103 protein-coding genes, 1 other RNA gene, 3 pseudogenes and 2 riboswitches (1 of these 109 running past the window's edge) are annotated in these 115,343 nt (G+C 44.5%); of the genes and pseudogenes, 61 read left to right on the top strand and 46 right to left on the bottom strand.

The annotated features are described in order from the left end of the window. The 5 genes and pseudogenes from bamB to HW45_RS15430 all read left to right on the top strand — a co-directional run. On the top strand, window positions 1–80 hold the final stretch of the coding sequence (gene bamB, locus HW45_RS15450) for an outer membrane protein assembly factor BamB (RefSeq protein WP_006072561.1). 1,078 nt of this gene lie to the left of the window's left edge; only the last 80 of its 1,158 coding nucleotides appear in the window; its start codon lies beyond the left edge, outside the window; the stop codon is at window positions 78–80. 173 nt (window positions 81–253) lie between these two features. Next, window positions 254–1,738: a ribosome biogenesis GTPase Der gene (der, locus tag HW45_RS15445; protein ID WP_006072560.1), complete on the top strand. Its 1,485-nt coding sequence runs from the start codon at window positions 254–256 to the stop codon at window positions 1,736–1,738. A gap of 64 nt (window positions 1,739–1,802) precedes the next feature. Further along, on the top strand, window positions 1,803–2,666 hold the full coding sequence (locus tag HW45_RS15440; RefSeq protein WP_038227955.1) for a metal-dependent hydrolase: 864 nt from the start codon (window positions 1,803–1,805) through the stop codon (window positions 2,664–2,666). 325 nt (window positions 2,667–2,991) lie between these two features. Beyond that, window positions 2,992–4,011 (top strand): annotated as a pseudogene (locus HW45_RS15435) (sensor domain-containing diguanylate cyclase). A 99-nt stretch (window positions 4,012–4,110) separates the two neighbouring features. Beyond that, a complete protein-coding gene (locus HW45_RS15430) occupies window positions 4,111–4,344 on the top strand; it encodes a zinc ribbon domain-containing protein (RefSeq protein WP_038227953.1) in 234 nt (77 codons plus the stop codon). 9 nt (window positions 4,345–4,353) lie between these two features. On the opposite strand, the gene xseA is transcribed toward HW45_RS15430, so the two are convergent. Further along, window positions 4,354–5,727, bottom strand: a complete 1,374-nt coding sequence (gene xseA / locus HW45_RS15425) for an exodeoxyribonuclease VII large subunit (protein ID WP_038227952.1) — start codon at window positions 5,725–5,727, stop codon at window positions 4,354–4,356. Window positions 5,728–5,934: 207 nt separating this feature from the next. Here xseA and guaB point away from each other — a divergent pair, with 207 nt between their 5' ends. The 3 genes from guaB (at window position 5,935) to HW45_RS15410 (ending at window position 9,879) form a co-directional block, all read left to right on the top strand. After that, on the top strand, window positions 5,935–7,398 hold the full coding sequence (gene guaB, locus HW45_RS15420; RefSeq protein WP_006072553.1) for an IMP dehydrogenase: 1,464 nt from the start codon (window positions 5,935–5,937) through the stop codon (window positions 7,396–7,398). 153 nt (window positions 7,399–7,551) lie between these two features. Then, window positions 7,552–9,105, top strand: a complete 1,554-nt coding sequence (guaA, locus tag HW45_RS15415) for a glutamine-hydrolyzing GMP synthase (RefSeq protein WP_038227950.1) — start codon at window positions 7,552–7,554, stop codon at window positions 9,103–9,105. Between the two features lie 180 nt (window positions 9,106–9,285). After that, complete coding sequence (locus HW45_RS15410; protein WP_006072549.1) at window positions 9,286–9,879, top strand: acetate uptake transporter; 594 nt, start codon at window positions 9,286–9,288, stop codon at window positions 9,877–9,879. A 134-nt stretch (window positions 9,880–10,013) separates the two neighbouring features. On the opposite strand, the gene HW45_RS15405 is transcribed toward HW45_RS15410, so the two are convergent. The 6 genes from HW45_RS15405 to thiD all read right to left on the bottom strand — a co-directional run bounded on the left by HW45_RS15405 (window position 10,014) and on the right by thiD (window position 15,888). Then, complete coding sequence (locus tag HW45_RS15405; protein WP_038227948.1) at window positions 10,014–11,561, bottom strand: alanine/glycine:cation symporter family protein; 1,548 nt, start codon at window positions 11,559–11,561, stop codon at window positions 10,014–10,016. A gap of 328 nt (window positions 11,562–11,889) precedes the next feature. Further along, window positions 11,890–12,552 (bottom strand): thiaminase II, encoded by a 663-nt coding sequence (gene tenA, locus HW45_RS15400; protein ID WP_038227946.1) that lies wholly within the window; start codon window positions 12,550–12,552, stop codon window positions 11,890–11,892. Window positions 12,553–12,560: 8 nt separating this feature from the next. Then, window positions 12,561–13,508, bottom strand: a complete 948-nt coding sequence (locus tag HW45_RS15395) for an ABC transporter substrate-binding protein (RefSeq protein WP_038227944.1) — start codon at window positions 13,506–13,508, stop codon at window positions 12,561–12,563. Window positions 13,509–13,526: 18 nt separating this feature from the next. Further along, window positions 13,527–14,267, bottom strand: coding sequence for an ABC transporter permease (locus tag HW45_RS15390; protein WP_373455219.1), 741 nt, complete (start codon window positions 14,265–14,267; stop codon window positions 13,527–13,529). 62 nt (window positions 14,268–14,329) lie between these two features. Beyond that, a complete protein-coding gene (locus HW45_RS15385) occupies window positions 14,330–15,070 on the bottom strand; it encodes an ABC transporter ATP-binding protein (RefSeq protein ID WP_038227943.1) in 741 nt (246 codons plus the stop codon). Next, entirely contained in the window at window positions 15,067–15,888 is an 822-nt protein-coding gene (gene thiD, locus HW45_RS15380) for a bifunctional hydroxymethylpyrimidine kinase/phosphomethylpyrimidine kinase (RefSeq protein ID WP_006072541.1), read from the bottom strand. Before thiD ends, HW45_RS15385 begins: the two co-directional genes overlap by 4 nt. 70 nt (window positions 15,889–15,958) lie before the next feature. Further along, window positions 15,959–16,060, bottom strand: a riboswitch (TPP riboswitch). A gap of 340 nt (window positions 16,061–16,400) precedes the next feature. Between thiD and HW45_RS15375 the strand changes: the two genes are divergently transcribed. Then, the gene (locus tag HW45_RS15375) at window positions 16,401–18,926 is read left to right on the top strand and encodes a glycosyl hydrolase family 18 protein (protein WP_038227941.1); all 2,526 of its coding nucleotides are present in this window, start codon (window positions 16,401–16,403) and stop codon (window positions 18,924–18,926) included. Window positions 18,927–19,008: 82 nt separating this feature from the next. Here HW45_RS15375 and ribB read toward each other — a convergent pair whose 3' ends face one another. Beyond that, the gene (gene ribB, locus HW45_RS15370) at window positions 19,009–19,671 is read right to left on the bottom strand and encodes a 3,4-dihydroxy-2-butanone-4-phosphate synthase (protein ID WP_031495066.1); all 663 of its coding nucleotides are present in this window, start codon (window positions 19,669–19,671) and stop codon (window positions 19,009–19,011) included. A gap of 196 nt (window positions 19,672–19,867) precedes the next feature. Beyond that, window positions 19,868–20,015, bottom strand: a riboswitch (FMN riboswitch). A 233-nt stretch (window positions 20,016–20,248) separates the two neighbouring features. On the opposite strand from ribB, the gene HW45_RS15365 reads away from it, so the two are divergent. After that, window positions 20,249–20,767, top strand: coding sequence for a GNAT family N-acetyltransferase (locus HW45_RS15365; protein ID WP_051868158.1), 519 nt, complete (start codon window positions 20,249–20,251; stop codon window positions 20,765–20,767). Here the strand turns inward: HW45_RS15365 and HW45_RS15360 are convergent. Continuing rightward, window positions 20,764–21,339 (bottom strand): DedA family protein, encoded by a 576-nt coding sequence (locus HW45_RS15360; RefSeq protein ID WP_038228010.1) that lies wholly within the window; start codon window positions 21,337–21,339, stop codon window positions 20,764–20,766. The two genes, HW45_RS15365 and HW45_RS15360, sit on opposite strands and share 4 nt — an antisense overlap. A 21-nt stretch (window positions 21,340–21,360) precedes the next feature. Between HW45_RS15360 and HW45_RS29610 the strand changes: the two genes are divergently transcribed. Then, complete coding sequence (locus HW45_RS29610) at window positions 21,361–21,534, top strand: hypothetical protein (protein WP_156020474.1); 174 nt, start codon at window positions 21,361–21,363, stop codon at window positions 21,532–21,534. Window positions 21,535–21,548: 14 nt separating this feature from the next. Further along, complete coding sequence (locus tag HW45_RS15355; protein WP_038227938.1) at window positions 21,549–22,613, top strand: threonine aldolase family protein; 1,065 nt, start codon at window positions 21,549–21,551, stop codon at window positions 22,611–22,613. A gap of 156 nt (window positions 22,614–22,769) precedes the next feature. Here the strand turns inward: HW45_RS15355 and HW45_RS15350 are convergent, their stop codons facing one another. The 3 genes from HW45_RS15350 to smpB form a co-directional block, all read right to left on the bottom strand. Next, a complete protein-coding gene (locus tag HW45_RS15350) occupies window positions 22,770–24,812 on the bottom strand; it encodes an FUSC family protein (RefSeq protein ID WP_038227936.1) in 2,043 nt (680 codons plus the stop codon). Window positions 24,813–25,006: 194 nt separating this feature from the next. After that, window positions 25,007–25,373, bottom strand: a transfer-messenger RNA (tmRNA) gene (ssrA, locus tag HW45_RS28860). 67 nt (window positions 25,374–25,440) lie between these two features. Next, complete coding sequence (smpB, locus tag HW45_RS15345; protein ID WP_006072527.1) at window positions 25,441–25,926, bottom strand: SsrA-binding protein SmpB; 486 nt, start codon at window positions 25,924–25,926, stop codon at window positions 25,441–25,443. 175 nt (window positions 25,927–26,101) lie between these two features. Here smpB and HW45_RS15340 point away from each other — a divergent pair, with 175 nt between their 5' ends. Continuing rightward, a complete protein-coding gene (locus tag HW45_RS15340; protein WP_006072526.1) occupies window positions 26,102–26,542 on the top strand; it encodes an SRPBCC family protein in 441 nt (146 codons plus the stop codon). Further along, window positions 26,532–26,897, top strand: a complete 366-nt coding sequence (locus HW45_RS15335) for an RnfH family protein (RefSeq protein ID WP_038227934.1) — start codon at window positions 26,532–26,534, stop codon at window positions 26,895–26,897. Before HW45_RS15340 ends, HW45_RS15335 begins: the two co-directional genes overlap by 11 nt. A gap of 58 nt (window positions 26,898–26,955) precedes the next feature. Here the strand turns inward: HW45_RS15335 and bamE are convergent, their stop codons facing one another. The 3 genes from bamE to nadK all read right to left on the bottom strand — a co-directional run bounded on the left by bamE (window position 26,956) and on the right by nadK (window position 30,218). Continuing rightward, on the bottom strand, window positions 26,956–27,315 hold the full coding sequence (bamE, locus tag HW45_RS15330) for an outer membrane protein assembly factor BamE (protein WP_006072521.1): 360 nt from the start codon (window positions 27,313–27,315) through the stop codon (window positions 26,956–26,958). A gap of 170 nt (window positions 27,316–27,485) precedes the next feature. After that, on the bottom strand, window positions 27,486–29,150 hold the full coding sequence (recN, locus tag HW45_RS15325; protein ID WP_006072519.1) for a DNA repair protein RecN: 1,665 nt from the start codon (window positions 29,148–29,150) through the stop codon (window positions 27,486–27,488). Between the two features lie 183 nt (window positions 29,151–29,333). Next, window positions 29,334–30,218, bottom strand: coding sequence for an NAD(+) kinase (gene nadK / locus HW45_RS15320; RefSeq protein ID WP_006072517.1), 885 nt, complete (start codon window positions 30,216–30,218; stop codon window positions 29,334–29,336). Between the two features lie 154 nt (window positions 30,219–30,372). Between nadK and grpE the strand changes: the two genes are divergently transcribed. The 4 genes from grpE (at window position 30,373) to dnaJ (ending at window position 36,169) form a co-directional block, all read left to right on the top strand. Beyond that, window positions 30,373–30,981, top strand: a complete 609-nt coding sequence (gene grpE, locus HW45_RS15315; RefSeq protein WP_006072516.1) for a nucleotide exchange factor GrpE — start codon at window positions 30,373–30,375, stop codon at window positions 30,979–30,981. A 274-nt stretch (window positions 30,982–31,255) separates the two neighbouring features. Continuing rightward, the gene (locus tag HW45_RS15310; protein WP_038227932.1) at window positions 31,256–32,530 is read left to right on the top strand and encodes a dicarboxylate/amino acid:cation symporter; all 1,275 of its coding nucleotides are present in this window, start codon (window positions 31,256–31,258) and stop codon (window positions 32,528–32,530) included. A gap of 280 nt (window positions 32,531–32,810) precedes the next feature. Continuing rightward, the gene (gene dnaK, locus HW45_RS15305) at window positions 32,811–34,724 is read left to right on the top strand and encodes a molecular chaperone DnaK (protein ID WP_006072514.1); all 1,914 of its coding nucleotides are present in this window, start codon (window positions 32,811–32,813) and stop codon (window positions 34,722–34,724) included. Between the two features lie 305 nt (window positions 34,725–35,029). Next, window positions 35,030–36,169, top strand: a complete 1,140-nt coding sequence (gene dnaJ / locus HW45_RS15300) for a molecular chaperone DnaJ (RefSeq protein ID WP_038227929.1) — start codon at window positions 35,030–35,032, stop codon at window positions 36,167–36,169. Between the two features lie 46 nt (window positions 36,170–36,215). Here the strand turns inward: dnaJ and HW45_RS15295 are convergent, their stop codons facing one another. Continuing rightward, entirely contained in the window at window positions 36,216–36,638 is a 423-nt protein-coding gene (locus tag HW45_RS15295) for a type IV pilin protein (RefSeq protein WP_051868155.1), read from the bottom strand. A 99-nt stretch (window positions 36,639–36,737) separates the two neighbouring features. Between HW45_RS15295 and HW45_RS15290 the strand changes: the two genes are divergently transcribed. The 5 genes from HW45_RS15290 (at window position 36,738) to HW45_RS15270 (ending at window position 41,468) form a co-directional block, all read left to right on the top strand. Then, window positions 36,738–37,274 (top strand): GspH/FimT family pseudopilin, encoded by a 537-nt coding sequence (locus HW45_RS15290; protein WP_443083041.1) that lies wholly within the window; start codon window positions 36,738–36,740, stop codon window positions 37,272–37,274. Next, entirely contained in the window at window positions 37,271–37,900 is a 630-nt protein-coding gene (locus tag HW45_RS15285) for a PilW family protein (protein ID WP_038227924.1), read from the top strand. The genes HW45_RS15290 and HW45_RS15285 overlap by 4 nt, the downstream gene beginning before the upstream one ends. Continuing rightward, window positions 37,897–39,150, top strand: coding sequence for a hypothetical protein (locus tag HW45_RS15280; RefSeq protein WP_038227921.1), 1,254 nt, complete (start codon window positions 37,897–37,899; stop codon window positions 39,148–39,150). The genes HW45_RS15285 and HW45_RS15280 overlap by 4 nt, the downstream gene beginning before the upstream one ends. Beyond that, on the top strand, window positions 39,140–39,553 hold the full coding sequence (locus tag HW45_RS15275) for a type IV pilus modification PilV family protein (protein ID WP_006072506.1): 414 nt from the start codon (window positions 39,140–39,142) through the stop codon (window positions 39,551–39,553). The genes HW45_RS15280 and HW45_RS15275 overlap by 11 nt, the downstream gene beginning before the upstream one ends. 355 nt (window positions 39,554–39,908) lie before the next feature. Further along, window positions 39,909–41,468 carry an AbgT family transporter gene (locus HW45_RS15270; protein WP_006072502.1) on the top strand — a complete coding sequence of 520 codons (1,560 nt, stop codon included), beginning with the start codon at window positions 39,909–39,911 and terminating at the stop codon, window positions 41,466–41,468. 74 nt (window positions 41,469–41,542) lie between these two features. Here HW45_RS15270 and fghA read toward each other — a convergent pair whose 3' ends face one another. Both fghA and HW45_RS15260 read right to left on the bottom strand, forming a co-directional pair. Next, window positions 41,543–42,388, bottom strand: a complete 846-nt coding sequence (gene fghA / locus HW45_RS15265) for an S-formylglutathione hydrolase (protein ID WP_038228008.1) — start codon at window positions 42,386–42,388, stop codon at window positions 41,543–41,545. Between the two features lie 53 nt (window positions 42,389–42,441). After that, window positions 42,442–43,566 carry an S-(hydroxymethyl)glutathione dehydrogenase/class III alcohol dehydrogenase gene (locus tag HW45_RS15260; RefSeq protein WP_006072498.1) on the bottom strand — a complete coding sequence of 375 codons (1,125 nt, stop codon included), beginning with the start codon at window positions 43,564–43,566 and terminating at the stop codon, window positions 42,442–42,444. A 172-nt stretch (window positions 43,567–43,738) separates the two neighbouring features. Between HW45_RS15260 and HW45_RS15255 the strand changes: the two genes are divergently transcribed. Together HW45_RS15255 and tadA are read left to right on the top strand one after the other, a co-directional pair. Continuing rightward, window positions 43,739–44,623 (top strand): LysR family transcriptional regulator, encoded by an 885-nt coding sequence (locus tag HW45_RS15255; protein ID WP_006072497.1) that lies wholly within the window; start codon window positions 43,739–43,741, stop codon window positions 44,621–44,623. Beyond that, entirely contained in the window at window positions 44,616–45,152 is a 537-nt protein-coding gene (tadA, locus tag HW45_RS15250) for a tRNA adenosine(34) deaminase TadA (protein WP_038227919.1), read from the top strand. The genes HW45_RS15255 and tadA overlap by 8 nt, the downstream gene beginning before the upstream one ends. Before the next feature lie 495 nt (window positions 45,153–45,647). Here the strand turns inward: tadA and mltF are convergent, their stop codons facing one another. Next, window positions 45,648–47,222, bottom strand: a complete 1,575-nt coding sequence (gene mltF / locus HW45_RS15245; protein ID WP_081875837.1) for a membrane-bound lytic murein transglycosylase MltF — start codon at window positions 47,220–47,222, stop codon at window positions 45,648–45,650. 296 nt (window positions 47,223–47,518) lie between these two features. Between mltF and purL the strand changes: the two genes are divergently transcribed. Both purL and HW45_RS15235 read left to right on the top strand, forming a co-directional pair. Continuing rightward, entirely contained in the window at window positions 47,519–51,418 is a 3,900-nt protein-coding gene (gene purL / locus HW45_RS15240; RefSeq protein ID WP_038227918.1) for a phosphoribosylformylglycinamidine synthase, read from the top strand. 194 nt (window positions 51,419–51,612) lie between these two features. Continuing rightward, complete coding sequence (locus HW45_RS15235) at window positions 51,613–51,867, top strand: DUF3622 domain-containing protein (RefSeq protein ID WP_038227917.1); 255 nt, start codon at window positions 51,613–51,615, stop codon at window positions 51,865–51,867. A gap of 48 nt (window positions 51,868–51,915) precedes the next feature. Here the strand turns inward: HW45_RS15235 and HW45_RS15230 are convergent, their stop codons facing one another. From HW45_RS15230 to tsaA, 3 genes are all read right to left on the bottom strand, one after another. After that, window positions 51,916–52,602 carry a tellurite resistance TerB family protein gene (locus HW45_RS15230; protein ID WP_038227915.1) on the bottom strand — a complete coding sequence of 229 codons (687 nt, stop codon included), beginning with the start codon at window positions 52,600–52,602 and terminating at the stop codon, window positions 51,916–51,918. Between the two features lie 147 nt (window positions 52,603–52,749). Then, complete coding sequence (locus HW45_RS15225; RefSeq protein WP_006072485.1) at window positions 52,750–54,465, bottom strand: proline--tRNA ligase; 1,716 nt, start codon at window positions 54,463–54,465, stop codon at window positions 52,750–52,752. A 90-nt stretch (window positions 54,466–54,555) separates the two neighbouring features. Beyond that, entirely contained in the window at window positions 54,556–55,254 is a 699-nt protein-coding gene (gene tsaA / locus HW45_RS15220; protein WP_038227913.1) for a tRNA (N6-threonylcarbamoyladenosine(37)-N6)-methyltransferase TrmO, read from the bottom strand. A 348-nt stretch (window positions 55,255–55,602) separates the two neighbouring features. On the opposite strand from tsaA, the gene HW45_RS15215 reads away from it, so the two are divergent. Then, window positions 55,603–57,189, top strand: coding sequence for an AbgT family transporter (locus HW45_RS15215; RefSeq protein WP_006072482.1), 1,587 nt, complete (start codon window positions 55,603–55,605; stop codon window positions 57,187–57,189). Window positions 57,190–57,236: 47 nt separating this feature from the next. Here HW45_RS15215 and HW45_RS15210 read toward each other — a convergent pair whose 3' ends face one another. From HW45_RS15210 to map, 3 genes are all read right to left on the bottom strand, one after another. After that, a complete protein-coding gene (locus HW45_RS15210; RefSeq protein ID WP_006072480.1) occupies window positions 57,237–57,620 on the bottom strand; it encodes a DUF3461 family protein in 384 nt (127 codons plus the stop codon). Between the two features lie 181 nt (window positions 57,621–57,801). Further along, the gene (gene glnD / locus HW45_RS15205) at window positions 57,802–60,426 is read right to left on the bottom strand and encodes a bifunctional uridylyltransferase/uridylyl-removing protein GlnD (protein ID WP_038227912.1); all 2,625 of its coding nucleotides are present in this window, start codon (window positions 60,424–60,426) and stop codon (window positions 57,802–57,804) included. A gap of 110 nt (window positions 60,427–60,536) precedes the next feature. Next, on the bottom strand, window positions 60,537–61,415 hold the full coding sequence (gene map / locus HW45_RS15200; protein ID WP_038227910.1) for a type I methionyl aminopeptidase: 879 nt from the start codon (window positions 61,413–61,415) through the stop codon (window positions 60,537–60,539). A 370-nt stretch (window positions 61,416–61,785) separates the two neighbouring features. Here map and rpsB point away from each other — a divergent pair, with 370 nt between their 5' ends. The 21 genes from rpsB to HW45_RS15095 all read left to right on the top strand — a co-directional run bounded on the left by rpsB (window position 61,786) and on the right by HW45_RS15095 (window position 84,470). Next, on the top strand, window positions 61,786–62,517 hold the full coding sequence (gene rpsB, locus HW45_RS15195) for a 30S ribosomal protein S2 (protein ID WP_006072474.1): 732 nt from the start codon (window positions 61,786–61,788) through the stop codon (window positions 62,515–62,517). 129 nt (window positions 62,518–62,646) lie between these two features. Further along, the gene (gene tsf / locus HW45_RS15190) at window positions 62,647–63,489 is read left to right on the top strand and encodes a translation elongation factor Ts (protein ID WP_038227908.1); all 843 of its coding nucleotides are present in this window, start codon (window positions 62,647–62,649) and stop codon (window positions 63,487–63,489) included. Between the two features lie 150 nt (window positions 63,490–63,639). Next, the gene (pyrH, locus tag HW45_RS15185; protein ID WP_038227906.1) at window positions 63,640–64,371 is read left to right on the top strand and encodes a UMP kinase; all 732 of its coding nucleotides are present in this window, start codon (window positions 63,640–63,642) and stop codon (window positions 64,369–64,371) included. 83 nt (window positions 64,372–64,454) lie between these two features. Then, entirely contained in the window at window positions 64,455–65,012 is a 558-nt protein-coding gene (gene frr / locus HW45_RS15180) for a ribosome recycling factor (RefSeq protein ID WP_031494736.1), read from the top strand. Between the two features lie 95 nt (window positions 65,013–65,107). Next, the gene (locus HW45_RS15175; protein WP_038227905.1) at window positions 65,108–65,863 is read left to right on the top strand and encodes an isoprenyl transferase; all 756 of its coding nucleotides are present in this window, start codon (window positions 65,108–65,110) and stop codon (window positions 65,861–65,863) included. A 12-nt stretch (window positions 65,864–65,875) separates the two neighbouring features. Then, complete coding sequence (locus HW45_RS15170) at window positions 65,876–66,718, top strand: phosphatidate cytidylyltransferase (protein WP_038227903.1); 843 nt, start codon at window positions 65,876–65,878, stop codon at window positions 66,716–66,718. A gap of 59 nt (window positions 66,719–66,777) precedes the next feature. Next, window positions 66,778–67,977 (top strand): 1-deoxy-D-xylulose-5-phosphate reductoisomerase, encoded by a 1,200-nt coding sequence (gene ispC / locus HW45_RS15165; RefSeq protein WP_038227901.1) that lies wholly within the window; start codon window positions 66,778–66,780, stop codon window positions 67,975–67,977. 16 nt (window positions 67,978–67,993) lie between these two features. After that, window positions 67,994–69,352 (top strand): sigma E protease regulator RseP, encoded by a 1,359-nt coding sequence (gene rseP / locus HW45_RS15160; protein ID WP_038227900.1) that lies wholly within the window; start codon window positions 67,994–67,996, stop codon window positions 69,350–69,352. 47 nt (window positions 69,353–69,399) lie between these two features. Then, window positions 69,400–71,838 (top strand): outer membrane protein assembly factor BamA, encoded by a 2,439-nt coding sequence (gene bamA / locus HW45_RS15155; RefSeq protein WP_038227898.1) that lies wholly within the window; start codon window positions 69,400–69,402, stop codon window positions 71,836–71,838. A 50-nt stretch (window positions 71,839–71,888) separates the two neighbouring features. Then, window positions 71,889–72,398, top strand: a complete 510-nt coding sequence (locus HW45_RS15150; RefSeq protein ID WP_038223300.1) for an OmpH family outer membrane protein — start codon at window positions 71,889–71,891, stop codon at window positions 72,396–72,398. Between the two features lie 21 nt (window positions 72,399–72,419). Beyond that, a complete protein-coding gene (lpxD, locus tag HW45_RS15145) occupies window positions 72,420–73,451 on the top strand; it encodes a UDP-3-O-(3-hydroxymyristoyl)glucosamine N-acyltransferase (RefSeq protein WP_038227896.1) in 1,032 nt (343 codons plus the stop codon). A 114-nt stretch (window positions 73,452–73,565) separates the two neighbouring features. Then, window positions 73,566–74,060 carry a 3-hydroxyacyl-ACP dehydratase FabZ gene (gene fabZ, locus HW45_RS15140; RefSeq protein ID WP_443083040.1) on the top strand — a complete coding sequence of 165 codons (495 nt, stop codon included), beginning with the start codon at window positions 73,566–73,568 and terminating at the stop codon, window positions 74,058–74,060. Between the two features lies 1 nt (window position 74,061). Continuing rightward, window positions 74,062–74,850 carry an acyl-ACP--UDP-N-acetylglucosamine O-acyltransferase gene (gene lpxA / locus HW45_RS15135; protein ID WP_038227893.1) on the top strand — a complete coding sequence of 263 codons (789 nt, stop codon included), beginning with the start codon at window positions 74,062–74,064 and terminating at the stop codon, window positions 74,848–74,850. Between the two features lie 95 nt (window positions 74,851–74,945). Next, on the top strand, window positions 74,946–76,088 hold the full coding sequence (gene lpxB / locus HW45_RS15130; RefSeq protein ID WP_038227890.1) for a lipid-A-disaccharide synthase: 1,143 nt from the start codon (window positions 74,946–74,948) through the stop codon (window positions 76,086–76,088). After that, on the top strand, window positions 76,085–76,711 hold the full coding sequence (gene rnhB / locus HW45_RS15125) for a ribonuclease HII (RefSeq protein ID WP_038227888.1): 627 nt from the start codon (window positions 76,085–76,087) through the stop codon (window positions 76,709–76,711). The genes lpxB and rnhB overlap by 4 nt, the downstream gene beginning before the upstream one ends. A gap of 88 nt (window positions 76,712–76,799) precedes the next feature. Then, entirely contained in the window at window positions 76,800–80,279 is a 3,480-nt protein-coding gene (gene dnaE, locus HW45_RS15120; RefSeq protein ID WP_038227886.1) for a DNA polymerase III subunit alpha, read from the top strand. 50 nt (window positions 80,280–80,329) lie between these two features. After that, window positions 80,330–81,289 (top strand): acetyl-CoA carboxylase carboxyl transferase subunit alpha, encoded by a 960-nt coding sequence (accA, locus tag HW45_RS15115; RefSeq protein ID WP_006075352.1) that lies wholly within the window; start codon window positions 80,330–80,332, stop codon window positions 81,287–81,289. Between the two features lie 67 nt (window positions 81,290–81,356). Then, window positions 81,357–82,670, top strand: coding sequence for a tRNA lysidine(34) synthetase TilS (tilS, locus tag HW45_RS15110; RefSeq protein WP_038227884.1), 1,314 nt, complete (start codon window positions 81,357–81,359; stop codon window positions 82,668–82,670). A gap of 112 nt (window positions 82,671–82,782) precedes the next feature. Then, entirely contained in the window at window positions 82,783–83,094 is a 312-nt protein-coding gene (locus HW45_RS15105) for a c-type cytochrome (RefSeq protein WP_038227883.1), read from the top strand. Window positions 83,095–83,213: 119 nt separating this feature from the next. Then, on the top strand, window positions 83,214–83,552 hold the full coding sequence (gene glnB / locus HW45_RS15100) for a nitrogen regulatory protein P-II (RefSeq protein ID WP_031495634.1): 339 nt from the start codon (window positions 83,214–83,216) through the stop codon (window positions 83,550–83,552). Window positions 83,553–83,618: 66 nt separating this feature from the next. Further along, window positions 83,619–84,470 (top strand): endonuclease/exonuclease/phosphatase family protein, encoded by an 852-nt coding sequence (locus HW45_RS15095; RefSeq protein WP_038227881.1) that lies wholly within the window; start codon window positions 83,619–83,621, stop codon window positions 84,468–84,470. 62 nt (window positions 84,471–84,532) lie between these two features. On the opposite strand, the gene HW45_RS15090 is transcribed toward HW45_RS15095, so the two are convergent. Both HW45_RS15090 and gloB read right to left on the bottom strand, forming a co-directional pair. Further along, window positions 84,533–86,095, bottom strand: coding sequence for a LysM peptidoglycan-binding domain-containing protein (locus HW45_RS15090; protein WP_038227879.1), 1,563 nt, complete (start codon window positions 86,093–86,095; stop codon window positions 84,533–84,535). 76 nt (window positions 86,096–86,171) lie between these two features. Next, on the bottom strand, window positions 86,172–86,930 hold the full coding sequence (gloB, locus tag HW45_RS15085) for a hydroxyacylglutathione hydrolase (RefSeq protein ID WP_038227876.1): 759 nt from the start codon (window positions 86,928–86,930) through the stop codon (window positions 86,172–86,174). Between the two features lie 38 nt (window positions 86,931–86,968). On the opposite strand from gloB, the gene HW45_RS15080 reads away from it, so the two are divergent. After that, entirely contained in the window at window positions 86,969–87,709 is a 741-nt protein-coding gene (locus HW45_RS15080; RefSeq protein WP_038227875.1) for a class I SAM-dependent methyltransferase, read from the top strand. Between the two features lie 29 nt (window positions 87,710–87,738). On the opposite strand, the gene rnhA is transcribed toward HW45_RS15080, so the two are convergent. Continuing rightward, window positions 87,739–88,203: a ribonuclease HI gene (gene rnhA / locus HW45_RS15075; RefSeq protein WP_038227874.1), complete on the bottom strand. Its 465-nt coding sequence runs from the start codon at window positions 88,201–88,203 to the stop codon at window positions 87,739–87,741. A gap of 57 nt (window positions 88,204–88,260) precedes the next feature. Here rnhA and dnaQ point away from each other — a divergent pair, with 57 nt between their 5' ends. Together dnaQ and HW45_RS15065 are read left to right on the top strand one after the other, a co-directional pair. Next, on the top strand, window positions 88,261–89,007 hold the full coding sequence (gene dnaQ, locus HW45_RS15070) for a DNA polymerase III subunit epsilon (protein WP_038227872.1): 747 nt from the start codon (window positions 88,261–88,263) through the stop codon (window positions 89,005–89,007). 9 nt (window positions 89,008–89,016) lie between these two features. Further along, window positions 89,017–90,261, top strand: a complete 1,245-nt coding sequence (locus tag HW45_RS15065) for a TIGR03503 family protein (RefSeq protein ID WP_038227870.1) — start codon at window positions 89,017–89,019, stop codon at window positions 90,259–90,261. 86 nt (window positions 90,262–90,347) lie between these two features. Here HW45_RS15065 and fadE read toward each other — a convergent pair whose 3' ends face one another. Next, a complete protein-coding gene (fadE, locus tag HW45_RS15060) occupies window positions 90,348–92,792 on the bottom strand; it encodes an acyl-CoA dehydrogenase FadE (protein WP_038227868.1) in 2,445 nt (814 codons plus the stop codon). A gap of 316 nt (window positions 92,793–93,108) precedes the next feature. On the opposite strand from fadE, the gene lpcA reads away from it, so the two are divergent. Beyond that, the gene (gene lpcA, locus HW45_RS15055) at window positions 93,109–93,684 is read left to right on the top strand and encodes a D-sedoheptulose 7-phosphate isomerase (RefSeq protein WP_006072836.1); all 576 of its coding nucleotides are present in this window, start codon (window positions 93,109–93,111) and stop codon (window positions 93,682–93,684) included. A 50-nt stretch (window positions 93,685–93,734) separates the two neighbouring features. Continuing rightward, window positions 93,735–94,577 carry a class II glutamine amidotransferase gene (locus HW45_RS15050; RefSeq protein WP_006072837.1) on the top strand — a complete coding sequence of 281 codons (843 nt, stop codon included), beginning with the start codon at window positions 93,735–93,737 and terminating at the stop codon, window positions 94,575–94,577. A gap of 84 nt (window positions 94,578–94,661) precedes the next feature. Here the strand turns inward: HW45_RS15050 and purN are convergent, their stop codons facing one another. Together purN and purM are read right to left on the bottom strand one after the other, a co-directional pair. Continuing rightward, window positions 94,662–95,300 (bottom strand): phosphoribosylglycinamide formyltransferase, encoded by a 639-nt coding sequence (purN, locus tag HW45_RS15045; RefSeq protein ID WP_006072838.1) that lies wholly within the window; start codon window positions 95,298–95,300, stop codon window positions 94,662–94,664. Window positions 95,301–95,304: 4 nt separating this feature from the next. Beyond that, window positions 95,305–96,345: a phosphoribosylformylglycinamidine cyclo-ligase gene (purM, locus tag HW45_RS15040; protein WP_038227867.1), complete on the bottom strand. Its 1,041-nt coding sequence runs from the start codon at window positions 96,343–96,345 to the stop codon at window positions 95,305–95,307. Window positions 96,346–96,590: 245 nt separating this feature from the next. Between purM and upp the strand changes: the two genes are divergently transcribed. After that, entirely contained in the window at window positions 96,591–97,217 is a 627-nt protein-coding gene (upp, locus tag HW45_RS15035; RefSeq protein WP_006072840.1) for a uracil phosphoribosyltransferase, read from the top strand. Window positions 97,218–97,283: 66 nt separating this feature from the next. On the opposite strand, the gene HW45_RS15030 is transcribed toward upp, so the two are convergent. Then, window positions 97,284–98,525 (bottom strand): uracil-xanthine permease family protein, encoded by a 1,242-nt coding sequence (locus tag HW45_RS15030; protein ID WP_038227866.1) that lies wholly within the window; start codon window positions 98,523–98,525, stop codon window positions 97,284–97,286. Between the two features lie 274 nt (window positions 98,526–98,799). Here HW45_RS15030 and HW45_RS15025 point away from each other — a divergent pair, with 274 nt between their 5' ends. Continuing rightward, window positions 98,800–100,023, top strand: a complete 1,224-nt coding sequence (locus HW45_RS15025) for a DUF2066 domain-containing protein (protein WP_051868153.1) — start codon at window positions 98,800–98,802, stop codon at window positions 100,021–100,023. A gap of 81 nt (window positions 100,024–100,104) precedes the next feature. On the opposite strand, the gene HW45_RS15020 is transcribed toward HW45_RS15025, so the two are convergent. The 4 genes from HW45_RS15020 to HW45_RS15005 are packed head-to-tail and all read right to left on the bottom strand — an operon-like array spanning window position 100,105 to window position 102,928. Further along, a complete protein-coding gene (locus HW45_RS15020; RefSeq protein WP_038227865.1) occupies window positions 100,105–100,527 on the bottom strand; it encodes a DUF2069 domain-containing protein in 423 nt (140 codons plus the stop codon). A 7-nt stretch (window positions 100,528–100,534) separates the two neighbouring features. After that, window positions 100,535–101,104: an NAD(P)H:quinone oxidoreductase gene (gene wrbA, locus HW45_RS15015; protein ID WP_038227864.1), complete on the bottom strand. Its 570-nt coding sequence runs from the start codon at window positions 101,102–101,104 to the stop codon at window positions 100,535–100,537. Then, window positions 101,104–101,454: an arsenate reductase (glutaredoxin) gene (gene arsC, locus HW45_RS15010; protein WP_038227863.1), complete on the bottom strand. Its 351-nt coding sequence runs from the start codon at window positions 101,452–101,454 to the stop codon at window positions 101,104–101,106. The genes wrbA and arsC overlap by 1 nt, the downstream gene beginning before the upstream one ends. Before the next feature lie 22 nt (window positions 101,455–101,476). Beyond that, a complete protein-coding gene (locus HW45_RS15005; protein WP_038227862.1) occupies window positions 101,477–102,928 on the bottom strand; it encodes a beta-barrel assembly-enhancing protease in 1,452 nt (483 codons plus the stop codon). A gap of 291 nt (window positions 102,929–103,219) precedes the next feature. Here HW45_RS15005 and HW45_RS15000 point away from each other — a divergent pair, with 291 nt between their 5' ends. Both HW45_RS15000 and HW45_RS14995 read left to right on the top strand, forming a co-directional pair. Beyond that, the gene (locus tag HW45_RS15000) at window positions 103,220–103,447 is read left to right on the top strand and encodes a sulfurtransferase TusA family protein (RefSeq protein ID WP_038227861.1); all 228 of its coding nucleotides are present in this window, start codon (window positions 103,220–103,222) and stop codon (window positions 103,445–103,447) included. 3 nt (window positions 103,448–103,450) lie between these two features. Further along, window positions 103,451–104,521, top strand: coding sequence for an AI-2E family transporter (locus HW45_RS14995; RefSeq protein ID WP_038227860.1), 1,071 nt, complete (start codon window positions 103,451–103,453; stop codon window positions 104,519–104,521). 77 nt (window positions 104,522–104,598) lie between these two features. Here HW45_RS14995 and HW45_RS28855 read toward each other — a convergent pair. The 6 genes and pseudogenes from HW45_RS28855 to HW45_RS14970 form a co-directional block, all read right to left on the bottom strand. Continuing rightward, window positions 104,599–104,745 (bottom strand): annotated as a pseudogene (locus tag HW45_RS28855) (thioredoxin-dependent thiol peroxidase); the annotation flags it as partial. A 465-nt stretch (window positions 104,746–105,210) separates the two neighbouring features. Next, on the bottom strand, window positions 105,211–106,758 hold the full coding sequence (locus HW45_RS14990; protein ID WP_038227859.1) for a hypothetical protein: 1,548 nt from the start codon (window positions 106,756–106,758) through the stop codon (window positions 105,211–105,213). Between the two features lies 1 nt (window position 106,759). Then, window positions 106,760–107,797, bottom strand: coding sequence for a nucleoid-associated protein (locus tag HW45_RS14985; RefSeq protein ID WP_038227858.1), 1,038 nt, complete (start codon window positions 107,795–107,797; stop codon window positions 106,760–106,762). Window positions 107,798–108,115: 318 nt separating this feature from the next. Beyond that, a complete protein-coding gene (locus tag HW45_RS14980) occupies window positions 108,116–108,601 on the bottom strand; it encodes a hypothetical protein (RefSeq protein WP_038227857.1) in 486 nt (161 codons plus the stop codon). Window positions 108,602–109,068: 467 nt separating this feature from the next. Beyond that, complete coding sequence (locus HW45_RS14975; RefSeq protein ID WP_038227856.1) at window positions 109,069–109,455, bottom strand: hypothetical protein; 387 nt, start codon at window positions 109,453–109,455, stop codon at window positions 109,069–109,071. 139 nt (window positions 109,456–109,594) lie between these two features. After that, entirely contained in the window at window positions 109,595–109,894 is a 300-nt protein-coding gene (locus tag HW45_RS14970) for a hypothetical protein (RefSeq protein WP_235225497.1), read from the bottom strand. A 1,081-nt stretch (window positions 109,895–110,975) separates the two neighbouring features. Here HW45_RS14970 and HW45_RS14955 point away from each other — a divergent pair. After that, a complete protein-coding gene (locus tag HW45_RS14955; protein ID WP_038227852.1) occupies window positions 110,976–111,188 on the top strand; it encodes a hypothetical protein in 213 nt (70 codons plus the stop codon). A gap of 349 nt (window positions 111,189–111,537) precedes the next feature. Here the strand turns inward: HW45_RS14955 and HW45_RS14950 are convergent, their stop codons facing one another. Both HW45_RS14950 and HW45_RS14945 read right to left on the bottom strand, forming a co-directional pair. Further along, complete coding sequence (locus tag HW45_RS14950; protein ID WP_038228001.1) at window positions 111,538–112,011, bottom strand: hypothetical protein; 474 nt, start codon at window positions 112,009–112,011, stop codon at window positions 111,538–111,540. 167 nt (window positions 112,012–112,178) lie between these two features. After that, window positions 112,179–112,559, bottom strand: coding sequence for a hypothetical protein (locus HW45_RS14945; RefSeq protein ID WP_038227851.1), 381 nt, complete (start codon window positions 112,557–112,559; stop codon window positions 112,179–112,181). Window positions 112,560–112,714: 155 nt separating this feature from the next. Here HW45_RS14945 and HW45_RS14940 point away from each other — a divergent pair, with 155 nt between their 5' ends. Further along, window positions 112,715–112,999 (top strand): hypothetical protein, encoded by a 285-nt coding sequence (locus HW45_RS14940; protein WP_051868147.1) that lies wholly within the window; start codon window positions 112,715–112,717, stop codon window positions 112,997–112,999. A 200-nt stretch (window positions 113,000–113,199) separates the two neighbouring features. Here HW45_RS14940 and HW45_RS14935 read toward each other — a convergent pair whose 3' ends face one another. Both HW45_RS14935 and HW45_RS14930 read right to left on the bottom strand, forming a co-directional pair. Then, window positions 113,200–114,579 (bottom strand): DEAD/DEAH box helicase, encoded by a 1,380-nt coding sequence (locus HW45_RS14935; protein WP_038227850.1) that lies wholly within the window; start codon window positions 114,577–114,579, stop codon window positions 113,200–113,202. Beyond that, the gene (locus HW45_RS14930) at window positions 114,573–115,103 is read right to left on the bottom strand and encodes a hypothetical protein (RefSeq protein WP_038227849.1); all 531 of its coding nucleotides are present in this window, start codon (window positions 115,101–115,103) and stop codon (window positions 114,573–114,575) included. Before HW45_RS14930 ends, HW45_RS14935 begins: the two co-directional genes overlap by 7 nt. A 103-nt stretch (window positions 115,104–115,206) precedes the next feature. Here HW45_RS14930 and HW45_RS30015 point away from each other — a divergent pair. After that, window positions 115,207–115,343, top strand: a pseudogene (locus HW45_RS30015) (helix-turn-helix transcriptional regulator); the annotation flags it as partial.

Below are 115,343 nucleotides of genomic sequence, written 5' to 3'. Positions count from 1 at the left end.
CTGTTGGACCAACTAAGGTACCTGAAGGTTATGTTTTAGTGACTCGTGATGGTGAAATAAAGAAACTCACTATCAACTAGAAAGCGTGATATAATTCACAAACGGCTCCTGGCTGATCTCAGTTAGGAGCCGTTTTATTGCTGCGAAGCAAAAGGATCTTTTCGAGCTCGGATAGATGGATTAATTTGTGGTTATAGGAAAACGTGAGAATTTTACCTATAACTACAATTAGAAGATAAGTGTAGAGGTTTATATGGTACCTGTTGTTGCCCTAGTTGGACGCCCGAATGTGGGTAAGTCGACCCTGTTCAATCGATTGACGCGTACGCGTGATGCTCTTGTTGCGGATTTTCCGGGGCTAACACGTGACCGTAAATACGGTCAGGCGAAACTGGGTGAGCATGAATTCATTGTTATTGATACCGGTGGTATTGATGGTACTGAAGAAGGTGTTGAAACAAAAATGGCGGAACAATCGCTAGCTGCGATTGATGAAGCGGATGTCGTGCTTTTCCTAGTGGATGGCCGTGCAGGTTTAACGTCGGCTGATGAAGCGATTGCTCAACACCTGCGTAAAATTGAGAAGCCGTCATTCCTAGTGATCAACAAAGTTGATGGTATTGATGCTGATGCTGCCAGTGCTGAGTTTTGGCAACTTGGTGTAGAAGACATGTACCACATCGCAGCGGCACACGGTCGTGGCGTTACTGCACTTATCGAACGCGCACTTAACCCATTTGCAGAAAGCTTTGTTGAACAAGGTGAAATTGAAGATCTGACTGAGTTTGAAGACGAAGAAGAAGAGAAACTCGATTATACCGAAGAAGAAGCGGAAGAAGAGTTTAAGCGTCTTCAAGATCAACCAATTAAGTTGGCTATCATTGGTCGACCTAATGTGGGTAAATCAACGCTGACCAACCGTATTCTTGGTGAAGAGCGTGTAGTAGTTTATGACATGCCGGGTACCACTCGCGATTCTATTTATATTCCTATGCAGCGTGATGATCGTGAGTATGTACTAATTGATACTGCTGGTGTACGTCGTCGTCGTCGCATCAACGAAACGGTTGAGAAGTTCTCAGTGGTAAAAACACTGAAAGCAGTAGAAGATGCAAACGTTGTATTACTCGTTATCGATGCTCGTGAAAACATCTCAGATCAAGACTTAAGCCTCCTTGGTTTTGCGTTAAACTCTGGTCGCTCTATTGTGATCGCTGTGAACAAATGGGATGGTTTAGATACTGACGTGAAAGAGCACGTTAAGAAAGAGCTTGATCGTCGTCTTGGTTTCGTTGACTTTGCTCGTATCCACTTTATTTCAGCGCTTCATGGTACTGGTGTTGGCCACTTGTTTGAATCTGTTCAAGAAGCTTACAAGTCTGCGACTACCCGTGTGGGTACTTCGGTACTGACCCGTATCATGAAAATGGCGACGGAAGATCACCAGCCACCTATGGTTCGTGGACGTCGTGTTAAGTTGAAATATGCGCACGCTGGTGGCTACAACCCACCAATCGTTGTGGTTCATGGTAACCTAGTCAATGAACTACCAGATTCGTATAAGCGTTATTTAATGAACTATTATCGTCGTTCTTTGGAAATTATGGGTACGCCAATTCGTATTAACTTCCAAAGCAGCGATAACCCATTTGAAGGTAAGTCTAACAAGATGACCCTTTCACAAGAGCGTAAACGTAAACGCTTAATGACGATGATGAAAGGTCGTCCTAAAAAATAAGTCGAAATTAAACAACGCCCTCTGAATACAGCGGGCGTTTTTTGTTGCAAGGAATAATCATACCGTGTTTACCGCTAGTAAAATTCACTTTTGTCATCAAACTTGGCAGCTAGACAGCGCAATTCAATTGATCGATGAGCATTCTAATTACACCGATATTGTTGTAGACAGTACGCCATTTCACCCAGTAAGTCATATATGGCCAGATCATCCCGCAGACAAAGGTTATCTGTTAGCGAAAGGTCAACAACTTGAAGTCATAGATTGTCTTGTTGGTGCTATCGAACTGGATACCAAAACACTGTATGTCGGCAGCGCGATTCCCGTAAAACGAGACTGTGATGGATGGGTATTTGTTGTTGTGCATCGAATCGCGAAAGGAACAGAACTTTGTGTTGGTCAGGTCATTACATTGGAAGTAGACAAAGCCTATCAACAAAGTTTGAGCAGAGGACATAGTGCCGGACATATCGCCTCTCTTGCACTTAACAAAGTGCTAGCTGCGTCATACTGGAGAAAAGAAGCAGACCGAAAAGATGGTTTGGCCCACTATGATTTTAATAGTTATGCTCAGGAACAGAGTGTGGTATCGCCAAACCGATGTTTTGACCGATATCGCCTTGGGAAAACGTTAAAGAAACGTGGACTAAATACCGTAGAGGTGGTGACAGACTTACAGAGAATTGAAGATATGACTAATCAACAGTTAGCTGAGTGGTCACAAGAACCCTCTGAAGTTTCAATGCAACTTGAAGGTCCATTTTTGACCAGTTCAAGATATTGGCACTGCACTCTTGATGGCGTCGACGTCGTGATGCCTTGCGGTGGAACGCATATCAATCATATGGATGAACTGATTAACCTTAGAGTCGAGCTAAAAGCCGTAGATTCGTCTTATATCGAAATGCATACCCATGTAAGTGACTAATTTGAGAAATGATCGTTTTATTAAATTCTGTATAGTGTCATTTGATAAGCCTTGCGTGGAATAATAATCTAACTTAAATCCAAATGCAGAATATGTAACTTATGCTTTCGGTATGTGGTTATATAAATGTTCTTTTAAGAGCAGATCGCTGATCAGATTAGATTAAGGGGAAGATCTAGGGAAGATCTAGAACAGCATCGTATTGTTGTTCGTCCCTTTGACCATACGACTAAATATTAAACTGGTCAATAGATCATCTATCCGTACGTTGTGTTATTATGTGTCGGTTACGCATACTCAATAAGAACGACAATTCTGCGGATTTATGACGAAAGATTTGCTGATAGATGCCCATAAGGGCATGAACTTACTCTTGAAAGAACTTGCTCTGGGGTTGCCAAAACCCCAATTGGAGGAGCGAATCATTAAGTTAACAGAGCGCCTGTTTAAGGATAAACGCGCGTCAATATTAACGTTAGATCAAGAGACACATCGACTTTACAGCACTTCAGCACCTAACTTGCCTGACTTTTACAACGATGCTATTGATGGGATCGAAATAGGAGAAGGAGTAGGTTCCTGCGGTGCGGCTGCCTATTTAAAACGTTCTGTAATCATCTCTGATGTCAAAAGCCATAGTAATTGGCAGCCTTTTGTTGAACTTGCGACACAAGCAAATATTAGAGCATGCTGGTCTGTGCCAGTGATCTCGACACAAGAGCACGTATTGGGTACGTTTGCACTCTATAGCTCATTGCCCTCTGATCCCCATGCTATTGAACTGGAGATACTCGAGTCTATTGCCGCAGTTTATTCTGTGGCGCTAGAGAAATATGCTTTAGAAGATAAACTCAACTACCAAGCTAAGTTTGATTCTCTGACTCAATGCCTGAATCGTCGAGCTCTATTGGAACGTGTCGAACAAAGTCATTGCTTTCAAGGTAATTTTCTTGGCTGCTTCTTTATTGATATCGATAAGTTCAAACAAGTAAATGATGTGTATGGGCATCAATTCGGCGATAAGGTGTTGGTTGCTGTCGCGCAAAAATTACGTTTACTATTACCTGACCAAGCTGTGTTAGGTCGATATGGTGGCGATTAGTTTCTTGCGTTTAGTTGCTTTCCTAGTCAGGAAGATTCCAGAACTTTTTACGAGACATTGCAGTCAGAATTGAATCGGCCTGTCACTTTAGAAGAGACTAACATCGGGGTTAGCGTTGGGTTTGCAACCAAAGAGTGTTGTTCAGACATGACGATTGACCAATTGATCCGTTTAGCGGATACCGAGATGTATAAAGTCAAACGTAAAGCTAAGTTGGAGAGTTTATTCCTATCTCGTGGCTAATTGCTTTCCTAGCAGTACGTCTTATGGCAGTTGCCTAGTATCCTCGTGGTGTTCGAGATAGAATATCAATATTAACATCTACTAATATTTAGGTGAGATATGAACTTCGCAGACAACGAGTGCCCAGATTGCAAGATCGCTTTAGATTGGGACGGGCAGTATTTCTGTAAACAATGCACTAAACATTTTGTCAAAATTGGTTATTGCCCAGATTGCCAAGCTGAAATGGAAAAGCTTCAGGCGTGTGGTGCAGCTAACTATTTTTGTAACTCATGTAATGAACTGAAGTCTAAATCTCGAGCAAGGTTTGAATTCCAACCAATAGAAGCTTAGTGAGCTTGGCTAGCTAGGTTTGATATCGGTAACGGTCGAGACAAGAGTGCCATGCTCTAACTGAGTCGTCATTGTCGAGCCTATTTCTACCGAATCTGCATGAGAAATGACTTTCCCATCCTCGTCTTGAGTAATAGAGTAACCACGCTTCAATGTGGCAAGTGGACTCACCGTGTCAAGCTTACCAACTGTTAATGCAAATTTATGCTTAGTTGAAGAGAGTTGACGTTGCATCGCTTGTTCTAGTCGACTTTCTAATTGACTTAATCGGTGCGATTGTTGCGCCAGACGAGTAACAGGTGACTGTAACTTCAGTCGATGCAGCTTGTTGGTTAACCTGAGAGTCTCTTGAGATAACCTTTGCTTCATTGCGGCATTAAGGCGGTACTCAAATTCATCCAAGCGTTGACTTTGGCGCTGCAAATGATGTTTAGGGTGTTGATTGCTTAGGTCTTGCATCAACGAGGACAAGCGCTGCTTTTGCTCTGACAGATAAAGTCGAATGACGTTTCTCAGGCGCTGCTCTCTAGTGATCAGTGACTCATGTTTATGAGAGGTATCATTGCTGACTAGTTCTGCGGCTGCACTTGGTGTCGGGGCGCGCACATCAGCGACGTAATCAGCGATAGTGACGTCAATTTCATGTCCGACTGCACTGATAATTGGTATTTGGCTGGCGGCAATGGTTCTGGCGACGATTTCGTGGTTGAAGCACCATAAATCTTCAAGGGAGCCTCCGCCTCGTCCGACGATTAACACATCACACTCGTTTCGGCTGTTTGCTCTGCCAATCGCTTGAGCAATCTCAATCGCAGCGTTATCTCCTTGAACCGTCGTCGGATAAATAACCACAGGTAAGGAAGGATCACGCCTTTTCAAAACATCTAAAATATCAAATAAAGCAGCGCCCGTTTTGGAGGTAATGATACCTACACGTTTTGGGTGGCTGGGCAATGGTTGTTTTAGTGTTTGAGCAAACAAACCTTCTGCAGCAAGTGACATTTTCAGCTTCTCAAACTCTTGCTGAAGTCGACCATCCCCCTCGGGTTGCATTGACTCAATGATGAGCTGATAGTCACCTCGCGGCTCATAGAGTGAGAGTCTTGCTTTAACTAGTACTTGATTTCCATTAGCAGGTTTGAACGTTACACGGCGATTATTACCACGAAACATCGCGCATTTCACTTGAGCGCGAGAGTCCTTAAGAGTGAGGTACCAGTGACCAGAGACAGGTGCAGAAAAGTTAGAAATTTCGCCGACTAACCACACTATCCCCATTTCATTTTCTAGCAACAAACGAACTTCAGAGTTCAGGCGTGACACCGTGTAAATGTTTTGATTACTAGACGTAGAATTAGAGCTTGATCGCGAGGATAGGGGCACAGCTAATCTCAAAGACGTGGGTATGGAAATTAGCGGCAATATAATACATATCAAGGGGGTAAATGCAAATAAAAAATATAAAAATGTGTAGCCAAGCGATTTCGTCGGGCGTATAATCCCACCGCAATATCTAATCCAAATGACCTTATTATGCGAAACGATAAGGGCGGATTATTCCTTCAACTCCTCTATTGTGAGATATTGCAAATGCTAAGAATTGCCAAAGAAGCGCTGACGTTCGATGATGTACTACTCGTTCCAGCTCACTCCACCGTTCTCCCAAACACAGCCGATCTTCGCACTCGGTTGACGAAGAATATCAGTCTGAATATTCCAATGATCTCTGCGTCTATGGACACAGTGACGGAAGCGCGTCTAGCGATCGCGCTTGCCCAAGAAGGTGGCATTGGCTTTATCCACAAAAACATGTCTATTGAGCAACAAGCTGAGCAAGTACGTCTTGTTAAGATCTTTGAAGCTGGTGTAGTAACAAACCCTGTTACTGTTCGTCCAGAAGCAACGATTGCTGATGTAATGGCGCTAACTGAAAAGCATGGCTTTGCAGGTTTCCCTGTTGTTACAGAAACGAATGAGCTTGTAGGCATCATCACTGGCCGTGATGTTCGCTTTGTTACTGATTTAAGTAAGAAAGTAGAAGTAGTAATGACGCCAAAAGCGCGTCTAGCATCAGTAAAAGAAGGCGCTTCTCGTGAAGAAGTGCAAGAAGAGATGCACCGTGCTCGTGTTGAAAAAGTGTTGGTCGTAAACGATGAGTTCCAACTTACCGGTATGATCACTGCAAAAGACTTCCACAAAGCAGAACGTAAACCAAACGCATGTAAAGATGCGCAAGGTCGTCTGCGCGTAGGTGCTGCTGTCGGTGCGGGCGCGGGTAACGAAGAGCGCGTAAAAGCTCTAGTTGAAGCTGGTGTTGATGTGCTTTTGATTGACTCTTCACACGGTCATTCAGAAGGCGTTTTAACTCGCATTCGCGAAACACGTGAAGCGTACCCAGATCTCGATATCATTGGTGGCAACGTAGCTACGGCTGCTGGCGCGAAAGCATTGATTGAAGCGGGTGTTAGTGCCGTTAAAGTTGGTATTGGCCCTGGTTCTATTTGTACAACTCGTATCGTTACAGGTGTTGGTGTTCCTCAAGTTACAGCGATTGCTGATGCTGCTGGTGTTGCCAACGAATACGGTATTCCAGTCATCGCAGACGGTGGTATCCGCTTCTCTGGTGATATCTGTAAAGCAATCGTTGCTGGTGCATCATGCGTGATGGTTGGCTCTATGTTTGCTGGTACTGAAGAAGCACCTGGTGAAGTTATTCTTTATCAAGGCCGTTCTTATAAGGCTTACCGTGGAATGGGTTCTCTTGGCGCGATGTCTCAAGGTTCATCGGACCGTTATTTCCAATCAGATAATGCTGCGGACAAGCTTGTTCCAGAAGGTATCGAAGGTCGCATCGCCTACAAAGGTCGCCTAAAAGAAATCGTTCACCAACAAATGGGTGGTCTTCGTTCAAGCATGGGTCTAACAGGCTCTGCGACTATCGAAGATATGCGCACTAAAGCAGAGTTCGTACGTATCTCTGGTGCTGGCTTAAACGAGTCACACGTACACGACGTTCAAATCACTAAGGAAGCACCAAACTACCGTCTAGGTTAATTACCCATAGACTGTAGTGATAACGTTGAGGGTCACAATTGACCCTGGTAAGTCTAAATCTTACGTAAACGTTTGCTTTTTTCCTTGATGCATAGATGTGAGGCGGGTAAACTCGCCTCCGTTCTCAATACTTAGCTTATAAGATTGCCCAAAATGACGAAAAATATTCATGACCAACGAATTCTGATTTTAGACTTCGGCTCGCAGTACACACAATTAGTAGCACGTCGTGTACGTGAAATCGGCGTTTACTGTGAACTATGGAGCTGGGATGTAGAAGAAGCGGATATTCGTGAATTCAACCCAGACGGTATTATTCTATCTGGCGGCCCTGAGAGTGTAACAGAGGAAAATTCTCCTCGTGCTCCTCAATACGTATTTGATTCAGGCGTTCCTGTTCTTGGCGTTTGTTACGGCATGCAGACAATGGCTGAGCAGCTTGGTGGCCGAGTAGCTGGTTCAAACGAACGTGAATTTGGCTACGCACAAGTTAAAGTATCTGGTGACTCAGCGATTTTCAAAGATCTTGAAGCGACTCAAGACGTCTGGATGAGCCACGGCGATAAAGTTGTAGAAATTCCAGCAGACTTCGTAAAAGTTGGTGAAACGGACACTTGCCCGTACGCTGCTATGGCGAATGAAGAGAAGAAATACTATGGCGTTCAGTTCCACCCAGAAGTAACGCACACTAAACAAGGCCTGCAAATGCTAGAGAACTTTGTTCTTGGTGCATGTGGCTGTGAGCGTTTATGGACATCAGAATCCATCATCGAAGATGCTGTTGCTCGTATTAAAGAGCAAGTAGGCGATGATGAGGTTATTCTAGGTCTATCTGGTGGTGTTGATTCATCGGTAGTTGCAATGCTTGTTCACCGCGCCATTGGCGACAAGCTGACCTGTGTGTTCGTTGACAACGGCCTACTTCGTCTTAACGAAGGCCAGCAAGTGATGGAAATGTTTGGCGATAAGTTCGGCCTAAACATCATCAAAGTTGACGCAGAAGAGCGCTTCTTGATTGCACTTGAAGGCAAATCTGACCCAGAAGAGAAACGTAAAACAATCGGTCACGTGTTTGTTGACGTATTCGATGAAGAGTCTAAGAAGCTTAAAAATGCGAAATGGCTAGCACAGGGTACAATCTACCCAGATGTCATTGAGTCAGCTGCTTCTAAAACAGGTAAAGCTCACGTTATTAAATCACACCACAATGTGGGTGGTCTTCCTGATGATATGGAAATGGGGCTTGTTGAGCCACTACGTGAATTGTTTAAAGATGAAGTGCGTAAGATCGGTCTAGAACTAGGTCTACCATATAACATGCTTTATCGTCACCCATTCCCAGGACCAGGCCTCGGTGTTCGTGTTCTTGGTGAAATCAAAAAAGAGTACTGTGACTTGCTGCGCCGTGCTGATGCTATCTTTATTGAAGAACTGCACGCTGCAGATCTGTATAACAAAGTTTCTCAAGCATTTACCGTGTTCCTACCAGTTCGTTCGGTAGGTGTTATGGGTGATGGCCGTAAGTATGACTGGGTAGTATCACTGCGTGCTGTTGAAACCATCGACTTTATGACGGCTCATTGGGCACATTTACCATATGACTTCCTAGGTAAGGTCTCGAACCGCATTATCAACGAAGTTGAAGGCATTTCACGTGTGGTTTACGACATTTCTGGTAAGCCACCAGCGACCATCGAGTGGGAATAATCTCCGATTGTTGTTATTAAATTATGAAACCGGCGCAAGCCGGTTTTTTTATGCATGCTAATTAATATCTGCAAATTATCAATCTTAGATTGCAAATAACGGATCTGCTCAATGTCACAAATATCGATTAAAATTTTTCTATAACTTTTACCACTAATTTTTAATCGAAGGCTCTTTTACATGTCGAACAAACTCGCAAACCCTGCGCCACTTGGCCTAATGGGTTTTGGTATGACTACCATTCTGCTTAACATCCACAATGCAGGTTTCTTTCCGATTGATTCAATGATTCTTGCTATGGGTATTTTTTATGGCGGTCTTAGCCAAGTGTTTGTTGGCATGATGTGCTTTAAGCGTGGTGACACTTTTGGCACTACGGCATTCACGTCGTACGGCTTATTCTGGTTAACGCTAGTGGGTATTATCGTAATGCCTTACATGGGTCTTCCTGCTAGCCCTGCGAAATTTATGGGTTGGTATTTACTGCTATGGGGTGTGTTCACTGGCTTCATGTTCATTGGTTCACTTTGCTACCCAGTGGCTAAGCAAGTGGTCTTTGGTTCTCTGACTATCCTATTTTTCTTGTTAGCTGCGCGTGATTTCTTCGGCAGCGAATTGATTGGCACTATTGCCGGCTTTGAAGGTATCTTCTGCGGCGCGAGCGCGATTTACTTCGCTATGGCTCAAGTACTTAACAACGAATATGGTCGTACGATTCTCCCTATCGGTGAGAAAAAAGCGCCAGCAATGAACACTCAAGAAGTGGCTGCATAATTTAAGTTTCATTCATTCGGGAACAATGAATGATAAAAGGGGTAGCTAAGCTACCCCTTTTTTTATGCGACGAGCATGTTTCATATCATCCCTGCACAAGCAGAGACCTACCCAAAGTGAACATCAATTCTTAATTAAGATGTCTGTGTCTGAGTGGATGCGGAACCCGCCTCTTGAGGCGCTTCAGGCTTTTTACCTGTTTTACGCTCGTAGCGACCTTCCCAGTAGTCTGCACCTTTAATACCAAGTGCGACAGGGTTGAATGTGTACTCTTCTACACCTTGCTCTTGCTGTTTCTCATAATCTTTGAGCGCAATGATTGCTGGTTTGGCAATAAAGAAGATGATCAAAATGCCCACGATGTTTAGCCATGCCATCAGACCAACACCCACATCACCCATTGCCCAAGCAAGGTTAGCCGCTTTCACTGTTCCATAAAACACAGATGTGATTAGCACAAGTTTCAAGATGAACATCAAGCCGTTGACTTTAAAAGTACGGCGAATGTAAGCGATATTTGTCTCTGCAATATAGTAGTACGCCAGAATGGTCGTAAATGCGAAGAAGAATAGTGCAAATGCGATAAATAGCTTACCAACACCAGGCATTGTGCTTTCGATAGCTAACTGAGTAAACGCAGGACCATTAGCTCCAACGGTTTCGGCAAGGTTTTGTACCAAGAACGTACTCTCAGGACCATGAACGTTGTACGCACCTGTGATAAGAATCATAAATGCTGTCGCAGAACACACTAGAAGCGTATCAATATAGATAGAGAAAGATTGCACTAAACCTTGTTGTGCTGGGTGATCAACGTTTGCTGCTGCAGCTGCATGTGGACCAGTACCTTGGCCTGCTTCGTTAGAGTAGACGCCACGTTTCACACCCCAGCCAATTGCCGCGCCGAAGCCTGCCATTGGAGTAAATGCATCGCCAATAATCATACTAACAATCCCCGGTACTTCACCGATGTTAAGCAGAATAATCACGAAGGCGATGATGATGTACGCTAGCGCCATAAATGGCACAACGATTTGTGTGAAGTTTGCGATTCGTTTTACGCCACCAAAAATGATGAAGGCAAGAATGACGGAAATAACTGCACCAGTGAAAATTTTAGCAAAACTGATGGTACCGATAGCAGTGTCAATCATAGCGCCTGTGCCGAATGCGGTTTCTACTGCATTACCAATGCTGTTCGATTGAACACCTGGTAGAAGAACACCACAAGCGAAAATAGTCGCAATAGCAAAGATCCATGCGTACCATTTTTGTCCCATCGCTTTTTCTATGTAATAAGCTGGGCCGCCACGAAATTGCCCTTCATCTTCTTCTTTATAGATTTGAGCGAGCGTGGATTCGATATAGGCTGTTGCTGCGCCAAAAAACGCAACCATCCACATCCAGAAAACTGCGCCTGGACCACCAAAACCAATAGCCGCAGCGACACCGGCAATATTACCCGTACCAACGCGACCAGAAAGTGAAACCGCTAAAGCTTGAAATGAGGAGATCCCTTTTTCTGAGCTTTTACCGGAAAGTAATAGACGCCACATTTCGAAGAAATGACGCACCTGTACAAAACGAGTGAGCACTGAATAAAAAAGGCCAGCACCAAGACACAAGTAAATTAGAGCGGGACTCCAGATTATCCCGTTTAAAAAATCAACCAAAGACTGCATAGTTCTTCCCTGTAAAGCTGGGGTAGCTTTTGAAACTCAGCGACTGATGTTCTGATTGTTCGAAAGCTATTGTTGATACCCACCGTTTCCCAATCGTCCTTGCTTGCACGAAAAGCATGAGAAAGCTGAGCGCGAAGTGTTTGAATTTATAAAACACTTCGCGCATCCTACCTAAGTTTGTTGCAAATGTTAAGGTTGGATGTAAATATTGTGTTAACACGTGATGACAGGCACAAAATTTTAAATGCGGGTTGTTTGTGTGATATTTGTTTGTTAATTGCTTTCTTTGAAGAGATAAAAAAAGCCGACCTAAATAGTCGGCTTTAGATTAGGCGGCATCTAAGCCTTGTTGCCAAAAGGCAATTTCCATGCGAGTTGCCGTTTTAAACACATGTATGATCTCTTGTGCTCTCTGGCTTTGCAGGTCAATGTCTTTTAGTAGCACGTCTAATCGTTTGATACTGGTTTGCACTCCTGACTGGAATTCTTCGCTGCCATACAGTTCTATCCAACTACGATAGGGGTTATTTTCTAGCATGGTATCGGCGCTTTTGAGTAAGTTGTCACCGATAACGGCATAGCCGATGGCACAGGGTGCTAGTGCAGCATAAAGATCAACTAATTCGCCCGTCATTCCTGCATCTAGAACATAACGTGTGTACGCCACGGTACCAAAATCTTCGACTTCCGCTTCCATATCTGCTTCTGTGATTCCCCACTGCTGGCAATAAGTGACATGGTGGCCAATCTCAGAATTTAATAATGCCTCAACACTTGGTACCGCTTCGCGCATTTGAGCAAGTGTTTTGGCTTTGTAGATGGCTAGTGCATAGGCTCGAGCGTACTGTTTTAAGAATAGAAAATCCTGCTTTAAATAGTGTAAATACGCCTGCTGAGCGAGAGTCCCCACGGCTAATTGCTTGACGAAATCATGTTCGGTGTAAGCCAACCACTCTTGTTGGCAAGCGTTAATTAAGTCTTGATGGTTCATGGTCACTCCTAAAGTACAGGTACGATGGTCTCTGCTTTTGGCTTAGCACTGATAATTTTGTGTTGATACATGAATTCGGTAAACGCGTCATATTTGGTCGCATCAACCGCAGATGGTCTAAGCGCAAATCGAGTCAATGTGTCACGCCACGCTCTTTTATTGAGTTCGTTGTTTAACGTGTCTGGTGCGTAAGCAACAAACTCATTCCAAGAAGCTGTTGGGTGATTCACTATGTAAGTGGTGGCCTTTTCAATCGCACGGTTGAATTTTACGATGGCATCTTTGTCATAACTGTTGGCATTGGCAACAAACACTAGTTCCTCATAAGTTGGAACACCGTGTTCTTCTGGGAAAAAGGCTTTTGGTTTATAACCTTCAAGTTCTAGCTGGTTGGTTTCAAAGTTTCTCAAACCACCCCAAATCGCGTCTACTTTTCCTGAAGCAAGGGAAGAGGAGAGAGCCCAACCAACATTAATGATCTGTACTTCGTCAAATGCCACTCCCTCGGTACTGAGCATGGTACCTATGGTCGCTTCTTCGTTACCTGCGATAGCAATACCAATTTTCTTACCTTTTAGGTCTGCTAGTGTGTTTATCTTGCCATTGTCCAATACCATCATGGTATTAAGCGGCGTTGCGATCAGAGTTGCACTGCGGATCAGTGGCAGTCCGGCAGCTACGTCGATAGTAAGGCTAGTTTGATACGAAACCGCAAGGTCGACTTTCCCCGCAGCAACCAGTTTGGCTGGTGTGCTTGGGTCGGCTGGTTCTTGAATATCAACATTAAGCCCTTGCTCCTTGAAGTAACCTTTCTCTTGAGCAATGACGATAGGGCCATGATTTGGGTTAACAAACCAGTCGAGCATTAGCGTGAGTTTTTTTTCTGCAGCGTGAACTGGCATGATACTGGCTGCAGCTAGCAGCAAAGCGGCAGAGAGTTTGAGCATGGATTTCATGGTTTTTCCTTTTGATTGTTATTTATTTTCCCAAGGGATTAGGCGCTTGAGCCCCCAATCGGTAAAAAAGTAAAGCGCGACTGAGACGCTGGCTAAAATAAACAGCGCCGCAAACATTTCATCAATTAACATGCGAGCATTGGCTTGCAACATGAGATACCCCAAGCCCTCACTTGAACCAACCCATTCGCCAGCGACAGCACCGATAGGAGCAACTACGACGGCGACTCGTATACCAGAGGCAAGGACAGGTAGCGAGGCTGGTAAACGTATGTGCCATAGTTGTCGGAAGCGGCTAGCCCCCATAGTCTGTGACAAATCCAAATAGCCCACAGGCGTATTACGCAGTCCGTCATAGCAACAAGTGGTAACGGGAAAGAAGATAATTAGTGCTGCCATGACCACTTTGGAAGCAATACCGTAGCCCAGCCACAGCATCAGAATTGGAGCGAGAGCGAACACTGGGATAGCCTGGCTGGTTATTAAAATCGGCAGGAGCCAACGTTTGACGGGCTGAAACAACAGCATCTGCAGTGCAAAGAACAGCCCCATTGATAAGCCAAGTAGGAGCCCGAGCAGGATCTCTTGTGTCGTAACCCAAGTGTGTTTAAGAAGTACATCTTGACGCTCGACCAGCTTAACGAGTACGGCCTCGGGTGCTGGTAAGATAAAACTGGGGAGCTCAAACAGCACCACGATAGCTTTCCAAAGCCCTAAGATAATCAGGAAGCTAACCAGTACTCGCAATAGTGTGCTTATCCCTTGTTTTTTCTGAGCAGCCGCCTGTCGACGGCTTTGTTCAGCGACTTGTGTTAAGACTGTCACGAGTGTCCCCCTAAATGTTCTAGGATGGATTGTTGGATGGTTGCGAATTCGCCATCGATATCTCTAGGAATAGCCGATTGTGGAGGGACGACTTTATTGAGCTGAGCGGGTTTCCCGTTCATGACCAATATTTGCTCGCCGAGCCTCAAGGCTTCTTGAGGATCGTGGGTGATCAATAACACTGTTTTATCACACAACAACTGAGCGGCAAGATTTTGCAATTTATGTCTAGTGACGGCATCAAGCGCAGAAAATGGCTCGTCCATCAACACTATCGATTTGTCTTGCATTAAAGTTCGAGCTAATGCAACGCGCTGTTTTTGTCCGCCAGATAGTTCGTTGGGCAGAACATTCGCTTTGCTATCGAGTCCAACCTGTTCCAATAACGCCAAGGCTTTGGCTTTCGTATTGGCTTCGACACGCTGACCATTTAAACGTGTAGCTAAACACACATTATCAACAACGGTTAACCAAGGCATAAGTAAGTCTTGCTGCGCCATGTAGGCTACGTTGCTCGACAGCTGAGTAAGGCTAGGAACTACAGTTTTGGCGGTAAAGGTGACTTTTTCCGTTAGTAGCCCAGCGATATAGCGCAGCAATGTCGACTTCCCGCAGCCACTAGGTCCTAACAAAGCGGTCCAGCTTCCCGCTTCAAACTGTACGCTCAAGTCTGAGAATATCGGTTGAGCGTCACCTAAATAGGTGAGCGTGGCGTTTTCAATACGAATATCGTTCATCGGTTCAGCGCGTAAAAGTGGTGAACAGGACCGTGCCCCTTACCGATGTCGAGCTCATCGGCGTGGGCAATCGCTTGAGTAATGTAGCTTTTACCGTTGGAGACCGCTTGATGTAAGGAATTATTTTGAGCCAAGTAAGACGCGATGGCAGAGCTTAATGTGCAACCTGTACCATGAGTATTCTTGGTATTGATACGCGTTGTTTCAAAGATAGACACATCATTTTGAGTAATCAGTAAGTCATTACTGCTGGAGTCTGACTCAAGGTGACCACCTTTAAGCAAAATCGCTGACGTATTGAGTTCGCGTAACTGGTCAATCAACGCTTCCATGTCATTTTGGGATTGCGGAACTTGGGTGCCAAGTAGGGCTGCACCTTCAGGTAAATTAGGTGTGATCACTGTCGCTAAAGGTAGTAATTCCGTTTTTAACGCATCAATAGCGGAAGGTTCTAATAGCAGGTCGCCACTGGTAGCGACCATGACAGGGTCTAGAACCACATGCTTTGGCTGATATTGACGAATCTTTTCAGCCACAGCGCGAATAATATTGGCGTCAGCAAGCATACCGATCTTTACCGCCACTACATCTAAGTCGCTGAATACCGCGTCTAATTGCGCCTGAACAAATTGAGGATCGATGCCGAGAATACCAGATACACCTTGCGTGTTTTGGGCGGTCAATGCAGTAATGACTGAGCACGCATAAGAACCTGTTGCTGAGATGGCTTTAATGTCAGCCTGAATTCCAGCGCCACCGCCAGAATCGGAGCCAGCGATCGTCAATACAATAGGAGTTTTAGAGGTTGATGATGTCATATCATGTTCCTTTTCAGGGTAGGAACACAAAATAGGCAGGGCAAAGATCCACTGCGGACGCAGAGTCTTAGTGCGGTGTCTATCAGTTCCCTACGCCAGTGCTAACTGAATCAGGTTCAACGGGTCTCACCACTTTAGTGATCTCAGCGAAAACGCTCCCCGACTAATGAGAAAGGACATTGTTATACAAGCGCTGGTTTTTTTCCAGAATTAAAACGTGAGCTCATCGACTTAAACGGAAAATACCTCCGAGTGCGCTTATTCTCTTGGTGAATGGGTTTGGTGTTTTTTAAGGAAGGAGGTGCCATCACAAGAATAAAATTCTGGGCACAAAGTAAAAATGTGAATGAAAATTCTTGTTACATATTGAGTATTTTTGAGTGGTGACTCGAAGTGAGTTTATTTTTTGAACACAAAATAAACCCCAAGTTCTATTAATTGTTCTCGATGTTCACACTTTTATAACAGGTGTGAGCAGCGTCATTAGACCTTTCAGGGAAAGAGAACAAATAATGAAAAATCTATTATTAGGGGTATCGGCGGTTGCTTTGGCGGTAAGCCAAAGTGTCAATGCCGCGCCAGCAAAACCCTCAATTGACGTCTGGGGCTCGAATAATCTGCAGTTTTCGAAAATCCAATTGGCTATGGAGACCACCTCTGGCTACGACCAGATGGTTCAATACAACGATCTAGCAGAGATCAAAATCACATTTAATCAGTGGAGTGGTACCACTGGAGATACTTATAACATCTACTTCGATGGTAACAAGGTGGCGACAGGGCCAATAACTGGTAGCCAAACAACCGCTACGTTTGGTTATGGTCAGGGTGGTTTGTATCAAATGCAAGTGGAAGCGTGTGATGCAACGGGATGTAGCAAAAGTGCGCCAATGGAGCTGGTGGTTGCTGATACTGATGGCTCTCATCTAGCCCCTTTGACAATGAATATTGACCCCAACAACAAGTCTTATAATACCGACCCTAATATGGTCGTCGGCACCTACTTTGTGGAATGGGGAATTTATGGGCGTGACTACACAGTAGACAACATTCCGGCAGACAACCTAACCCATATTATCTATGGTTTTATCCCGATTTGTGGTCCTAATGAATCGGTGAAATCTGTGGGGGGCAACAGCTTTAATGCTCTGCAAACCGCCTGTAAGGGCATGCAAGACTTTGAAGTGGTTATTCACGACCCTTGGGCAGCGTACCAGAAAAGCTTCACTCAAGCTGGTCATGACTACAACACGCCAATTAAAGGCAACTATGCCATGTTAATGGCCCTAAAGCAGCGTAATCCCGATCTTAAAATTCTCCCTTCCATTGGTGGTTGGACTCTTTCAGACCCATTTTACAGCTTTACCGATAAAGCCAATCGAGACATATTTGTCGCGTCTGTGAAACGCTTCCTCAATACGTGGAAGTTCTATGATGGCGTGGATATCGATTGGGAGTATCCGGGTGGGGATGGCGCTGCATCAGACTTAGGTGACCCAGTAAACGATGGTCCGGCTTACATCGATTTGATGAGCGAACTGCGAGCTATGTTGGATGAGCTTGAAGCAGAAACAGGCAGAGAGTACGAGCTGACTTCCGCGATTGGCGTTGGTCATGACAAGATTGAAGACGTGGATTATGGCAAAGCGATTCCATATATGGATTACATCTTTGCCATGACATATGACTTCTATGGCGGCTGGAATAATGTTCCTGGACACCAAGCCGCGTTGTATTGTGGCAACTTTATGCGTCCTGGGCAATGTGATGGAACAGGTGTTGATGCCGAAGGGGTTCCATACAAAGGGCCTGCCTATACTGCGGACAACGGTATTCAGTTATTGTTGGCTCAAGGTGTACCTGCGAACAAGTTGGTATTGGGTGCCGCCATGTATGGCCGAGGTTGGGCTGGGGTAACACCTGATACTTTAACTGACTCCACAGATCCTATGACTGGCGTTGCGACCGGCAAACTGAAGGGTTCAACAGCTCAAGGAGTATGGGAAGATGGTGTCATTGATTACAAAGGCATAAAAGAGTATATGCTTGGTCCAGACAACACTGGAGTCAACGGTTTTGAGTACGGTTACGATGCGATGGCTGAAGCGGCCTATGTCTGGAATCAAACAACTGGCGATTTGATTACTTTCGACGATGGCCGTTCAGTGAAAGCGAAAGGTGCTTATGTTCAAAGCCTTGGACTTGCAGGCTTATTTTCATGGGAGATTGATGCTGACAATGGTGACATTCTTAATGCAATGCATGAGAGTTTAGCTGGCGGAACACCAAGCAATCGTGCACCCTTTGCCAGTGCTGGTGCAGACCAATCAGTTCAAGGCCCTGCGACAGTAATATTAGATGCTAGTGCATCACGTGATAGTGATGGCTCTATCGTAAGCTATAGCTGGGTGCAAACTGGTGGTGACGCGGTAGTTCTTGTTGGATCCGATACGGTTCAAGCGAGTTTTGATGCTCAAGAGGTCACTGCGACACAGACTTATCAGTTTACGGTGACGGTAACGGATAATGAAGGTGCAACGGCCACAGACGTGGTAATGATTAATGTCACTCCAAAAGTGACGACTCCAGATAATACTGCGCCGAACGCGGTCATTGCTGGACCGACTACTGCTAGCGCTAATGAAGCTGTGGTGTTGGATGCCAGTGCATCAACAGATGCAGAAAACGATATGTTGAGTTTCAGTTGGCAGACACCCAATGATCTAGATGTATCTGTTCTAGGCAGTTCAGTGAGCTTTTCTGCACCTAGTGTTTCTGTCGATACGAGTTATATCTTCACTGTGACCGTTAGTGATGGCTCACTAAGTACCAGTCAGACTCATACGGTTACGGTGAGTGCCGATGGACCAATTGGTGGTACTTGTGAAGATAATTGGGATGCGGCAGCGGTGTACACTGGTGGTGATCAAGTGATTTACCAAGGCCAGAACTACAAAGCCAAATGGTGGACGCAGGGTGAAGACCCTACGAAAACAGGCGAGTGGGGTGTCTGGGAAAATACCGGCGCATGCCAATAAGAAAGGCAAGAACTCGTTAGCTAAGTGCTAGAACCAAAATCGCCACCTAATATTAGGTGGCGATTTTCATTGAAGCAGGGGCTTAAGCTGATTGCTCTGCCGTTGCTAGGCGATATTGAACCATATCTTCAATTGTCAGTACTGGCATGTTGTGAAGCTTACCAAATGCAACGATTTCTGGAGCTTTCGCCATTGTTCCGTCTGGGTTAGTGACTTCACAAAGTACACCAAATGGTGATAGGCCAGCCATTTGCATCAGGTCAATGGTTCCTTCAGTGTGACCACGACGAGTTAGTACTCCACCTTGCTTCGCACGTAGCGGGAAAACGTGCCCTGGACGAGCAAGATCTTCTGGTCGAGCACCAGTTTGACATGCTGTCTTGATAGTTGTGACACGATCAGCGGCAGAAACGCCAGTTGTCACTCCCACTTTTGCTTCGATAGAGACGGTAAATGCAGTTTGGTTAGCGCTGTTGTTGTTCTCAACCATAGGCGGTAAGTCAAGTTGCTTGGCTTGTTCATCAGTAATACACAAGCATACAATACCACTGCACTCACGAATCATAAGCGCCATTTGCTGGTTAGTTAAGTGATCAACGGAATAGATGATATCGCCTTCGTTTTCACGATCTTCGTCATCGAGTAGCAATACACCGCGACCTTCTCGAAGGGCTTGTAATGCGATTTCAACGCGCTCTAGTGGGTTGCCAAATTCAGATAGCAATGAAGTTTGGTTCTGATTCATGGTAATACTCCTAAATAAAAATACCAGAATCAGGGCATAGGTATGGGGACCCTGTATGAAAATACACAGATCCAAAAGATAGATGAACGACACCCGCATCGCCGTAAAGCAAGGAGGTATCATTCTATATTTACAACGTGCGCAACAATACGCACAGCAAACTGTAGTGAGCACTCACTACAGTATCTGTAAATATCATTATCCTCTCCCATCCGGACTTTAACCGTCGGCTCTGGATTCTCACCAGATCTGCTGACCTTAACTTCATAAAGTTAAGCGCTCGCGGGCTTATCAAACATTGATTTACCGCCGGTGGGGAATTTCGCCCCGCCCTGAGAATAAAAGTTAATGTCTTAACGACTTGTAAATGGTAGCGATTTTTTTACAACTTGAAAAGCAGCAAGGGTCGCATTAATTACAATTACGACTCCAAATATCACCGCTTGTTCTACACTGAACCTTTTCGGTAGCCAAATAGCTACCTTCGTCACTCTATTGAGTTGATGAGTGTGATAAACATGCAGCCTTGCCAAAATTAGGCGGCAGATATGTGTGCCCGATTTAAAAAGAGAACAAAATGCAATTAACGCTAGAAACAGAACGACTTATTTTACGTGACTTTCAACTGGGTGATATCGAGGCATGGCTCACCATAACGTCTCATCCCAAGTATCAAACCTTCTATCCAAAAGAAGAGTGCTCGCCGGAGTTTAATGCGCATTTACTGGAAATGTTTGTCGAGCAATCAGAGCAGCTTCCACGCACCAAATTCCAGCTTGTGATTGAAGGAAAAGAGAGCCATCAAGTTATTGGCACTGTTGGCTTTCGCTTAGAAGCTGATAATCAAGCATCTATTGGCTTCGGTTTAGCGGTTGATAGGCAAGGACGAGGCATCGCGGTCGAAGCCATGTCTGCTTTAATTGAGTTTGGTATTGGTCAATTTGCTCCGACAACCATATTTGCTGAAACTAAAGCAGGGAATAAGGCTGCCATTGCCGTTTGTCGCCGTTTAGGACTCAAACCGTCCATAGCAGAAGCCAGTCCAATCGATGATATGGATATCTTACGACTAGAGTTAGCGGTGACAGTAGACTAACTTGTGCGTCGCTTTCTCGTCATAAGCGCGACGATGAGAGCGACAAATAAGCCGGCTGACACCAACCAAACGATCGCTCGGTGTTGATGATAAAACTGCTGGAATAACTGTAGGTGGTCAAAAGCAAAATGAGTGAGTAAACCAAATACAGCAACCCAAATCGTGGTCGCAAGAGCGTTCCCTAATAAGAACTCATTGCGCGGCATTTTTGCTACGCCACACGCCAGTGGCATAAACTGCTTCATTCCTTCAACGAAACGGCTGATGACTAAGCATGCAGGGCCATAGCGTTTTATCATTGATTGAAGCTTTTGCATTTTAGGGCCTGATACATAACCTTTCTTATCTAGCCACCCCTCAAAATAGTAGCCAATCATATAGCCACAAGTATTACCCAAAAAGCAGCTTAACCAGGATATTGACAGGACCAAGCTTAGATTCATAACCTGCTGTGAAGAGAGTATTGAAGCAGCAATCATCAAAGATTGTCCTGGCATGGGAATACCAATACCTTCTAAAAAGATACTGACAATAAGAGCGAAGTAGCCGTACTGCTCAAGTAACGGTTTCATTGCGAGCAAAAGGTCGTTGATATGTTGCAAGCGCGGTATCCAAATAATGAAGATCTATTGATAGATACTCCTGTTATTCCTGTTCGTCAATCAAAGTCCCGACAAAACCTACACCTCACTGCTGAGCAATCGATTAACAATCTTCTCTTTACTAAACAACTGACAGGTGACATGGTTGACGCACGTTGTATATGAGAAAGGAAGATAAGATGCAGGATAAGTGTCAAGTTGTATTGCCTGGAAATCGGGCGATTACACCCGCAGAGATGTTTTCGCAAATGGCAGCCTGGTGTGAGCAAAATGGTGTAAAGCACGACAAATATGGTGAGGGGGAATTGATACAATCCTTTGAGCGCCAAGTTGCGGAACTCCTTGGATTTGAAGCCGGACTATTTGTAATTACTGGCACCATGACACAGCCCACTGCGCTGCAAATTGCCTGTGAACAGCGAGGCAGTAACAATGTGGCAATGCATCCTTCCTGTCATATCTATATACATGAAAACCAAGGCTATCAGTTACAAAATCGTTTTAATGCATTGCCCGTTGGCAAACCTTATGAGCCTTGGAATGTGTCATCGCTTTTGCAAATTCCAGACACGCTTGGGGCGGCTGTTTATGAGTTACCAATGCGAGAAATTGGTGGGCAGTTACCTAGTTTTGGTGAACTAGAGGCGATTAAAAACCACTGTCAAACCAACAACATTCACTTACACATGGATGGAGCTCGGCTTTGGGAGTGTGCTGCATACTACCAGAAATCTTATCAAGAGATCGCTAATGGCTTTGATTCAGTTTATGTCTCTCTTTATAAAGGTATCGGAGGATTAGGTGGCGCGATGCTGCTTGGTGATAAAACCTTCATTGATAAAGCGAGTGTTTGGATGCACAGACAAGGTGGTAGTGTTTATCAGCGTTCTCCATATGTTGTTGCAGCGGCGATGCAATTTGAATCACGTATTCAAGCACTTCCTTCCTTATTCGAGCGCACACTTGAGCTCTATCAAATATTGGCAGATTACCCCTCTCTCACTCCGAATCCAGAAGCTCCGCAAGCTAATATGCTACATATCCATTTGCCAATTAGTCAGAAGAAAGCCATTGCCCTTCGCGATACCTTAGCGCAGCAGCACAGTGTTTGGATTGGCAATCCCCAACAAGGGCCACTCGCACAGCAGAGCTATATTGAGTGGTATGTTGGTGACACATTGCTGCAGATGCCAGACGATGAGTTGAAAGGATATCTCGAGCTCATTGAGCAAGGTTGCCAGTAGTACGAGTAAAACCTGCAACCTTTTGACCACCAGTAAGCTTTTGGGCTATGGGTGGTCAAAAGCAAATAACCGACATTAAGAATAAGTAGTTTACTGAGACTGGAAGAGCGATAACTAGCGTAGTTGTCGCTCTTTTTTCTTATATCTCTCGTACAGTTAGCTATTAAGGTTGCGCCTGACTAAATCGTGCATCTGTTTAATGGTCATTAATGCTAACCATATGATCTCTTCTACCGAGCGTTGACCTGATGTAGAGCTGAGTGCTTTGTCTGCGGTTTTATTACTCAAAACAGGTAGTTCGTGAACTTGTTGGTCGCGCAGACTAAATATTAAGGCATCCATTGCGCTGTTGATTAAATACTCTACCTGCTTGGAACCTTGATACGAGACGCCAGCTCGCACCAAAGGCAAAAGCAAACAGAGGTAATGATTGAGCAGTCGGTAATGGCTTAGCATATCGTCATAATAATGTGGGTCACTGCGAGTGTGGCGTGGTTCTTGTTGCATCTCACTATATACCAACTCAAGGTCACTCTCGGCAGTAAGCATTGCGGCTCTTTGCTTAGTGAGATCTATGTGGCTTCTTTCAGCCGGCTCCGCTTGCAGTTGAGTGTAGCAATACACAAAAAGGCTTTTTGAGCTGTCCAATGCCTTTAGTGCTTGAGAGTGAATTTCTTTACCGCGCCACTGTGGCCATAAAGCGCTGTAGCCTAACAACACTATCGCACCACCAATAAGATTATCGATCAAACGTGGTGCTGCAAAGTTAAGCCCTTGATGAGCCATAGCATGGTAAACCAGAATTAATAAAGCGGTGATACATCCAATAGCAAGCGAATAACGGCGCATGATATTAAGCATAGCGACGGGCAGTAATACAATTATCAATGTGTATATAGCTGCGGGCGGCACTCCAATTTTAATGACAGTTGTTGCAAATAAGACGCCCAAAGCGGTGCCTAAACAGCGCTGCCATGTCTTACTGCGTGTGGCTAAGAAGCTAGGTTGGATCACCATTAACATGGAAATAAGCACCCAATCAGGACGAATCAATTCGAAATACTCAGCAATGCCAGCACCAAGAGCAAACATCAGCCCCACACGAGCGACGTGCCGCCAAATTGGATTGTCTTTACTTGGCCAGCGCAAGGAAAGCTCGAAGGGCTGTACTTCAAAAGAGCGTTCGTAGGCGGGCTCGTTTAACTCAATGCGATGAGATATGTGTTTAATCGCATAGGCCCAGTAGCGGAAACGCGGTTGATCTTCAAGCTTTACCGCTTCGATGAGATCGTGAGCCTCTTGCTCGAGTGAACTTAAATGGGCAGCCTTCTCATGCGTGTTGTACAGCAACTGTCTCGCTTTGTGTCTGAGCCTTTGCTGACAGTGTTGGCTCCATACCAATAGTAGGTCACGTTTCGACTTACTGGATTGGAACTGTGATAACAGATCTGGGTTATTAGTATGACTGCTCAGAATAACCTCAAAAGTATCCAGAGCGAGAAATAACGCCTGTCTAAGATCGTTAACATCCTCATGTTTTGAGCGAAAGGACTCAGATTGAAGGGCTTGTTGAAAAAGCTCAATAAGCTGGTATTTGATAAGACGCTTAGGAGCTTCACTTTCATTCCCTAACAAAAAAGATTGTCGATATTGAATATAGTCTGCCAATTTCTCGTAGATCGCCGAAAGGCAGACTCGCAACGCATAATGTTTCCATAAGGCAAACCATAGCCAGCTGAAGAGCGCAAAAGTGAGCGGTCCAAGGACTAACATTGGATACAAAAGGGTGCCGGAGTGTGAATGATAAAGCGACAAAGTCACCACGGCGATAAGCAAACTCGACATACCCAGTCGCCCCCAGAATGGTCCATTAACGGCAAAACTTGCCATCACGGCACCAATAGCACCGTAAGTAAGCCACAAGGGTAATTCAGTCAAAAGCAATACGTAGCTAGCAACGAGAGTAAGACTCCACGTCATTGCAGTAATAGCAAACCGAGTCCAACGTCTAGGCCCCGCAGTGTCTAATCCGCTGATCAATGCTGCGGGCATTGTCATCAAAGCGGTCATCGCAATATTAACTTGATGGAATAACACACCTAAGCTAATAAAAATCACAATGGCGCTGGTGGCTCGTAGCCCTAAGTTGATGGATGGTGAGTACCAAACCTTACGTAAAATGGCAGGAGAAATGGTCATAAACCCTCGACACTTATTGTTATCCATTCAGTGTAACTCGAATTGTTACAGTTGTTTCGGTATCAACTACAGATTACTAAATTGTCGAGCTGAGAAGGCTCATTTGACCGCAAAGTGAATTGGCTTCGTCTGGGGAAGGTCATAAGAAACAAAAAGGGCGATAACTCTAGGAGTTATCGCCCTTTCCAAACGTTTGGTGGAGCTGGCGGGAGTTGAACCCGCGTCCAGAAACCATTCATCATTGGTACTACATGCTTAGTCGATCTTTAATTTCACCACCAACCTGCGAACCGACACGCTAGTTAATGGCTAACCTGAATTATAATTCGCCGTTCATCTCTCAGGTGGGAAAATCCGGGCTAGCGCGTTTGGGTTTGATCTCTCGTTATTCCCCGTCTTACGTGCGGAAGCTAGGGCGAGAGAGCTCTGAGCAGGTTATTAAGCTGCTAGTGCGTAGTTTTCGTCGTTTGCGACTATTTTTTTGCGGCTTTTTACGTGGCCAACCGCCCCACGGCATGCACCTCAGACTGCAAAATTCCTGTCGAATCCTAAATCAGCCCCAAAGTGTTCCTTGCATAGTACCAGAAAAGCTTACACTGTCTAGCTTTGCAAGTTTAAGTGGTCACTATTAACGCAAATTACTCTTCATAATTCGTGCTTTATCGCGAGCCCAATCTTTTTCTTTAAGATCAGCGCGTTTGTCGTGAAGCTTTTTGCCTTTCGCAACACCGACTTTGAGCTTCGCCCAAGAGCGAGACCAATAAAGTGCAGTAGCTACTAATGTCATACCATCACGGTTAACCAAACCAATAAGTTTGTCTAGTTCACGACGGTGCATCAGTAGTTTACGAACGCGAGTCGGTTCAGCCACGATGTGTGTAGATGCTTGGTTAAGCGGAATGATAGACATGCCACTGATGTACGCCTGACCATCACGGATATAGACGTAACTTTCTGCGATATTAGCTTTGCCTTGGCGAAGTGATTTTACTTCCCATCCTTGCAGCTCAATTCCAGATTCAATTTCGTCTTCGATGTGATATTCGTGGCGAACTTTTTTGTTCTGAGCGATGGTATTGCTACCCGCTTTTTTCTTTGAATTCTTCTTTACCATAATGGAGTCATTATAAGGTCTGTTTTTGGATTAAGGAAAGGCTTTTATGTGCTTGATTGATAAATTAGCAACAAGGGTGTGTGCTTGATTATGACGAAACGTAAGGTCGAGTAACTTGAGCTAACTCAAGGTAAACAGTAGAATCGGAGGCAGCCTTTTATTTTGAGGAAATTTTATGCAACAAGTGACGCGTTCAGCATTGGTGATGTTTAGTGCTGATCAAATGTTTAACTTGGTCAATGATGTTGACAGTTACCATGAGTTTTTGCCTGGTTGTTCTGGCTCTCGAGTTTTGGAGTTATCGAACTCAGGTATGGTGGCGTCGGTCGATGTATCAAAGGCCGGGATCAGTAAAACCTTTACGACAGCGAATACCTTGGTGCATGGCAGCGAAATTTTCATGGAATTGGTCGATGGTCCATTTAAGATGTTAAAAGGCGTTTGGTCCTTTATTCCTCTTGATGATCAGGCTTGTAAAGTGGAGCTGAAGCTAGAGTTTGAATTTTCGAGCAAAATGATTGAATTGGCGTTTGGTAAGATTTTCCACGATGTGACCAGTAATATGGTCAATGCATTTACCAAGCGTGCCAAAGAGGTGTACACCTATGAGTGCTGATAGTCAGCTTATCCATGTCGAAGTGGTGTATGCACTACCTCACGAGCAGCGCGTGTTTCAACTGGTTGTAAATCACGAGTCAACGGTCGAAGAGATCATTCAAAAGTCAGGCGTTTTAGCGGTTTATCCTGAAATTGATCTTGAAAGCAATAAAGTGGGTGTGTTTAGTCGTAATGTTAAGCTGGACGCGACAGTACGAGATAAAGACCGTATTGAAATCTATCGTGCGTTGCTAGCTGACCCGAAAGAAATTCGACGTAAGAGAGCAGAGCAGGCCAAAATGGCTGGAACCGCTGACCCAGTTACTGGTGGAAAACCTGCTGCGCAGAGAAAGTCTGAATCTACATCCAGTTAGTGGTGACGTTTAAATGACTCAAATAAAAAAGCTCGCTAAATGCGAGCTTTTTTGATGTCTAATTTAGGCTTTCGTAGAACTGGTCACTGGCTTCATAATCGCCAGAGATACTGGTGAGAGTGCCTGTTGCATCGAAGTTGGCAACTAGATTACGTTGCACTGGATCATCGTGACCTTTCGTTGCATGGTAAATGTAATACCAAGTATTTGGGTAGCCATTTTCAATCAGCATAGGTGAGCCAAGTACGAAACGAACTTGTTCTTTTGTCATGCCGAAGCGTAGCTGTTCAACAGCCGTTTGCTCAACAAAGTTACCTTGGTTGATATCGATACGATAAACGATTTTTTCGATCACTGAACATCCTGTCAGCATTGTGAGCGCGAGTGGTAATGCGATCAACCACTTTTTTAATTGCATAGCTTTAATTTACGACTTTGATTTTTGAGACTGCAAAGATAATAAACAAGGATGAAGCAGAAGTAAAAACTTGTCTGTCTTAGATTGTAACTAGAGACGCTATTTTATGAGTTAGCTTACAATCCTTGTTTAAAAAAACAATCCGATGGAACTATCGTGAAGTCCCGCAATCACGCCGCAATTAATAGCTCTTTCGCATTGGCCAGTGTGCTATCTGTAATCTGGCTACCGCCCAGTAACCGTGCTAATTCACTGATGCGTTGTTGTTCGTTTAGCGTCAACATACTGGTCTCAGTTTTGTTGGCTTTGGTAGTTTTCGTAACAAATAGCTGTTGATGGCCATGGCCCGCAACTTGAGGTAAGTGGGTAACGCACAGTACCTGAGTTGATTCTCCGAGCTTACGTAACATTTTGCCTACGACTGCTGCTGTTGGACCACTGATACCTACATCTACTTCGTCAAAGATTAGGCTAGGTGTGTCAACTTTTTGTGCGGTAATGACTTGAATCGCGAGTGAGATTCGAGATAGCTCACCGCCAGAGGCTACTTTTGCGATTGGTTGCATTGGTTGACCAGGGTTGGTGGAAACAACGAATACCACGTTATCCATACCTGTTGGTGAAGGATGCTCTTGCTGGAAATCAACGGTAATGGCGAACTTGGCCTTCTCCATGCTCAATTCATGCATGCTTTGTGAGATCAATTTGTTGAGCTCTTTCGCGTAGCGTCCACGAGATTTGCTTAGCTTTTCACAAGAGCGGACGTAAGCGTCGAAATGTGCAGAGACTTCTTCCTCCATTGCCGCTAACTTTTCATCGGAGCAGTCCAGTGCTTCAATTTGCCCCAGAAGATCTTGATGATGTTGGTACAGCTCTTCGGGCATCACATGGTGTTTTCGAGCCAGAGACATAATCTTTGAAAAGCGTTCTTCTACATAGGCCATACGTTCAGGGTCAACATCAATCTTATCAAGGTAACTGCGCAGCTCGGTATTGGCCTCCTCTAACTGAATCATGGCTTCTTCAATCATATTGGGTAGGGCAGTCAATTCGGTGTCTAACTCGGCAAGTTGAACCAGTTTACTGCTCACAGTTTGAAGCATACCTAATGCATTGACTTCTTCACCTTCATAGATGATATCAATGGCTTGCTGACAGGTGATTGCCAGCTCTCCGCTATTTGATAGACGTTTATGTTCTTGTTCTAATTCGGGAAACTCTTGTTCGCCAATCGCTAGCTCATTAAGTTCTTTTATTTGGTACTCTAAAAGTTGAAGCTGAGCGAGGTTATTAGCACTGTTTTCTTTTAATTGGGAGAGTGCAATATCGGCACTGCGCCATGCTTGGTATTTATTGCGAACTTGTTGCAATAAATTAGTGTGACCAGCGTATTGATCTAGCAGTGACAATTGGTAATCGCTTTTCATCAACTGGTGATGAGCGTGCTGACCATGTATGTTGATTAGAAGCTGCCCTAGAGATTTTAATTGCGATAACGGAACAGGGCTGCCGTTGATGAAGGCACGCGAACGACCTTCTTTGGTAATGGTGCGTCTTAAAATACATTCAGTGCCATCAAACAAGTCATTATCTTCCAGCCAACGTGTTGCTTGTTGGTTGTTTTCGATAACAAAAGCCGCGGTGACTTCGGTTTTATCTTCACCAGCGCGAACGGCTCCTGCTTCCGCTCTGCCACCTAAGCATAGTCCTAGTGCATCAATCGCAATCGATTTACCTGCGCCAGTTTCACCGGTGATGGTTGTCATACCTGTACTGAGTTCTAACTGCAGAGATTTTACAATGGCAAAATTATTAACACTTAGATGAGACAGCATTTTTAGTTACCTGTTTAAATGAACACTACTGTATGTAAATTCAGTATATACTGTTTCTTTATACAGTAAAGTTGTACAGGTGTTTTTTATGTGATTGAACGCACTGTTGTTGAAATTGTCGTCAATGTTAACGCTAGATACGAAAACCCCAGCATTATGTGCTGGGGTTCATCAATATGATTTTTAAAACAATTTGCTTGACCAGCCAAGCTTGTTTCTTAGGACGTGGTAATAGCTATAGTCTTTAGGGTGAATCAGTTTCAGACGATTCGGGCTTTGGTAAATATGAATCTCGTCACCTGGTGAGACGGGTAAGGAGATTTGCCCGTCACAACTGACTTCTTGAGTGCCTCGGTTATCGGGGGAGACAATCAGCTTAATGCGACAGTTTGCATCGACAACCAAAGGGCGACTAGAGAGGGTATGAGGAAACATCGGCACCAGTGAAATCGCATTTAGGTTCGCAGACAGAATAGGGCCGCCTCCTGAAAGCGAATAGGCTGTTGAACCCGTTGGTGTAGAAACGATTAGCCCATCAGAGCGTTGGCTAAATGCAAAGGTATCATCTATGTATACTTCAAACTCGATCATATGTGCGACTTGTCCTGGGTGAAGGACTGCTTCATTGAGAGCGGCATTATGACTCTTTATCTGGCCATGACGATGAATTTCGGCTTCAAGAAGAAAGCGCTCTTCTTCACGAAATTCCCCTTGAAGTACGGCCTCAAGAGAGGTTTCAAACCCTTCTGGATTTAAATCGGTCAAAAACCCTAAGCTACCTCTATTGACGCCAATAACCGCAACATCGAAGCGCGAGAGAACTCGTGCTGCTCCGAGCATGTTACCGTCACCTCCAACCACAATGGCTAGATCAGCTTCACGTCCAATACGGACTAGGCTAAAAAAGTGTTGTCGTGGGATATCGACGAGAATGTCGATAAGCCGGTCGTCCACCAATACTTTGTAGCCTTTAGAGGTGAGCCAGTGAAACAGTTCTTTATGGGTCTGAACGGCTTTCTGTGCTCTTGGTTTGCCTATGATGGCGATCACCTCAAAGGGTTTTTTCATATCACTTCCAAACTAATAGTGCTTGAATCACAAATCTTCATCCCCATAATATACCCAAAGTATGTATATATGCAGTGTTTGGTATGATTTTGATCCAAGTTTTATGGGCAAGTCATATTCTACATTGCCTTGAATTGAGTATTCCGGAGAAACCATGAGCAACGAAGAAAATAAGGTAAACCAAGAAGAGCTGCACACGCAAGAAGCGGAAGCGAAGCAAGCTGACGCTGATGTAGTTGGTTCTGACGCTGATGTTGAGTGGAACGAAGAATCCGAGCAAGATATTCAAGAATCGAAAATTGCTCAACTAGAAGCAGCTTTGCTAGCGAGTGAATCGAAAGTAAAAGAGCAGCAAGATGCTGTGCTTCGTGCAAAAGCAGACGTTGAGAACATGCGTCGCCGCACAGAACAAGAGATCGATAAAGCACGTAAATATGCACTGAATAAGTTTGCTGAAGAGTTGCTTCCGGTAATTGATAACCTTGAGCGCGCTATCGCTGCTGCTGACACAGAGAATGAAGCGGTAAAACCGATTGTTGAAGGCGTAGAGCTAACTCACAAAACGTTCGTTGATGTGGTAGCTAAATTTGGCTTGAAAGAAATTAACCCTGAAGGTGAAGCGTTCAATCCAGAGCTGCACCAAGCGATGTCTATTCAGGAAAGTGCTGATCATGAACCTAATACCGTAATGTTTGTTATGCAAAAGGGTTACGAGCTAAATGGCCGCGTGATCAGACCAGCTATGGTAATGGTGTCTAAATAACAAGCAAACAGTTAGGGATTGACACTAGAGGTTTATCCCGCTTGTTTTTGATTTATAGAGAAATGAAGCCTTATGGGCTTCATTTTTTTTAGTTATTTATTCTAATGACCTTTGAAAAAACAGGTGATAGTATTTTAAATTTTGGATAACAAAATGTAAAATTAATGCTTTATTTTGAGCTTCAGATCTGTAAGATGCCCTGAGCTTTCTACTAATAAGAAAGTAAATAACTATAAAAACACAGGGACTAAACACAACATTCTGGAGTTTATGAATGAATAAATCACTATCCCAAAAGATCTTTATAGGTCTATTTGCTGGCCTGCTAATTGGTACAGCGATTCAATACTTATTCGCAGGTGTCAGCATTTTTGACCAATACCTACTTGGTTTTGCTGAAGGTGTGGGCGGCATGTTCGTCTCGCTTATCAAACTGCTTGTTGTTCCACTCGTATACGTTTCTATTGTCTGCGGTATCGTAGAACTTAAAGACATCAACTCTTTTGGCCGTCTAGGCGGTAAAACTTTTGCGCTTTATATTCTTAATACTGTAGTCGCTATCACTTTTGCGTTAACAATCGGTATGATCGTTCAGCCGGGGGCGGGTGCAAACCTTGGTGGTACAGTAGCTCAAGCCGTTGAGATTACGTCAACCACAACCCCAGATATCTTCTCAATGATCACTAATATCGTTCCAAGCAATCCAATTCAGGCGTTTGCAAATGGCGATATGCTGCAAATCATCTTCATGGCAATTTTGACAGGTCTTGCCATTCAAGCATTGGATAAGAAGGGCGGTCCTGCTGTGAATGCGTTCAAAGTAGCGAACGACATCATGATGAAGCTCATTGGTCTAGTCATGAGTCTTGCTCCTTATGGTGTGTTTGCTCTTATGATTCAACTAGGTGCAACTCTAGATGCTGGTACGCTAGCTTCAGTGGCAGGTTATGTGGCACTGGTTGTTGGTATCCTTGTGCTTTGGATTTTTGTTGTGTATCCATTAATGGTGGGCGCAACAACCAAGATGACTCCTTCACAGTTTATTCGTGCGACTCGTGAGCAGGTACTGTTCTCACTATCAACAGCAAGTTCGAACGCTACGATTCCAGTAACGATGCGTACTTTGACTGACAAAATTGGTGTGTCTAAATCGGTTGCTGGTTTTGGTGTTCCACTAGGTGCAACGATGAACATGGCAGGGGCGTCTATTTATATTGCTATCGCAACTATTTTTATCGCTAATGCGTTTGGCCAGCCAATTCAAATGAGCGACCTATTTACACTAGGTTTCACAGTTCTACTACTTTCTATTGGTGCTGGTGGTGTTCCTGGTGGCGGCGTTGTCATGATCGGCGTTATCCTGCACCAACTAGGTTTGCCGCCAGAAGGTTTAGCTATTGTTGCCGCAGTTGACCGTATTAATGATATGTTCTGTACAAGTTCTAACGTTGTTGGTGATACTGCAGTCAATACGATTGTAGCGGGCAGCGAAAATGAGCTTGATGTTGAGCAAGGTTCAGAAGCTCAACTTACTGAAAGCCGTGCCTAATCACCTTATTTAACGATTTGCAAAGCGGAGCCTCAAAGGTTCCGCTTTTTTTATGGATATCCATGCTTTCAAAGAGTTAGTTGTCCCTTTTATAGACAGTTTCTAATTTCTTCGGTAAAAAACTTAATTTTTTTTACCTTCCTCCCTTGAAAAGCATTTTGCAGCCCTTATTTAAGGTTCATACATAAAACAAACCTATTGCGAGCGGGTGTATTGCCGGCTCAATGCTCCATACTGGAGCTTGCAAACGAAACAATAGAATTTATTCGGAGATAGCCTGATGGGTAAAATCATTGGTATTGACTTAGGTACTACTAACTCTTGTGTTGCTGTTCTAGATGGCGACAAACCACGCGTAATCGAAAATGCTGAAGGTGAGCGCACAACCGCATCGGTTATCGCTTACACAGACGGCGAAACGCTAGTAGGTCAACCTGCGAAACGTCAAGCAGTTACAAACCCAGAGAACACGCTATTTGCAATTAAGCGTCTTATCGGTCGTCGTTTTGAAGACGAAGAAGTTCAGCGCGATATCGAAATCATGCCTTACAAAATCGTTAAGGCTGACAACGGTGATGCATGGGTAGAAGCGAAAGGCCAACAAATGGCTGCTCCTCAAGTATCTGCTGAAGTACTTAAGAAGATGAAGAAAACTGCTGAAGACTTCCTAGGTGAGGAAGTAACTGGTGCAGTTATCACAGTTCCTGCTTACTTTAACGATGCACAGCGTCAAGCAACTAAAGATGCTGGTCGTATCGCAGGTCTAGAAGTTAAACGTATCATCAACGAACCAACAGCAGCAGCACTTGCTTACGGTCTAGACAAGAAAGGCGGTGACCGCACTATCGCAGTTTACGACCTTGGTGGTGGTACATTCGATATCTCTATCATCGAGATTGACGAAGTTGAAGGCGAGAAGACATTTGAAGTTCTAGCAACTAACGGTGACACGCACCTTGGTGGTGAAGACTTCGATAACCGCATGATCAACTACCTAGTTGAAGAGTTCAAGAAAGAGCAAGGCATCGATCTTAAGAACGACCCTCTAGCAATGCAGCGTGTTAAAGAAGCAGCAGAAAAAGCGAAAATCGAGCTTTCTTCTACTTCTCAAACTGACGTAAACCTACCTTACGTTACTGCAGATGCAACTGGTCCTAAGCACATGAACGTAAAAGTGACTCGTGCGAAACTAGAATCTCTAGTTGAAGACCTAGTACAACGTTCTCTTGAGCCACTAAAAGTTGCTCTAGCTGATGCAGACCTATCAGTAAGCGACATCAACGACGTAATCCTAGTTGGTGGTCAAACTCGTATGCCTATGGTTCAAGCGAAAGTGGCTGAGTTCTTCGGTAAAGAAGCTCGCCGTGACGTGAACCCAGATGAAGCAGTAGCAATGGGTGCTGCAGTTCAAGGTGGTGTACTAGCTGGTGATGTGAAAGACGTACTTCTACTAGACGTTACTCCTCTGTCTCTAGGTATCGAGACTATGGGCGGCGTAATGACTAAGCTAGTTGAGAAGAACACAACTATCCCAACGAAAGCGAACCAAGTTTTCTCTACAGCAGAAGACAACCAGAACGCGGTAACTATCCACGTTCTTCAAGGTGAGCGTAAGCAAGCGATGTACAACAAGTCTCTAGGTCAATTCAACCTAGAAGGCATTCAAGCTGCACCTCGTGGTATGCCTCAAATCGAAGTAACTTTCGACCTAGATGCGGACGGTATCCTACACGTATCTGCGAAAGACAAGTCGACTGGTAAAGAGCAGAAGATCACTATCCAAGCGTCTGGTGGTCTGAGCGATGAAGACATCGAGAAAATGGTTCAAGAAGCAGAAGCTAACAAAGAAGCGGACAAGAAGTTCGAAGAGCTAGCAGCTGCACGTAACCAAGCAGACCAAATGATTCACGGTACTCGTAAGCAAGTAGAAGAAGCTGGTGAAGCGCTACCTGCAGAAGAGAAAGAGAAGATCGAAGCAGCAATCACTGAGCTAGAAGAAGCTCGTAAAGGTGAAGACAAAGAAGCGATTGACGCGAAAGTTCAAGCGCTAATGGCAGCGGCTCAGAAGCTAATGGAAATCGCACAACAGCAAGCTCAAGCACAAGGTGCGGGCGCTGAAGCTGGTGAACAGCCTAAGCAAGACGACGATGTTGTTGATGCTGAGTTCGAAGAAGTAAAAGACGAGAAAAAATAATTTCTCGTCGCTATAAAGCCCAATCTCGGCGTCGGAAATGCTCATTTGCACTTTCTCTATGAAGACTAAGCAAATTGCGCGTTTCCTCCTTGAGCTTGAACTTTATAGCTTAGAGAATTCAGTGAACTGGATTCTCGAAAAGTGATTTATGCGGGCGTTTGGGGTAACCTTTACGCCCGCAAATTTGTAAACAGTGAGTTTACGAGAGTCATGTCGCTCTAGATAAGGACACCAATCTTTATCTAGAACGATACAATCCCCAAACAGCGTCGGGCTGTTTGTCGAAGTAATTGGTAACAAGCAATATGTCAAAACGTGATTTTTACGAAGTATTAGGCGTTGATCGTGACGCATCAGAGCGCGACATCAAGAAGGCGTACAAGCGTCTTGCGATGAAGTATCACCCAGATAGAAACCAGGGTGATGAAACCGCTGCTGAGAAATTTAAAGAAGTAAAAGAAGCGTACGAAATTCTTACCGAGCCGCAAAAGAAAGCGGCTTACGATCAGTATGGTCATGCAGCCTTTGAACAGGGTGGTATGGGCGGTGGCGGCTTTGGTGGCGCTGGTGCTGATTTTGGTGATATCTTCGGTGATGTATTCGGTGATATCTTTGGCGGCGGTCGCCGTGGTGGTGGTAGCCGTGCACAACGTGGTGCTGATCTACGTTACAACATGGAACTGTCACTGGAAGAAGCGGTTCGTGGTATCTCTAAGGAGATTGAAGTTCCAACGCTCGTTGAGTGTGAGACTTGTGATGGTAGCGGCGCGAAGAAAGGCTCTTCGCCACAAACTTGTGGCACCTGTCATGGACACGGTCAAGTTCAAATGCGTCAAGGCTTCTTTGCGGTTCAGCAAACCTGTCCGACCTGTCATGGCCAAGGTAAGATCATCAAAGACCCTTGTAATAGCTGTCATGGCCAAGGTCGTATTCAGAAGACTAAGACACTTAATGTTAAGATTCCAGCTGGCGTAGATACCGGCGATCGCATTCGTCTATCTGGCGAAGGTGAAGCGGGAGAGCATGGCGCCCCAGCAGGTGATTTGTACGTTCAAGTGCACGTGAAAGAGCATCACATCTTTGAACGTGAAGGCAACAACCTATACTGTGAAGTACCTGTGAGCTTTGCTCAAGCGGCATTAGGCGGCGAAGTGGAAGTTCCTACCCTTGATGGTCGTGTAAGCCTTAAAGTACCAGAAGAAACCCAAACAGGACGCATGTTCCGTATGCGCGGTAAAGGCGTGAAAGGTGTTCGTGGCGGCGGTGTGGGTGACCTTATCGTGAAGCTTGTAGTTGAAACACCAGTTAAGCTAAGTTCCCGTCAAAAAGAGCTACTACGTGAATTTGAAGAGTCATGCGGTGGTGATGCTGCTAATAAGCATAAGCCTAAATCAGAAGGTTTCTTCAATGGCGTTAAAAAGTTCTTTGATGATCTAACAAGTTAAGATTATTCAAACTATTGCTAAAGCTCGCGATCAGTCGCGAGCTTTTTTATTGCCCCCAACACGCTGCAGGGGTGGTCACACCTAAGGCGTTTAATGTCATCGACTTATCATCATCCAGACAGCTATCTTTCGTTTGTTGTTGTGATGATTGAGCCGTTGCCTTAATGATGTAGGTAACGGTGCTGCCAGCAGTTATTTCAAACCGATATCGCGTCGTTTGTGAGTCACAGATCGAACAAGTGCCGGCAGAAACGATTTGTTCGAAATGATAGCCGTTATCATAGCCGCGCTCTAGTTCGTGTTGAATAGCGAGCATATCACTCAGCGCTACCATACGATGACTCTTCCTAACTTGTTGCAGGTAACTTGGGTAAGCAATACCTGTGATCACTGCAAGTATGGCTAAAGTAATAGCAACCTCGACCAAGGTTAAACCACATTGAAGCCTGTTACTTTTATTGCATTTCATTTTTCTCCCTAGCCCTAAATAACTCATTTCATTTACTTTAATAGTTTTCGTGGCTGCTAAATTTAACGCAAGTCTTAGTCGTCATTTGTAGGTGGTTTCATTCTTTTTTGGGAAAGATCTCGCGGCTTCTCACTCTTTGAGTTGGTTATTGCGATAGCGGTTCTTGGTGCTCTGCTTTCTGCTGTAGCTCCTACCTTTCAAGACGCTTCTAGGAAACTCAAAGCAACGCGAGCCGCTAATGAGCTATATGCTCTGTTAATGCAAACAAAGGCCGAGTCGATTGCACAGAATACGCCGCTATGGGTTCATTTTTCGGGGCTCTCAGAGCATCCAGAAACTGAGCACTGGAGTGTTGAAGTTACTAATCGTGTTGATATTAATGATCCCGATGCCAGGTTGTTGCGGCAAATAAAAGGCGAGGTGTTTAAAGGCATTGGGTTGTCACTCAATCATTCTAACCATCGGATTAAGTTTGATAATTTGACGGGAATGGCCCTGTCTAATGGCACTATCAAATTACAACCCTACAGTGATGAGGAGTCTTATATCAATATTCGGACTCACAGTGTTTCTGGTCGAGTGATTGTATGTGATGTTGGCGAGATCCAGTTTGGCTTTGGAGCCTGTCCTAAATGAGAAGTGCCCCTAATCTCGTACGTGGAGTCATGTTGATAGAGCTTGTCATTGCAATGGCTCTGAGTACGTTAGTGCTATCGGCACTTGTTACCTTCTATATGTCTATCCAACGTCATGTTATCGAGCGCTCGCAGTTACTTATTCTTCAGCAAGCGCTGTCAACAACAGCACGGCGAGTTCAAAATGACCTTATACGCTCTGGTGCAAATGGCATTAATAATGCGACGCTGAATCCTCAAGGTTCAACACAGACTGTATACATATCCAACAATGGCATGTCGGTTCAATATGCTTATTGGGACGACAGAGACCCTAGTGTGACCAAACCAATTGAAAATGTAGTGTGGCAATTTGATGCTGATAACCAAAAACTGAAGATTTGCCGTTCAGTTTCAAGTTTGGCATCGGGTGCAAGAGACATTAGTTTTTCCTTCGTCTCAGGATGTACGTCCGTATTCGAACCAAACTTGGTGGCGATTTCACGCTTTGAGCTAATAAGCGATGAAGTGGGCTCTTCGAGTAGCACCAATCAGTACCTTAAATTGGAGATGGAAGGACACTTAAGAGCAAAACCTTCTGTCACCGCATCCATTTATCGAGACTTCATGGTGAGGAATGGTCAATGAGAGTCGGACATCAGTTAGGAGCGATCACTTTAATGATGACTTCAATATTGCTGAGTTTGGCTTTGATGTTGTTTATTGGTATGTATAAGACGACATTTTACGAGATCAAGCGTGCACAAAACGAAATTACCTCTCGAAAGTCTTTCTGGCTCGCTGAAGGTGGTGTGGAATGCGCGATCGCTCAGTATTTCCCTTCGCAGAAAATCCCTGCAAGCATTCAGGTTTGCGATGACACATTATCAGTGACAACAAAATTGTGGTCAGACAGCATAACTGGTGATGTAGTGGCTTCAGCGACATCAGGAAACCAGACTATCAGCCGGCGTTTTGCTTTAGCAACTTCCAAATTAAAGTCAGGAGCAATACAAACTTCTGCGAGTATTAAAATCCAATCGTCCTTGGTGATCAATACGCCAGATCCTGGTATGGAAGTGGATGAAGGCTGGGAATGTGCGGCATTTCGCTTCAAAGGTCACCTTTCAGTAAAAGGTTCATTAATTAATCGCGGATTGAGTGATGGTCCAGTGCCTAGTGAAGAGTTTATGAGTCATAAGAAGTGTTTGCAGGAGCACTTAACTACTGTCGTTGGTGATTGCAGCTCTTCTTCAGATCCCAAATGTTTTGCTAACGATTTTGTTCAAGACGACCTGCTTAGCGTATTTGAAGATTTTTTTGGTGTTCCTCGTCATCAACATGATGCGGTGAGAACTAACGGCATGTTTAGAGAGATAAACCTAGAAACTCAAACGGCAGAAGGCCTTTGGGAACGGAAAAACTGTGGAGAAGAGATACTCCAGCAGCTCCGACAGAATAACTTACATCTTTGGATAAATGGCTCATGTGTCATATCGGATGATTACTTAGCAGATATTAAAGTGCTATCGGAAGCGAGTGACGGCATTACGTTACTAGTTCATGAAGGTATATTTGCGATGCAAGGCGCAGCAAGCATTAAAGGTGTTTTGTTTCATTTCAATCAAGACTTTGAACCTTCAATTGAGCAATGGCAACAGTTAGGAATAAGCGACAGTATTACGACACACTTTCCTGAAGATCAATCACTTGCGGCTTATTACCAAGACGGCAGTTTTATGATTACTGGAGGCGCATTTTTTGATTACTCCAATGTAGAACATCTTGCATTATTCCGAGATTCCTTAAGCTTTCAATACAATCATGATGTCATCACTCATTCTAGTTCTTCATCCTCCAGTTACCTATGGAAGAAAGGGGCGTGGCGTGATTTTTAAACAGAGTGGCATCAGCATCATTGAAGTGTTAGTCGCATTGTGCCTTTTTGGAATTAGTGCGTTAGGTCTGGCGAAAATGCAAGTCGACATGGAGCAGCGCTCAGATTTTGCTTATCGAAGTACTCAAGCGCTAGCATTAGCGGAATCAAAGCTAGAGTGGTTTCGAACTCGCGGGGCTGACTCCTCAGTTTCCAATCGAGTTGTTGCAGATTATATGACGGATATTGTTGACGGACAGGATCACTCACATCCAGTGTTTGATGTTAAGTGGACTGTCTCGAAAGTAGCTCTGAATGGAAGCATCAAGACGGTTGAGGTTGAAGTATTTTGGGTTGATCGATTGGGAGTGAAACGCAATGTTGCTCTGGTTACTCAGATTTCCCGCTTTAGTGAGTTTGACTAATTCTCTTGCCTCTATCGTGTCATTTTTCCATTAAGTAAATGAACTGAGAGTCATAGCCAAGGTTTGTGTTATTGTCGCAAGCATTAGGCGCTTAGATGATGGTGAAAATATAAGCTATGTTTATATAATCGGGTCTTTTGCGTGCTAGTTAGATAATTGTTTTGCATTTGTGCATTAACATGTTGGTTAAATGTTATGTTAGTCGGTGTTTTTTGCAAAATAAGTCTACAAATATGGAAAAAGTTCCAAATTATCTACTCTTTTCATCTTTTTTAAATAAAATGGTCACGCAAATATAATCTTCTCGCCTCGCGCGATGAGACCAACAAATAACAACATCACACACGGAGTTACCATGAGTAACCAATCGATTAATCAAGCGCCAGCTCCAAAGCCGAGTGGAATGGATCGCTTTTTAAACTTTATTGAGAAAGCAGGTAACAAGATCCCAGATCCTGCTATCCTTTTCTTCTGGGCACTGGTTATTGTTTGGGTTGCGTCAGCACTTTTATCTAACGTCAGTTTTGATCTGATTAACCCACGTACAGGTACTGCACTAGAAGTTAATAACCTACTTACTGGTGAAGCACTGGCTAGCTTTTTAGCTAATATGGTGACAACCTTCACTGGCTTTGCGCCGTTAGGTATCGTTCTTGTTGCGATGCTAGGTGTTGGTGTTGCAGACTCTTCAGGCTTTATTACTACAGGCCTTAAGAAGATGCTTAACTTCACACCAGCTAAGTTACTAACACCAATGCTAATTCTTGTTGCTATTGTATCGCACACAGCAGCAGATGCAGGTTATGTACTGGTTATTCCTCTAGGAGGTATCATCTTCCACGCAGCCGGCCGTCACCCATTAGCGGGTATTGCAGCAGCATTTGCTGGTGTATCTGGTGGTTTCTCTGCGAACTTTATCCCTTCTGGTATCGACCCACTACTTGCTGGTTTCACGCAGACATCTGCTCAAGTTCTTGATCCTGAGTACATCGTTAACCCTCTAGCAAACATTTTCTTCACTGGTCTATCTTCAGTGATTATTGTTGCTATCGGTTGGTACGTTACAGAGAAAATCATCGAACCGCGTCTTGCGAATACACCTGTAGATGAAGATGCAGAAGAAGCACCTGACCTAGGTACATTTACTGAGACAGAATCTAAAGCGTTCCGCGCTGCTGGTTGGTCAATGGTTGCTGGTATCGCGCTATTAATCGCAGCGATCATTCCTGAGACATCGGCACTGCGTTCACCTGAAGGTGAGATCACTGCGTTCTCTGCGCCATTAATGAAGTCGATTGTTCCTCTAATCTTCATTCTATTTATCATCCCTGGTTACGTATATGGACGTGTTTCTGGCACATTCAAGAACAGCAATGATGTAATCAAAGCGATGTCTGACACAATGGCGACAATGGGTGCGTACATCGTAATGTCATTCTTCTGTGCACAGTTCCTAGCTGCGTTTGGTCAATCAAACATTGGTACTATGCTAGCGCTTTATGGTGCAGAAGGTCTGAAAGCGATGAACCTTCCTGGTGAAGCGACGATTGTTGGTATGATTCTGCTAACAGCGTGTGTAAACCTGCTTGTTGGTTCTGCATCTGCGAAATGGGCACTGATTGGTCCTATCCTTGTTCCAATGCTAATGGCAGTAGGTATCTCTCCTGAGCTATCTCAAGCGGCATACCGTGTAGGTGATTCTGTTTCTAACATCATTTCACCACTAATGGTATTCTTCCCTCTAGTTGTGGTTTACTGCCAACGCTACGTTAAGTCGACGGGTATCGGTACGCTTGCGTCACTAATGATGCCGTTCTCTATTGCAATGCTAATTGGTTGGACAATCTTCTTGCTAGCTTACTGGGCACTAGGTATCCCTCTAGGTATCCAAGCGCCATACACTTATACAATGTAAGTTGGTAGACAGTTAGAACAAAGCCCACCCTTTCTATAAAGGGCGGGCTTTTTAGTTTAAGTAATAGCTAAAACTTAGTCTTTCAAGAATCCAGCATGAAAGCGTAAGTGATCTTCAATAAAACTCTGAATGAAGAAATAGCTGTGGTCATAACCAGGCTGCATACGAAGCTTTATATCACTACCAGAAATTTCTGCCGCAGCTAACAACAGCTCTGGCTTTAGCTGCTCTTGTAGGAATCCGTCGTCTTCCCCTTGGTCTACTAAAATTGGCAGCGTTGCCATCTTAGCTTTAAGCAACTCAGCACTGTCATACTGTTTCCAGTCATCCGTATTGTTACCAAGGTACTGACTCAGTGCTTTTTGGCCCCAAGGGCAGTTCATTGGATTACTGATTGGGCTAAATGCCGAAATAGAGCGATATCTATCACTGTTCTTTAATCCAATCGTTAGCGCGCCATGTCCGCCCATGCTGTGTCCAGAAATGGATCGAACCTGCGTGACAGGGAAGTGCTGTTCGATAAGTGATGGCAACTCATCGACGACATAGTTGTACATTTGATAGTGTTGATTCCAAGGTGCTTGTGTGGCATTTACATAGAACCCAGCGCCTAGACCGAAGTCGTATGCACCCTCGGCATCATCAGGTACATCTTCACCGCGAGGGCTAGTATCAGGTGCGACGATGGCAATACCGAGTTTTGCCGCCATGCGGAAAGCGCCTGCTTTTTGCATGAAGTTTTCGTCGGTGCAGGTTAAACCTGAAAGCCAGTAGAGGACGGGGACTGGATTATCAGCGCTCGCTTCTGGTGGTAAATAGATGGCAAATCTCATCTGGCAGCTCAATGCCGAAGATTGGTGATGGTACTGTTTGTGCCACCCACCAAATACTTTGGCTTGGCTTACATTTTCTATGGTCATTCTATCAATCCAATTTAAAAGCAAGGGCTCTAGTACACTAGAGCCCTGAATCATTAATAGTGAATAACGGTACGAATACTTTCGCCTTTGTGCATTAATTCGAATGCTTCGTTAATGTCTTCCAGTGGCATGGTATGAGTGATGAACTCTTGTAACCCGAACTCACCTGCCATATAACGGTTAACGATTTCTGGTAGTTCACTACGGCCTTTAACACCACCGAAAGCACTACCACGCCATACGCGACCAGTCACGAGTTGGAACGGACGAGTTGAGATCTCTTGACCTGCACCCGCTACGCCGATGATAACGGATTCACCCCAACCTTTGTGGCAGCACTCAAGTGCTTGACGCATCACGTTTACGTTACCGATACATTCGAAAGAGTAATCAACACCACCATCTGTCATCTCAATAATCACTTCTTGAATTGGCTTATCGAATTTTTGTGGATTGATCACGTCAGTCGCGCCAAGTTGCTGAGCAAGCTCGAACTTGCTTTCATTGATGTCAACACCAATGATTTTGCTAGCGCCAGCCATACGAGCACCAATGATAGCTGATAGCCCGATACCCCCAAGACCGAAGATAGCAACAGTGTCGCCTTTCTCCACTTTCGCTGTGTTCAGTACCGCACCCATACCGGTAGTAACACCACAACCAAGTAAACATACTTCCTCTAGAGGCGCTTCTTTGTTTACTTTAGCCAGAGAAATTTCTGGTAGTACGGTGTATTCAGAGAAAGTTGAACAACCCATGTAGTGGTAAATCGGTTGACCGTCTTTGTAGAAACGAGTCGTACCATCTGGCATCAGACCTTTACCTTGAGTCTCACGAACTGCTTGGCAAAGGTTAGTTTTACCTGATTTACAGAACTTACATTCGCCACATTCTGCTGTGTAAAGTGGAATAACATGGTCGCCAACTTCAACACTTGTTACACCTTCACCAACCATTTCTACAATGCCGCCACCTTCGTGGCCAAGAATGCTTGGGAAAATACCTTCTGGATCATCGCCAGATAGAGTGAATGCATCGGTGTGACATACGCCGGTAGCAACGATTTTTACGAGTACTTCACCAGCTTTTGGAAGCATTACATCCACTTCTTCCATTTTAAGTGGTTGGTTAGGGCCCCAAGCAACAGCAGCACGTGATTTGATAAATTGTTCAGTCATGGTTATTCCTTATTATTACAAGGTCACAAAATTAACTAACGGCTAACTTGAGTAAGACTAGTTCACTTCACGCCGTTTGCATCAGATGGGGCTAGTATATTTATTTCTTAAATAATGATAATTAGCATAAATTGAAATACACTATTACATGAAAGTAATAGTGAGGGTTAAAATGGCAAATTGGGAAGGGATCAATGAGTTTGTAGCAGTGGTAGAAACGCAGAGTTTTACTGGTGCAGCAGACAGGTTGGCAACATCAGTAGCCAATATTAGTCGCAGAGTGAATGCGTTGGAGGAAAAGCTCGGCGTAAAGCTATTTGTTAGAACTACTCGCAAGGTTTCAGTAACGGAAGTGGGGGCGACTTACTATCAACACTGTAAACCTCTTGTTGATGGACTAGCGTTGGCAGAATTAGCGATTACTCAGTTGCAATCGACGCCTAAGGGTAAAATAAAGATGACGGCGCCAGTCACCTTTGGTGAACAAGTTCTTGCTCCGTTGATGCACGAGTTTCTGTTGATACACCCACAAATTGAATTGGACTTGATTCTTTCTAACCAGAAAATGAACTTGGTAGAAGAAGGGTTTGACCTAGCCGTTCGTCTTGGTCGACTAGAAGACTCTTCTATGATGGCCAGAAAACTACTCGACCGACATATGTTTGTGTGTGCAAGTCCAACCTACCTTGAAAACCATGGTGAGCCTCACACACTGTCGGAATTGAAAAGGCATAGCTGTTTACGAGGTTCAACAAAGTACTGGCGTTTCGATGAAAAAGGGTCTGAGCGTCTTATTCACGTTGAAGGTCGAGTTCAATGCAACAGTGGTTATGCGCTCGTTGATGCGGCTTTAAAAGGATTAGGCATAGTGCAACTTCCTGATTACTATGTGCAGCCGTATTTGGAAGCTGGGGAGCTGGTGGAAGTGCTGACTCCATATCGAGGTGATCGTGAGGGTATTTGGGCATTGTATCCACAGAACCGAATGCTCACTTCGAAAGTTCGAACGTTAATTGATTACTTATCAGAAGCATTAAGCCGAGAAAAACATGACTGATGAACAAATGACCTTTGAGTTTAATGATGAAGACCGTCATTTTATGCAACGCGCGATGGAGTTGGCGAATCATGCTGAATCTGAAGGTGAAGTGCCTGTTGGAGCGGTATTAGTCAGAGGTGGGGAGATTATCGCTGAAGGATGGAATCAATCTATCGGTAATCACGACGCGACGGCGCATGCTGAGATGCAAGTGATTCGTAAAGCAGGCCAGAGCCTAGAAAACTATCGACTGCTGGATACGACATTGTATGTAACGCTAGAGCCATGTCCAATGTGCGCTGGAGCTCTGCTGCATAGTCGTGTAAAGCGGATTGTATTCGGTGCACCTGATTTAAAAGCTGGCGCAGCAGGGACGGTATTAAACTTGTTTGAGAGCCAAGCATCGTATCACTACGCCGATGTTGAATCTGGGTTATTAGAAGCGGAATGTCGTCATCAATTGCAGGCATTTTTCAAACGCAGACGCAAAGAAATAAAACAAAAGAAGCAAGAGAAGCGTGATGAACAGATGAAGGGTGAAGAGTAATTTTTAGCAAACATCTGCTGGGCAGATGTTTGCTGTCTGTGCTTTATGGAGTAAGTAACTGCATAAAAGCTCGGTGACGCCAAATAACTTTCTTTTTATTATTGGCCATTTTTCTTTTGCGGCGGTTTGCTGCCACCGTCTTATTAAGGTGTTTAGATTGCATTCTTTTCCTTGCAAGCATAAAACTACCTCCTATCACGAAAGATAAACCTCTCCGATCTGTATCTAGACACAATCATTGCGTAATAGATTTCCTTATCAATGGATCGATGCCGGAGTACGAAACACAATCCACCGCCCAACCTTGTCGTAGGGTGATTTCGATTATGCTGAGTATTTGCAGAGGGCACGACAGTACCTTGCGATAGAAGAGATTATCTCGCCAAGCGAAGCGTTGGCGAATGATCAATCTCAAAGTTTAATGTAAGGGCTTGAGAATAAGATTTCAAGTATGCGATATACGATCACATTCGCATACTTGAAGATTCCAGATAGTTAACGTCCTGAGTGTCCAGTTTTCTGTGCTGACGTAGAGTCTGAGGCTGAGCTAACCGCCCCTTGCTCTGACGCGACAGCGCCGGATACTGGAGGCAGGGCTGGGATGACGATTAAGTCTTCAGTACTGATTTCTTTATCAGCCTCAACGGCTATCTGTTTGTCGATATGACCAATAATGCTTTGATAGTAGCGGCGAATATTCTCGACATAATTTCTTGCCTCATCACCGCGAGCATAGCCGTAACGTGTCTGGCTGTAATATTTCTTTTGACGTAATAACGGTAAACGATCTTTCACATCCGCCCAAGCATCAGGATCACCACCTTGTCGTTTTGTCAGGCGTCTTGCGTCCATCATATGACCGAAGCCGACGTTATAAGAGGCGAGGGCAAACCAGATTTTCTCATGTTCCGCGATAGAATCTGGAACACGATCAACAATTCGTCTTAAGTACTCCACACCGCCACGAACAGACTGTTCTGGATCCAAGCGGTTGGTCACACCAACACTTTTCGCCGTCGGTAATGTAAGCATCATCATACCACGAACACCTGTTGGCGATTTAGCCACAGGATTCCAGTGAGACTCTTGATAGGCAAGAGCCGCGATTAAGCGCCAATCAAATTCGTTCGAATATTTCTTGAAGAGAGGCGACCACTTAGGCAATTTGCCATCTAAAGCACGGATAAACGCGCGAGTATCGACATAGTCGAAGACACCAATGTGTCCGATATATTTCTCTTCTAAATTCGCCAGTTCACCTGTCTGTTTCAAGCGGCCAAAGAATTCGATCAATAACGCGTACAAACTCTCGTCTTCTGACTTTCGCATATACCAAGAGATCGGTTGATCTTCGGTCATTTCAAACGCCAATGCGAGATCAGGATAAATCCGTTGAGAAAGTGACAGTTCCACAGAGTCTGCCATGGTGAACTTAAGTTGGCCTTCAGAAACCTGCTTTAATAGGTCATTGACGTCAGCATTAGCATCAATGTAGTAGCGGAAGTCAGGGTTTTGGTTAGCGACATTCGCCAGCGTTTGCTCAAAGTGAGAGTCTTTTACTATCGCAAAGACCTCTTCACCATCGGCTTTATCGATTAACTCTTGCTGGTTGTTTAATAATTGCTCTAAGTTTCTTGGTCGCCATTGACCTTTCTTATAAACCACCTGTTGGCTCACGTAGTAGTAGGCAGGACCTGCACGGAAGTGGTTGATGCGCTCTGGAGATTGGCTTAGTCCAGCGGCGATAATATCGATTTCACCTTTTTGCAAAGCTGGAAATAGACTTGCTTGGCGGTAAGCGGGTTTCATTTCCAACCGCACCCCCAGTTCGTCGGCAAGCTGTCTTGCAAGCTCGTAGTCCAAGCCAGTTGGACCATCAGGGCCAATGTAATAAGAGAGTTGATTATTGAGTGTACCGACACGAAGGACACCGCGCTCTTTAATGTTCTCTAGTTCACTTTTGGGATCAGAGTCGATTTGGCAGCCTGCCATTCCAAGCGTTAACAGACAAACGGATAGTAATTTGAGCCAGCGTAAATTTAACCAATAAACAGCAGATGGATTTTGCATTAATTCATTTATCTCACAACGATAGTGCTGCCTTTATACCAAAGCTAGCGAGCTTGGCAAAGCAAGAAGGCATAAACACCCGAGAGTGGTCACTTTATCACCATGACGATATCGTTTGCTGCAAATCGAAAAAAAATGACGAAAACGTTTGCGTTAGCGGTTACGTCACAAAAAAAAATCCTCTATAATAGCGCCGCATTAGAGCAGGATAAATTGTTATAAGTTCAGAAATACAAGCTAACTATTTGAATTTATACTAATTTCACCTCAATCAACTGCATAAGAGACCTAAGCACATGAGAATTTTGCGTGGTTCCCCAGCTCTTTCTGAGTTTCGTGTTAACAAGCTACTAGAGCTTTGTCGTGAACTAAACCTACCAGTAACAGGTATTTACGCTGAGTTTGCCCACTTTGCCGACCTAACGGCAGACCTGGATGCGTCTGAAGTTGAAAAATTAGAGAAGTTGCTGACTTACGGTCCAACTATCGAAGAGCACGAGCCAACAGGCACACTGCTTCTAGTGACACCTCGCCCTGGCACAATCTCGCCATGGTCTTCTAAATCTACGGATATCGCCAATAACTGTGGCCTAGACAAAGTGACTCGTCTAGAGCGCGGTACGGCATACTATGTAGAGACATCAAGCGAATTGACTGAGCTTCAACTTGTTGAGCTTAAAGCGGTGATCCACGACCGTATGATGGAAGTGGTTTTCTCTGACTTCGAATCAGCGGCAGCACTGTTCCAAGTAGCAGAGCCAGCACCGGTAGCTGATGTTGATCTACTAACAGGTGGCCGCAAAGCACTAGAAGAAGCGAACGTGACGCTAGGTCTTGCACTTGCAGAAGATGAAATTGATTACCTACTTGAAAGCTTTGTGACTAAGCTAGAGCGCAACCCAACAGACATCGAGCTGATGATGTTTGCGCAGGCGAACTCTGAGCACTGTCGTCATAAGATCTTCAACGCAGATTGGACTATCGACGGCGTGAAGCAAGACAAGTCGCTGTTCAAGATGATCAAAAACACATTTGAAACGACACCAGACCACGTTCTATCTGCTTACAAAGATAATGCAGCAGTAATGGAAGGCTCTGAAGTGGGTCGTTTCTTCCCAGATCCAAAAACACGTCAGTACGGTTACAACCACGAGAAAGCACACATCTTGATGAAGGTGGAAACACACAACCACCCAACAGCGATTTCTCCGTGGCCAGGTGCCTCTACAGGTAGCGGCGGTGAAATCCGTGACGAAGGCGCAACAGGTATTGGCGGTAAGCCAAAAGCAGGTCTTGTAGGCTTTACGACTTCTAACCTTCGCATTCCTGGCTTCGAACAGCCTTGGGAAACGGATTTTGGTAAGCCAGGTCGTATCGTTAACGCATTGGATATCATGCTAGAAGGTCCACTAGGTGGCGCGGCGTTTAACAACGAATTTGGACGTCCAAACCTACTGGGTTACTTCCGTACTTACGAAGAAAAAGTCACATCACATGCAGGTGAAGAGGTGCGTGGTTACCACAAGCCAATCATGATTGCTGGTGGTATGGGTAACATCCGTGACGAGCACGTTCAGAAGAAAGAGATCCCAGTAGGTGCAAGCCTAATCGTACTTGGTGGTCCTGCAATGAACATCGGTCTTGGTGGTGGTGCAGCGTCTTCTATGGCGTCTGGCCAGTCTGCTGAAGACCTAGACTTTGCCTCTGTTCAACGTGAAAACCCAGAGATGGAACGTCGCTGTCAAGAAGTGATCGACCGCTGCTGGCAGCTAGGTGAAGACAACCCAATCGCATTTATCCACGATGTGGGTGCGGGCGGTATCTCAAACGCACTTCCTGAGCTTGTTGATGATGGTGAGCGCGGCGGTATCTTCCAGCTTCGTGACGTACCAAACGATGAGCCAGGCATGAGCCCACTTGAGATCTGGTGTAACGAATCTCAAGAGCGCTATGTAATGGCGGTAGCGCCAGAGAACATGGAAGCATTCGATGCTATCTGTAAGCGTGAGCGCGCACCATACGCGGTAGTGGGTGTGGCAACTGAAGAGCGTGAACTGAAACTTGAAGATTCACACTTCGACAACACGCCAATCGACATGCCGATGGACATCCTTTTAGGCAAAACGCCGAAGATGCACCGTGATGCGAAAACACTGAAAGTAGACAGCCCTGCGATCTCTCGCGAAGGCATTGAAATGAACGATGCGGTTGATCGCGTTCTTCGTCTACCAACGGTTGCAGAGAAAACATTCCTAATCACCATCGGTGACCGCACGGTTACAGGTCTTGTTGCTCGTGATCAGATGGTTGGTCCTTGGCAGGTGCCGGTAGCAAACTGCGCAGTAACAGCAGCAAGCTACGACACTTACCACGGTGAAGCAATGTCTATGGGTGAGCGCACTCCAGTTGCTCTACTAGACTTTGGCGCTTCTGCTCGTCTAGCGGTAGGTGAGTCTCTGACTAACATTGCAGCGACAGACATCGGCGATATCAAGCGTATCAAGCTGTCAGCTAACTGGATGTCTCCAGCGGGTCACCCAGGTGAAGACGCAGGTCTTTACGAAGCGGTGAAAGCGGTAGGTGAAGAGCTATGTCCAGCACTGGGTCTAACGATTCCAGTAGGTAAAGACTCAATGTCGATGAAGACTAAGTGGAATGAGAATGGTGAAGACAAAGAAGTCACGTCTCCACTTTCACTAGTTATCACTGCATTTGGTCGTGTAGAAGATGTTCGTAAGACGGTCACGCCGCAGCTTCGCACTGACAAAGGTGAGTCGTCACTGGTTCTTGTTGATCTTGGTAACGGTAGAAACCGTCTAGGTGCAACGGCATTGGCACAGGTTTACAAGCAGCTTGGTGATAAGCCAGCAGACGTTGACAACGCAGAGCAGCTAAAAGGCTTCTTCGATGCGATGCAAACCCTTGTTCGTGATGACAAGCTAGTGGCTTACCACGATAAAGGCGATGGCGGTCTATTCGTAACGCTTGCTGAGATGGCATTTGCGGGTCACTGTGGTGTGAAAGCACACATTGCAAGCCTAGGCGAAGATGCACTAGCGGCGCTATTTAACGAAGAGCTAGGTGCGGTTGTTCAGGTTAAGAATGACGACCTTGAAGCGGTGAAAGCCGTACTAGCGGCTAACGGCCTAGAAGCATGCTCTCACGTAATCGGTAGCGTTGAAGCGTCTGACGACTTCATTATTACTTCTGGTGATGCGGTTGTTATCGAGCGCTCTCGTACTGAGCTACGTACTATCTGGGCTGAAACTACGCACAAGATGCAGTCTCTACGTGACAACTCTGCGTGTGCAGACCAAGAACACGAAGCGAAGAAAGACAACTCTGACCCAGGTCTAAACGTGAAACTGAGCTTCGACGTTAAAGAAGACGTTGCAGCGCCATACATCGCAACAGGCGCTAAGCCTAAGATGGCAATTCTTCGTGAGCAGGGTGTTAACTCTCACGTTGAAATGGCAGCAGCGTTTGACCGCGCTGGCTTTGAAGCAACAGACATCCACATGAGCGACATCCTGACGGGTCAAGCAGTTCTAGAAGAGTACCAAGGTCTAGTGGCTTGTGGTGGCTTCTCTTACGGTGATGTTCTAGGTGCGGGTGAAGGTTGGGCGAAGTCTATTCTGTTCAACGACCAAGCGCGTGACCAGTTCCAGAACTTCTTCCACCGTGAAGACACCTTCTCACTAGGTGTGTGTAACGGTTGTCAGATGCTATCGAACCTAAAAGAGCTGATTCCAGGTGCAGACCTATGGCCACGCTTCGTTCGTAACGAATCTGAGCGCTTTGAAGCTCGCTTTAGCCTAGTAGAAGTTCAGAAGTCTGACTCTATCTTCTTCGATGGCATGGAAGGTTCTCGTATGCCAATCGCAGTTTCTCACGGCGAAGGCCGCGTAGAAGTTCGCGACACTGACCACCTAAATGCGATTGAAGCATCAGGTACGGTAGCGGTGCGTTACGTTGATAACCACGGTAACCCAACGCAGCAGTATCCAAACAACCCGAACGGTTCACCAAACGCAATCACAGGTCTAACGACTCGTGACGGTCGTGTGACTATCATGATGCCGCACCCAGAGCGTGTATTCCGTACGGTTGCTAACTCTTGGGCGCCTGAATCTTGGGGTGAAGACAGTGCTTGGATGCGCATGTTCCGCAACGCTCGCGTGAACGTAGGTAAGTAATCGAACCGAGGCAACTACCTCAAACGTTACAGCCAAATAGTTAATGAAGTCCTCAGTGGAAACACTGGGGACTTTTTCTTATAAAAACTCTGAGCGTCAGCGCTCGATTTGTGTTCTAATACCGCGCTGGCTTAGGGATGGCTAGCATTACATTGCTGGAATATCCCTTAACAAAGTCTTTAGGAACTACATAAATGTCTGAAAATAAAAAATTTACTATCCGTCTAACGGAAAAGCGTAACGGTTGGTCTGCAGAGATCATTCGTCAAGTAACGTCTCGTCGCACTGTTGTTTCAAAGCGTGAGATGGGTTTTGAGAGTCAAGAGTTGGCTCAAGCTTGGGCGGATAAAGAGCTAGCTGGTTTCATTGAAAACCAAGCAAAGCGCAATGAGCGCAAAGCGGAAGCACGCGCTGCTAAAGCTGCTGCGGCTGTTGTAAGCGAAGAATAAGAATTTATGTACCTAAGGTCGGTTTTAGGCCTTAGGTACCTTGTTACTTTATTGAGTGATTTGCGTATTCAGTTGCGCCACTAACCCCTCTTCTAAACCTAACTGGTTCGCCAGTTCTTTCAAATACGCTTTTTCCATAAAGTTTTGTTCATCCGCGACCAATAGGCTCGCCAAATAGATTTCAGTACCATGCTCGGGAGAGACGGCTAGCTTAGCAATTTCGCTTGGATCGAGAGGTTTTGCCATTTCAGTTTGAACAAGTCGATGTACTGATGCGTCTGCATCTAATCCTGTCAGAGCTTGTTCAATCTTCGCCATTTCTTGCTCATCAATATGACCATCTGCTTTAGCTGCGGCTATCATGGCTTTGAGTACTGACTCATCGTGCTGGTTAGTCTGAGTAAAATTGGCCGGTGTTGATGAATGTGTAACTGTAGTAGCATCGGAGTTTCCTCCGTTATTATTGCTGTAGTCGTTGTAGAGTTTATAGGCTAGAGCTCCAAGCGCTGCTGCACCGCCAACACCTAGGGCTTTCTTACCCATTTTCTTTGTTTTCTTAGAGCCCATCAGCATGCCAAGAATACCACCGCCCACGGCTCCAGCTCCTAACGCCCCCAGAGTTTTTTTGTCACCAAGTGCGTTACTTAAACTGGATGAAGATTGGCTTGCTTTTTGAGTGGCCTGTTTTGCTATATCTGAGCTGAGAGCTTGATTAAGAAGTGCTTTCAAGTCCATCTTGTTCTCCTGATACTTACCGATATAAGTCATAGTAAAAGAGGGAAGATGAACAGAATATGAAGGTAATAAAAAAGGCCGCGTAAGCGGCCTTAAAGATAAAATTTAGCTCGTCTGGCGTAGAGGGCCAGTCGCGATAACGCAGTATTACGCTAGCTGCGAAGTAACGTGCGCTACGATTTGTTCCATGGCAACTGGAGTCTTATCACCAGTGCGACGGTTCTTATATTCGAAGTTACCTTCATCCATGCTACGGTCGCCAATAACGATCGTATGAGGAATACCGATAAGTTCGATGTCAGAGAACATTACGCCTGGACGTTCTTTTCGGTCATCGAACAGAACTTCGATACCAGCAGCAGTTAGTTCAGCGTATAGCTTTTCAGCTGCTTCTTTAACGCGCTCAGATTTGTGCATGTTCATAGGAACTATAGCTACTTGGAATGGAGCAATCGCATCTGGCCAAATAATGCCGTATTTGTCGTTGTTTTGCTCAATTGCAGAAGCAACTACACGAGAAACACCGATACCGTAGCAACCCATCTCTAGAATAGTATTCTTACCATCTGGACCAAGTACACCACAGTTCATTTTCTCTGAGTAGTTTTTGCCAAGCTGGAAGATGTGACCAACTTCGATACCACGCTTAAGCTGGATAGTACCTTGACCACATGGGCTAGGGTCACCTTCAACAACATTACGTAGATCTTCAACTTTGCCTAACTCTACATCGCGGCCCCAGTTGATGCCAAAGTAGTGTTTGTCATCAATGTTTGCGCCCGCACCGAAGTCACTCATTACTGCAACAGAGCGGTCTACGATAAATGGCAGTTCAAGGCCAACTGGACCAAGAGAACCAGGACCAGCGCCGATAGCAGCGCGAATCTCTTCTTCAGTCGCCATTTCTAGCGGTGAAGCGATTTCAGCCAGTTTCTCTGCTTTGATCTCGTTAAGCTCGTGGTCGCCACGAATGATCAATCCAACAAGTGGAGCATCGATCTCTTCAGAGGCTTTTACAAACAGTGTTTTGACGGTCTTTTCGATTGGTAGATCGAACTGTTCTACAAGTTCAGCAATAGTTTTGGCATTTGGTGTATCAACCAATGTCATCTCTTGAGTCGGTGCTGCTAGATCCATTGCTGGCGCTACTGCTTCCGCTTTTTCGATGTTAGCTGCGTAGTCAGATTCAGAAGAGAAGGCGATGAGATCTTCACCGCTCTCTGCCAATACATGGAATTCATGTGAACCGTTACCACCGATAGCGCCAGTGTCTGCTAGTACTGGACGGTAATCTAGACCCATGCGATCGAAGGCTTTGCAGTACGCCTCGTGCATCGCTTGGTAAGATTTTTCTAGACCTTCTTTATCGATATCGAAGCTGTATGCATCCATCATCGAGAATTCACGTGCACGCATAACACCGAAACGAGGGCGACGTTCATCACGGAATTTAGTTTGAATCTGATATAGGTTCAGCGGAAGTTGCTTATAAGAGCTTACTTCGTTGCGAACAAGGCTAGTGATAACTTCTTCAGCCGTTGGGCTAAGAACAAACGGACGCGTGTGGCGATCAGTGAAGCGAAGTAGTTCCGCACCCATCTTTTCAGATCGGCCTGTTTCTTCCCATAGTTCAAACGGCTGCACTACGGGCATCAAAGTCTCAACTGCACCTGCATTATCGATCTCTTGGCGAACGATGTTTTCGACTTTACGCAGAACACGTAGACCCGTAGGTAGCCAAGTGTATAAACCTGAAGCTAGTTTACGAATCATACCTGCACGCAGCATTAGCTGGTGACTTACAACTTCTGCGTCGTTTGGTGTCTCCTTCAGAGTAGAAAGAAGATAGTTACTGGTACGCATTTATGGGTATCCGTTCATTATGTTAATAGAGAATTTGGGCAGAAGACCCAAATCGAGTTAAGCCGCTTATGATATCAGCCAATTCGCTTTCTACAAAGAGTCAATGGAAGTTACCAAGGCTAGTTGCGCGATTATTTTGAATTTTACGTTCCAATCGAAGAGTCTGACTCCGTATTCCTTATCATCAACCTTACTTTTTTTGTAAGCAGGTCGGGGATCTTGAGCGAGTACCTCTTTGATGACTTGCGTTTTATAGGCAACCTCCTTGTCCTTAGCAAGTACCTCTAATGCGATGTCTGAAAACGCGACTTCAATCGATTCAGGTTCAGATTCCGCATAGCCACCGATGGCATCAGGGATTGAGTCTGAATAAGGGATATAAGGTTTGATATCGACGATTGGGGTGCCATCTACAAGATCAACACTGCCCACATCAATAAAGACTAGGGAACCTTGCTGACGAATACCTTTCAGTTCAACTGAAGACATTCCGATACCATTGGGACGAAATGTCGCGCGGCTGGCTAATACTCCGACTCGTTCATTGCCTCCTAATCGAGGTGGTCTCACTGTAGGTTTCCAGCCTGCGGCAAGGTTTTGGTCAAAGAGAAACAGCAACCAAAGGTGAGAAAATTGTTCAAGGCCGCGAACGGCTTCCAGACAATTGATGTCACCCTGTAATGCAATTGTTGCGGTGGCGCTTGAGACTAACCGAGGTTGTCTCGGTACAGCAAACTTCTCTTTGTAAGGAGAATGAATGATGCCAATTGGCTCCAATGAGTAAGTCACGAATTGAGTCCTAGTTCACATAAATCACAATCCATCATTTCAGAAGCTGAGTGTGTTTTCAATGATGATTTAGTTGAGCTTTTTTTAGCCCTAATCGGTTGTCGATATTACTAAAAGGTAAATATGTCACGAGATTGTTATTTTTTGTTTTATATTTTTGTCATTATAAGTTGTTGTGTTTTTGCTGAATAGCTGGATGTAAATTGCGAAATATTTACAATTAGCAACATTTTCGGCTTTTAATGTTGAGCTCCCTCACGTACCCTGCGGCTGCTTTTTTACAAAGTTGTCAGGAATCGACCATGGCTTTGTAAAGAATGCTAGGACAAATAAAAAAGGAGGGGACAGATGAGTTCATCTGCCACAATGAAACACAACAAGCCAAAAAAGCCTCTATTTACCCGTTTTCTTGACGCGGTAGAGTACTTGGGGAATCTATTACCCCACCCAATCACACTGTTTGCTATTTTCTGTGTTGCTATCTTAGTTATGTCAGGCATTGCCGGCTACTTTGACGTAGCGGTTGCCGATCCGCGCCCTGAAGGCGCTGCTGGTCGTGCAGCAGACGGTATGATTAAAGTAGTGAGCTTATTGAACGCAGAAGGCTTACAGCTAATCGTGACAAACTTAGTGAAAAACTTCACAGGTTTTGCGCCATTAGGAACCGTTCTTGTCGCTATGCTGGGTGTGGCAATTGCTGAACACTCTGGCATGCTATCTGCCGCAATGCGTGGTCTTGTTATGGGTGCGTCTCAGCGCATGGTAACAGTAACCGTTGTATTTGCAGGTATTATTTCTAACACTGCTTCAGAGCTTGGTTACGTCGTACTTATTCCATTGGCAGCGATGCTGTTCCACTCTCTAGGACGTCACCCTCTAGCAGGTCTTGCAGCAGCGTTTGCTGGTGTATCTGGTGGTTATTCAGCAAACCTATTAATTGGTACTGTGGATCCACTACTATCAGGTATTACTGAAACTGCCGCTCAAATGATCGATCCAAACTATACCGTTGGCCCTGAGGTTAACTGGTACTTTATGTTTGTGTCGACCTTCTTCATTGCGATTACAGGTGCCTTTGTTACCGAAAAAATCGTTGAGCCTAAACTGGGTAAATACAATGAAGAAGAAGCAGCAGAAGATCTTTCTAATGACAGCATGGGTTCACTGACTGCAGTAGAAAAGAAAGGCCTGAAAATGGCAGGTATTGCAGTACTGGTTGTAAGTGCAATCATTGCATCAACTGTTGTTCCTGAAAATGGCGTGCTTCGTACTGCTGATGGTCAGGTTGCAGGTTCTCCGTTCTTGAAGAGTATCGTAGCATTCATCTTTGTCTTCTTCGCGATTCCGGGCTTTGTCTACGGTAAAGTGACTGGCTCTATGAAGAATGACCGTGACGTGATCGATGCGATGTCGAAGTCTATGTCTTCGATGGGTATGTACATTGTATTGGTGTTCTTTGCTGCGCAATTTGTTGCTTTCTTTAAGTGGACAAACTTTGGTCAGGTATTTGCTGTAGCGGGTGCTGACTTCCTACAGACTATCGGTCTAACAGGTCCTGCTCTGTTTTTTGCATTTATCCTAATGTGTGGCTTTATCAACCTAATGATTGGTTCAGCGTCTGCACAGTGGGCAGTAACAGCACCTATCTTTGTTCCAATGCTTATGTTGGTTGGTTATGCTCCTGAAACCATTCAGGCGGCATACCGTATTGGTGATTCAACTACCAACATCATCACACCTATGATGAGCTACTTTGGACTGATTCTGGCAGTGGCAACACGCTATATGAAGAATCTAGGTATTGGTACGCTAATCGCAACTATGTTGCCGTACTCTATCTGTTTCTTGGTAGGTTGGAGTTTACTGTTCTACATCTGGGTATTCTTACTAGGTCTACCAGTAGGTCCAGGTGCAGCAACGTTCTATACGCCTTAATAGATACGCCTATAAAAAATGCTCCCTTAGGGGAGCATTTTTTTTGATTATTTTAACTTTTCTAAATCCGCTTCAATCTCAGCAATTTTGCTAGAAACGACTTTTTCTAAGTGGCGAAGATCGGTGAGGATTTTCTGCTTAACATCGACTTCTGCGACTTCTACAGGTTTGGTTAGTTTATTTAATTCATCAATCACAAGCGTGAGATTGCGGTTAATTTCGGTGACTTCTTTGTAATTGCCACTGCTGCTGTTAACGCGAACATTCTTTACTTGTCTTGGATACTTAAACTTAACGCTTTTGGCGAAGAGCTCGCCCTTTTGTTTATGAAAGTATATCTTCAACACATCCTTGTGCGCTTCTTGTCGTAGTGAGTAACGCTCAATTTGTTTAGGATCGTGAATGCCTAAACCTGTGAGGTTTGGATACATAAGTTACCTCTTATTGCAGTGTGTTTTCTCTACAACTGTAGCAGGCAATTAATGTGGTAGATAGCTGATAATTAGACAAATAAGAGAGAAATGTGGACGAGATCGCTTAAATGATGCGCAATTTTAATTTAGACAACTGGCCACGACGGTGTGGCCAGTCATTATTACTAACAACTATTTGCTAACTAGCAATTTGTTCTGAAATTGTGTCATGTAGTTTTTGTTTTAGCTGGCTCTGTTCCTCTTCAGACAGTCTGCCACCCGTTGCGCTTGTTAAGATAAATAAGTCTTCTGCACGTTCACCAATTGTGGTGATTTTCGCCGCATGTAGATTAACGCCAAGCTGGGCAAACGTCGCTCCCACTTTTGCTAGTAAGCCTGGGGCATCCAAAGCGACCAGTTCCATCAGCGTGCGCTTTTTCCCCTTAGTGGGCAAAAAGTCGACCTGAGTTTTTACATTGAAATGCTTTAGGTTTCTTGGTGCGCGACGCGTTTTCACGCGGGTAGGGCGTCCATCCTCCAAGACATGAACCAAATGTTTGATTACCGCAGAGTGTCGCTCTACATCAATGGCATCACCATGTTGATCAAGCACCATAAAGGTATCAAGGACGAAACCGTCCTTACTGGTCATGATCTGCGCGTCATGCACGTTAAAATTGCGGCGATCGAGTTCTGCAACCACTGTGGCAAACAATGCAGGCTGATCTTGGCAATATACAAAGACTTCAGTGCCGCCACGTGTCGCATTCTTACTCATCAGCACTAGCGGCTTAGTAGGATCATCGGCATTAAGAATATGTTCACTGTGCCAGGCAATCTGCTTATGAGTGTGTCTTAGGAAATAGTCAGCCTTGAATCGTTGCCAAAGTACTTCGATCTCTCGAGCGTTAAAGCCTTGCTTACGTAGAAGCGCTGAAGAGAGTTGTTGATTGTGTCGAATACGGTCACGAACATCGACGGGATTCTCTAGGCCTCTTCTAAGTGCTCGCTGTGTGGAGTAGAAGAGCTCAGCAAGCAAGGTTCGCTTCCAACTGTTCCATAGCTCTGGGTTCGTGGCACAGATATCGGCAACAGTGAGGCAGACTAGATACTCGAGGTATTCTTCATCGCGAACTTTTTTAGCAAATTCGATAATTACATCTGGGTCGTAAATATCACGACGTTGAGCGGTAACCGACATCAAAAGGTGATTTTGAACCAACCAAGAGACCAGTTTGGCTTCCGGTTTAGACAAGCCGTGTTCCATGCAGAAATCATACGCTTCGATAGCGCCGATCTCAGAGTGATCGCCCCCTCGACCTTTACCGATGTCATGAAAAATGGCAGCGAGGATAAGCAGTTCTTTTTTCTGCATACGAGGATAGACCTCGCAGCAAATGGGGTGCTTGGAGTAGTTTTCCTCGATACTAAAGGTGTGGATATGATTCAGCAGGCGGACACTGTGTTCGTCAACGGTGTAGACATGAAACAGGTCAAATTGCATTTGTCCGACGATCTGACTCCACTGGGGCAGGTAGGCCGATAAAACCCCTAGCTTGTGCATCAAGCGAAACGCTCGGTGCAGCGCGTTCGGGTGGCGAACCAGATCCATAAACTTCTCTCTTGCTGCGGGAATGGTGTGCAAAAACTTGTTTAATCGACGTCGAGCAGTACGTAATTGACGCAATGTTGCTGGGCTGACGCCTTCAATACTCGAGTCATTAGCGATATGAATAAACATATCTAAGATGGTTTCTGGCCTAGCTTGAAACAGCGCAGGCTTTCTTGCTTCTATGAGTTTGCCCCTGCGCTGGAAATCATCGTTAATGACGATAGCGTCTTGAATCTTACCTTTATTGACGATGGCTTGATCAAACAGTTTCAACAACATCTTATTCAGTTCAGCGACACGTCGTAGTGTTCGATAGAACTCTTTCATCATCATCTCGACCGCTACGTTGCCTTCACCAACAAAGCCTAAGTTCTCGGCCACTTGAGCTTGATGAGCGAAGGTTAGCCGATTGTCGTAGCGTCGTAGTTCGATGTGTAGTGCAAAGCGCACGCGCCAGAGAAAGTTCTGGCACTCGACGAGTTCTCGGTATTCTGCATCGGTGAGGAAACCAAATCGGCTCATCTCGTACAAGGAAGTAGCCCCAAAGTGGCTGCGCGCTACCCAACTTAGAGTATGGATATCACGCAATCCGCCCGGGGTGGATTTAATATCGGGTTCTAGATTGTAGGTGGTGTCGTGGTACTTGGCGTGACGAGTGCGTTGTTCTTCGATTTTTGCGTGATAAAAGGTTTCTGAGGGCCAAAATTCTTCGGAATCAATCTGGCTCTTAAGTAAGGAAAAGGTGTCTTCGCTGCCACATAGCAAACGCGCCTCTTGAAGATTCGTCGCAACGGTTAAGTCCGACTGGCCGATTTCAAGGCATTCTTGAACGGTTCTTACCGCGTGGCCGACTTCTAATCTCAGATCCCAAAGTAGGGTAATGAATTCACTGATGGTGCTTTCAAGGTTCGCTGGAAGCTTTTTGCGCGAGACCACCAGAATATCGATATCCGATAGCGGGTGCAGCTCGCCGCGACCATATCCACCTACAGCCACTAACGCTAGGCTGGTTTGGTTAGCTAGACCAGTGAACTGCCATAACCGGTTAAGTAGCTGGTCAATGTAATCTGAACGACCTAGGACCAAATCGGTAATAGGGTGGTGATTTAAGAACTCCTGTTTCTGATGTTCAGAAAAGGTTTCTAATTGTGACTTTAACTCGCTGATCGTGAGTTGTTCGTCGCTTAGTGTGGTTGGGCTCTGAAAAGTCATGAGTGCGATCCGTGCAAGCAAAAAAGTTTCTAACTACGGTTATACCAAAATGATTCAGATAAAAAAATATCCCCAGTGTTTGGGGATATTTTTGAATCGAAGCGGAATGGCTAGATATTGTTCATGTGACGAGGAATTGATTCGCCGCTACGTAAGGTCAATACTTCGCAACCTGTTTTGGTTACCACAATCGTATGTTCCCATTGCGCGGAGTTTTTGCCGTCGCCAGTGTAGACTGTCCAGTCGTCTTCTGCGTCAATGCTACAGCCAAATTTACCAGCATTGATCATTGGTTCAATAGTGAACACCATACCTTCTTTTAGTACACGGCGGTCGTTGTTTTTGTAGTGAACCACTTGTGGCTCCTCATGGAACTCAGAACCGATACCGTGGCCACAAAAATCCTTCACGATAGAGAACTTATTACGTGGGTTGTTCTTGTTATTCGTTTTAATGAATTTTTCAATCTCAGTACCGATAGCACCAACTGTGGAACCTGGTTTGACGGTCTTCATGCCCAGATACAGTGCTTCTTGAGCAACCATACATAGGCGCTTATCAGCAGGTGAAACATCACCGACTAAAAACATTTTTGATGTATCGCCGTGATAACCTTCTGGACGAGTGTCTAGTGAGGCATTTTCATCGTTAGGAATAATAACTGTCACGTCCACGTTGACGATATCGCCATTTTTTAGAACAGCCGGTTTTAGTTTACCTGTAGTACCCATTGCGTCTTGTTCTGCTGGGATACCGTGACAAACAATGTGGTTGATCGATGTGCAGATTGATTTTGGATAACCGTGATAATCAAGTGGGGCCGAGTAAGCGCCACGCTCACGAGTGTAATCCGCACAAATTCTATCGAGCTCTTCCGTCGTTACCCCTTCTTTCACGTGAGGTTCGATCATTTCTAAAAGCTCTGCTGCAAGCTTACCTGCGATACGCATTCTTTCGATTTCAGCTTCAGTTTTGATTTTGATAGACATCTGTGTTCTCTGCTTTCTAAATTGACGGGTTATTCTATCAGTGGCGAGATTAAGCGCAACAAGAATAAAACTCGTTTGTAGTTATGTACGTGATTCATTTTAGTTGGGTTTAGTTAAAAACTCACTGCTGTGATGATTGTACTTTGTACATTTATTGCGATTTTTGTAGAAATCAGTGGCCAAATTATGGTATAAAGCGCGCCGGAAACAGGACTTAGTTTCTTCGAATCGGCGAGCTCGGTTTTGTTCCCATTAACTTTAATTTAAATCACACACATTTCGTCACATGTTCCGGGGTGCTTGAGTAATCATTCATACCAAGTCGGATTCATGGGGAATGTGGAGGCCTAACCCCATAGAGGAATTTAAAATGGCAACTGTATCAATGCGCGATATGCTAAAAGCTGGTGTTCACTTCGGTCACCAGACTCGTTACTGGAACCCAAAAATGAAGCCATTCATCTTTGGTGCTCGTAACCGCGTACATATCATCAACCTAGAAAAAACTGTACCAATGTTCAACGATGCACTAGCTGAGCTAGCTAAAATCGGTGAGAAGAAAGGTAAAGTTCTTTTCGTTGGTACTAAGCGCGCTGCATCTGAAGCTGTTAAAGAAGCTGCAATCAACGCTGACCAGTTCTACGTGAACAACCGTTGGTTGGGCGGTATGCTAACGAACTACAAAACTGTTCGTCAGTCTATCAAGCGTCTAAAAGATTTCGAAGCACAAGCTCAAGACGGTACTTTCGAGAAACTAACTAAGAAAGAAGCTCTAATGCGCACTCGCGAAATGGAGAAGCTAGAGAAGTCTCTTGGTGGTATCAAGAACATGGGCGGCCTACCAGACGCTCTATTCGTAATCGACGCTGATCACGAGCACATCGCTGTTAAAGAAGCAAACAACCTAGGTATCCCAGTATTTGCTGTTGTTGATACTAACTCTAACCCAGACGGCGTTGACTACGTTATCCCAGGTAACGACGACGCAATCCGTGCAGTACAGCTTTACCTAAACGCTGCTGCAGACGCGGTTAAAGAAGGTCGCAACAAAGACGTTGCAGCTGTAGCTGACAAAGACGGTTTCGTAGAAGAAGCTGAATAATAGCGGCTCGAAGTCACACTTAGTTTCGAAGACATCTAGTCTTCATATAAACTGAGTTATAGTTAGCATCAGGGGCCGAATGAGAGCCCCTGATTTTTACCCTAATCAGAATCAACTGAGGAATAGAGAATGGCTGTTACTGCTGCTCTAGTTAAAGAACTGCGCGACCGCACTGGCGCAGGCATGATGGAATGTAAGAAAGCGCTTGTTGAAACTAACGGCGACATCGAACTAGCAATCGAAAACATGCGTAAGTCTGGCGCTGCTAAAGCTGCTAAAAAAGCAGGTAACATCGCTGCTGAAGGCGCGATCATCATTAAAGAAGAGAACGGCGTTGCTGCTCTTCTTGAAGTTAACTGCCAAACTGACTTCGTTGCTAAAGATGCAAACTTCACAGCATTTGCTGAGAAAGTAGCTGACGAAGCTCTAGCAACTAAAGCAACTGCTGAAGAGCTAGTAGCTAAGTTCGAAGACGAGCGTGTTACTCTTGTTGCTAAGATCGGTGAAAACATCAACATCCGTCGCGTACAGTACGTTGAAGGCGCTGCTATCGCTACTTACCGTCACGGTGAGAAGATCGGTGTTGTTGTTGCTGGTGAAGGCGACGCAGAAACTCTTAAGCACGTTGCTATGCACGTTGCTGCTTCTCGTCCAGAGTTCGTTAACCCAGAAGACGTACCTGCAGACGTAGTAGAAAAAGAGAAAGCTGTTCAAGTTGAAATCGCTATGAACGAAGGCAAGCCTGCTGAGATCGCTGAGAAGATGGTTGTTGGCCGCATGAAGAAATTCACTGGCGAAATCTCTCTAACTGGTCAAGCGTTCGTAATGGAGCCAAAGAAAACTGTTGGCGAAATCCTTAAAGAGCGTGGCGCATCAGTAGCTACTTTTGTACGTCTAGAAGTTGGTGAAGGCATCGACAAGGGCGAGCAAATGAGCTTCGCTGACGAAGTAGCAGCAGCTCAGAAAGGTTAATCCTTGATGATTTGTTGATGAAAAGACCGTGGCCTTGGCTACGGTCTTTTTACGACTAGGCTATCTGTCATTTTTTAGCCGTCATGAGTTGAGTCTATACTAGTCTCAAGCCATGACCGTTAATCGATAACTCTTTGGAAGGTATACTTCATGACAACGAACCCTAAACCAGCTTATCAACGTATTCTGTTAAAACTTAGTGGTGAAGCGCTACAAGGCGAGGAAGGCTTTGGTATCGATCCAAAAATCCTTGACCGTATGGCACAAGAGGTTAAAGAACTGGTTGAACTGGGTGTTCAAGTTGGTGTAGTCATTGGTGGTGGTAACTTGTTCCGTGGCGCAGGCCTTGCTGAAGCAGGTATGAACCGTGTAGTTGGTGATCACATGGGTATGCTAGCAACGGTTATGAATGGCCTAGCTATGCGTGATGCTCTTCACCGCGCGTATGTGAATGCACGTGTTATGTCTGCTATCCCTCTTAAAGGTGTTTGCGACGATTACAACTGGGCTGATGCTATTCGTGAATTACGTCAAGGCCGCGTGGTGATTTTCTCAGCAGGTACTGGTAACCCATTCTTCACAACGGACTCTGCTGCATGTCTTCGTGGTATCGAAATCGAAGCTGATGTTGTGCTTAAAGCAACAAAAGTAGATGGTGTTTTCACGGCTGATCCAGTGGCTAACCCTGATGCAGTTTTATGTGATAAGCTTTCTTACAGCGCAGTTCTAGAGAAAGAGCTGAAAGTAATGGACTTGGCGGCATTCACATTGGCTCGTGACCATAAGATGCCAATCCGCGTATTCAACATGAATAAGCCAGGTGCATTGCGTCGTGTTGTGATGGGTGAAGCAGAAGGCACACTTATCAGCGACGCAGAATAAGAGTACACTCTTAACCAGAATTATCGAAGGACATAGCCTGAAAGCAGACCGGCTTTCAGGTTACTATTATTTAAGGTGATATTGTGATTAACGAAATCCAACAAGACGCTCAAGAGCGCATGGCAAAAAGTGTTGAAGCACTTAAGAATAACCTAACTAAAATTCGCACAGGTCGTGCACACCCAAGCCTTCTTCAAGGTATCTCTGTTGAATATTACGGTGCGCCAACACCTCTAAACCAAGTAGCAAACGTTATTGCTGAAGACGCGCGTACACTTGCTATTACAGTATTCGATAAAGAGCTTGCGCCTAAAGTTGAAAAAGCGATTCTGACTTCTGACCTTGGTTTAAACCCAATGTCTGCGGGTACGGTTATCCGCGTACCACTTCCACCGCTAACAGAAGAGCGTCGTAAAGACCTAGTGAAGATCGTTCGTGGTGAAGCGGAAGGTGGTCGTGTTGCTATCCGTAATATTCGTCGTGATGCTAACGGTGACTTGAAAGCGCTACTGAAAGATAAAGAAATTTCTGAAGATGAAGATCGTAAAGCACAGGACGAGATTCAAAAGCTTACTGATGCAGCAGTGAAAAATGTTGATGAACTTCTTGCAGCAAAAGAAAAAGAGTTGATGGAAGTCTAATATTTCACCAATCAGTTCTAGTTTGAACGCTGTGCTGACAGCACAGCGTTTTTTTATGCTACTCTGTCCGACCCGAATTATAACTATACTCTTTTATGCAAAACTCACACATCTTCAATGATTCCCTTCCAAAACATATTGCTATCATCATGGATGGTAATGGACGTTGGGCAAAATCTAAGGGAAAACCACGCGTTTTCGGGCATAAAAAAGGGGTTTCTGCGGTACGTAAGACCATTTCTGCCGCTGCAAAACTGAATATTCAAGCAGTGACACTGTTTGCCTTCAGTAGTGAGAATTGGCGTAGACCTGAAGATGAAGTCGGTCTGCTGATGGAGCTGTTTATTACGGTTCTGTCGAGTGAAATCAAAAAGCTTCATAAAAATAACTTACGTCTTCGCATCATCGGCGACAAATCACGCTTTAATGACAGATTACAAAGAAAAATCGCTGAAGCGGAGAAATTGACAGAAAACAACACTGGTACGGTTATCAACGTCGCAGCAAACTACGGCGGTAAGTGGGATATTTTACAAGCAACCAAAAGGTTAGCTGGACTTGTAGAACAAGGAGAGCTCTCTGCGGATGACATTACTGAAGATATGATTGGTCGTTGTGTCACTATGTCCGATCTCCCAGATGTCGACCTTTTGATTCGTACTAGTGGTGAATGTCGCATTAGCAACTTTATGCTTTGGCAAATGGCGTATGCCGAAATGTACTTCACGGAAGAGTACTGGCCAGAATTTGACGAGGACAGCCTCATTCAGGCAATCACTTGGTTTGTGAATCGCGAAAGGCGCTTCGGTTGTACCGGAGAACAAGTCAAAGCGTTAATGGAAGCCAATTAAGGACGATTTAATTTGAAACAACGAATTATTACCGCCCTAATACTAGCTCCGCTGGTGGTTTGGGGTATTTTTTCACTGCCATTGACGTGGTTTATAGGTTTTGTTGCGGCAGTCACGCTTGTTGGCGCATGGGAATGGACTCAATTTACTCTTACCCGTTCTCGGCTACTCGCTTTAATTCCTTCTGGCCTTGCAGTTGGACTCTCTTTATTTATTGTCCCGTCTGACATTGTCTCTTTGAACCAGGTAGATTCATTACACCTTTTATTGCTAGGTATTGGTTTTGGCTGGTGGCTTATCGCCAGTGGTTTAGCGATGTCCTATCCTAAGTCTGCTGGACTATGGGAGCACTCTAATGTACTCCGACATCTATTTGGTCTGCTAACCTTGCTGCCATTTTTGTGGAGCATTGTTATCCTGAGAGGACAGCATTACTACCTAGACCCTTATTACGGCTCAAAACTGGTTCTGTTTGTCTGTTTGATCGTTTGGGCTGCCGATAGCGGCGCTTACTTTGCTGGAAAAAGTTTAGGTAAACGTAAGATGGCGCCTCATGTAAGCCCTAATAAGACGATTGAAGGTTTGATTGGCGGCATTGCTGCAGCTTTGGTTGTCGCATGGGGAAGCTCATTACTCTTTGATATTCAGTTTACGAGCTATGTCAGTATGACTATCATTACTCTTGCCACAGTTGTTATTTCAGTGCTTGGCGACTTAGTGGAAAGTATGTTTAAACGAGTGTCGAAGATAAAAGACAGTAGTAACATTATTCCGGGTCATGGTGGTGTCCTCGATCGTGTGGACAGTCTAACCGCAGCGTTTCCTGTATTTGCTCTTCTTTATCTCATTTTCTAATCTTCCCAACCAGAGAATAAGTTCTTATTCTCTGGTTGCTTATAAGCGGTTGTAATAGCATGCAAAATCTAACCATTCTAGGCGCTACTGGTTCTATTGGAGCAAGCACTCTAAAAGTCGTTTCAGAAAACCCTTCATCTTTCGCCATCTATGCTCTTGTTGGTGGTAAAAACGTAGCCAAGATGGCTGAGCTTTGCTCCATTTGGAAACCCAAGTTTGCGGTCTTAAATGAGGAGGCAGGTGCATCAGAGCTAAAGCGACTGCTTCCTCGCGATACGATAACCGAAGTACTGTTTGGTCAACAAGCGATGTGCATGGTATCGGAATCCAGTGATGTCGATGTTGTAATGGCTGCTATCGTCGGTGCAGCGGGCTTGTTACCTACGCTTGCCGCTGTGAAAGCGGGCAAACGCGTCCTGTTAGCTAATAAAGAAGCGCTGGTCATGTCTGGTAAGCTATTTATGGACGCCGTGTATGAATCTGGCGCTCAGTTGCTGCCTGTTGATAGTGAACATAACGCCATATTCCAATGTTTACCTGCAAATATTCAAACCAATCTTGGGAACTGCCAGTTAGCTGAAGCGGGTATCAATCATATCCTTTTAACCGGTTCGGGTGGTCCTTTTAGATATACAGACGTTTCAACGCTTTCTTCAGTAACACCTGCGCAGGCAATCGCTCATCCAAATTGGTCAATGGGGCCAAAAATTTCTGTTGATTCAGCAACAATGATGAACAAGGGTTTGGAATTTATTGAGGCTCGCTGGCTATTCAATACCAATCGAGAGCAGCTAAAAGTAGTCATTCATCCTCAGTCGGTGATTCACTCTATGGTGCAATACAATGATGGTTCGGTCATAGCACAGATGGGACAGCCAGATATGGCAACGCCGATTGCTTATTCGATGTCTTATCCCGACCGAATCCCTTCCGGAGTAGCTCCTCTTGATTTTACGACAATCGGTGAACTGAGTTTTATGGCTCCAGACTATGCCAAGTATCCTTGCTTAGCGTTAGCAATGGATGCCTGTTTTGAAGGACAACATGCAACGACGGCTATCAATGCCGCGAATGAAATTGCGGTTGAAGCCTTCTTGTCGGAAAAAATCCGTTTTACTGATATTAGCGTGGTAAATGAGCGCGTTATGTCGAAAGTCTGTTCAGCAAATGAATTTATACAATTAGATAACTTGGAAACTATTCTTGAGCTAGATAGAATGGCTCGAAACTATGCACGAGAAATCGTGCGTTCGATTTAGTGAGAGAATTTTTGATATGACGGACATCCTTTGGAACTTCGCGTCCTTTATTGTTGCGCTAGGGATTCTAGTCGCCGTACATGAATACGGTCACTTTTGGGTAGCGCGAAAGTGTGGTGTGTATGTCGAAAAGTTCTCGATTGGTTTCGGTAAATCGATTTGGTCGAAAATCGGTAAAGATGGAACTGAATATAGTATCTCTGTCATTCCTTTAGGCGGCTATGTCAAGATGCTCGATAGTCGAGTCGATGAAGTCTCTGAAGCCGATCACAAGTATGCCTTTGATAAAAAGCCTCTCTGGAAAAGAACCGCTATTGTAGGTGCAGGGCCAGCTTTTAACTTCTTTTTTGCGGTATTTGCTTACTGGCTGGTGTTTTTGATTGGTGTGCCTGCGGTTAAGCCTGTTATTGGCGAAGTTACCCCACACTCGATTGCTGCCCAAGCTGGACTGACTTCCGGAATGGAGTTCAAATCCATTGATGGTACGCCAACGTTGGACTGGGAATCGGTTAATTTGGGGCTAGTGTCGCATATTGGCGATAATCAAATGACGGTCACAGTTTCATCAGATAGCCAAATAGGAACGGACAAAAAATTAACAATTGATTTGTCGGACTGGAACTTTAATCCAGAAACAGAGTCTGCTATGGGGACGCTTGGTTTTAAACCGTATACCCCAGAGATTAAAACAACGCTGACAAATGTAAGTGAAGACGGAGCCGGTGCGGCAGCTGGCCTTCAGGTTGGTGATACTATTATCTCGGCGGGAGAGCAAGACATCTCTCAATGGCAACAAGTTGTGGATGTGATTCAAGCGAACCCAAATAGTCCAGTGACTATACAAGTGCTGAGAGACGGTGAGCGATTAACAACAACATTGACTCCTGGGTCACGTGAGCTAAGAGATGGCACGGTTATTGGCTTTGCGGGTATCGCTCCAGAGATTGGTGAGTGGCCTGCGAGTTATCGCTTTGACCTTCAATACGGGCCGGTTGAAGCGGTAGGTAAAGCTATCGCGAAAACGGGACAAATTATCGAGCTTACGATCTCTATGCTGAAAAAGCTGATCGTGGGTGATGTTGGCCTAAACAATCTAAGCGGACCTATTTCGATTGCGAAAGGGGCAGGTACAACCGCAGATTATGGACTGGTTTATTTCTTAGGCTTCTTGGCGCTGATTAGTGTCAACTTGGGTATTATCAACTTAGTACCATTGCCAATGCTTGATGGAGGACATTTATTGTTCTTTGCAATTGAAGCAGTAATTAGAAGACCTGTACCAGAAAAAGTACAAGAAATGGGGTATCGAGTGGGAGGGGCTATTATCTTCTCATTGATGCTGATAGCAATTTTTAATGATTTTACACGCCTTTGATATCAGAATTTAGGCAGCGGTATTAGCAAGGATTAATTAGAGCAGGTATGGCGATTAAGCATATTCTATTCGCATCTCTACTAGCGACCAGTGTGTCGGCGAATGGGGCTGAGGATTTTGTTGTACAGGACATTCGAATCGAAGGTTTGCAAAGGGTAGCACTAGGTGCCGCTCTTTTGAAAATGCCTGTACGTATTGGTGATTCGGTAGACAGTAAAGATATCTCAGAGATCATTAATGCCCTCTATCAATCGGGTAACTTTGAGGATATTAAGGTACTTCGTGATAAAGACGCACTGGTGATACGTGTCAAAGAGCGCCCAACTATTGCGAGCATCTCTTTCTCAGGTAACAGCGCGATAAAGGAAGAGCAACTACAGCAAAACCTTGATGCGTCAGGTGTTATTGTCGGTGAAGCTCTAGACCGCACAACGTTAAGTAATATCGAAAAAGGTCTAGAAGATTTCTATTACAGTGTCGGTAAATATAACGCGAAGGTTCAAGCGGTGGTTACACCGTTGCCACGTAATCGTGCTGACTTGAAGTTTGTATTCTCTGAAGGTGTTTCGGCAAAGATCAAACAGATTAACTTCATTGGTAATACTGTCTTTAGCGATCAGGAATTACTATCACGTTTTAACCTGAATGTAGATGTCGCATGGTGGAATTTCCTTGCGGATGATAAATACCAAAAGCAAGTTCTCGCAGGCGATATTGAAGCCCTCAAGTCGTTCTACCTCGATCGAGGCTACTTAAAGTTCAAAGTCGATACGACTCAAGTATCGATTTCTCCTGACAAGAAAGGCGTTTACATCACACTAGGTATTGATGAGGGTGAACCTTATCAAGTAAAAGATGTGAAGTTCCGTGGTCAGCTAATTGGTAAACAAGCTGAGTTCGAAAGTATGGTTCCATTTAAGGATGGTGATACTTATAACGGCTCTAGTGTTACTGCATTAGAAGAGAACATTAAGCGCGTCTTGGGTGAAGCTGGCTATGCTTACCCGCAAGTACGCACCATTCCAGAGTTTGATGATGAGAATAACCAAGTTTCTTTGGTCATTAATGTTGAAGCTGGAAACCGTATTTATGTTCGCGATATTCGATTCACAGGTAACAACTCCACCAAAGATGAAGTGTTACGTCGTGAAATGCGTCAGATGGAATCGAGCTGGTTGAACTCGAAGTCTATTGAAACCGGTAAAAACCGTCTGAACCGGTTAGGTTTCTTTGAAACGGTTGATGTTCAAACCGTACGTGTTCCTGGCACTGATGATCAAGTAGACTTGGTATACGATGTCAAAGAGGCAAACTCAGGAAGCATTAACTTTGGTGTCGGTTATGGTACTGAATCAGGTATTAGCTTCCAGGTTGGTCTTCAGCAAGATAACTTTGCAGGTTCTGGGGACCGAGTTGGTATCAGTGCGATGACCAACAAGTATCAGAAAAACGTAACGTTGGATTATCGCGACCCATACTGGAACCTAGATGGTGTCAGCCTTGGTGGTCAGATTTTCTACAATGAGTTTGAAGCATCGAAAGCTGGTATCGTTGACTATACCGATCAAAGTTATGGTGGTACGTTGACTTGGGGTTTCCCGGTCGATGAACTTAACTACCTAGAGTTTGGTGGTGGTTATACACATAGCCGATTAGGTAATATCAAAGAGTACGTTCAAATTGAGAAGTTCCTGCAAGCTCAAGAGAAGAACCGTGATTCAGAAGGTAACTTGATTACGGATGATTTCCACTTAACGGCAGCATGGACTCGAAATAATTTAAACCGTGGACGTTTCCCGACCGCAGGTAACCATCAAAAACTCTATGGTAAAGTGACGGTTCCTGGATCGGATGTTCAATACTTCAAGACTCAATATGACATAAGACAGTATTTTCCTATTACTGAAAGTCACAATTTTACGTTATTGTTGAAAGGTCGCTTAGGTTACGGTAACGGTTATGGTCAAACCAATGGTAATGATAACTTGCTGCCGTTTTACGAGAACTTCTATGTGGGTGGTTTCTCCACACTTCGAGGTTTCCGTCAGAACTCGGTAGGCCCTAAAGCAGTCTATAACGATCCAAATGGTGGTGGTTGCGGTAATGTAGGTGGGAATAACCCGTGTTACTCCGCGACTGACCAGTCAGTGGGTGGTAACGCAGTAGCGCTTGCTAGTGTTGAGTTGATTGTCCCGACGCCATTTGCCTCGGATGAGTTCCGCAATCAAATTCGTACTAGCTTGTTTATGGATGCAGCAAGCCTTTGGGACACAGAGTTTACTTATGTTTCACCAGACCCTAACATGCCTGGAAGCCAGTATTATTACGATTACTCGGATCCGTCGAATTACCGAGCGTCGGTAGGTGTAGCAGTACAGTGGATGTCTCCAATGGGACCTCTGGTATTCTCACTCGCAACGCCAGTTAAGAAGTTTGAAGGCGATAAAACCGAAGCCTTTACCTTCACAATTGGTAATACTTTCTAACTATATATTTTGTAACGAAAATAGTTTCTATACGAACAGAGGAATCGACCTTGAAAAAATTAATGAAAGCGGCTGGACTTGGCCTAGTTATCCTTACGTCTTCACTGTTTGCAAACGCAGCAGAAGCGGCGCAGAAAATTGGCTATGTGAATACGCTTCAAGTTTTCCAAGCACTTCCACAGCGTGAAGCGACACTGCAAAAATTACAGAATGAGTTCAAAGACAAAGCTGCTGAACTACAAGCGATTCAAGCGGATGCAGCTAAGAAGATGGAAAAACTTCAGCGTGATGGTGAGCTACTAGGTAAAGATGAAATCGAGAAACTACGTATCGAGATTGGTCAGCTAGATAGCAAATACAAGATCAAAGGCCAAGCTCTAGAGAAAGAGAGCCAGCGCCGTGAAGCAGAAGAAAAACAGAAGCTGTTTAAGACTATCCAAGAGGCAGTTGAAAAAGTAGCGAAAAAAGAAGGCTACGACATGATCATCGATATTCAAGCGGTTGGTTATGCAAAAGAAGAGTTCAACATCTCGAAGAAAGTTATCGACTCACTTAAGTAACAGTATTGCAGTAGGTTAGACATGACAGCATTGACGTTAGCACAATTAGCGGAGATTACTGGTGGAGAAATCCATGGTGATGAGAACACGTTAATAAGTGCGGTAGCGCCTATGAATAGCGCTGGTGAGGGACAAATTACTTTCCTTACTAATGTGAAATACGCGAAGCATCTTGGTGAATGCCAAGCATCGGCAATCATGGTGAAAAGCAGTGAGTTGGAGCATTGCAAAACCAATGCTCTAGTGGTTGCTGATCCTTATGTGGCATATGCTAAAGTAGCCCAAGCGCTAGATACGACTCCAGCTCCAGCTGCACCTGGTATTGCGCCAAGTGCGGTAGTCTCTTCAGAAGCTAGCTTGGGTGAAAATGTATCTGTAGGCGCCAATGCTGTGATTGAAGCCGGAGCAGAACTTGGCGACAACGTAATTGTTGGCGCGGGTTGCTTTATCGGAAAAGGCGCTAAGCTAGGTCGCAATACTAAGCTTTGGGCTAATGTATCGATTTATCATGATGTAGTGCTTGGTGATGATTGTTTAGTGCAGTCAAGTACTGTCATTGGTTCTGATGGTTTTGGCTACGCTAATGAAAAAGGCGAGTGGGTCAAAATTCCTCAAGTGGGTACCGTGCGAATTGGAAACCGTGTCGAAATTGGTGCTTGTACCACTATCGACCGCGGTGCGCTGGATGACACTATTATCGAAGACAATGTGATCATCGATAACCAAATGCAAATTGCTCATAACGTGCACATCGGATATGGCACAGCAATGGCTGGTGGTACTATCGTTGCTGGTAGCACCAAAATTGGCAAATACTGCCAAATTGGCGGTGCGAGTGTTCTCAATGGACATATCGAGATTGCCGATGGTGTTATTGTTACTGGTATGGGAATGGTTATGCGTAGCTTGCCAGAGAAAGGCATCTACTCATCAGGCATTCCACTACAAACCAACAAAGAGTGGCGAAAAACGGCTACTCGAGTTCATCGCATTGATGAGATGAACAAGCGCCTCAAAGCAGTTGAGAAACTGCTAGAGCAAACAGAAGACTAACTTCTGTGGCTTAAAAATGAAGGCTCGCTTAGGCGAGTCTTTTTATGTGTGTCAGATAACGCTAGGTTGAGCAATGCTCCCCCGAACTGACACTAAGTGGCATTTGGGTATATAATGCCTCTAGTTAGAAAAAGAATTGATAATAGGATTTTTACTTTGAGCACTGATACAAAAACAATGACAATCACTGAGATCCAGGAACTGCTTCCTCATCGCTATCCGTTTCTGTTGATCGATCGCGTTACCGATTATCAAGAAGAAAAGTATCTAACCGCTATTAAAAATGTGTCTGTGAATGAACCACAATTTACAGGGCACTTTCCGCAGTTACCTGTATTTCCTGGTGTGTTGATTTTAGAAGCTATGGCTCAAGCAACGGGTCTACTAGCATTTAAATCGTTTGGTGCGCCAAAAGGCAATGAGCTGTACTACTTTGCTAGTGTCGATAAAGCGAAGTTCCGCAAGCCAGTTGTACCAGGTGACCAATTGATTATCGACGTAGAATTCATCAAGGAACGTCGCGGTATCGCTGCCTTTAACGGCGTGGCAAAGGTTGATGGAGAGGTTGTTTGTTCTGCTGAGCTAAAGTGTGCTCGTCGAGAGTTTTAATATGATTCATGAAACCGCTAAGATTCACCCTAGTGCCGTTATAGAAGGGAACGTCACTATTGGTGCAAATACCACAGTAGGTCCTTTTACCTATATCTCAGGTGATATCACAATTGGTGAGAACAATGAGATTATGTCGCATGTTGTTATTAAGGGTCATACGACAATCGGTAACGACAACCGAGTATTCCCTCAAGCGATCATTGGTGAAGAGAACCAAGATAAGAAATACGGTGGTGAAGATACGCGAGTTGTGGTTGGCGACCGAAATGTCATCCGCGAGAGCGTACAAATTCATCGTGGTACTGTTCAAGATAAGACCCAAACAGTGGTCGGTAATGACAACCTTCTTTGTGTGAACGCTCATATTGCGCATGATGTGATTGTGGGCAACCACACGCACATTGGTAACAATGCCATTCTCGGTGGTCATGTAACGGTTGGTGATCATGCTGGGGTTATGGCGTTGTCGGCGATCCACCCATTCTGCACAGTTGGTGCATACGCTTATGTTGGCGGTTGTTCGGCAGTGGTACAAGATGTGCCACCTTACGTTCTAGCGCAAGGCAATCATGCAACACCGTTTGGTCTTAACTTAGTTGGATTAAAGCGTAACGGTTTCGAGAAGCCAGAGCTGCGTGCTTTGCAAAAAGCGTACAAAGAGATTTACCGTTCAGGCAAGACACTGGCAGAGGTAAAGCCTGTGCTTGAGGAAATGGCGCAAGAGTGGACATCAGTTCAGCGTTTTGTGGATATTTTGGAAAGCTCTGAGCGTGGCATCATCCGCTAACGTTGGTGACGCAAGTAGAAAAAGATCGCTAATCAGTTAGCGGTCTTTTTCTGTTTTATGGTATTCGAGAAATTTGGCGAAAATAAGGACTGGTAATGGAACGACCATTGCGAATTGGTATCGTAGCTGGCGAACTTTCCGGAGATACTCTGGGAGAGGGCTTCATCAAAGCAATAAAGCAACAATATCCAGATGCCGAGTTTGTTGGTATCGGTGGCCCTAAAATGATTGCTCAAGGTTGCGAGTCTCTTTTCGATATGGAAGAGCTTGCGGTCATGGGATTGGTAGAAGTTCTTGGGCGCTTAAGAAGGTTGTTACATGTTAAAGCAGAGTTGGTGAAATACTTTACTCAAAACCCAGTAGATGTGTTTGTCGGTATAGATGCCCCTGACTTCAACCTGCGTCTCGAATTAGACCTTAAACAAGCTGGAACAAAAACGGTACACTATGTCAGTCCTTCTGTTTGGGCGTGGAGACAAAAGCGCATTCATAAGATTGCCGAGGCGACTAACCTCGTACTTGCTTTCTTGCCATTTGAAAAAGCCTTCTATGACAAATTCCAAGTTCCTTGTGAGTTTGTCGGCCATACTTTGGCTGATGCCATCCCTCTAGAATCGGATGCACAACAAGCTCGCGAGCTTTTAGGATTAGCGCCTGATAAAAAGTGGCTAGCGGTCTTGCCTGGTAGTCGTGGCAACGAATTGAAGATGCTTTCACAACCGTTTATTGAAACCTGTGTGAAACTTCATCAAGACAACCCAAACCTCGGCTTTGTGGTAGCAGCGGTCAACGAAAAGCGTAAACAGCAGTTTATTGGAGCTTGGCAGCAAATTGCACCTCAGCTTGAATTTCACATTGTTCAAGATACTGCACGCAACGTTATAACTGCTGCAGATGCAGTATTATTGGCGTCTGGCACCGTAGCTTTAGAGTGCATGCTACTTAAAAGACCAATGGTCGTTGGTTATAAAATGAATGCAATAACCGCATTTCTGGCCAAGCGTTTAGTGAAAACCAAATACGTTTCCTTACCGAATATTCTCGCCGATGATGAGATAGTAAAAGAGTTTCTGTTAGAAGCTTGTACGCCGGAAAACTTGTACAATGAGCTCACCAAGCTTCTTAATAGTGACAACAGTGCGGTGATTGCCAAATTCACGGAAATGCACCACTGGATTCGTAAAGATGCCGACAAACAAGCGGCAAATGCAGTGTTAAATCTAATTGGAAAGTTATGACAACGAAGAAAAAAAGTGCTGAGCTTCCCCCCTTTGATTATCCGCAAGGTTACTCACTAGTCGCGGGTGTGGATGAGGTAGGTCGAGGCCCTTTAGTGGGTGATGTCGTCACAGCCGCGGTTATCTTGGATCCCAACAATCCGATTGAAGGATTGAACGACTCAAAGAAACTTTCCGAGAAAAAACGACTCGCCCTTTATCCTGAGATAAAAGAAAAAGCGCTGGCATGGGCAGTTGGGCGTTGTTCTCCAACAGAAATCGATGAGTTAAACATCCTACAAGCGACCATGGTAGCAATGCAGCGTGCGGTCGCTGGACTGCAAATGCAACCTGATATGGTGCTTATTGATGGCAACCGAACGCCAACGTTACCAATGGATGCTCAAGCGGTTGTTAAGGGAGACTTGCGTGTCGCAGAAATCAGTGCCGCATCGATTATCGCTAAAGTCGTTCGCGACCAAGAGATGGAAGAGCTTGATCAGCAACATCCACAATTTGGTTTTGCTAAACATAAAGGCTATCCAACGAAAGCGCATTTTGAAGCCATTGAACAGCATGGCGTCATTGCAGAGCATCGCAAAAGTTTCAAGCCAGTCAAACGCGCATTAGGTATTGAAAACTAGCACGCATTAGTCGTTTTAAGGATCGTGATACTACGATTCGTTAGAGTATGATTCGCCAAATATTCGTCATGGCAATTTAGGATTTATTATGTCAGACCCCAAGTTTATACACCTTCGAGTTCACAGTGACTTTTCTATGATCGATGGCCTGTCGAAGGTGCCACCATTAGTTAAAAAAGTGGCAGAGATGGGTATGCCTGCAATGGCACTGACTGATTTTACTAACCTATGTGGGTTAGTGAAATTTTATGGTAACGCGCACTCCTCAGGGATTAAACCGCTGATTGGTGCTGACTTTGCCGTTCAGTCTGACGAATTTGGAGATGAGTTAACTCGCATTACAGTATTGGCAACGGATAATACTGGTTACAACAATCTGACTTTGCTTATCTCAAAAGCATACCTTCGAGGCCATATCCAACATCAACCTGTGATTGACAAGGCGTGGTTAGTCGAGTTATCTGAAGGGCTTATCGTTCTTTCTGGAGCAAAAGAGGGTGACGTAGGTAAAGCGCTATTAAAAGGCAATACAACACTTGCTAAGCAGTGCGCTCAGTTTTATCAGACGCATTTTCCAGATCGCTACTATTTAGAACTGATTCGTACCGGACGACCCGACGAAGAAAGTTACCTGCATTTTGCCGTAGAGTTGGCCGAGGAGCTCGATCTTCCGGTTGTCGCGACCAATGAGGTCGTGTTTGTCGACAAAGAACTATTTGATGCTCATGAAATTCGTGTTGCTATCCATGATGGTTACACGCTTGATGACCCCAAACGTCCCAAAAAGTACAGTGCTCAACAATATCTTCGTAGTGAAGAAGACATGTGTGAGCTGTTTGCGGACATCCCAGAAGCACTTCAGAACTCAGTAGAAATTGCTAAGCGCTGTAACGTGACCGTGCGCCTCGGTGAATACTTCTTACCTGCGTTCCCAACTGAAGGTATGAAAGAGACTGATTTCTTGGTGATGAAATCAAGAGAAGGTCTTGAGGAGCGTTTGGAGTTTTTGTTCCCAGATGAAGCGGTGCGAGCAGAGCGTCGTCCTGAGTATGATGACCGACTACAAATTGAGCTTGATGTTATCAACCAAATGGGATTCCCAGGTTACTTCTTGATCGTTATGGAGTTCATCCAGTGGTCAAAAGATAATGCGATTCCAGTAGGACCTGGACGTGGTTCAGGTGCTGGTTCATTGGTGGCCTATGCTCTTAAAATCACCGACCTTGATCCGCTTGAATACGATCTTCTTTTTGAGCGATTCTTGAACCCTGAACGTGTCTCCATGCCCGATTTTGATGTCGATTTCTGTATGGATAAACGTGACCAAGTTATTGATCACGTAGCCGAGATGTACGGTCGGGATGCGGTATCGCAGATCATTACCTTCGGTACTATGGCTGCGAAGGCGGTTATTCGTGATGTGGGGCGTGTATTGGGTCACCCGTTTGGCTTTGTTGACCGCATATCAAAACTGATTCCAGCTGACCCTGGCATGACGTTAGAAAAAGCCTTCAAGGCGGAGCCTGCATTGCCACAGCTTTATGATGGCGATGAAGAAGTTCGAGACCTCATCGATATGTGCCGCATATTGGAAGGGTGTACTCGAAATGCCGGTAAACACGCGGGTGGGGTAGTAATTTCACCGACTACGATTACTGATTTTGCACCGATTTATGCCGACTCTGAGGGACATTTCCCTGTTACTCAGTTTGATAAGAACGATGTTGAAACGGCAGGCTTGGTTAAATTCGACTTCTTGGGTCTGAGAACATTAACGATTATCGATTGGGCGCTTGGACTGATTAACCCTCGACTCGAAAGAGAGGGTAAAGACCCAGTTCGAATTGAATCGATACCACTTGATGACTCGGCTTCATTCCAGCTGTTACAGAATTCTGAAACCACTGCGGTATTCCAGTTGGAATCGCGAGGTATGAAAGAGCTTATCAAGCGTCTACAGCCGGACTGTTTTGAAGATATCATTGCATTGGTGGCGCTATTCCGTCCAGGACCATTGCAATCAGGCATGGTTGATAACTTCATCGACCGTAAGCACGGGCGAGAGGCGGTCTCGTACCCAGATGAAACATGGCAACATGAATCTCTAAAAGAGACTCTAGAGCCTACGTACGGCATCATTCTTTATCAAGAACAGGTTATGCAAATTGCACAGATCCTAGCGGGCTATACGCTGGGTGGTGCGGATATGCTGCGTCGTGCAATGGGTAAGAAAAAGCCGGAAGAGATGGCTAAGCAGCGTGCCGTCTTTGAAGAAGGGGCGATAAACAACGGCGTTGATGGCGAACTTGCCATGAAGATCTTTGACCTGGTAGAAAAGTTCGCGGGTTATGGCTTTAACAAATCTCACTCAGCGGCATATGCACTGGTCTCTTATCAAACGCTTTGGCTGAAAACCCATTACCCTGCTGAGTTTATGGCGGCGGTTATGACCGCCGATATGGATAATACAGAGAAAGTTGTTGGTCTTGTAGATGAATGCTTCCGCATGAAGCTCAAGGTACTACCTCCTGATATTAATGCTGGTCTGTTCCGCTTCAATGTTAACGAAGAGGGCGCGATCGTTTATGGTATTGGCGCGATCAAAGGGGTTGGTGAAGGTCCTATTGATGTCATTATTGAGGCTCGTAATAAAGGTGGTCATTTCCGAGATTTATTCGATTTTTGTGCTCGTATTGATATCAAGAAAGTCAACAAGCGAGTCATTGAGAAGCTTATTATGTCGGGTGCTCTTGACCGACTAGGGCCACATCGAGCGGCGATGATGGCATCACTGAACGATGCGGTTAAAGCGGCGAGCCAACACCATCAGGCTGAAGCCTTTGGTCAGGCTGACATGTTTGGTGTATTGACTGATGCGCCAGAAGATGTGGAGCATAAATATACTCAAGTTCCACCATGGCCAGAAAAGGTATGGTTAGAAGGTGAGAGAGAAACTTTGGGGCTTTATTTGACGGGGCACCCAATAAACGCCTATCTTAAGGAACTTACCAAATACACCAGTTGTCGATTAAAAGACGCAACACCAACAAGACGCGATCAATCGTTGACGGTCGCAGGTTTGGTGATTGCTGCTCGGGTAATGACAACCAAGCGTGGAACACGTATCGGACTGATGACTTTGGATGACCGAAGCGGTCGTATGGAAGTGATGTTGTTCTCAGATGCGCTAGATAAATATGCTGAATTGTTAGAAAAAGATAAAATAGTGGTCGTTTCTGGACAGGTCAGCTTTGATGACTTCAACGGTGGCCTTAAAATGTCTGGCCGCGAAGTTTTAGATTTAGGTAGCGCTCGTGAGAAATTTACACGAGGCGTATCCATTTCGTTGTTAGAGCAACAAATAGATGAGCGTTTTTACCAGCGCTTCACAGAAATATTAACCCCACACAAAGCTGGGACAGTACCTGTTAATATTTACTACCAGCGTGCCGATGCACGCGCAAAACTTACGCTAGGAACAGAATGGCGTGTAACGCCGAATGATGCGTTACTAGAAGAATTACAGCAGTTACTTGGTAAAGACCAGGTTGAACTCGAATTTAACTAATTGAGTCCCACAGCCAAAAGACTTGGGGCTGAATCGAAAAGGATTCACAGATGAGCTTGAACTTTCTTGAATTTGAAAAGCCAATTGCCGAACTAGAAGCAAAAATCGAAGCATTGCGTGACGTTTCTCGTCACGGTGGTGATAGTGCAATTGACTTAGATAAAGAAATTGAACAACTAGAGAAAAAGAGCTTAGAGCTTAAGAAAAAAATCTTTAGTGATCTTGGGGCATGGCAAGTGGCACAGCTTGCGCGTCACCCACAGCGTCCATACACGCTTGATTATGTAGAGCATGTATTTACGGAGTTTGATGAACTGGCTGGCGATCGCGCGTTTGCGGACGATAAAGCTATTGTTGGTGGTATGGCTCGCCTAGATGGTCGTCCGGTTATGATCATTGGCCACCAAAAAGGCCGTGAAACAAAAGAGAAAGTGAAGCGTAACTTTGGTATGCCAAAACCAGAAGGTTACCGTAAAGCACTTCGTTTGATGAGAATGGCAGAGCGTTTTAACATGCCAATCATCACTTTTATCGATACTGCGGGTGCTTACCCAGGGGTTGGCGCAGAAGAGCGTGGTCAATCAGAAGCGATTGCGATGAACCTTAAAGTCATGGCTGGTCTAAAAGTGCCAGTCATCTGTAACGTTGTCGGTGAAGGCGGTTCAGGTGGTGCTTTAGCGATCGGTGTAGGCGATTACGTGAACATGCTGCAATACTCAACGTACTCAGTAATTTCTCCTGAAGGCTGTGCATCGATTTTATGGCGTGACTCTGATAAAGCGCCGCAAGCAGCGGAAGCAATGGGACTAGTTGCTCCTCGATTAAAAGAGCTTGAGCTTATTGATGAAATCATTGAAGAGCCACTAGGTGGCGCTCATCGTGATGCGGTGCAAATGGCTGCTAATATGAAAGCGACATTGCTACGCCAATTAGAAGAACTCGATCAGTTGGATGATGACAACTTACTTGAGCGTCGCTATCAACGTTTGATGAGTTATGGCTACTGCTAAGTAGAAACTGTTTATATAATAAGGCGAGCGAGATGCTCGCCTTTTTTATTTAACCTAGGAAGAAACCATGACTCTGTACCAGCAATTTTCTCAAGTGCTTGATGAACAGCAATTGATGCATGGCAAGATCATTGTTGGATTTAGTGGCGGGGTGGATTCACGTGTATTGCTGCGATTAGCAGCAAGGTATAGCAAACAGCATTCAATAACCTGTTTAGCGGTACACGTGCATCATGGATTAAGCGATAACGCAAATGAATGGCAAGTTCAGTGTGAGCGTTGGGCTCAAGAGGAGGCCGTTGAGTTTACCTGCGAGCGCGTAACATTGTCGCAAGACTCGGGAGAAAGCCTTGAGCAGTTGGCGCGTCAAGCTCGGTATCAAGCGCTGCGTCAACATATGCAGAGCGGCGATATTTTGCTTACGGGTCAGCACCTTGATGATCAAGCTGAGACCATGTTGCTGGCCTTAAAACGTGGTAGCGGACCCAAAGGGCTCTCTTCGATGGCCTCTTCAATGAACTTTGGCTCGGGTAAGTTAGTTCGTCCACTTTTAAATACTGCACGACATGATATTGAGCGCTATGCGCAGCATGAGCAATTACAGTGGGTCGAGGATGAAAGTAATTCAGATACCCGATTCGACCGTAATTTTCTTCGTCAATCAGTCTTACCCGTATTGAATCAGCGCTGGCCTAATTTTGCTCAAGCTGCAAGTCGCAGTGCGCGCTTATGTGCGAAACAAGAAAGGTTAATTAAAGAGTTATTATTGCCTGAACTTGAAGTATGTATGAATGAGTTCCAAGGGCTGAGTATTTCCACGATGTCATCACACTCTATTTTAAAGAGAGAACAACTACTTAGACTGTGGTTAGAAGCCAATACTTCGTTGATGCCTACTGAGGTGCAGTTGTGCAAAATTTGGCAAGAAGTGGCACTGGCTAAGCAAGATGCTAACCCGGAAATGAATTTGGCTGGTGGAGCCATTAGACGTGCTCAGGGGCATTTATATTGGGTTGAAGCTTATAAAGATGTCAGCGATTGGCAACAATCATGGTCAGATAAAGACACGTTAGTGTTGCCAGATAACTTAGGCGTATTAAAGTTGGTATCGCCGAGCAAAGACGCAAAGATGACACTAGATCGCCAAACGTTGAATGGGTCGTTAAAAGTTATTTTCAACCCTGAAGGTTTGAGTGCTCACCCCCATGGACGAGCAGGATCTCGTAAGTTAAAAAAACTGTTCCAAGAGCTGAAAATACCTAGCTGGCAGCGACGTAGAATCCCTATTCTAATGCGGGATGATAAGGTTGTTGCTGTTGGTAACTTATTTGTAGATAAAGCATTTTATGGTTCAGATTGTGAACTTGTATGGGACAAGTGACCACATTTCATGTCACAATCGTATACAATAATAAAGCGCCAGAAATGGCAAAGCGCAAACTAGAGTACACGCTATTATCTGGCTTATATGGAAATACACAGAAGGTAAAGCAATGAAAAATATGGTAATTGGTGCAGTATTGGCTGCAGGCCTATTGAGTGGTACGGCGATGGCCGCTGACATTGAAGCTGGTAAGGCGAAAGCCGCAATTTGTGCCGCTTGTCATGGTACTGATGGCATCGCAGTTATTCCTGGTTACCCAAACCTCAAGGGACAAAACGAGCAATACTTAGCAACTTCTATCAAAGCGTACAAGAACAAAGAACGTACAGGCGGTTTAGCTGCTGTCATGCAAGCACAGGCATCAATGCTGAGCGACGAAGATATTGCAAACGTCGCTGCTTATTACGCTAGTCTGAAATAATCACATTATCGATATACTATTAAGAGACCCGAAGATTGACTTCGGGTTTTTTGTTTTCGTTGATTGTTGGCGCAGCCTACCAGATAATGGTGTCAATCAATGAGGTTTAAGGGAAGAACATGAAAAAGATTGAAGCGATTATCAAACCATTCAAACTTGATGACGTCCGTGAAGCATTGGCAGAAGTGGGCATTACAGGTATGACCGTATCTGAAGTAAAAGGTTTTGGTCGCCAGAAAGGTCATACAGAGCTTTACCGTGGTGCTGAATACATGGTCGACTTTTTACCAAAAGTAAAATTGGAAATTGTCGTATCAAGTGACGTGGCTGATCAATGTGTGGAAACCATCATTGAGACCGCTCAAACGGGTAAGATTGGTGATGGTAAGATTTTCATCACTGATATCGAACGTGTAGTACGAATTCGTACTGGCGAAGAAGATGAAGACGCTATCTAAGTCGAATCTCAAAGAATCATAAAGGAGTAGGTAACTGCTCCTTTTTCGTTTTAGAGAAGAGGTGCTATGAAGTTAAAATGGGTACTGCTTACTGGTGTCGCTATTATGGGAATGACAGTAGGTGGTTTTCAAACGGTATTTACCGTGCGAGAAACACCAGAGATAACCAGTATTAAGGATAGCCAAGTTCAAACGGAGCTAAAGTGTTACCGCAATGACCATCCAGTTGCGTTGGACGAATCCGGACAATTGAATATTTTGGTTTGGAATATTTACAAACAAAATCGCGAAAACTTATTGCCCGAACTTACTCGCTTGTCTGAAGACCGACAATTGGTCCTACTTCAAGAAGCCAGCCTAGATGATACATTTTTAGATTGGCTACAACGCTCGGACTGGGGGAGTAATCAAGTTAGTGCATTCAAAGCATTTGATGTCTCTTCTGGCGTACTCAATTTAAGCCGTACCATGCCTTCAATCGCTTGCGCGAATCTGCAAACCGAACCTTGGCTAAGATTACCTAAATCAGGCTTGTATGCGGAATACGCACTGACGAATGGACAAACTCTAATCAGTGTAAATCTGCACTCTGTAAACTTTACGATAGGAACAGAAGAGTATAAGCAACAACTTGATTCCTTTAAGCAAGTACTCGAGAAGCATCAAGGACCGCTACTAATAGCAGGGGACTTCAATAGTTGGAGTGAATCACGACTCTCCGCGTTAAAACAAGCCCTACATAAATACCATATTAAAGAGGTCGAATTTCAACGTGATAACCGTAAGCGATTTATCACTGGTTTACCTTTGGATCACATTTTTTATCGTGGAATGGAACTGACAGGACAGCGCGTTCCTGAATCTGATGCCTCTGATCATAATCCTCTACTTGCTGAGTTTAGGATTGCCTTCAAGTAATTGAACCAATGAGGCGGTCAGACATAGAAAAAGCGGCGTAAACGCCGCTTTTTTAACGAGAACTAAGCACTGGTTTTGGTGACATCAACGTAGAGTTTCAGTTTTTGGCCCGGCTTAAGATATTTCTGTTTCTGAAGATCGTTCCATTTAACAACATCGTTGGTACGTACTTTGAATTTCTGTGCAATACCGCTGATGGTATCCCCACTTCTCACAGAGTAGAAGACCGTGCGGATAATCGCGCCATCGCTCGCGTTTTTCCAGATAACAAGCTCTTGTCCCACTCTCAGAGTGTCACGAGGGCCCATACCGTTCCATTTTGCCAACGATTGGTGAGAAACTTTATTTGCTTTGGCAATCGACCACAAACTGTCACCACTAGCGACTTTGTGGGTCACTTTATAGTTACCACGAGATGTCGATTGTGTTTTTGCTAGGCGGTTTGCAGCGCTCAGTGAATAGGTTGATTCATCTTTGGTTGATGTCGGAACCAGAAGATACTGGCCTGCGCGAATATTATGGCCTTTTAACCCATTAGCACTGCGAATTACTTGCGTCGTTGTCTGGTGGTTTCGTGCTATAACACTCAAGGAATCACCTGACTTTACTTTATAACGCACAAGGCGCATCCCTTTACCACGATTCTGTTCCAGTTCGAAGCGGAATTTATCTAAACTCTCGATGGGCAGTAGTAGCGTCTGAGGGCCATCTGGTGCAGTTGCCCATTGGTTGTATGCAGGGTTATAACTTTGCAGTTCCTTAATCGAAATGCCGGCATATTTGGCTGCGATTGCGAGATCGAGCTGTTCATTCGGGTCGACCAATTCCAACACAGGCTTATTTGCAATTGGTGGAATGTCGACACCATACTTTTCTTTGTTAGCCAGAACATCAGCTAGAGCCAGCAATTTAGGGACATAGCTGCTAGTTTCTTTCGGTAAATCAAGAGAGAAAAAGTCCGTTGGCTTGCCTAAGTTACGATTTTTTCGAATCGCACTGTTTACTCGACCACCGCCACTGTTATAGGCCGCGATCGCGTGATTCCAGTTGCCATCAAAACGTTTGTTCAACTGAGTCAGGTAATCTAAAGCGGCTTGAGTTGATGCGGTAACGTCACGACGACCGTCATACCAATAGGTTTGGTCTAGACCGAACGCTTTTCCTGTTGCTGGGACAAACTGCCATAATCCTGCCGCGCTGCCATGAGAATAAGCGAAGGCATCAAAGGAGCTCTCGACAATAGGCAGTAACGCAAGCTCTAATGGTAGGTTACGTGCTTCTATTTCTTCAGTAATCAAATATAGGAAAGGTTGAGCGCGCTGTGAGACCGTTCTTAAGTGGCTAGGATGTTTAATATACCATTCGCGGTAATAGTCCACTTTAGCGTTGTCTGGAATCTCCATTTTTAGCTGCATAGCAATGCGCTGCCATACATCTTCTTGCTCTTGTGGCGTTAGTGCTTTTGCTGGAGTTGGAGTATCAACGGAAACGGGCTTTGTTGTATTAGTGGTTGCTGTTTCTGCAGGAGAGTTGGTGGGCTCTGTTGTGGTGTTGCTTGAATCTGGCTGTGTCATCTGACAACCGGCCAGCAACAGGGCTAAGGCCCAACTGTATTTCTTATGCATTTTGTTTGCTACAACCTCTAATTTGAACGGTTGTGCATAATACTAATACGGATTGGGCCAAACAAGCAGCAAAACGTTAAAATTCGTTTTTCCACTCACGTAATGCTGTAAAAGTTGATAGGGGATCATTATTGACAGTTCGGTTTGCTACCGAGCTCACAACTTCTGGTTGAGTAGTTCGTAAAAATGGATTGATGCGCTTCTCTATGGAAATCGTGGTTGGCAAGGTTGGGAAACCTTTAGCGCGTTTCTGATTGGCACCATCTCTGTATTCATGAAGGAACTCATTATGGGGCTCTACGGCCATGGCAAAGGCGAGGTTACTAAGTGTGTATTCGTGAGTACAGTACACTTCCGTCTCTTCAGGTAGTAGAGTGAGTTTTTGTAGCGAATTGTACATTTGCTCCGGAGTGCCTTCAAAAATGCGTCCACAGCCCGCAGAAAATAGGACATCGCCACAAAATAGCTTACCGTCGCCTACATAGCCAATATGATCGAGCGTGTGGCCAGGTAAATTGAGCACCAAAAACTCTTCATTGAACAAGTTGATACGATGTCCTTCACTGACATGATGAGTAAGCTGTCCTATATTGGAATTCTCAGGACCAAGCACGGTGATCGTCGGGTACTTTTCTACCAGTTTCTCTATGCCACCAGTATGGTCCCAGTGGTGATGAGTAATCAATATCGTTACTAACTCAAGTTGGTTGGCTTCTAAATACTCGATCACAGGTTCAGCATCTCCTGGATCGACAACGGCGCACAAGTTCTGGTTATTTTGAATCAGCCAGATGTAATTATCGTTAAATGCAGGTATGCTTTTGATATGTAACATTGTTGTTTCTCCAGTTCAGTATGGGAGAGAGCGCGTAAATGAAGCCAGCACGCAGCAAGAAAAAAGTTGATCATCCCCATTCTTGGGAAGAGCTTGCCAACGGTCAATGGGTCTCTGAATCTATTCAAACGAGGCTTGATGAGTGGTGCCCCAAGTTCTTTGGCTATCATATGCTAAAACTTGGAGGACTGAGTTGTGAACTCACAAGCTGTAATTGCAACATTCAGCATCAAGTGAACCTTGATTCTAAGAACCCTCTGCACAATGTTATCGCTGACCGCTACGAATTACCATTCTTAGAGAAGAGTTTTGATGCTGTTGTAATGTCGCATCAACTTGAGTATGCCGAAGACCCCCATCGTCTACTGCGCGAAGTGGATCGAGTGATGATCGATGATGGTTACCTTATCATTACTGGCTTCAACCCTATGAGCTTCACCGGTCTTGCTAGCTTGATGCCTTGGAGAAAGAACAATTTCCCTTGGAGTGGCCGCATGTTCACGCCAAATCGGATAAAAGACTGGTTAGGGGTACTCAATTATCAGGTCGTCTATGCGGATACTTATGCGCTGTTTCCTATGAAACGATATCGGACGATGTGGACGTGGTTAGAAAGCAGTATTGGTGACTGGGCGTCGCCCATGGGAAGCTTGTATTTTATCGTAGCGAGAAAGCGAACCTACCCGCTTAAACCGATAAAGCCGCATTGGCGTCTAAAGAAAAAGCTAACACCGGCTAGTGTTAGCTATCGTACTGCAGATAAAAAGCAAAGCTCGTAAGCAAGGGAAAGCTATAAGCGGGAGAAACCTTAGCTTGGTTGATAGCCAGTGTCTTCTTCTGTTGGGTTTTCTGCAGCAGCTCTTGCTAGTTCATCACACATTTCATTTTCTCTATGACCTGCATGACCTTTCACCCAGCGCCAGTCAATATCGTGCCGTGCAGTCTCTGAGTCGAGTGCTTTCCATAGGTCCGCATTCTTAACTGGCTTCTTATCTGCGGTTTTCCAACCACGTTTTTTCCAGTTGTGTATCCACTGGGTAATCCCTTGTCGAACATACTGACTATCTGTGGTTAAGATAACGTTGCAAGGCTCTTTAAGTGTCTGAAGTGCAACAATGGTTGCCATCATTTCCATGCGATTGTTTGTTGTCAACGTATAGCCTTTGGCTAACGTCTTTTCGTTCTGTTTGTACCTTAGGACGATTCCATAGCCGCCGGGACCAGGATTACCCAAACAAGAACCATCTGTGAAAATTTCAACCTGCTTCGTCATGATTTGATACTATATAGCTCAGTAAGTTTATCTATATAGTCTGACATACAAAACATCATGAATACCAGTCTCAATTCAGAACAACGCAGAATCGTGGTACTCGATACCGAAACCACAGGTATGAACCGCGAAGGTGGTCCTCACTACATGGGGCATCGAATCATTGAAATCGGTGCGGTGGAAATCATCAACCGTAAACTGACTGGTCGCCATTTTCATGTCTATTTAAAGCCTGATCGTGAAATTCAACCTGACGCTATCGACGTTCACGGTATCACTGATGAGTTTCTATTAGATAAACCGCTCTATCATCAAGTTCACGAAGAGTTCTTAGATTTTATTAAAGGCGCAGAACTAGTTGCCCACAACGCGCCCTTCGATGTGGGCTTTATGGACTACGAGTTTGAGAAGTTAGACGCTTCGATTGGTAAAACCGAACAGTATTGTAAGGTTACCGATACGCTTGCGATGGCAAAACGCATGGCGAACATGCCGGCAAGAAAGAACCTCGACTCGTTAGCAAAACACTACACGATAGATACGTCTGCTCGTATTCTCCACGGCGCTTTGCTCGATGCGGAGATCTTGGCGGATGTGTATTTGGCAATGACGGGCGGCCAAACTTCGATGCAATTTAATGCGGGACAGTCCGATGGGGACGAAAGCGGTGGTGAAACCATTAAGAGGCTCACAACGGGAAGAAAATCGCTAAAGATCTTGCATGCTTCTGCCGATGAAATAGAAGCGCACAATTCGCGCTTAGATATTGTTGAAAAAGGTGGCAGTTGTCTCTGGCGCCTGTAGGAGAGAAACATGCAGAGGATTATTTTTGCGATGGCGTTATGGTTATCGCTGACAGTTGGTGCCTTCGCGACTGAGTCCTCAATGTCATTTCTTGATAACCGGTTTCGAGTTGACCAAACGGTGGAGCGAATCACTTTTTTGGTTTATCGACAGGATAACTCTAAGCCGGTTACGCTAGTTCGCCCTGACGGTAAAAAATACTACGCTTGGCGTCATCCTGAAAATGTTCACTGGATTGAAGAGCCCAGTGTCGATGTCATTTCAATCGAAAAGCCAATGCCAGGCCCTTGGCAAGCCATTGGCAAAGTCACGCCCAAGAATAACATTCAAATCATTTCTCAGCTGTCTTTAAAAGCTGACACCTTGCCACAGCGTATTTATCAAGGTGAGAAGTTAAAGTTTACGGCCCGACTCATGACCGATGGCAAGCCGTTAATTGTTGAGAACATCCTCGACCGTGTGAACCTTAAAGTGGTGATGACGCGCTATTTAGAATCTCAAGAACAAACGGATAACAAGGTGCGCCCGGTACCTATTGTTATTGGTGAGTTTTATGATAACGGTGAAGGGTTGGATGAGCGCGCTGGAGATGGTGTGTTCACCGTTGAGCTACCTATTGAACTTGAGCCCGGGAAATACAATGTTCGAATTACTACAGGCAATGGGGTGTTTTTACGCGCTCTAGAGCAAGAAGTGCTGATTTACCCGACGCCATTTTCTAGCAAATTTATCCAAGGTGATGATAAGAAACCACATCAAATTGTAGTTCGCGGTGAAGTCGCGACGATAGAAGCTGGTAGTTTGGCCACCTCAATTGAACTGCAGTCCCCTGATGAGTCAGAGCAGGTCGTGCAACACCAAGCGGACGCAGGTAAAAACGATGTCACCTCGTATTTTAACGACTTACATCAAATGGGGACCTATCATTGGACTGGCCATGTATATGCCAATGAGGCTTCCACGGGGCGTTCGTTAGTGTTTGATCTTCCAATGCGTACCTTCAGTGTTGTCGGGGCTTTGGATTTAGAAAAAGCCGAGGAAATGCAAGCGGCGGCACGAGAAGCGAAGAAAAAAGCAGAACAAGAAGCGCAAATCCTTGCACACAGAGAACAAGTGAGAACTCGAGCAATACTGGCCATCGTGATCGGTAATCTAGTGCTTATCGTGGTGGGTGGAATCATCTGGTGGTTGGTTCGACGTAAGCGAGCCATTAAGGCTTCACTACCAGAAATGCAGTTAAATATGCCGCGTTAGTTTAGTAACGGTAATGACATAAAAAAGGGTCAGCAATTGCTGACCCTTTTAGCTATTTGGAATGATCAATTATCTGGAGTGATCAATTACGCGACTTCTTCCATTGTCGGGTAGACAGGCTTTGCTGCGAGCTCCTCTGGAGCAAAGTCATCAACGTTTATAGTGTACAGACGATGTGCTTCTGCAGTAACAAGCAGTGTCGCCTCATCTTGAGTAATTAATCCTTTCTCTAAACCTAGTGCCGCGACTTTATCAAGCTGCGTAAATGGACGACGCTGCTCAAGCGCTTTACAAACTTTAGTAAATACAGGCTCAGCACGTAAAATGACATCCAGTGCTTGCTCAATACGACCTGCAGCATTGAACTCGGTTGGTTCTAGGTATTGACCGCGACCCAAACGGCTTCGTGCGCCACAAGGGGTTTGTAAGATACGAGCCACTTGACTATCAAGCTTATCTGAAGGCGCTTTGCGAACTGTGCCTAGTGGTAATACGATAAAGCGCATCAAACGGCCAATAGCTTTGTTAGGGAAGTTGGCTAAGAAATCATCTAACGCTTTTTCAGTTTGCATTAGACTGTCTTGCAGACCCCAGTGAAGAAGCGGTAAATCTTCGCTGTTACGGCCTTCTACATCATAACGTTTTAATGCTGCACTGCTGAGATACAACTGACTCAAAATATCACCAAGGCGCGCCGATAGGCGTTCTTTACGTTTTAGTGAGCCACCAAGGACTGCCATAGACACATCTGACAGCAATGCTAGGTTGGCACTGTAACGGTTCAACTGTTGGTAATAACGTTTGGTTGCATCTTTCTGTGGTGTTGATGAGCCACGACCATCCGTAAGACCGAGCCAGAAACTGCGTACTAAGTTACTGATCGTAAATGAAACGTGGCCTGCAAGGGCTTTGTCGAATTTATCAACAGCATCATTGGCGGTAGAGTGCGCGGCATCCATTTCCGTTAAAACATATGGATGGCAACGAATCGCGCCTTGACCAAAGATGATCATTGAACGAGTGAGAATATTGGCACCCTCTACCGTTACAGCGATAGGTGAACCTTGATAGCCGCGTGCTAAGAAGTTTGATGGGCCAAGGCAAATGCCTTTACCGCCAACAATATCCATGGCATCGATAATGCTTTGTTGACCGCGATGAGTACAATGATATTTGACGATGGCAGAGATCACTGATGGCTTCTCGCCCAAGTCGATCCCTGTAACCGTAAGATGGCTGGCTGCATCCATTACGTAAGCATTACCGCCAATACGTGCTAATGGTTCTTCAATACCTTCCATATGGCCGATTGGTTGTTTGAACTGACGACGGATACGAGCGTAAGCACCTGTTGCCAAAGCTGCTGTTTTGATACCACCTGTTGAATTTGATGGTAGTGTGATGCCACGTCCAACTGAGAGGCACTCAACCAACATACGCCAGCCTTGACCAGCCATTTTTTGACCGCCGATAATGAAATCCAGTGGCACGAACAACTCGTTCGCTGTTGTAGGGCCGTTTTGAAACGGAACGTTCAGAGGGAAATGACGGTTACCAATCTCTACACCTTTAAGGTGTGTTGGAATAAGCGCACAAGTAATGCCCAAGTCTTCTTTGTCACCTAGCAGGCCATCTGGATCTCGAAGTTTGAAAGCAAGACCAAGTACGGTAGCGACTGGCGCAAGGGTAATGTAACGTTTGTTCCAAGTGAGCTTCATGCCCAAGACTTCTTTGCCTTCCCATTTGCCTTTACATACGACACCAAAATCAGGGATTGAGCCTGCATCAGAGCCGGCTTCCGGGCTAGTTAGAGCAAAACACGGAATCTCTTTACCGACTGCTAGGCGAGGTAAGTAGTAGTCTTTTTGATCTTCTGTACCATAGTGCTGAAGGAGTTCACCTGGGCCTAAGGAATTAGGGACACCAACTGTAGATGAAAGCACACCCGACACGCCGGTTAGTTTTTGTAGAACGAGAGACTGTGCATACGCAGAAAATTCAAGGCCGCCGTATTTTTTCTTAATGATCATGGCAAAGAATTTGTGATCTTTTAGGTACTGCCAAACTTCTGGTGGAAGGTCAGCTAACTCGTGAGTGACTTGATAATCGCTCACCATCGCACAGACTTCGTTAACAGGACCATCTAAGAAGGCTTGCTCTTCTGCGCTAAGTTTTGGCTGACTAATATTCTGTAGCTTTTGCCAGTTTGGCTTGCCTTTGAAAAGCTCTGCTTCCCACCAAACCGTACCCGCATCCAATGCTTCTTTTTCTGTCTGAGACATGGCAGGAAGCACTTTCCTAAATAGTTTAAGCGCTTTAGCAGAAATCAGTGATTGTCGGATAGAAGGAACACACAATACCGCTACCGTAGCAACGTATAACGCCCATATGATGGCGCCAAATACACCGAGTAGTGAACCTAAGACCATAGCAGTGGTCACGAGTAATAAAGATTTTGCCAGCGATGCTCGTTGGTAGAAACTGAATCCAACTGCGCCGAGCAAGGCGACGAGAGAGAGCAAGATGTCCATGATTGTTCCTTTATCTGGGTACTTATCGTTGTTGTAGGGGTTGACCGTTTTAGTAACATGTAAGGTAAGAGGTCGTACCAGTAATAATTGTAACTCAATTATTGCATAAATGTAAATTTTCAAAAGTAATTACTCTAATTCGATTCAAAAATGAGAGCTTTGTATAATTTCCCACCAGTTTCGAATGCGAAGCTATGAAAAACCAATCAGGAAGGGGTTAGATGAGCCTGTGCCTATCGACAGAATTGGGGGTTTATAGTTAAACTCAGGTAATCGCAACGACGCGTTGATGTCGGAAAATAAAGAGAATAAACCTATGTACCAAGATCTAATTAGAAACGAGCTAACAGAAGCGGCAGACGTACTAAATAAATTCCTAAGCGACGATCACAACATTGCGCAGATCGAAGCAGCAGCGAAAATGATTGCGGAATCATTCAAGCAAGACGGCAAGGTATTGTCCTGTGGTAACGGTGGATCGCATTGTGATGCGATGCACTTTGCTGAAGAGCTAACGGGTCGCTATCGTGAGAACCGTCCGGGTTACGCTGGTATCGCTATTTCTGATCCAAGCCACCTTTCATGCGTGAGCAATGACTTTGGTTACGATTATGTATTTTCACGTTATGTGGAAGCAGTAGGCCGTTCTGGTGATGTTTTGTTTGGTCTTTCTACATCGGGCAACTCTGGCAACATTTTGAAAGCTATTGAAGCTGCCAAGGCAAAGGGCATGAAGACAATTGCCCTTACAGGTAAAGATGGTGGTCAAATGGCAGGTGTTGCTGATATTGAGATTCGCGTACCGCACTTTGGTTATGCGGATCGAATTCAAGAAGTACACATCAAGATCATTCATATTGTGATCCAATTGATTGAAAAAGAGATGGAATAATCTCAGCTTACTAGTGACATTATTGTGGAAGAAAAAGAGTAGGGAACTCAATGTGTGAATTGCTTGGCATGAGTGCAAATGTGCCAACAGATATCTGTTTCAGCTTTACCGGTTTGATTCAACGGGGTGGCAACACCGGCCCTCACAAAGATGGCTGGGGTATAACCTTTTATGAAGGGAAAGGTTTTAGAACCTTTAAAGATCCTCAGCCGAGTTGTGATTCGAAAATAGCGGAGTTGGTTCAAAACTATCCGATAAAGAGTCGTGCCGTTGTTAGTCATATACGACAAGCGAACCGTGGTCAGGTTAATCTAGAAAATACGCACCCATTCACGCGTGAGCTATGGGGACGCTATTGGACATTCGCACACAATGGTCAGCTCAGTGACTATCAAGGACTGGAGACTGGTCACTTTCGTCCAGTGGGCGAAACTGACAGTGAATTGTCGTTTTGTTGGCTGCTGCGAAAATTGGATGAGCGCTTTCCTGAACCACCGCAAGATATGATGGCGATGTTCGCGTACATTTCCGAATGTTGTGATGAATTACGAGAATACGGTGTCTACAACATGTTGTTGAGTGATGGTGAGTTTGTGATGACCTATTGCACTAACCATTTGTACTGGATCACGCGTAAAGCCCCATTTGGTAAAGCTACTTTGCTCGATGAAGATGTGACGATTAACTTCCACGAAGAGACGACACCTAACGATGTGGTGACGGTTGTTGCGACTCAACCGCTGACTAGCAATGAGAGTTGGCATCGAATGAAGCCGGGTGAATTTAACCTGTTTCATTTTGGGGAGTTAGTCGCCAGCAATGTTGATGAGTTAAAAGACGTGGAGTTTGCGGAAGCAAAGCCTGCAAGCCAAGCGCCTACTGAGCCATTATAAGCCCACATCAAACTGGGACATAAGAAAAAAGCGAGTGATTACATCACTCGCTTTTTTGATATTTACTCGTTTTGATTTACAGGGTTATTTGTCTGCGTAGCCTTGAGGGCCAAGTTCTAAACCATCCAACATCGCTTTACTGCCATCCATAGATAAGCGGCCTTCGACAAACCATTTTACAACCAGCGGATAGATCTTATGTTCCTGACTTTGAACACGCTGTTCTAGTGTTTCAATCGTATCATCATCGAATACTGGAACTTTAGCTTGCAAGATAATTGGACCACCATCTAGCTTCTCAGTAACAAAATGGATACTGGTGCCATGGTGTTCATCACAGTTATCAATCGCACGTTGATGTGTGTGCAAACCTGGATATTTTGGTAACAGCGAAGGGTGAATGTTGATCATTCGTCCCATGTAGTGGCGTACAAACTCGCCACTTAAGATACGCATGTAGCCTGCTAGTACCAATAAGTCAGGTTTGTGCACGTCAATGCGACGCATCAGTTCAGCATCAAACGCTTCACGTGTTTCACTTAATTTCGGGTCAAGGAACTCAGCCTCCGCTCCTGCCTTACGTGCACGTTCTAAGGCGAAAGCGGACTCTTTGTTTGAGAATACCGCTCGAACCTTGGCGTTTTCGATGGTGGACTCACAAGCGTCAATAATCGCCTGTAAGTTGGTACCATTCCCTGAAACTAAAACAACAATATTCTTCATGAAACTAATTGATCTCTACTTGCTCTTCACCAGCTTGTGCAGTCGCGATCTCACCAATTACCCATGCGTTTTCGCCTTCAGCTTTTAATAGTTCAACTGCTGCCTCTGCCTGATCTTTTGGCAGAGCAACAATTAGGCCTACGCCACAGTTGAAGGTACGGTACATCTCAAATGTATCAACATTACCTTTCTCTTGTAGCCAGTTGAAGATTGCTGGCCATTCCCAGCTGTTGCCATCAATCACAGCTTTTGTTCCTTCAGGAAGTACGCGAGGGATATTTTCCCAGAAACCACCACCTGTGATGTGTGAGATTGCATGGATATCGTGTTCAGCGATCATTTTCAGAGCTGATTTGATATAAATTTTCGTCGGTTCTAGTAAGTGTTCACCAATTGTGCGTTCGCCTAGCATCTCGTTTTTATCTGCGCCAGATACTTCTAAGATCTTGCGTACAAGAGAGTAGCCATTTGAATGTGGGCCACTTGAACCAACCGCGATAAGTGCGTCACCGGCAGCGACTTTTGTACCGTCGATAACTTCTGATTTTTCAACGACGCCTACACAGAAACCAGCAACGTCGTAGTCTTCACCTTCATACATACCAGGCATTTCAGCCGTTTCGCCACCAATAAGCGAACAACCAGCTTGGATACAACCTTCAGCGATACCAGATACCACATCAGCTGCAGTGTCTACGTCCAGTTTGCCTGTTGCGTAATAGTCGAGGAAGAACAATGGCTCTGCACCTTGAACAATCAAGTCATTCACACACATCGCAACCAGATCGATACCGATAGTGTCGTGTTTGTTCATATCTAGAGCTAGGCGCAGTTTGGTACCGACACCGTCTGTTCCAGATACGAGTACAGGCTCTTTGTATTTAGTTGGCAGCTCACATAAAGCACCAAATCCACCGATGCCTCCCATAACTTCAGGGCGACGAGTGCGCTTAACCGCGCCTTTAATACGGTCAACTAATGCGTTACCAGCATCAATATCTACACCAGCGTCTTTATAGCTTAGGGAAGTGTTGTTTCCGCTCACGGGACAGTCCTCGATAAATAAATGGATGTGAAAAGCGGCGCTATTCTAACAGGGGTTTAAACAAAAAGGAAAACGTTTGCGTAAGAAATTACAAACTATTTTTGAGCGAGGGTAATCTGTTGATATAGGCCGGTTTAAGCGAGTAAATATGCGGAAAAAACACCATTAACCTATAATCTTGACTGAAATAGCGAAAGAAACCATGTATAATTTGCAGGTTTTGTTAAAAATTGCCGGAGTAGGACATGAAAGTTGTTGAAGTTAAACACCCTCTTGTGAAGCACAAACTGGGTTTGATGCGTGAAGGGGACATCAGCACAAAGCGTTTCCGTGAACTTGCTACAGAAGTAGGTAGCCTGTTGACGTATGAAGCGACCGCAGACTTTGAAACTGAGAAAGTAACTATTGAAGGTTGGAATGGTCCTGTTGAAGTAGACCAAATCAAAGGTAAGAAAGTGACCGTAGTGCCAATTCTTCGTGCTGGTCTAGGTATGATGGATGGCGTGCTTGAGCACATGCCAAGTGCACGTATCAGTGTTGTTGGTATCTACCGTGATGAAGAAACACTGGAACCGGTACCTTACTTCAACAAGCTTGCGTCAAACATCGACGAGCGTATTGCGCTAGTTGTTGACCCAATGCTAGCAACGGGTGGTTCTATGATTGCAACCATCGACCTGCTGAAAGAAAAAGGCTGTAAAGCAATTAAAGTATTAGTTCTTGTTGCTGCTCCAGAAGGCATCGAAGCACTAGAAAAAGCTCACCCAGACGTTGAGCTATATACCGCTGCTATCGATGAGTGTCTGAATGACAAAGGCTACATCGTTCCAGGTCTAGGTGATGCTGGTGATAAGATTTTCGGTACTCAATAATTAAGAGTCTGATGATTTAAAAAGAAAAAGGCTGACAAATGTCAGCCTTTTTTTCGTTCGGAGCAATTAATCTTCCATTTGAGCGTTATCAACCATTTTATTCTCACCTAGGTCATGAGGAAGAATCTGGTTAAGAACAATCGCCACAATACCGCACAAACTCACACCTTGAAGGCTGAAGTCGCCAATACCAAATGCCATGCCGCCAATACCGAATACTAATGTGATAGCGACAATCACTAAGTTGCGGGATTTATGCAAATCAACATTGTTCTTAATCAGTGTATTCAGACCTACAGTAGCGATAGATCCAAACAACAAGATCATGATACCGCCCATCACAGGAACAGGGATGGTTTGTAAAATAGCACCAAGCTTACCTACCAATGCTAAGACGATCGCAGTCACTGCCGCCCAGGTCATGATAACCGGGTTGAATGCTTTGGTTAGCATCACAGCACCAGTTACTTCACTGTAGGTGGTGTTTGGTGGAGCACCTACCATAGAGGCTGCGATTGTTGCTACGCCGTCACCTGTGATAGTGCGATGAAGCCCCGGTTTCTTCAAATAATCTTTACCAGTAACGTTCGAGATGGCTAGCATATCACCAACGTGTTCAACCGCTGGTGCAATCGCAACAGGCAACATAAACAGAATTGCATTGATGTTAAATTCGGGAGTAGTGAAGTTTGGCATCGACAGCCAAGACGCTTGAATAACAGGAGTAAAGTCAACGACACCAAATGCTAAGCTAGTGACATATCCCGCCACGATTCCGCTGAAAATAGGCAGAAGCTTAAGGAAACCTTTTGCAAAGACACTGACTGCAATCGTCACTAATAGCGAAATTGACGAAATCCATAGTGCGGCATTACCGTTGACGAGTTCAATGGCGCCATCGCCAGTTTTACCCAATGCCATGTTTACAGCAACTGGCGCTAGGCCAAGACCAATCACCATAATAACCGGGCCTACTACAACAGGTGGTAATAGCTTGTGAATGATCTCCACGCCTTTTGCTTTGATAACGGCACCCATTATGACGTAAACAACACCTGCTGCCATCAAGCCACCCATAGTGGCACCCACGCCCCAAGTTTGAACACCGAACATGATCGGAGCGATGAAAGCAAAAGAAGACGCTAGAAAAATAGGAACGCTACGACGGGTGATTAATTGGAACAGCAGTGTGCCCACACCAGCTCCAAACAGAGCAACGTTAGGATCTAACCCAGTAAGCAGCGGTACTAGGACTAAGGAACCAAACGCGACGAATAGCATTTGCGAACCTTGTAAGATAGTTTTCATAGTTTGATATCCAAGCAAATAGAAGTTTTCACCCAAGGGCTTTGGGCAAATTGGCGCGATAATATCACTTTGCAATCGATTACTTAATGATCTTGGTAAAAAATCTGGATTATTTGTTAGTAAAACTTCGATACAAGGCCCGATATCGTGCTTTAGATCTTGATGGATAGGGGCTGTGGCAAAAAATATTAACCAAACCTTGAAGCACTTAGCTTGCTCCTGAACTCATACTTGCTTATCATTTCGACTTATATCTTTGTAATTTAGGATGCTTATGCGTTATTTAGCTTGGTTGTTGGCAACAGTCTTTGTATTGCCAGCTTATGCATTGACCAAGGTTGATATTTACTCGACCGAAGTGGTGGTGAATTCTGAAGAGCCGAATGCTGATGAAGTAGCTCGCCAGCAAGGCATGCTGGAAGTACTCATTAAAGCCAGCGGTGATTCGAAGGCGGCGGCTAATCCCGTGGTAAAGAAAGCACTAGGCAAGAGCTCCAGGTTCATTACACAGTTGGGTTATACGCAGCTAAATGGTGAGCAAGCATTACGAATGACATTCAATAGTGAGCAAATTAATACTCTATTGAAGCAAGCTGATCTGTCTTCTTGGCCAATTGATCGTGCCAATGTCATGGTGTGGTTGGTCGAAGATGACGGTAGGGATCGCGCTATTACTTGGGAACATACCAATTCTGAAGCGGCGAATCAGCTAAGAAAAGAAGCAAAACGACGTGGGCTTCCAGTGACATTCCCTGTTGGTGATTTTGATGACATGACGGGAATTCAACCAACAGATTTGTGGGGAGGCTTTGTAGGCCCAATATCACAAGCAACTCAGCGTTATCCTGTAGATGCGGTGATGGTTGTAAGAGCTGAAGGTAGTAGTTTACGCTGGACACTATACGACCAAGCACCAGAAACCTTAGGTCGAAACCAGTTAGAGCCTATAACTGGTTCAGCGTCAGGTGGCGTTGCAATGGCTAACCTTATCGATCAAGTCAGTGACTATTACGCCTCTAAAAATGCAACAGTGATTAGCGGCGAAAGTGCAGGCACTGTTACTGTGTCTTTTACCGGTATGAAGAGTGCAGATGCGTTCTTTACTCTGGAACGTGCATTAGGCCGCTTAGCTTCGACGGCGAAAGTGGAAGTGGCTGAAGTTAAAGGTGATGAAGTCATTATCAGAGCTTACTTACTTGGTTCGATTGAGTCATTTGAACAAGAAGTACTTAAGCTTGGCTTAGTAAAGCTGGTTGAAGTCCTGCCGGAAGAAGCTGTGGTTGAGCCTGCTCCTACAGCTGTACCTGCGACTTTACCTGAGGTCGATAGCTCAACGGCAAATCCTGAGGCGAATACTCCAGCTCAGCCCGATACTGCTGAACCAGCAACAGTGTCGTCGGTTGATGAGGTTAATGTGGCTACAGACTCATCAGAGTCTACAGCGTCTACATCTGGCCTAATCGCTAAGCCACAACTGACTTTTGAATGGCTATACTAGTTGAGGCGTAAATTTGCAGGTTGAAAAAGGAGGCAATGCCTCCTTTTTTCTTGTTTCAAGAATTTCTTGTTCTTCAAAAGCCTACTCTTCGAAGCGTTGTTTTTCCTTTTTCTCTACCGAAGACAGTCTTGGCAGCTTAAGACCAAGCTCCTTTCCTTTTAATCTGGCGTAGAGGATGTTTCCTGCGAAGGCCAAACAGGTGAGTAGAAGTTCTACTGATGCTAGCAAACGTTCTCCTTCATCGGCATAGAGTAGTGTTAGTGCATGCAGAAAATACAACATCAACACAAAGTTCGCCCAAGCGTGGGTATAAGGTTTTCCCGCGATAATACCCGGTAACGGTAATAGCAGCGGAATCATCCAAGCGATTGTAATCGCAGTGGGGCTAATGTGAGGATGTGGAGACAAATAGCCGTGCCAAACAGTGACCCAAGTTAGCAATGCTAAGTTGGCTGCCAGTGCAAAGATGCGCATGGTTTTGGTTTTAAAAGGGATTGCTATCATGATTCCATTACTTCAATTTTCTGGCGGTTTGTGCCAAGCGTTTTCCTAACGCAAAAGCTAGCTCTGACTCTTCAATACTAAGTTGTGTACTTGAATTTGCTACGTGTGATGCTCCGTAAGGCGTTCCACCGGTTGTCGTGGTATGTAACTGCGGCTCACTATAGGGAATACCTAAAATCATCATCCCGTGGTGCAACAGAGGAAGTAGCATACTCATGGCGGTGCTTTCTTGACCGCCATGTAATGAGGATGATGAGGTAAACACACATGCGGGTTTATCGATTAGGTCTCCAGCGATCCATAAGCTGGTGGTTTGATCCCAAAAGTGCTTCAAAGGAGCTGCCATGTTGCCAAACCAAACTGGACTACCCATAGCTAAACCGTCGCATTGCTTTAGCTCCTTGATGGAGACGACCGGATCGCCACTGTTTGAGTCTGACTCTGTCGTCAACTCTTCCACTGTACGCAGAATAGCTTGGCATTGCTCGACTGATTCAACCCCTCGCGCTATCGCACGAGCGAGTTGTTTGGTGCTTCCATGTCGACTGTAGTAAAGCACCAGAATTTGGCATGACATTATAGGATGTCTAGCACTTGCTCAGGCGGGCGGCCGTGCTTTGCTTTACCGTTGTTGATCACTATAGGACGCTCGATTAGCTTTGGATTATCAAACATAGCCTGAAACAGTTGATCATCGGTCAGTGCTGGATCTGCTAGATTAAGCTCCTTGTAAATATTTTCTTTAGTACGCATCATCGCACGAACGCTTTCTAATTCTAGCTGACCAAAAATCTCTTTGAGCTTTTCTACTGTTGGTGGTGTATCTAGGTATTTAACTACTTCTGGTTGAATGCCTTTTTCTTCAAGAAGAGCAAGAGTTTGGCGGCTTTTAGAGCAACGCGGATTATGAAAAATGGTGACTGACATAGATGGCTATTCCTTTTTGGTTTTATTGTAATGCCATGAAACGGTCACGTTGTACCAGCAATTGGTCAATACGTGCGTCATAGCGAGCCTGTTTTAGGCTTCCTAACTCGGCCAGTTGACTAGCCTGAGAGTAAAGCTGAATAGATTTATCCCACTGAGCATTCAAGGCCAAGATTTCTGCGCGTGCAGCAAGATCTTCGGCGCTATTGCCTAGTTTAATGTTAGCTTCCGACAGCAAGTGCCAGCCATTAGTATCATTAGGGTGCTCGTGGGTGTAACGCTGGAGAACTTGAATCGCGTCTTTGTATTTTTCGCCTTTAAGTAGCGCGTTGGCGTAGTTGATAGTAATGACCGGGTTATTAGGCTTAACGGTTAAGACTTCTTTCATCAACTCGGCTGCCTTTTCAGGCTGCTTTTGAGCAATGTAAAGGTCGGATGCTGCATCTAGATAGAAATTGTTGTTTGGATCTTTCTTTAAAAGCTTGTCGAGTATTGCTTCAGCATCATCGAGTTTATTAGTGTCTAGGTACACCAGGGCTTTGCCATATTCGAAGGAGTCTTGAATTTTCGGTCCTGCTTTACGAGCGGTTCGCTCGAACCAATCCATTGCCGAAGCAGACTTAATTCCAGCATAGCGGGCTACAATTCTAGCCCGAGCCAGATGATAATTGATTGATGGCTGTACTCGCAGCGGTGGGTAGCTCTGAGCTCGCTCACGAGTGTCGGTAATACGATCTTCTGGAAGTGGGTGAGTCAATAACATTGGTGGCGGCTTGCTTGCATAACGATATTCGTCCGCAAGACGACCGAAGAAACGAGGCATGTCGTTGACGTCAAACTTGGCGCGAGCAAGAGTGGCAATGCCAAATCGGTCGGCCTCTTTTTCGTTACTGCGTGTATAGTTGATAGAAGCCTGCATCGAACCAGCAGTGGTCGCTGTAAGCGCTGCCATACCCGCTTGAGGGGCAGCTATCGCTAATAAAAGTGAACCAACAAGTGCTGCAACAGTAGCGGGTGAACGGCGAGCTTCGTCTTCCATTCTACGAGCTAAGTGGCGTTGAGTGACGTGGGCGATTTCGTGCGCCATAACTGAGGCCAGCTCACTTTCAGTATGGGCGTGAAGGAACAACCCCGTATGCAGTGCGACATAACCACCAAAGAACGCGAAAGCGTTTATGTTGCGGTCGCGTATCATAAAGAAGGTGAAAGGGGTCTTTACATCATTAGCACTGGAAACCAATCGATGGCCAATAGAATCAACGTACTCATTGAGCACTGGGTCATTAACAATTGGAGAGCTAGCGCGAATCATCCGCATATACGCATCACCATAAATGAGTTCTTGATCTATGGTCAACGTTGCCCCTGCCGCAGTTCCGATATCGGGAAGATCGAGTTCGGCATAGGCAACTTGAGGGACGCTTAATGCGGTAGCGACGCATAGGCAAATCAATGAACGGGCGCGTTTCAACATACGACTGAGGTGACTCCTTAAAATGTGGTAGTTTTGACCATGAAATCCTAACTTGGTTTCCTACCTTATCCTCTTGCCATTCATTTTTGCATACGGAACTGGGATAGGAAAGGTTTTCTCATTCTCGGGCTTAGCTGTATTTTGTTATCTCTGGTTTGTGTGAATATCCATTATTCATAGTTTCTTTAACACTTACTGGTTGGGTATGCTATCAAAAGTCTTTACAATGGATGACTTTGAGAGATTCGTAGCGTATATGTTAAGTTTCAATGCTGTTCAAATGGAAAGTGTATGACCGATATGCATCTAGATTTAGTGGAAGAGCGATGCCCGATGTCATTACTCTTGGTCAAGCGCGCTTTTAAACAGATTGAAATAGGGCAACTATTGTCGGTGAGGTTAGTCGACAAACACTCAGTCTCGGACGTCCTTCAATACTTATCTATCCAGAATGCAGCAATAAATCATAGGATTGAAGGTGAAGTGAGCGTTATCAATATTCGTAAACAGGATGATTAATTGATGCTAGATATGGTCCGTCGTTGGTATAAGCGACGTTTTTCCGACCCAGATGCAGTGAGCTTGGTAGTAATTCTGTTATTTGGATTTATTACCATCTACTTCTTCGGTAATTTGATTGCTCCATTGTTGGTGGCGATTGTTTTGGCGTACTTATTAGAGTGGCCTGTTAGCAAACTATGCGCACTTGGTTTACCGAGAACACTGTCAGTGGTAGCGGTCATCCTCCTCTTCATCAGTTTAATGCTGTTAGCAATTTTTGGATTAGTGCCAACAATTTGGAATCAGGTTGGAAACTTACTGAATGATATTCCAAATATGTATAACGGCATGCAGCAGTTTGTCGCAACGATACCTGAACGATACCCTGATCTCGCTGAAATTCATTTAGTTGAAACCATAATGGGCAACGTGAAAGATAAAGTTCTCGTTTTGGGTGAAAATGTAGTGAAAGGTTCACTGGCATCGCTTGTTAGTTTAGCGGCGCTAGCAGTATATTTGATCTTAGTACCGTTACTGGTTTTCTTCTTGTTAAAAGACAAAGAAGAGATGGTCAGCATGGCGAGCGGCGTTTTACCTCGTAACCGTCGTCTAGCGAATAAAGTTTGGATCGAGATGAACCAGCAAATTTCTAACTACATTCGCGGTAAGGTACTGGAGATCTTGATTGTTGGTACAGTAAGTTATGTCACTTTTGCTATTCTAGATCTTCGTTATTCGGTCTTGTTGGCCGTGTTGGTTGGTTTCTCTGTACTTATCCCTTACATCGGTGCAGCTGCCGTTACAGTTCCAGTTGCTATGGTGGGTCTATTCCAGTGGGGCTTAGCACCACAATTTTACTGGTTACTTGTAGCATACGGCATTATCCAAGCATTGGATGGTAACGTTCTTGTACCAGTACTCTTCTCTGAAGCGGTGAATTTACACCCCGTGGCAATTATCGTTGCGGTTCTGGTATTTGGAGGGTTATGGGGCTTCTGGGGAGTGTTCTTTGCCATACCATTGGCAACGCTAGTTAAAGCGGTTTGGAACGCACTACCAAGTCACGATGATGGCACTCAGCACGCCACTTAGCTATCTGAAAAGAGTAAAAAAGCCTCGCGAAACATGCGAGGCTTTTTTAAATTGAATGTTCGGGATAACAAGGTGTCTTAAGACGTTTTGACATTCAAGTAATCAAGTACCACTTCGTGGTGAGTTTTCGTCTTGAACTTATTAAATACGTGCTCAATCACACCTTCTTCATTGATCAAGAAGCTAATGCGGTGCAAGCCATCATAGACTTTGCCCATGAGCTTGTACCCTTGGAAGTTTTTTCAGACTCAATTTCTGACGATTTATAACAAACTCTATCTTTAATAGTGAGTTAGGTTAATAATTTCTCTTTTTGAACCTCAATTATAGCAGTTGTCATAATTTTTTGTAAATCGGGCTGATTTTGACGCTTTTCCAAGCGTAAACTTGTCATAAAAGCTAAGGTGTTGCTATAAATTGATAGTCATTTCGATGGTATCGCTTGGTGATCACACACATATACACTTGTCACCCAACTCACTTTTGGACAATTCTGAGTTACCGTTCTTGCTAATTTAGCTTATGACGAATTATCAGGAGTATGGCAAAGCCTCTAATCGAGAGGCCAATTTTTGTTAGCCACTACACTTACTTCTAACATGGGCGTGTTTCGGGCAATAGCGCATAAGAACAACAACCACCGCCAAAGGCGGTGGTTTAGGATGAAAATAAAAGATCCGAAAGAAGCTTTATTCTAAGGTTTTCACTAACTCAACCGGTTGCTTTACGTGAGCAGAGTTAACATTGCCAGTACTCTTTTCCTGTCGTTCTGTACCAGTGACGATAACGTCTTTTGGCTTGTTTTCAGTATTAGTAAGAGCTTCGGTTGTCTTTTGTGTATCAGCAACAATAGAGTCCCAAAACGATAAAGGACTTTTTAGGCTGTACATTCCCCAAATAAAGAACAATAACGCTAGTAGGACTATTGCTGTTGATACATAAACGCGTCGTTGTTTAGCTTTAGATTCAACCTGAGATAGTGAATTACATTCCCTTATTTCATCAAGCTCTCCATCACCTATATAGTAGGTATATCTATCAACCATTTCATTCAATTGAGTTCGCGCCAGCTCAGTGTTTGACACTATTTCTTTGCGTATCCAATGAAGATTTAATAATCCCCCCAGAATGAAAATGGTAGATAAAACGGCAATTTCAAAATTAAACACGTTCTCTACTTTTCCTTTGTCTATACCTGTAAAGACAATAATCGTGAAAAAGTAGGAGAGTGTAAGTATTAGTACATTTCTCGCCGAAGAGATGCTGTCAGAAATCTTATCGCCAATTTTAGCTGTTGTTTCGTAAAGAAAGTCAGATAGTTTCGATGTTACTTCTACATATTGCTCAAAATTATCAGTTATATAGACCTTATAGTTGGACTCCAAAACATCAAACACATAGCGTTTGAACGAGTCCCTAACATGCTGATGCTGAGCGATTACGTGATTTATAATGCTAACTCGCGTTGGGTGCCGTTCGTCGCAGTAACCCCACAAGTACATGTCGTAAATAACTTGCCCGTAGCTATGATAAAACTCAATTTCTTCGCTCGCTAAGTCTAGTGTTTTGCCTCCATCGAATACAAAACTAAGCCTATCTAATGCACATTTTCGACATAACACAGCAAGTGATGCCAACGTTCTAAGCTTAAGTATGTAGTCAAATAATAAAGTGTCGCTGAAGAACTTGTTATTAAGGTCACTCAAGTACTCTACGTAGCAACTTTCGATATCAATTACGTCATGTAGTGCACGCGTCTTGTTTGATAGGATATGGCTGTCACCGCGTGTGAATGATATATCTGATATATCTGCGTCAAAATTCACATGCCTGATACCGTCATACTTGTTCTTCAAAGTAGCTAGAATAAACTTAAATTGAAGCGTCATTTTTTTCGACTCAAGGTATGCTAGAAAATGTTCACTTGAGTAGATTTGCAAGACGCGGTCTGGGTTATCTTTTGTTGCAACAAGTTTTACCGCCACTTTGGATCTATCGGTTTCAAATTGAAAGATCTCCAAAGTGCAAGCCTCAGTTTTAGTGAGTGAATGAGCATCAAGCGTGAAAGACTCTTCTTCTTCACCAAGATGAAAGACCGTCACGTTGTAGCTGGCAGAGTGATTGCTTGCACCCAGCACAGTATCGGAAAAGCAATTAAAGTGATTTACCCAATCTTGTTCATCTAATGTTAACGTACAAGAAAAAGTGTTCTCATCTTCAAAAAATTGAACTGGCATCTTAATCGAGTTCTTTTCTATTGAATCGTCCGCGTGGAGAATTGTTTTCAATCATTATGTAGTCTTTATCATTATGAGTGACTTCATAGATGATATCGTTGGTGCTACCTTGAATAATCAGAGTGACACCTGCGTTCACAGAAATGGTCTCTTTGATCTTCTTTTTAATATACGTTTTGTCAATTTCAAATGAGCCGTCAAACTCTTTCGTTCTTTTCGCTTCACGTAGGTTCGAAACAAAGTCTTCAACTGTGAATCCTTCGGTCAGAGGAGTGTATGCATCAATAGTCTCATCGATGAACTCATCAAAATTGAAGACTTCCTTAGTGTTGAAGTAAGAATTGACACAGTCTTTTAAACCAAAGAAGTCGGCTTCAGATACTTTTTTCACTTTACTCCGAAGCAAGCGACCAACTAAGTCAAAAACTTCTTTAGTATTAGTTTCGTTGTTGCGCTGCGGTGTAGCGTCCAAGAAATCGGTATGCCAAAAAAACGAAATAGCACCATTTTTGTCCGTTAAGTAAATTGCGTCTTGAAAAGACTCATCCTGATTGATGTTCACCAAACAAGATTTCAAAATCGCTTTATCTTCAGGCAAGCCTGATTTTAGTCTGTATGTTTTCTCTTCAAAATACTTCTTAAAGTCAAGTTTCGTAAGCAGGTAGCAATGCCGTTGGTCTGTTTTTAGTTTGGCGATGATGAATGAACCATCCGATGTTTTGAAACGAGATTTCTCTTCTGCTTCATAAAGGTGATCGGCAATATTAGTTGAGTGTAAATCAGGGTCACCCAAGAGTGAGCTAAGTTCTGACTCCACATAAGATTCATCATTAAAAGTGTAAGATCTAGAAGAGTTACTATTCATCGTCTCTTGAGAAAGTTTGATAAGAAACGATAGCAAGTCGGCGTTTTGAGATAAATCGATATCACTTTTTTTATAGCCAACCCCATGCTCTAAGTCGTATATACGTAACGTCTCAATTGGGTTTTCTTGGGGTGTTTCTGACTCGGTAGTTGATACCAAAATATCTTCACTCATAAATAACTGTCCTAAACATTTTTGTTAGAATTTAACAGAATGTGATATCAAAAACATCGTAAATTTATGCACTCAGTGATATAGCCATTGCTTTTATATGGAAGTAGTAAGATTCATCTAGAGACCTTCACCCCGTATTGCTTAACGGGATACTGGCGGTAAACTCTGACTAGATTCACTATCTGAATGGATAACTTGTAGTAAGGCAAACACAAATTAACAGGCCGTGAATGAGTAAAAGGTCTAACGCAAAAAGGGGCAGAACTGTGCTAGTAGCTACACTTTAGAGAGAAACGTTAACTTTGAGACTAATGTGCGCTACTTCATCTTTTGTCTCAAGCGGCGAAGCTTTCTGAGTAGGTGTTCGGGATCTTCCTCAGAGCCCTTTCTATCAAGGTATTCTTCCGCTATCTCTAACTGAGGTCGCCGTTTCTTTTCATCCGTCGTAAGTGTTTCTAGCTGAATTGCCATGTGAAGCATCATCACATCAGAGGATTTCGCTTTCCTAGCGGCATAATTTCCCATGCCTTTTATTGGTTTACCAAAATAAGCTTCTTCTAAGCCTATTTCTCCTTGTTTGTGGACGTACCCTTTATAAGTATCGGCTATTTGCAATAAGACAGATGGAGGAGGATAAACACCGGCTTCTAAGCAATATGCTAAAGCGGCAAGTGGATGTTCAGCAATTGGTGAACTGTCTGTACTTTTATCCCACCATGAAAAGAAAGAAGATCTTTGTTCATCCCACATATCCTCAAGTTCTTTTACAGTTTCATCATCCAAATCTAAGTTCTTATATTCCATCTAACCCTCACATCAATAGACCGCACAATATGGCAACAATGAGACCTGCTAACACATTCAACAAGATAATACCTATCGGTTTTTCGTACCACTGTCTAATCTCACGTTTCATATTATTTACCTTTGTCGTTGTCGTGAGATAAGCATCTACTATTTGTGGAGTCGTGTTAAGGACATGCAGAGGCTTGGATGTCCGCTTGGAGTCGCAAACTACTCAGTAGCCGTGACGTTATTGAACATTCGCTCAGATAAAATTTAATAAGGCAAAGCGCATCGCTATAGTTGATGGGCTGAATGTCGCTGGCACGGAAAGGGGCAAAGGCTTGTTACGACGCCCGAGGTTGAAACTATTAAATAATGCTTATGAGTTAGAGAGCAATAAGCTCTGGTACATTTACCCCTCACCACGAAAAAGGATAAAAGGCCAACGTAAAATACGCTGGCTATGGGGTTCTGAGTGGGTTGATTTATTGCTTTTCAACGTAAATCGCTTGACCACTAACAGTTTGTTCAGAGATTGGTATCAAGTACTGATAGTCGGTACCTTGTCCACCTATCATTACTGAGTTATTGCTACCAGTCACACCTAGTAAGACCCCATTTGCTCCAAGTTTCGCAGCCTGTTTTTTCAGCTCCTCAATTGCATAGTCAATTGAATCCTGCTTTGTAAAACCAGCGTCACTTGAAGCATTTACCAAGGCGATTGTCTCATATGACTCTGGCGTTTGGAGATAGAGACGTACTTTTTCTGGCGCGATAGGCTCTCTTGCTTCACCTACTAATATTGCAGACCCTGAAGCGCAACCAGTAAGTGCAAGTATGAGTGCAAGTAAGAGTGTTTTATAGATTCTCATTTTTTAACTATTGCTACGTGGATTATCTGAGCACTACATTATACAGTTGGCCGTCACCATTATGATAAAAAGTATCATCATCCCATTGCCTTGATTTGTAACAAACATTAGAGATACCCACTTTGGGCAACTTTGTTCTTCAAAGCATGGCTCTAAGCTCTTTCATTTTATCTTCTGCATGGCGGTAGCCTTGCTGGTAATCAGCCGCTGACTTTCGACATGCCTCAGCATAGCTCTCACCTAAGCCTTTATTTTTGTCGAAATTAGTGAACTCATCACGATAACGTTCAACGAAATGGTCATAGTCTTTTTGATGTACAGCAATCTCATTAATAATGTTTGCTCGTTTGGACTCTCTCCAAGTTTTGTAGGTAAACCATGCTGAACACAATGCGATAAATACTGCTAGTAAGGCTATCCAGTCGGAGCTTTCCATCATTACCTCTATTGTTGGGTTATTAAAAACTTCAGCCGCTTACAAACTGTACTCGCATAAGAGAAACTAAGTCAAATTCAGCTTATTGAAGTGCGTGGACACATACTCGAAACGCGTTTTGGGGCAGATATGAGTTGTTACAGAATCTTCAATCACTGAGCTTTCTCGTTGCTCGGGCAACTATTGCAAAAATTGCAACAGTTCAACTACCGAGGAATCCTCAATAGTTGCTTGATAAGCAGTGTGCATATTTTGCACATTAGTTAGTTCTATTGCCGAAGCGACGAGATCAGAACCGGGTTGGAGCAGAGGTGATTTACGAAACAACCTGTTTCGCAATTGTGCAAGACCCTCTTGCATAATTGGTTACTAGAGTTTGTCCAACAGCCTGTTGGACATTCGATGAAGCAGCCAATTTCCTAATTGTGCAGCAGCTTGTTGCACAAATAAATCTCATGTTGGTTTCATGCGCACTAAACACGTCTTGGGGCAGAGATGATTTACGAAACAACTTGTTTCGCAATTGTGCAAGACCCTCTTGCATAATTGAACACTAGAGTTTGTCCAACACCCTGTTGACCAAATTAGTCTTACGAAGACCTACTGCTATCTCAACATGTTTTTGGGAAGTACCTAAGGCTGATTTGTGCAACAAGCTGTTGCACAATTGGAGCAGGCGGAAGTTGTTGCATAATCTGCAACAACTGAACGATTTCACAACTCAGACAACTGTTCAACTGCGAGGAATACTTGTGGATTGGAAAGCAACTGAGAAGAAATCCTTCCTAGTTGCCAAAACGGAATGGGGCAATTTTGATTCAGACAGGTTTGTGCAACAGGCGATTGCACTATTACGGTCACTGGGGCGAGAAAGCCAAGATAGGGATATAAAAACACTGGGAGTAAAAATTAGGTACTGAACCCACACCATTAGATTTGCTTCTTTTTTAATCCCCCCCCCCCCTTGAATTAGACACTGTATACCCATACATAATAATCAGTGCTTTAGGAGGTGAAACAGCAAGTTGCATTGCTGTTCTTGGATGCACGACAAACGTATTTCATTTGAGTATAGGAGTCATTTATGGCGAAAGGTTCGAGTATTAACGGTAACGGTGGTAATGGTAGTGGCAACGACAGCTATACAATTACTGGGCGAGGAGAGATCAGTAGAGCGCAGCTAGTCCGAGAGGTCAAGCAAGGTAAGCATCCTGATACACACATCTACAAACGTAATGGTATTGAGTACGCTAGGAACAACCCTAATCACGATAGACCAGATAACATTAACGAATAACCACTCTCTAAAGGGCTAGGCTGTATAGCCCTTTGATTTTATAACCTACCATTGATCAACAATTCTTCTGTTGCCTATGATCTGTTTGCAGCCATTGTATATGTAGTTAGTCGCAATATGTTGGCATAAGTATTATTTGCTCAAATGGGCGCGATCACAAATGTTATGTGTAATAACTCTAAACAGGAATGGGGCAAAGGTGATTTAGGCAACCGAGAAGGATTTCTTCCTAGTTGCCAGCACGGAATGGGGCAACGATTGGTTAGAAATCATCGACGGTGAAGGCTCTGAGTCAGACCTTTCCTTGTTTTCGGAACAACCAACTCCGGTTTGTCGCTTCTGTGCAGGGTTAGTCACTAGTATGTATGTGAAGTGGCATCGTAGATTGATAAAAGCGAGCTCTCTGGTCACAAAAAAAAAACCGATAATCCTCTTGAGAATCAGCAACAAAAACCACTCTCAGGTTTTTGGTGGCTCTCACGGCTAACTTAGAACGTAACCAACCTGAAAAACGGGAGTTTCTTAAAGCACCCATACCGTAAATCCATAAGAACTTAGGATATTCATTTTCCTCAATCAATTTATTGAGAGTCTCTGATGTCGTAAAGTCATGTTTGTAGTCATTTAAATCAATGCTCTGTACTGTGACCCCCAAAGTCTCATTAACTCTGTTGAACTCTTGAACAAGTGAATCTGAAAGCTTTGCACGAAACACATGTTGCATATACATATGTAGGGCCCATGTGCACCTAACAGAACGTTCTATACCAGAATCAAAGTTATTATAATCCACCCCCAACTTATCGAGCTTTTTCAAATTCACTGAAGTTTGAATCCTTATAATTTGATTTAGAAAGTGCTTCTGCATGTTAATGATCACATACCATGGTGGATTAATAAATTTATGGCGTACTGAGTTACTAGCCATAACGTAAGGTTTGCCCTAGAAACCGAGTCAACCATGAGAAAGCCTGTTCTACACCGGACATCTTATATCAACCTAACCACATTGTTCTTTCCGTCAAAATCAGCGTTGTTATCAGGAAAGTGCTTTGGCTGACCATCAAGAAGCAAGACATAAAGCTTGCGTTCAAGAAAAACTCCAACCAAGTAATGATTTTTCGGTATCTGATAACTTGGTATTAGTGCCTGTTCGTCGTCGCAGAGGTAGCGGATATGGAGTAGCTTTACCCTTTTCAGGCCAACTAAATTACTACCTTCAATAAAGCCACCAAAGGGAACGGCAAACGTTTTGCCGTTCTTGAGCAAAGCTTCTACCGTTCCGTCATTATGTCGATTGTGCCCAATCGGTCCATGTTCGTTTATCCTGTCGACGCGATAGGATCTAACTATGTGAATTGACTTATACATACACTCATAACTGGTTATATATACAGTTTAATTATAATCAAATAGCCACGGAAGAGCCATGCTGAGCGGAGCAGTTTACTAATCTTGGCCGACGTCACACAAGGTCATACTGTTTCCAAACTAATTTTGTTAGATAGTCTGATAGATTGGTTCCCATGTATACGAAACTATTACTACTGTCGCTGGTCAATACGGCGGAGTTGGTTACGAACCAACAACTCCCCCCGCTATTTACCCTTTTGCGAAAAGCTATCAAAAAGTACGAATCGGATGAAATAGATTGGCACCTGGTCAATGGGCTCTCTGATCTCGACATTCTGTTTTTGATTGCAATGGCTGACACGGATCTGTCGGTGAACTTTGATACTACAGTTTTGGAGGAGGCTGTGCGTTTCGTCGGGTGGGTGCATAAGATGGAGACGGAGCAGGTTTATCATTAGGGTTGGTGTGCTGACTGTTGGTTGAGGTATATTGTTTACAACTTCGAATCAGCAACACTTTAACTACGCCCAAAGGTGGAAGAAAACTACTACCACGTGATGTGATATCTTTTCGGACACTGTATTAACAAGACGATTAGCGGGTTGCATTTGAGTCTCAACGATAAATCGCAAACTAAATAGCTCACATTTATCCATTATTAAGCTGTTTGAAACGCTGAAATGATACGCTGTTTGAACCCATTAAACTGAACCTCATAAGCAAGACTAGCAGCACCATTTACCATACTACCGAGGTCAGCAGCACCATTCCATCTCAAGTCAGCATTGCTGCTTACGAGACCAATATTGAGGTCTTTAGCAACTTCCTTTCGTCCTGATTCACTTGCTGCGAAAGTTTCAGGAGTGCCTGCCTTAGTGAACATACAAGATTCTGGAATATCTTGTTCTATCCTCTCGGCAAAATCTATCAAGCTTTGCTCTGCGAACGTGAATAACCAAGCCTGTTGGTGCGAGGCATGACTCACTCGTAGAATCCGCCCCAGCACTTGCCTAAAGTAGAGCTCTGTCTTAACCGAGCTGATATGGCAACAAACTTGAAGCCTTGGTATATCCGTACCTTCACTAATCATCCCCACACTGACTATCCACTGAGTACTATTCTTCCGAAAACGTTCAATCTCAGCTAAAGGAGCCTCATGACGATAGGTCACGATAGAAACAGTTTGTTGATACTTATGCAAAAGTATCTTTTTAATCTCTTGGGCATGTTGAACAGAAGAAGCAACGACTAGCCCTCCGGCATTCTGATTTTGATTACGTATCTCCGCTAGCTTTCTACAACCAAGTCCAAGCAGATATTCCATAGCTTCTTCATTTTGAATTACGCTCCGATAAGGAACTTTAGTCTGCTTTAACATCTCTAGAATCGATGAAAACGATTCTTCTTTTCCGTCGCTAGTTATCGACAGGTGTTCATTGTCTACGAGTACAATTCGTGGTGTTCTACATACATGGTCAGCGACGGCTTGTTTGAGAGTGTATTGATAGTCGACCAAGATCTGCCCATCGGGGTCGCTATACCGCGCTACCACTATCGGTAATGCATCTGAACGCCAAGGTGTACCTGAAAGCGCTAATGTATAGGTAGCCAGTCCCTGAATCTTGGTAAGGATCTGTTGTCCCCAAACGTTCGCTTTCTCATACTCGGAGCCAGAGCAATGGTGTATCTCATCAAACACAACAAATACTCGATAGTTACGTATTGTCTGCCAAAACTCTTCGCTGAGAAATTGAATAGATTGGTAAGTAAGCGACTGCCCAATCGAACCCAGCCCACCATTAAAAGTGCAATTGAGGACTGCTGAAAAGGTTCTTTTTATCCCATCTGATACCGTTAGCGAAGGTGAAAAACACAAAACAAGATCAACCATGTCATCCTTCAACAATCTGGAAGCAATATGTGCCGCCAATACTGTTTTCCCTGCTCCTGGAGTGGCTTGGCAAAAAAAGTGGTGTTGCATGTTTTTGTAGTTTTGTAACGCTCTTTCAGAGCATTCTTGCTGCCATTTCCTCAACATTCGGCAACATCCGAAAAGATGGTGTTAATTACGTTGGTTAGTACATTAACTCTACCAAATAGATGTGCTGAGCGATCTCTCGCTTGCTGCAACATTGGATAGAGCCTCTGTTCCAGTTCAGGGAAACGACGATTGAGCGATTGGTACTCGTCGATCTCACCCAGAACAATCTCTAACTCAGCTTTGTACTGGTTTCGCTCATGGCGCAATACCGAGTAATCTGAAGTGGGTTTAGCTGGAGAGGAGGCATTCTTCCGTTCTCCTTTGGGTTTCACATTAAGAGAGCGAAATAAATCCGTTTGAAAGTATCTTTTATCTCGTCCTTCTCCCTCACTTTCAAGCCAACCGTTACTCACAAAACGAAGGATTTGTCTGTAGAGTATTTTTCTTGCCTCATCAGGCACCTTCCTATGATCACAAACAGAAAGAGAGGCGTCGCGTAGTTCAATAACCGAAAAACCATCCATACCTTTTTCAATCAATAACTTGTGCATAATCGCACTGATTTTCGTCGAACGTTTCATTTACAACTCTTGTAGAACAAAAAACTAAGGATTGCTTAGTATACAGAAATCGATAAAACTAAGAAAATCTTAGTTACTGTAGGTTTTCACACATGAACCGAAAATGTCATTTACTAACCCAATCCCAGCGCGACTCAAAGAAGCGCGTAAAAAAGCTAAACTCTCCCAGAAATCCTTGGGAGTGAGAATTGGTATGGATGAAGGTTCGGCAAGTGCCAGAATGGTAACTATTCACCCGCG

It is taken from the genome of Vibrio sp. ER1A, from assembly GCF_000733315.1.
Lineage (GTDB): Bacteria > Pseudomonadota > Gammaproteobacteria > Enterobacterales > Vibrionaceae > Vibrio > Vibrio mediterranei.
This window is presented reverse-complemented; position numbering and strand designations above follow the sequence as displayed.

Excerpts from the sequence above, each read along its gene's own strand:
- HW45_RS14995 (WP_038227860.1), top strand. The coding sequence starts at position 103,451 with ATGCTAGATATGGTCCGTCGTTGGTATAAGCGACGTTTTTCCGACCCA.
- map (WP_038227910.1), bottom strand. The coding sequence starts at position 61,415 with ATGTCTATCAAAATCAAAACTGAAGCTGAAATCGAAAGAATGCGTATC.
- HW45_RS14990 (WP_038227859.1), bottom strand. The coding sequence starts at position 106,758 with ATGCCAGTTCAATTTTTTGAAGATGAGAACACTTTTTCTTGTACGTTA.
- ribB (WP_031495066.1), bottom strand. The coding sequence starts at position 19,671 with ATGAATCAGAACCAAACTTCATTGCTATCTGAATTTGGCAACCCACTA.
- HW45_RS15230 (WP_038227915.1), bottom strand. The coding sequence starts at position 52,602 with ATGGACTTGAAAGCACTTCTTAATCAAGCTCTCAGCTCAGATATAGCA.
- HW45_RS15385 (WP_038227943.1), bottom strand. The coding sequence starts at position 15,070 with ATGAACGATATTCGTATTGAAAACGCCACGCTCACCTATTTAGGTGAC.
- HW45_RS15090 (WP_038227879.1), bottom strand. The coding sequence starts at position 86,095 with ATGCATAAGAAATACAGTTGGGCCTTAGCCCTGTTGCTGGCCGGTTGT.
- HW45_RS15335 (WP_038227934.1), top strand. The coding sequence starts at position 26,532 with ATGAGTGCTGATAGTCAGCTTATCCATGTCGAAGTGGTGTATGCACTA.
- purL (WP_038227918.1), top strand. The coding sequence starts at position 47,519 with ATGAGAATTTTGCGTGGTTCCCCAGCTCTTTCTGAGTTTCGTGTTAAC.
- HW45_RS14970 (WP_235225497.1), bottom strand. The coding sequence starts at position 109,894 with ATGATGGAAAGCTCCGACTGGATAGCCTTACTAGCAGTATTTATCGCA.
- lpcA (WP_006072836.1), top strand. The coding sequence starts at position 93,109 with ATGTACCAAGATCTAATTAGAAACGAGCTAACAGAAGCGGCAGACGTA.
- HW45_RS15255 (WP_006072497.1), top strand. The coding sequence starts at position 43,739 with ATGGCAAATTGGGAAGGGATCAATGAGTTTGTAGCAGTGGTAGAAACG.
- HW45_RS15310 (WP_038227932.1), top strand. The coding sequence starts at position 31,256 with ATGAATAAATCACTATCCCAAAAGATCTTTATAGGTCTATTTGCTGGC.
- thiD (WP_006072541.1), bottom strand. The coding sequence starts at position 15,888 with ATGACATCATCAACCTCTAAAACTCCTATTGTATTGACGATCGCTGGC.
- fabZ (WP_443083040.1), top strand. The coding sequence starts at position 73,566 with ATGCCTCTAGTTAGAAAAAGAATTGATAATAGGATTTTTACTTTGAGC.
- upp (WP_006072840.1), top strand. The coding sequence starts at position 96,591 with ATGAAAGTTGTTGAAGTTAAACACCCTCTTGTGAAGCACAAACTGGGT.
- mltF (WP_081875837.1), bottom strand. The coding sequence starts at position 47,222 with ATGCAAAATCCATCTGCTGTTTATTGGTTAAATTTACGCTGGCTCAAA.
- HW45_RS14945 (WP_038227851.1), bottom strand. The coding sequence starts at position 112,559 with ATGTATAAGTCAATTCACATAGTTAGATCCTATCGCGTCGACAGGATA.
- HW45_RS15210 (WP_006072480.1), bottom strand. The coding sequence starts at position 57,620 with ATGTATCCAAACCTCACAGGTTTAGGCATTCACGATCCTAAACAAATT.
- dnaJ (WP_038227929.1), top strand. The coding sequence starts at position 35,030 with ATGTCAAAACGTGATTTTTACGAAGTATTAGGCGTTGATCGTGACGCA.
- dnaE (WP_038227886.1), top strand. The coding sequence starts at position 76,800 with ATGTCAGACCCCAAGTTTATACACCTTCGAGTTCACAGTGACTTTTCT.
- HW45_RS29610 (WP_156020474.1), top strand. The coding sequence starts at position 21,361 with ATGTTGCAAGCGCGGTATCCAAATAATGAAGATCTATTGATAGATACT.
- HW45_RS14980 (WP_038227857.1), bottom strand. The coding sequence starts at position 108,601 with ATGGAATATAAGAACTTAGATTTGGATGATGAAACTGTAAAAGAACTT.
- HW45_RS15270 (WP_006072502.1), top strand. The coding sequence starts at position 39,909 with ATGAGTAACCAATCGATTAATCAAGCGCCAGCTCCAAAGCCGAGTGGA.
- gloB (WP_038227876.1), bottom strand. The coding sequence starts at position 86,930 with ATGTTACATATCAAAAGCATACCTGCATTTAACGATAATTACATCTGG.
- HW45_RS14955 (WP_038227852.1), top strand. The coding sequence starts at position 110,976 with ATGGCGAAAGGTTCGAGTATTAACGGTAACGGTGGTAATGGTAGTGGC.
- HW45_RS15215 (WP_006072482.1), top strand. The coding sequence starts at position 55,603 with ATGAGTTCATCTGCCACAATGAAACACAACAAGCCAAAAAAGCCTCTA.
- HW45_RS14940 (WP_051868147.1), top strand. The coding sequence starts at position 112,715 with ATGTATACGAAACTATTACTACTGTCGCTGGTCAATACGGCGGAGTTG.
- HW45_RS15000 (WP_038227861.1), top strand. The coding sequence starts at position 103,220 with ATGACCGATATGCATCTAGATTTAGTGGAAGAGCGATGCCCGATGTCA.
- recN (WP_006072519.1), bottom strand. The coding sequence starts at position 29,150 with ATGCTGTCTCATCTAAGTGTTAATAATTTTGCCATTGTAAAATCTCTG.
- ispC (WP_038227901.1), top strand. The coding sequence starts at position 66,778 with ATGCAAAATCTAACCATTCTAGGCGCTACTGGTTCTATTGGAGCAAGC.
- glnD (WP_038227912.1), bottom strand. The coding sequence starts at position 60,426 with ATGACTTTTCAGAGCCCAACCACACTAAGCGACGAACAACTCACGATC.
- fadE (WP_038227868.1), bottom strand. The coding sequence starts at position 92,792 with ATGGACATCTTGCTCTCTCTCGTCGCCTTGCTCGGCGCAGTTGGATTC.
- HW45_RS15080 (WP_038227875.1), top strand. The coding sequence starts at position 86,969 with ATGAAGCCAGCACGCAGCAAGAAAAAAGTTGATCATCCCCATTCTTGG.
- HW45_RS15340 (WP_006072526.1), top strand. The coding sequence starts at position 26,102 with ATGCAACAAGTGACGCGTTCAGCATTGGTGATGTTTAGTGCTGATCAA.
- rnhA (WP_038227874.1), bottom strand. The coding sequence starts at position 88,203 with ATGACGAAGCAGGTTGAAATTTTCACAGATGGTTCTTGTTTGGGTAAT.
- nadK (WP_006072517.1), bottom strand. The coding sequence starts at position 30,218 with ATGAAAAAACCCTTTGAGGTGATCGCCATCATAGGCAAACCAAGAGCA.
- HW45_RS15235 (WP_038227917.1), top strand. The coding sequence starts at position 51,613 with ATGTCTGAAAATAAAAAATTTACTATCCGTCTAACGGAAAAGCGTAAC.
- HW45_RS15025 (WP_051868153.1), top strand. The coding sequence starts at position 98,800 with ATGCGTTATTTAGCTTGGTTGTTGGCAACAGTCTTTGTATTGCCAGCT.
- HW45_RS15355 (WP_038227938.1), top strand. The coding sequence starts at position 21,549 with ATGCAGGATAAGTGTCAAGTTGTATTGCCTGGAAATCGGGCGATTACA.
- HW45_RS15405 (WP_038227948.1), bottom strand. The coding sequence starts at position 11,561 with ATGCAGTCTTTGGTTGATTTTTTAAACGGGATAATCTGGAGTCCCGCT.
- HW45_RS15430 (WP_038227953.1), top strand. The coding sequence starts at position 4,111 with ATGAACTTCGCAGACAACGAGTGCCCAGATTGCAAGATCGCTTTAGAT.
- lpxD (WP_038227896.1), top strand. The coding sequence starts at position 72,420 with ATGACAGCATTGACGTTAGCACAATTAGCGGAGATTACTGGTGGAGAA.
- smpB (WP_006072527.1), bottom strand. The coding sequence starts at position 25,926 with ATGGTAAAGAAGAATTCAAAGAAAAAAGCGGGTAGCAATACCATCGCT.
- wrbA (WP_038227864.1), bottom strand. The coding sequence starts at position 101,104 with ATGTCATGCCAAATTCTGGTGCTTTACTACAGTCGACATGGAAGCACC.
- HW45_RS15260 (WP_006072498.1), bottom strand. The coding sequence starts at position 43,566 with ATGACTGAACAATTTATCAAATCACGTGCTGCTGTTGCTTGGGGCCCT.
- HW45_RS15225 (WP_006072485.1), bottom strand. The coding sequence starts at position 54,465 with ATGCGTACCAGTAACTATCTTCTTTCTACTCTGAAGGAGACACCAAAC.
- HW45_RS15280 (WP_038227921.1), top strand. The coding sequence starts at position 37,897 with ATGAGAGTCGGACATCAGTTAGGAGCGATCACTTTAATGATGACTTCA.
- HW45_RS15350 (WP_038227936.1), bottom strand. The coding sequence starts at position 24,812 with ATGACCATTTCTCCTGCCATTTTACGTAAGGTTTGGTACTCACCATCC.
- lpxB (WP_038227890.1), top strand. The coding sequence starts at position 74,946 with ATGGAACGACCATTGCGAATTGGTATCGTAGCTGGCGAACTTTCCGGA.
- arsC (WP_038227863.1), bottom strand. The coding sequence starts at position 101,454 with ATGTCAGTCACCATTTTTCATAATCCGCGTTGCTCTAAAAGCCGCCAA.
- HW45_RS15360 (WP_038228010.1), bottom strand. The coding sequence starts at position 21,339 with ATGAAACCGTTACTTGAGCAGTACGGCTACTTCGCTCTTATTGTCAGT.
- grpE (WP_006072516.1), top strand. The coding sequence starts at position 30,373 with ATGAGCAACGAAGAAAATAAGGTAAACCAAGAAGAGCTGCACACGCAA.
- accA (WP_006075352.1), top strand. The coding sequence starts at position 80,330 with ATGAGCTTGAACTTTCTTGAATTTGAAAAGCCAATTGCCGAACTAGAA.
- fghA (WP_038228008.1), bottom strand. The coding sequence starts at position 42,388 with ATGACCATAGAAAATGTAAGCCAAGCCAAAGTATTTGGTGGGTGGCAC.
- guaA (WP_038227950.1), top strand. The coding sequence starts at position 7,552 with ATGACGAAAAATATTCATGACCAACGAATTCTGATTTTAGACTTCGGC.
- HW45_RS15105 (WP_038227883.1), top strand. The coding sequence starts at position 82,783 with ATGAAAAATATGGTAATTGGTGCAGTATTGGCTGCAGGCCTATTGAGT.
- HW45_RS15020 (WP_038227865.1), bottom strand. The coding sequence starts at position 100,527 with ATGATAGCAATCCCTTTTAAAACCAAAACCATGCGCATCTTTGCACTG.
- der (WP_006072560.1), top strand. The coding sequence starts at position 254 with ATGGTACCTGTTGTTGCCCTAGTTGGACGCCCGAATGTGGGTAAGTCG.
- dnaQ (WP_038227872.1), top strand. The coding sequence starts at position 88,261 with ATGAATACCAGTCTCAATTCAGAACAACGCAGAATCGTGGTACTCGAT.
- HW45_RS15365 (WP_051868158.1), top strand. The coding sequence starts at position 20,249 with ATGCAATTAACGCTAGAAACAGAACGACTTATTTTACGTGACTTTCAA.
- HW45_RS15395 (WP_038227944.1), bottom strand. The coding sequence starts at position 13,508 with ATGAAATCCATGCTCAAACTCTCTGCCGCTTTGCTGCTAGCTGCAGCC.
- HW45_RS15285 (WP_038227924.1), top strand. The coding sequence starts at position 37,271 with ATGAGAAGTGCCCCTAATCTCGTACGTGGAGTCATGTTGATAGAGCTT.
- HW45_RS15175 (WP_038227905.1), top strand. The coding sequence starts at position 65,108 with ATGCAAAACTCACACATCTTCAATGATTCCCTTCCAAAACATATTGCT.
- tenA (WP_038227946.1), bottom strand. The coding sequence starts at position 12,552 with ATGAACCATCAAGACTTAATTAACGCTTGCCAACAAGAGTGGTTGGCT.
- rseP (WP_038227900.1), top strand. The coding sequence starts at position 67,994 with ATGACGGACATCCTTTGGAACTTCGCGTCCTTTATTGTTGCGCTAGGG.
- rnhB (WP_038227888.1), top strand. The coding sequence starts at position 76,085 with ATGACAACGAAGAAAAAAAGTGCTGAGCTTCCCCCCTTTGATTATCCG.
- HW45_RS15065 (WP_038227870.1), top strand. The coding sequence starts at position 89,017 with ATGCAGAGGATTATTTTTGCGATGGCGTTATGGTTATCGCTGACAGTT.
- HW45_RS14930 (WP_038227849.1), bottom strand. The coding sequence starts at position 115,103 with ATGAAACGTTCGACGAAAATCAGTGCGATTATGCACAAGTTATTGATT.
- HW45_RS15005 (WP_038227862.1), bottom strand. The coding sequence starts at position 102,928 with ATGTTGAAACGCGCCCGTTCATTGATTTGCCTATGCGTCGCTACCGCA.
- HW45_RS14975 (WP_038227856.1), bottom strand. The coding sequence starts at position 109,455 with ATGAGAATCTATAAAACACTCTTACTTGCACTCATACTTGCACTTACT.
- glnB (WP_031495634.1), top strand. The coding sequence starts at position 83,214 with ATGAAAAAGATTGAAGCGATTATCAAACCATTCAAACTTGATGACGTC.
- HW45_RS15030 (WP_038227866.1), bottom strand. The coding sequence starts at position 98,525 with ATGAAAACTATCTTACAAGGTTCGCAAATGCTATTCGTCGCGTTTGGT.
- HW45_RS15095 (WP_038227881.1), top strand. The coding sequence starts at position 83,619 with ATGAAGTTAAAATGGGTACTGCTTACTGGTGTCGCTATTATGGGAATG.
- bamE (WP_006072521.1), bottom strand. The coding sequence starts at position 27,315 with ATGCAATTAAAAAAGTGGTTGATCGCATTACCACTCGCGCTCACAATG.
- HW45_RS15295 (WP_051868155.1), bottom strand. The coding sequence starts at position 36,638 with ATGAAATGCAATAAAAGTAACAGGCTTCAATGTGGTTTAACCTTGGTC.
- dnaK (WP_006072514.1), top strand. The coding sequence starts at position 32,811 with ATGGGTAAAATCATTGGTATTGACTTAGGTACTACTAACTCTTGTGTT.
- tadA (WP_038227919.1), top strand. The coding sequence starts at position 44,616 with ATGACTGATGAACAAATGACCTTTGAGTTTAATGATGAAGACCGTCAT.
- tilS (WP_038227884.1), top strand. The coding sequence starts at position 81,357 with ATGACTCTGTACCAGCAATTTTCTCAAGTGCTTGATGAACAGCAATTG.
- rpsB (WP_006072474.1), top strand. The coding sequence starts at position 61,786 with ATGGCAACTGTATCAATGCGCGATATGCTAAAAGCTGGTGTTCACTTC.
- purN (WP_006072838.1), bottom strand. The coding sequence starts at position 95,300 with ATGAAGAATATTGTTGTTTTAGTTTCAGGGAATGGTACCAACTTACAG.
- HW45_RS14985 (WP_038227858.1), bottom strand. The coding sequence starts at position 107,797 with ATGAGTGAAGATATTTTGGTATCAACTACCGAGTCAGAAACACCCCAA.
- pyrH (WP_038227906.1), top strand. The coding sequence starts at position 63,640 with ATGACAACGAACCCTAAACCAGCTTATCAACGTATTCTGTTAAAACTT.
- bamA (WP_038227898.1), top strand. The coding sequence starts at position 69,400 with ATGGCGATTAAGCATATTCTATTCGCATCTCTACTAGCGACCAGTGTG.
- guaB (WP_006072553.1), top strand. The coding sequence starts at position 5,935 with ATGCTAAGAATTGCCAAAGAAGCGCTGACGTTCGATGATGTACTACTC.
- tsf (WP_038227908.1), top strand. The coding sequence starts at position 62,647 with ATGGCTGTTACTGCTGCTCTAGTTAAAGAACTGCGCGACCGCACTGGC.
- HW45_RS15410 (WP_006072549.1), top strand. The coding sequence starts at position 9,286 with ATGTCGAACAAACTCGCAAACCCTGCGCCACTTGGCCTAATGGGTTTT.
- HW45_RS14935 (WP_038227850.1), bottom strand. The coding sequence starts at position 114,579 with ATGTTGAGGAAATGGCAGCAAGAATGCTCTGAAAGAGCGTTACAAAAC.
- lpxA (WP_038227893.1), top strand. The coding sequence starts at position 74,062 with ATGATTCATGAAACCGCTAAGATTCACCCTAGTGCCGTTATAGAAGGG.
- HW45_RS15050 (WP_006072837.1), top strand. The coding sequence starts at position 93,735 with ATGTGTGAATTGCTTGGCATGAGTGCAAATGTGCCAACAGATATCTGT.
- HW45_RS15375 (WP_038227941.1), top strand. The coding sequence starts at position 16,401 with ATGAAAAATCTATTATTAGGGGTATCGGCGGTTGCTTTGGCGGTAAGC.